We start from the raw sequence: 115,343 nt of genomic DNA on the forward strand, positions 1-115,343 counted from the left end.
TTACTGGCTGCCAATGATAGCGTGCGCCAACGAGGTGGTTTAACCATTAGTCCAGAAGCTAAGGCAAAATTGGTCAGTTATGCTTGGCCTGGTAATGTCCGCGAGCTCGACAACTTAGTGCAAAGAGTTGCAGTGCTCGCTGCAGATAACTTGGTTATGGCTGATGATATCTGTTTTGAAAATGAGGTCTTGGGAAATACCAATGAATCATCAGACAACGAAGTTCAAAGTGACGGGCAGTTAGGTAGTGACTTACAGCACCACGAGTTTCAACTGATTATTGAAGCTTTTAACACTTATAACGGCAAGAAAAAAGATATTGCAGAGGGGCTTGGTATTAGCCCACGAACTTTACGTTATAAACTCGCGAAAATGCGAGAGCTTGGCTACGAGATTCCGAATTGCAGAGGTAAAAAATGAAAACAGGCATAGATCAAAATTTAATATTAGCGCAAATGCAGCGATTAAATCAGCTGGCAAAATCTGGTTCTAATGTTGCGCCGAGCAGCGCTGTTTCAGAGACGCAAGGCACGACCAATCAATTCGGTAATGTATTGACCAACGCAATCAATACAGTGAATAAATATCAGCAAGCATCTTCACAGGCAGCTGCAAGCGTGGAAACTGGAGATGGTGGTGCCAGTCTAGTTAAAGCCGTTATCGCCTCACAAAAAGCAAATGTTGCTTTTCAAGCCACGGTGCAAGTACGAAATAGAGTAGTGTCGGCTTATCAAGATATTATGAATATGCCAATTTAAGTTTAATTTAGAATAAAGGTGTTACTGTGGCAGACACAGCTTCAACAAATTTAGTCGAACTCGATTCTCCCTCATCACCGGGTATATTACCTGGTATGACTAGTTTGGCGCCGCTAAAACAAGTCGGTATTTTAATCGCGATTGCGGCCAGCATTGCGCTAGGTGTTTTTATCGCACTTTGGTCAAATGACCCGCCAATGCGTCCCTTGGAAAATATGTCGCCAGAATCTTCGATGGATGTTATCAATTATTTAGAACAACAACAGATTAAATATGATATTGATAATTTAGGAAGAATTTTAGTCCCACAAAGCGGTTATCAACGCATACAAATGGAACTAGGTTCGCAAGGGATCGAAGTACAAAATAACATGGATGATCCTTACTTAAAAAAGGATTCAGGTTTTGGCGTTTCTCAGAGAATGGAGCAAGCACGCTTGCTGAGAAATCAAGAAATACGTTTGACCAATACCCTCCAACAATTTAACGGCGTCAAAGCGGTTAAGGTACACTTGGCGATACCGAGAGAAAGCTCATTTATTAAGAACCGACGTAAGCCAAGCGCGTCGGTGTTGTTAAATCTGTTTTCGCGCGGTGGCTTATCCGATGAACAAATTGATGCGATGGTTGATTTAGTTTCGGGAAGTATTCCCAACTTGGAAAGAAATCGAGTAACGATTACCGATCAATTTGGTCGTTTGTATCACTCAGGCAGTATGACTGAAAGCAGTCGTCAAACTTCCAAAGAATTAAAAATCGTTCGTGAAAGGCAAGCGGATATTAAGAGTCGGATCGAGGAAATTTTAACACCATTGGTTGGGGCTACCGCCTATACAGTTCAAGTGAATGTTGATATGGACTTCACTCAAAAAGAACAAACTTTACAGACTTTCAACCCTGATTTACCGGCAGTGAGAAGCGAACGTACTATTGATGATTCGAGGACCGCTGCGGCTGTCGCTGGTGTACCGGGTGCCTTAACCAATCAACCTCCAGGCGCCGCCAATATTCCGGCGACCAATCCACCCGCTGGTGGAGATAACCAACCAAGCAATGCCAACAAACGTCTAGAGGCCGAAAGAAATTTTGAGCTAGATACGACAATAAGTCATATACTTCCACAAGTGGGGGTTATTAACCGTATTAGCGCATCGATAGGACTGGACCATGTGGCTGATCCGGCGAATCAAGGTCAAAGAATCCCGCGCTCACCGGATGAAATTGCGCGCATAACTCGGTTGGTTCAAGCGGCAATTGGCTTCAATAATCAACGCGGTGATTTAGTGAGTGTTGAGTCATTCCCGTTTACAACCGGTGAAACTTTGCCCACCCCAGAGCCACCAGCATTCTACGAGAACGAAATGCTAATGACTTGGTTTCAGCCGCTTTTGGGATTGATTGCATTTCTCATCTTAATATTTGGCGTTTTAAAACCGATGATGCAAAAACTTTCAACACCTGCACCGGTTGCTAAAACACCTGAATCGCAAATGGGGGATGACTTAGATTTAGCTGCCCTAACCGACGAGTCGGGTGGTGTCGACGGATTAGGTGAAGACCAAGTGATATTAAGTGGGCACGACAATTTAGAACTTCCACCGCCGACGGTTGGTGAAGTGAAAAAACTTGAGCAAGCAAAAGGGGTTGTTGCGAACAATCCAACGCTCGTAGCACAACTCGTTAAAAGTTGGATAGAAGAAGATGGCTGATACTGAATTAGATAAAACTCCAAGCAAACTATCTGGCGTTGATAAAGCCTCAATCTTATTACTGTCGTTAGGAGAAGAAACTGCGGCCGAAGTGCTTAAACACATGGGGCCGAAAGAAGTTCAAGTGATCGGTATGCAGATGGCTTCTCTCCGGAATGTCGGAAAGGGGGCTGTTGAAGATGTTGTTGATGAGTTTTTGGAGAAAGTCGAAGAACAAACCGGCATCGGAATTGGTACCGAAGATTACATAAGAAGTACCCTGAAATCTGCGCTGGGTGAGGACAAAGCCGGTGCGCTCATTGATAGAATACTTGCCGGTGCAAACACCAAGGGGTTGGACACCTTAAAATGGATGGATTCGCGCTCGGTCGCTGACGTAATTCGATTTGAACATCCGCAAATACAATCAATCGTACTCTCATACTTGGACCCCGACCAGGCCTCAGAAATATTATCACTGCTTCCCGAAAAGGTCAGAGTGGACTTAATGATGCGAATTGCTGCATTAGAAGCGGTTCAACCAGATGCGCTTCAGGAGCTCAACGACATTATGGAAAAACAGTTTACTGGAAGTGGCTCGTCTCAATCGCGTCAAATCGGCGGTGTAAAAACTGTTGCCGACATAATGAACTTTATGGATGGTGCCAATGAAACGTTGATTATGGACTCACTCCGTGAAACTGATGAAGATCTCGTGCAACAAATCGAAGATCTTATGTTTGTCTTTGACAACCTGATCGATGTGGATGACCGTGGTATCCAAGCCTTGCTCCGTGAAGTTTCTACAGACACGTTGATTGTGGCCTTGAAAGCATGTGAAGAAGATATAAAGGAAAAGATTTTCAAAAATATGTCTAAGCGTGCTGCAGAATTGATGAGAGATGATCTTGATGCAATGGGGCCGGTGAAGTTGAGCGAAGTAGAAGCCGCGCAAAAAGAGATACTAACCGTCGCGCGACGTATGGCTGATGCGGGAGAAATTGTCCTTGGTGGTGGCGGTGAAGAAATGGTGTAAATGTTTTTTAATAGTCGAATTTCGAATGCGACTTAAGATTGCACAAGCTCGCGCGTAGTTCCTTAATAACATGGGTGAATCTCAATGGTAACCAAGACACGTTCTGATCAGCCAATCAAACTGATTCGAAATGCAAGTAACGTAAACTCGTGGAAAGTGCCGGAGCTTGGCTTTAGCTCTGCGCCTAGTTTTCATCATCCCGCTGAGGAAGAAGAGCAGGCTAGCAACGAAGAAGTGGTTGCCGAGGTTTCTGAAGAAGAATTAGCTGAAATCAGAGAAACGGCTCGCCAGGAAGGCTTAAAAATAGGTCGCGACGAAGGCCTTAAAATTGCTCAAGAAGAAGTTACCAATCAATTAACGATGCTCAACCTTGTGATGGGAAAGCTAGCTGAGCCACTAAAAGAGTGTAAAGATCAAACTCAACAACAGTTGTTAGAATTAGCCTTTGCGATTGCTCGGCAAATTGTTCGCCGCGAGTTACGTCAAGATCCCACCCAAATTATTGCGGTAATCCGCGAAGCTTTGAAACTTTTACCCGCTGGCGCTGAGGGGATCGTGATTTCTCTCCACCCTGAAGATGCCAATAAAGTGACCAGTGCTTTGTCCATTGACCCCTCGAACCAAACCGACAATTGGCAAATTAAAAGTGATCCCGCTGTTGAACGCGGCAGTTGTCAAGTTGATACGCACAACTCCAAAATTGATGCCTCAATCGATAAACAAATAGCGGTTTTATTTAGCCGTATTGTCGGTGGAGAGCGGGCCGGTGAATCAACCGATGAATGATCAGGAATTTGCTGATTTTTTAAATCAGTTCAAAAGTAATATTGAATCACATTCCAGCCTTGTTGTTGAAGGGCGCTTAACCCGCATGGTCGGCATGACATTGGAAGCGGTTGGTTGTAGTGTCAATGTCGGCGAGCGCTGCTTTGTCGAAACGGTCGACGGCAAAATGGAAGAGGCCGAAGTGGTCGGTTTTGCAATGGATAAAATCTACTTAATGCCGATAGGATCTATCCAAGGTCTTGGGCCTGGCGCAAGAGTAATCCCAACACACCGCCAAGCGTCAATACCGGTCGGTGAAGCTTTGTTAGGTCGAGTACTGGATGGACAAGGCAACCCCATCGATGGAAAAGGCTCAGTGCATTGCCACGAGAGTCGGCCGCTAGCTTCAGAGCCTATTAATCCACTCAATCGAAAACCGGTTGAAGAACCTTTAGATGTTGGTGTTCGATCGATAAATTCAGTTTTAACTGTTGGTCGTGGCCAGAGAATGGGTTTGCTTGCCGGGAGTGGTGTGGGTAAAAGTGTGCTGCTGGGTATGATGACAAGGTTTACCGAAGCCGAGGTAATTGTCGTTGGTTTAATTGGTGAACGAGGTCGAGAAGTTAAAGAATTTATCCAACAAATTCTTGGTGATGAAGGGGTGAGACGTTCTGTGGTTGTGGCGGTCCCGGCTGATAACTCTCCATTAATGCGATTGCAAGGCGCGATGTCGGCAACCACGATTGCTGAGTACTTTAGAGACCAAGGGAAAAACGTATTGCTCCTCATGGATTCATTAACTCGTTTTTGTCAGGCCCAAAGGGAGGTCGCTTTGGCGATCGGCGAGCCTCCGGCGACTAAGGGCTACCCGCCATCAGTTTTTGCGTTACTGCCAAAGTTAGTTGAAAGGGCCGGTAATGGCAGCGAGGGCAGTGGTTCGATTACGGCGTTCTACACGGTTCTTGCAGAAGGAGACGATCAACAAGACCCGATTGTTGATGCCGCGCGAGCAATTCTAGATGGGCATATCGTATTAACTCGGGAATTGGCTGATTCTGGGCATTATCCGGCAATCGATATTGAGGGCTCTGTGAGCCGAGTTATAAATCAGATCACGAGTGAAGAGCATCGCGATGCGATCAGTCAATTAAAGTTCCTTTATTCAACTTACAACCAAAATAAAGATCTAATCACGGTTGGTGCCTATCAAAAAGGTAGTGATTCATTGATCGACCAAGCCATTGAGATGATGCCCGCGATTCGCGCATTTCTTTGCCAAAACATCAATGAAAAAGTGGTTATGCAAGAAAGCATCGATAATCTTCAGCAGATGATGTACTAGCGGTCTATACTTAAGGTATTAATTAGGTCATAACCTTTTTAATTAATTTATAACTTTCAATAGGTTATCGCATTACTGGTAATACGAGATGGTTCGCTCTAAAAGACTTAATCCCATAAAAACCTTGGCTAAAAATAAAGAAAAAGCTGCGGCGCAGGCTTTAGGCAACTCTATCGAGCGGCAAAAAGTCGAAGATCAAAAGTTACAACAGCTCTATCAGTATCGCCATGAGTATCTTTTACAAATGGAAAGTAAAGTTAAGTCAGGAATTTCAGGTTCGGAATTGCAAAGATACCATTTGTTCCTCGCTAAACTCGACAGCGCCATCGAACAACAAAAAGATGTGTTGATGGTAAGCGCGAAGCAGCTTGATGCGAGTCAAAGTCATTGGCAAGAGAAACGAAATCGCACAAAAGCGATATCTCAAGTAATGGAGAAAATGCAGAATCAGGAAAAATTTGACGCCTCAAAAAAGGAAGCGAAAGCGAGTGACGAAATTTCGACACAAGCTTTTTTAAGAAGCCGCTAAGTCTTTCATTAATAGGATTAACGCACTAATTTTAAGGCATTTTTTCAGATTTCTGCTATACCTTAAAAACCATTAACACTTATTAGACATAAAACCCTGCCAAAGGGTGTTTTGGGGAGGTTTTACGGGTGACAAAGAAAGCGACCATCTCCTTGGGCGAGGCGCTAGATATCGCTCATGTCGGAAAGCTGAAACCAAGATTAACTAATTGTTTGGCAAAGAATCTGCCAGTGCAGATTGCCGCCGATAAAATCGAAAAAGTCGACTCAGCGGGATTACAACTGATGTGTTGCTTTATTCGAGAAGTTGAAAATAAGGGTAATCCGGTAACTTGGACTAAAACCTCTGACTCGATTTTTACTATTGCCGAGTTGCTCGGTCTAACGAATTCGTTGAAACTAAAATAATGATTAATTTGGAGAAAATATAGATGGCTAAGATTCTCGCCGTGGATGATTCAACATCGATGAGACAAATGGTGACATTTACACTCAAAAGCGCCGGCTTTGATGTTGTTGATGCCGCCGATGGTGTTGACGCGTTAGAGGAAGCAAAGAAACAACAATTTGATCTCGTTGTTTCTGATGTCAATATGCCGAAAATGGACGGGATAACACTAGTAAAAGAACTGAGAAATTTACCTGCTTACAAATTCACCCCAATTTTAATGTTAACCACAGAGTCCTCCAACGAGAAAAAACAATCGGGTCGACAAGCAGGCGCAACGGGCTGGATAGTCAAACCGTTTAATCCCGATCAGCTGCTGGCGACGGTGAAAAAAGTTATCGGCTAACAGCGGATTTTTGATGCGCTCAGCATTAATTGACTGAGGGAATGGGAGTCGCGGTGGAGATAGATTTAAGTCAATTTCATCAGGTCTTTTTTGAGGAGAGTCTCGAAGGCCTGGATGCCATGGAAGAAGTGTTACTCGATCTAGAGGGCGAGGCTGACGCCGAGAGTATCAATACTATTTTTCGTGCCGCGCATTCTATCAAGGGCGGCAGTTCTACTTTTCATTTTCAAGAAATCGCAGACTTTACTCATTTACTCGAAACCCTCTTAGACGAGATGCGCGATGGCAAGCGCCAAATAAACAAAGAAATTGTTGATTTACTTTTAAAATCAGTCGACGAAATAAGGAAGATGATTAGTCATATACAAAACGATGAGCCAGTCGGCGATTCTCACAAAGAGCTAGAAAGTTTTTTCAGCGAGTTGCTCTCTGGAGAATCAAGCGCTGAAGGTTCTGAAAAAGAAAGTGAGTCCATTGATATTGATGAAAGTGAATCAAAGTTTTATGAAATAGATTTTTTTCCTGAACCTTACATTCTAGAAACGGGTAACGAACCTTTTAGAATGTTTAGAGAGCTGGCGGCACTGGGCGAAATAACTGTCAGTGCAAACTTAGAAAAGCTGCCTGACTTTGATTCTCTCAAGCCTGAGTCTTGCTATCTTTCTTGGAAAATCATCTTAGATACCGATGCACAACAGAGTCAAATCGAAGAAATATTTGAGTGGGTAGAGGATGACTGTGAATTAAAGATTAATCAATTTGCCGGAGTTTCTTTAGAAACTCAACCTGAGCCAATAAGCACCGAACCTTCCTCAATGACTCAAGCTAGCTCAGAAAAAAATCAAGCTGCTGCCGTGCCCGGTAAATCCCTGGATATCTTGGATAGCGCCGTGCCGTCCAAACAGTTACAACTTGAGCAAACCAAAAAGCCAGAGTCTAAAGCAGCAAAAGCGCCCAGCGCTTCGATTCGTGTTGGCATTGACAAAGTCGATGGGCTAATAGATTTAGTAGGCGAATTAGTGATTACTCAATCCATGTTAGGTCAGCTTGGCGACAACTTTGATATGAGCAAGCTAAACCAGCTCATATCTGGACTTGCTGAGCTTGAACAAAATACGCGTGAATTACAAGAAAGTATCATGCGGATCCGAATGTTGCCAATCGGATTCGTTTTTAATCGTATGCCAAGACTGGTACGAGATTTATCATCAAAGCTCGGCAAAAATGTTCGACTCGAAATTAGTGGAGAATCAACAGAACTCGATAAAACGGTGATGGAACAAATCGGCGATCCGCTAACTCACTTAGTTCGGAATGCGCTTGATCATGGGTTGGAAACTGCGGAAAGGCGTATTGAAAGTGGTAAAGATCCTGAAGGTACTTTACGGTTAAACGCTTTCCATCAAGGCGGAAATATAGTGATAGAAGTTGCCGATGATGGTGGCGGTATTAACCCTCAAATTATTTATGATAAAGCGGTTGAAAGAGGCCTTATTCAGCCAGGCGCTGATATTCCCAAAGAACAAATTCTTTCTTTAATCATGGAGCCAGGTTTTTCTACAGCAGCGGTTATCAGCGACGTTTCCGGCCGTGGTGTCGGAATGGATGTCGTTAAACGAAACATCAATAATTTAGGGGGGAGCGTTGAAATACACTCGGAACTCGGAGAGGGTACAACATTCACTATTAGACTTCCATTAACTTTGGCAATACTTGATGGACAGTTAATTGAAGTGTCTGGTGAGGTTTATGTTGTTCCGTTAGTGTCGATTGTCGAGTCTATTCCTATGTCGAAAGTTGAGGTCTCAAGAATCGCTGGCAATATGAAGGTCTATAAGATGGATGATGGCTACATCCCTATCATTGATTTGACCAGAGAGTTTCAAATTAAAGGACAATCCCCTTCAAATGAAGAGGGGCTTCTTGCGATTGTAGAAGGAGAAAATCGTAAGGTCGCGCTAGAAATCAATCAGCTTCTTGGCCAACAACAAGTGGTGATTAAGAGTTTGGAGACCCACTATAAATCGATTCAAGGGGTATCCGGCGCAACAATCTTGGGTGATGGTAAAGTTGCCTTAATTTTGGATGTTGTAGGCTTAGCAAGGCGAGCTTCAGAGTCTGCTGCTGGCTCGAATTCGCAAGTGGCATAAAAGGTAACATGATGACGTCAGAAATCATTCAGCTAATTCAAGAGCAAGAACCTCAAATTATTGAAGATGACATCTTTGCGGATGAAGATTCTTCACAGTACCTTAGTTTTGTTGTTGGTGAAGAAGAGTTTTCAGTAAATATTTTAAAGGTACAGGAAATCAGAGCTTGGGAACATACGACGTTTTTACCGAATTCTCCGAGTTATATTAAAGGCGTGCTGAATCTGCGTGGCACTATTGTGCCTGTTATGGATTTAAGAATTCGATTTGGTTTTAAAAATCCTGAATACAAACCGACTACTGCGGTAATCATTCTAAAAACAGTAGATGCTGAGCGAGAGCGATTAATGGGGTGTATCGTTGATGCTGTTTCAGATGTGATTAATGTCGCAGAAAACGATATTAGTGAAAAGCCAGATTTTGGAAGTTCAATCGATAGCGAGTTTATTGATGGGATTATGACGGTAAACAATAGCCCAGTAACCTTGCTTAATCTTGATGCTCTATTGAACCTCGAGCTTATAGCGCATCCCTTCACCGCGCAGAAGGTGAGCAATGGCTGAGTCACTGAGAAAAAATAGCAAAGCTGAAGCTGATGAATCTGTTGAAACTATTGAACAGTGCTTAACATTTATGGTTTCCAATGATGAGTTTGGCCTAGATATATTAGCTGTTCAAGAAATTCATGGTTGGCTTGAGCCCAGGCCCATTCCGAATACGCCTGACTATATTAAAGGTGTAATTGATTGGCGTGGAACGATTGTGCCAATCGTAGATCTTCGGATAAAGTTTAATTACCCACAAGCGAATTACGAAAAAACCACAGTCGTTATAATATTAAAAACATTTTTAAAGGAATTAGAACAGTTTGCAATTGTTGGCGTTGTTGTCGATGCTGTTTCCGATGTGGTTGACATAAAAAAACATGAGCTTAAAGACGCACCAACGTTGGGGTCAAAAGTTGATACGGATTACATCAAAGGAATTGCAAAAGTTAATAATAAAATGACCGTTATTCTAGAGTTGCAAAAGTTAATCAATCTCGAAAACTTAGATGGGTAGATTACCCGTTTGATCGGGTTGGCGCTTCTGATGCTGAAATAGGTTTGAGTGGCGATAATCGCAAAGCGTTTAGTCAACCGTCATTAATTCTAAGCGCTAGGATTGAATTTATCGTCTTAAAGGTTTTGATTTAAAGGTTTTGATTTAAAGTTTTTGGTTTAAAGGTATTGGTTTAAAGGTATTGATATGGATACACAAGATAAATCGGAAAAAATTAAAGAGTTCGAAGGCCTTGTTGAAGCAATCCGAAAGTCGCAAGCGGTGATTGAGTTTAATATGGATGGTTCCATAATCGAAGCCAATGATTTGTTTTTGGATGCGATGGGATACACTTTAGATGAGATTAAAGGTAAGCATCATAGTATATTTGTCGAAGACGCCTATGCAGCAAGCGAAGATTATAAATCTTTTTGGCGTAATTTAAATCAAGGTAATTTTGACTCTGGCGAGTACAAACGCAAAGATAAACGCGGTAACGATGTCTGGATTCAAGCCACCTATAATCCGGTTCTCGATAAAAAGGGAAAACCCTACAAAGTCGTTAAGTTTGCCTCTGATATTACCGAGCAAAAAAAGTTATTTCATAGCGTCTCACGAATGCAAGCTGCCGTTGAAGGTTCGCAAACGGCTTTGATGATGGTCGATACCGATTTAAACGTGACTTACTGCAATAAAGCCACCTACCGATTACTTAAGTTTCTAGAGCCGACCATGCAGTCGATTTGGCCTGGGTTTAAGGCTAATGAGGACTACATGATTGGTAAATGTATTGATGATTTTCATAAAGAACCAGCACACCAGCGCAAACTACTTGGCGACCCTAAAAATTTGCCCTATAGCACTAACATTATGATTGGCGACTACACCATTCGTTTGAATGTATGTGCGATTATTGATGCTCAAGGCAAACATGTAGGCTCCAGTCTTGAATGGGATAATATCACTGAACAGGTCGCCAATGAAAAACAAGTTGGCCGCCTTGTCTCTGCAGTGGAAGGCATGACAACTAATCTGATGATGGCCGATGCAGATGGCAATATAAATTATATGAATCCTGCTGTTGAACAGATGCTCCGAAAAAGAGAAGCGGGAATTAAAACCGTCTTACCCCATTTTGAAGTCGATAAAGTCGTCGGCTCTAACTATGATATTTTTCATAAGAATCCATCACATCAAAGAAACTTATTAAAACCTGAAAATCTTCCCTATGCGTCGGATATTCGGGTTGGTGATTTATCCTTCAAGTTAACCGCAGTCGCGCTTAAAGATAAAAGTGGAAACCACCTAGGGTCAGCGGTCGAGTGGATCGATACCACTGAAATGGTCAATGCACAAGAGCAAGTTGAAATGCTGATTGCACAGGCATCAAGAGGGGAGCTGCGCGAAAGGCTCGATGCAGAACAATTTGACGGCTTTATGAAAAACTTATCACTGGGCATCAATTCAATGCTCGATACCATGGTTGAACCCATGGAAAATTGTCAAGGTGTACTAGAAGAGCTAGCGGCCGGAAATCTCCAGCGAAGTATGGATGGTGAGTACCATGGTGCTTTTAATCAGCTACAATCGTCAATCAATACTAGCATTGAAAACCTCCGAAATATGGTCGGTGAGATTATGGAGGCGGCGAGTCATGTTTCCACTTCTTCACGAGAAATCACTCAAGGCAATACCGACCTAAGTCAGAGAACTGAAGAGCAAGCCTCGAGTCTCGAAGAAACCGCATCGAGTATGGAGGAGCTCACCAGTACCGTTGCAGAAAATGCAGAGGCTGCCAACAAAGCGAACCGATTGTCGGTTGAAACGATGAGTCTGGCGGAAAGTGGCGGCGATGTTGTTACAGAAGCGATTTCGGCAATGAAAGATATCGATGATGCTTCACGAGAAATTTCCGATATTATTGGGGTTATCGATGAGATCGCTTTCCAAACCAATTTATTAGCCTTAAATGCTGCGGTTGAAGCTGCGCGTGCTGGAGATCAAGGTCGCGGGTTTGCGGTCGTTGCAGCTGAGGTGAGAAATCTTGCTCAACGCTCAGCAAGTGCCGCGAAAGATATTAAATCTCTGATCAAGAACAGCGTAGCAAAAGTTGAGCAGGGTAGTCAGTTGGTGAACGATTCTGGGAATAAGTTAACGGATATTGTCAGTTCGGTTAGAAATGTTGTGCAACTGGTTAAAGAAATTTCTAATGCCAGTGAAGAGCAGTCTTCCGGGATTCAACAAATCAATCAGGCCGTGTCACAGATGGATAACATGACGCAACAAAACTCGGCATTGGTTGAGGAAGCTGCAGCATCCGCCGAGTCACTCAATGAGCAGGCAGCAAGTTTGATGGAGTTAATGAGCTTTTTCAAAACTGGTGATGAAGCTGGTGCGAAAAGTGAAGAAATTAAATCGCCGTTAAAAACTAAACCGACTCGTCGAGCAACTTCATCGCCAAAGTCCATGAGCGCTCCAAGCGATGATGAGTGGGAAGAGTTTTAGAAGCCTAAAAGAGTAGTGAGTTGTAGCGTACATGGTCATTGAAACCGGACATAGACGAGAGTTCGATTTTAGCGATGAAAACTTTCGACATGTCAGAGCTTTAATCAATCAATTAGCTGGTATCACACTATCAGAGCGCAAAACTGATATGGTCTATGCCAGGTTAGCCAGGAGACTCCGCGCTTTAGGCTATAGTGACTTTGACTCTTACTTAGCCTTTGTCGAAAACGATGAGCATGAGAGTGTACATTTTACGAATTCTTTAACCACCAATTTGACGCATTTTTTTCGAGAAAGTCATCATTTTGATTATTTAGCAGATGTTTATTTTCCTGAGATACTGAGTCAAGGTAAAAAGCGAATTCGCATTTGGTCTGCCGGTTGCTCGACCGGGGAGGAACCTTATAGTTTGGCGATTACTTGGCGCTCTAGAGTGAAAGATGCGCATCGCTACGATTTTAAGATATTGGCAACCGACTTGGATACGAATGTTCTGGATGTTTGTCGCCAAGGCTTGTATGCCAAAGACAAAGTGATGCAACTGGATGATGAGTATCAGCAGTGGTTTAGAGCGACCAAAAGGTGCAACTCGCAACAGATGGAAGTTTTTCCAAAATTACGCGAACAGATCGTGTTTAAACAACTTAATCTGATGGATGAATGGCCAATAAAGGGGCCGTTAGATGTCATTATATGCAGAAATGTTTTGATTTATTTTGATAAGCCGACTCAGCAAAAATTGGTTAATCGATTTGCGCAGCTATTAAGTGATAGGGGCTGTTTGATACTTGGTCATTCAGAAAATTTGAGTGCTAATAAAAATATGTTTGAGTCCATTGGGCAAACTACTTTTAGGAAGAGTTAGCGAATGACAGTAGGGTACGACAGAGACAATCTACCATCTTGCTGGCAAGAGTTTAACCACATTAATCGGTATTGGGACAGAAAGATTGGCAAACCCACCGCTAAGCTTTTGCCTGGGGAGTACTATGTCACCAGTCACGACGAAGTCATTACAACAGTTTTAGGTTCCTGCATTTCTGCCTGCATACGCGACCCGATTTGTGGAATCGGCGGAATGAACCATTTTATGCTGCCGATTCAAGTGGACAATGCTTTGAGTACTGATTTTGGTCGAGCCGAGCGCTACGGCAACTATGCTATGGAGCAGCTGATCAATGATATTTTAAGAAATGGCGGCAGAAGAGAAAACATGGAGGTTAAAATATTTGGTGGTGGTCGGGTGATGAAGGGAGTGACGGATGTCGGAGCGAAAAATATTGAGTTTGTAAAACATTATTGCGAGCTAGAGGGTTTTCAGGTACTGGCGGAAGATGTCGCAGGGAACTATCCTCGGAAAGTGAATTACATTCCAAAAACCGGAAAAGTGTTTGTTAAGAAATTATATAGTAAACACAACGACACTATTGAAACACGCGATGAAAACTATTTTGAGAAAATTTCTAATAGAGATGTCAGCGGCAATGTCGAGCTTTTTGATTAGATTTGATTAGGCTCGGTGTGACCAGATTAAAAAAGATAAATAAGGTTTGCTCAAGTGAGGTAAGTCGAGGCTCGGTGATTAAATTAGCGACAGTGGCAATTGTTTAAGATTAAAGATAGATGAATAAATTCAGTAAGAATAAAAATGTGATAAAAGTCTTGGTTGTGGATGACTCGGCTTTTATTAGGGTTCTGTTAACAGAAATTCTGGATTCGGACCCTGATATCAGTGTTGTTGCATCTGCTTCTGATCCAATTGATGCGCGCTCTAAAATCAAAAAGTACAATCCTGATGTGATTACGCTTGACATCGAAATGCCCAAAATGGACGGCTTAACTTTTTTAAGAAAAATCATGCGGCTTAGGCCAATGCCCGTAGTAATGTTCTCCACGCTGACCCAAAAGGGCGCCGACATAACCTTTGAAGCACTTAAAATCGGTGCCGTCGATTTTGTACCGAAACCCGCCGTAGATATTAAAAATAATCTCGATAGTTTAAGAAGCGAGCTCATTGAGAAGGTTAAATGTGCGGCTGTTAGTAACATCGGAATCAAAGATTCAACCGCTCACCAAAGCACTTCGCCTATCGATTTACCGGAGTCATCTAAGAAAGTTGATTTAATAGCTATCGGCGCATCTACTGGAGGTACAGAGGCAATTTTAGCGGTGATTCGGCGGATGCCAACCAATTGTCCACCGATTGTAATGGCACAACACATTCCAGATGTATTTTCGACTTCATTTGCCAAACGCTTGAATGAAGAAGTTGCTCTACATGCCAAAGAGGTGAGGGATTCGACAGTTTTAGAACCGGGTAATGCGTACCTTGCGCCTGGACATATGCATATGGTGGTTAAAAAGCGAGGCGGACAGCTTTGGGTGAAGATGGATGATAGTCCACCAGTGAATCGACACAAACCATCCGTTGACATGCTATTTAAATCAATTTCGCAAATAGATGGGGTGAATTGTTTAGCGGCTATCCTTACTGGAATGGGTAAAGATGGAGCAGAAGGGTTGTTAGAATTAAAACAAAAAGGAGCCTTTACGATTGCTCAAGACGAGAGAACATCGGTTGTCTGGGGTATGCCTGGTGCGGCAGTCGGCATGGGGGCGGTTAAGGCGGTCCTACCGTTACAAGAAATAGCACCTAATCTCGTAAAGAGATTGGGTGGGCGCTAAAAAAAGTTAGTCAAAACTGTTTGTTTCATCTATGCTTATTTTAGGTATGTTTATGTAATATCACCTGAGATAACAAGGATTTATTGCGAATTAATTAAAAAGGGGCATAGCATGTCAGTAGGTTCTAGTCTTTCACCGGATGGGAAAGTACTTACTATTTCAATCAATGGCCGGTTCGACTTTAGCGCGCACCAAGCCTTTAGGGATTCTTATGAAAAACTGATTCCCACACCATCGGAAATCGTTATTGATATGGTTGATACCACTTATCTTGACAGCTCTGCACTCGGTATGTTGCTGTTATTGAGGGATCACGCTGGAGGCGACACTTCCAATATCGAACTCAAAAATTGTAATGAAGACATAAAAAAAATACTCACTATTTCAAACTTCGAGCAACTATTTAAAATTTAATCGCTTTGAAGATACTAATCGCTGATGATAACCATGTAGAGCGCCTGATTTTGTCTCGGGTGCTCGAAGCCGAAGGTCATCATGTCATTCAAGCAGAAACTGGAACTCAAGCGATTGATTACTACTTTGAACAATCTCCTTCACTCGTATTTCTCGATATTTTAATGCCTGACATCGATGGTTACGATGTCGCTTCTGCCATCAAGAAAAAAGGTCAAGAATCTCGGTGGATTCCAATCATATTTTTAACTTCCTTAACTGACGCTTATGACTTGGCAAAATGCATTGAGGTTGGCGGTGATGACTTTGTTTCCAAGCCGATCAATCGAATCATCATCAAAGCTAAAGTTGACGCCTTTGCGCGGATTTCCAGATTATATGAAACTATTGAAACCCAAAAAACAGAAATTCAATATCACAATGAGCACCTGATTCAGGAGCAAGAGGCAGCGAAAAAAATCTTTAATAACATTGCCCACAGAGGATGCCTGGCCGCGCAAAATATCAACTATCATTTATCGCCAATGTCTATTTTTAATGGCGATTTAATGCTCGCAGCTGAAACGCCAATGGGGGGAATGCGACTGATGCTCGCTGATTTTACTGGGCATGGACTGCCGGCTGCGATTGGGGCGATGCCCACTTCAGAGATTTTTTACGGTATGACACGCAAAGGCTTTGCGATAGCTGATGTGATGACAGAGATGAATTCTCGACTGTACTCCGTCTTGCCAAGAGGGATATTTTGCTGCGTAATTATAGCTGACATTGATGCACTTGAAGAACGAATAACAATATGGAATGCTGGCGCTCCGCAAGCCTACATTCTTAATCAAGAAAGTGGCGAAATTGATCTGGTTCATTCAAATCACTTACCGCTCGGTGTGCAAACTCCGGAGCGATTTAAAGTGGAACTTAAAGTGTTAAATTTTAGCGCCAGTCATAAATTGCTTGCCATCACTGATGGAATTGTGGAGTCAGTTAATACCGAGTCTGAGATGTATGGCGAAGAAAGAATGTTAGACTTTATTCGAGCCAATATTAAATCCGATAATCTTTGCGATTCATTAGTTGAGCAAGTTGTCGAGTTTACGGGTGATGTTGATCAAGGCGATGATTTAAGCCTCTTAGAAGTCGGTTTTCCACACCACCACTTAGATAAATCGATTGTCGATGCAGAAGAAGTCAAAGCGCAAACTGGAACGCTAGACTCTAACCTTTCCTTGTCGCTTCGCGGAAAGTCGTTGGGTAAGTTTGACCCTATACCGCTATTTTTACAGACGCTGCTTGAGTGCAGGGAGTTAACGCCGCACCGTTCACGAATTTTTACGGTTTTGTCAGAATTATATAATAATGCCTTGGAGCACGGCGTGCTTGGACTAGACTCGGCGATAAAACACGATAGTGAAGGGTTCGCAAACTACTATCATCAACGAAGTGATAAGCTGGCTAATTTGAAAGATGGCCAAGTTACAGTGCAAATTGATCATAGACCGCTGAACGATGGTGGGGAGATAGTTTTTGATTTTATTGATAGCGGCGAGGGGTTTGATTTTGAGAAAGCGATTGCTCGAGGTAGTCAAACATACAGCGGCAGAGGTATACCGTTAATTATTAATCTATGTGAGTCAGTAGATTTTCTTGAAGATGGCAGGCATGTTCGCGCTGTGTATCGATGGTATGATGAGCAAGACGCAGAATAAATCGCAGAATAAAAAGGAGGTTACTAGTGTCAGAGCTACTGGACGAGCAAGTTGTTAATGAATTAAAAGATATCATGGGCGATGATCTTGGGGTCCTGATGGAAACTTTTATCACCGACTCTCATGATAAAATTAATGAACTCGAGAGTATCATTTATGGCGCTGATAATGACGCGATCCGACGGCTAGCGCACAGCTTGAAGGGCAGTAGCAAAAACATTGGTGCCAATCAATTGGCGGATAAATGTGAAAGATTAGAACACGATGCACGAAATGAAAAACTCGGTGATAGGCAGGCTTATTTTGATGCGATCTGCGAATCTTTCGATCTCACTAAGACAGGAATAGAAGGTCTCTTGCAAAGCTAGCTAAGGTTACCCATTTCCGAATTCGTTCAAATAACTCGGTCAGTTTGTCTTTCCTAGGAAAACGCTGAGTCTGTCGATCACGCTTGATTGGCACCAGACTTGCAGAGATTGCTTTAATACTTCAAAGTTAAAGATGATTGAGGCAAACCTATGGTTAACTCCGGTGCGACGGGTTTCTTGTTTGAAACACGGCCAAAAGCTTCACACACCATTGGCTTAATCGAGAGCCAGTCTAATAACGATATGCAGAACAATAAGTTAGAGAGTGAAAATGGTGGTAACTCATTTGCAATGGTATTTGACCAATCGGTAATCGGTCAGATTAAACCGGGTGCAAAGCATGAGAAAGGTCGGTTTGATGTCATTGATGAGCCAGTTTTCTTAGAGTCAGACATTGCCGCAAGCAACGGCAATAAATTGCCTTCCGATGGTACAAGCGAGTTAGTCGCAGGCAATTCGGTATTCAATCTTGGCGGAAACAATAGTATCTCAGGTGGTCCAGAAATCGATATTGGACCCAAACCCTTCGACTGGGTTATTCCGATAAAGGGTAATGGCGGGGAAGCTTCGTTAAGTGAGTTTGATATCACGCCGAAACCGTTAGAAATCGTTCAGCATCGAGAAGGTTTTCTTGCTAACCCGCCGAGCGACTTAAATCTTTCATTTGAGAACGCCGCAAATAGTATATTTCCGACTGATGATATTTTTAGCCAGATCGAAAGTCGTTCATTTACAATGATAGCCTTTCAAGGATTCAGTCAAGATGATTTAAGCAGTGGAAATCAGAAAAAAGGCGACTTCAACTTTTCAGCAAGTCACTTATTATCGAGCAACGAGTCGCTCTCGGTTGTAGATAAATCTTTGAAGAACAAGCTATTTGAAAGTTTATCGCTTGGAGAACGCTTTAAGCTATCGAAAGACATTATTAATGGCAGTGACTTAGCATCCGGTAAAGCCAATTTGGGAAAGTCGAATTTGGATTTAGTCAATGAAAAATTCGCTAACTTAACTATGTCGCAAGAGTCAGAGTCATTCTTAGCCGGTAAAAAAGGCCTGCTTAACTCAAATAGCTTTTCAGAAAAATTCTTGAGCGATTTATCAAGTCTTAAACCTCTGGTCTCGAGTAAGGCGAATGGACTCGGTGCTAATGCAACGACAATTGGTTTGTCCGGATTATTGTCTAGCAGTGCGAGTGGCGAGCCGGTGACTTATTCTAATGCACTTTCCAGTCAGGCTGTGGGTTTGGAAGCGAGCGAAGCCGCTAAAACACTGTTGTTGTCAAGCAACTCTCAATTTAGTCAAGGGCTCAATCTTAAAAGTCATTTTACGCCAAATTTGGCGATGCGAATTCAGTGGATGTTTAATCGAGCTGTTAATAGTGCCGAAGTCATGATGGATCCGCCGGAACTCGGCCCGATGACCGTGAAAATTCAGCAAACTAATGGTGAAACTCAGGTGATGTTTCAGGTGAATAATCCGCAAACAAAGGATGCGCTAGAATCAAATCTCGATAAGTTGAAAATGTTATTACAAGAACAAGGTATAAACTTGGGCGACGCACAGGTGGAACAACAAAAGAGTCAAAATGATAGTCATTCGCAGAAAAAGCAGGATGCACAACAAGAGCAGGAGACTGTTGCCGAGATTGCACCAGATAAATCGAATCATCAAAATGTTATATTAGATTCGATAGTCGATGTTTATTCATAAAACTATTTAACCGAGAAGTTGAATATTAAATTTAAGATACAATAACTCGGCAACAAAGCTGCTCGCTCAATTAGAATAAGTCGACACCACTGGAGGAGGATTTTTCCTCTTCTTTTTCGACCAGTTCACTTTCAACATCGTTAAGCGTGAATTCCAAATAGCTGGTCACATCTGATATTTTTTCGGCAATATTTTCCGCATCCATGTTTTTTTCATCTTGCGCCTTGATAATATTCTCGATTATTGACGTGATATAGGCTTCCTGTTCTTCAGTCATATCGAGCGTATGAAAACTCATGCCCAGTTCTATACTGATTTTTTCGAGGATGTCATTTTGATCTTGGGCTTTGTGGTTAATCATTTCGGATAATTCGCCGGTCAGCTCTTTGAGTTTATCAAACACTGAGTTCATCGCCCACTTGCGAATAAGGTCTTTGTACCTGGCTTCCAGCCCCTCGATAACCACCGCAATATAATCTCTCACTCGGCCGTGCTCTTCTGAAGAGCTTGGCATATTTTTTACTAAAATAGAGACGTGCTGATCGTTGACAATTGTTCTAGAGCCGAAGTCGAAAAGCCGACCTTTTTGGAGTAAAAGCTCGAAGACATTAATTTCATTTGGACTGCACATTGTCATATCTTGTTTATAGCTACTGATAACATCATTATTCCTGAACTGGATTGAGCAGTTCAGTTGCTTTTGCTCTGTAAATTTAAAAATCTCACTGGCTAATTCGAGTTCGCTATGACAGTGAAACATGTTTTTAAACAGGTGAACGACATCTCCATATTGCGCGGCTTCCTTCATTGATTGTTGGGCAATTTCTTGGGCGCTGTCTACACTGCTCTGAAGTTGAAGGCGCTTCTTCTGATAGGAAACGACCCGACCAATTTTGGCAACTAGCTCGATGATTGAAATTGGACGAGTAAGGATATCTAAGCCATCCGCTTCAAATGCTTCAAGTTGTACGTCTAGGTCGTTTGATTCAGTGGTAAAAATGGTATTAAATTCACAATGGTTAAGGGATTGCATTTCTTTGACAAATTCTGGGCCTGTCATATCTTGAAGCACCATGTCAACAACCAGAATGTTCGGCGAAAAGGCTTCAAATAAAATTCGCGCTTCGTGACAGTTTTCGGTAATGTAGACATCATATCTTTCACCCAATGATTCAACGAGTAGGTTCCTCAGTGAAGGATCGGGTTCGACTATGAGAATTTTTTCTCGTGTAATTTCAACTGCACAATCCCAGTTGTCTGTATTCGTCAGAAAGTCTTCGTAAAATGATTGACGCGCGCATGGTCCACCAAAAAAGAACCCTTGTGCGGTGTCACAGTTTTGCTTCAGTAGCCAATCTGCCGTAGCCTGTGTTTCGACACCGACTGCAACTGCTCGCATTCCATATTTATCCGCAATGTAGAGCGCTTCTTTGACCGTATCTCTAGATTTTTCGAGCGCATGAATTGATGAAGTAATTTGTCGATGGACTTTGATCTCATCGATTGGCAGCTTACTGAGGACCTTTTCACTAAACGAATTCACGCCAAAATCGTCCAGTGAGAATTTGAATCCAGCTTGTCGCAGTGCAAGCATACCCGTGTTTAAATCTTCTTCCAATTCACTATCGCTACTTTGGGAAACTTCTATCACCAGGTTTTGTGGCGCGACATTTTTCTGCTGAAATGAATTGATGAGAAAAGTAGTAAACTGCTCACTTTTTAATAAAATTGTTTCAATATTGATCGAAACATGCATTTGTAATCCATTTTTTTCCCACAAAGTGAGATCAGCGATTACTTGGTCAATAATAACTTTGGCAAGCTCTAATGAGAGACCTAAATCGGTGATTTTCTCAAGGAATAAGTTGGGTGTGAGCACACCATATTTTGGGTGGTTTAGGCGAATGAATGCTTCGGCCCCAGTCATTTGTTTTTGATTAACGAGAGATACTTGTGGTTGGTAGTAGACTTCAAATTGATTAGCCGCGAACGCTTGTTTTATCGACTCAGCATCAATCGTCACTATAAGTCCTTCGCCTTGTTTATGGTGCATTGTTGTCATAGAAGCTTCCTGTCTCTATATAGGTTGTCGGCTAATCGATAAATTCCTTTAATAATTACGTTATTTATTGCTGGCTAGACCAACATCCAGGCGTTCAAACCAATTTAAGAAATTATCGACCTGCTCTCCTTTGAAGATTGATCCGTGTTGGGGAGCCATAATTTCTATGTCGAGTTTTCTGACACGCGCAATCCACTCATCTTTAGCGCGATTTGAAGGCATCCAACGGCGATGAAAATATTCCATTTTTGGGATGTGTTCTTCAAAGTCTTCAACAAAAAAAGGCGAGTCTATATCGTCCATTGCAGCACCGACATCCCCACTCATCAGTATTTTGGCACGTTTATCGTAGACATGAAAATTACCAGACGAGTGGAGGTAGTGGGCTGGAACGAAGTCGAGCTCGATGCCATCTAAATTATATTTTCCACCTTCGTCTGAAATTCCCTCAAAATTTATGTTGTTCATACCAAAGTGACGAATGAAAGTTTCCCATATTTTGGGTGAGTATAAACTCGCATTATTGAGGCACTGATCCCACAAACCCAAGGAAGAAATAATATCGGGATCTTGATGGGAAGCAAATAAGGCTTTTATGTCATCTATTTTGGTGTAGCGCAAGACTGAAGTGAGCATTTGAGAGAAAATCTCAATTCCCCCGGGATCTAAGATAATACTGTGATTATTGTTAGTGATCATATACTGGTTAGTGTCGATAATTTTTTCGGCTTTGTCTGGATCTCTTCCAAAGCACAGCCATTGATGTTTGCCTTGTTGATAGAGTGAGATAGCCTTCATTTCCTGGTCCTTTGATTATTATATTGAGTTAAATTGGGTTTGATTAGGGACGTAATTTAATTAGACTCTTGCGAGCATTTTCCAAGTGTTGATTGATTCTATTGCCAGCATTGGATACTTTATCGGCGACTGAATTAAGCGATTCTTGAAAGTCCTTACTCGCACGAACGGACTCCACTCGAGAGACCACCGAAACAACTTGAGTTGCACGTAACTCGAGTTTTGTCTCGTCTAAACTATCGATAAGTTCTTTAAGTTTTGAGTTAATCTGATTTTTTAGTTTTTCAGCGTTAGCTTGAATTCGAGAATAAATGGGCAAGATTTGTTGTTTTTGTTCGGCTTCCGAATCAGATTGAACGGTATCCAGCATTGCGAGTAGCGAGTAGGTTCGAAACAGTTCATTAGCGGATTTCGTTTGCGTAGTGGCTATTCCACTGACCGTCTCTGCAGCATCAATAGTTAGTGTTGATAGCCCTTCTATAAAGCGTGTAATTTCATTAAAACCTGCGGCTGTACTTCCAGCCCTGACAGCCAACGCACGGGCATTTTTTGAGATAATGGAAAGCTCGACTGCTATTGATTGAGCTCGGGATAGTTCAGATGCAACATTGGCTACGGAAATAAATGTTTCTGCCGCTTTTTGTTTGTTATTCATCGATTCCCTACATATGAATTATGTCTCTTCAAGTATGCGTTAAATTCTTGATTTATCAAATTTAATTTTATTGATTTCCTACAAGAAATAGCTCAAAGAAACTAAACTAAAAAAGTGAGTTTTGCGGCAAAGCGGAGCGACGGCGATGTTTGTTCGTTTTTATCGCAAAATTTGTACAGACAAAATCTTGACGTTATTGATTTTACACGAGGTTTTTTGCCAAGTATTTGACATTAGCAGATTGATCAAAAATATAACTTATTGAATTTAATAGATAAAATGCTTTTGTTATTTTTGGTACATATATTGCAGTTTCTCGTCTAAAGTTAATGATGCAGAATCATTATTAACTATTACGGAGTATTTATGGCTGAAGACGACCAAGACTTAGAACTCGATGTCGAAGAAGAAGAAGAAGGCAAAGGCGGTAAAGGCAAGTTAATTATTATTGCCGCTGTCGTCGTCCTGCTTATCGGCGGTGTGGCTGCCTTTTTCTTATTGAGTGGAGATTCTGATTCATCACAAGACGAAGCGGCTGAAGAACAAGTTGAGCCAAAAGAGCCCGCACAATATGTCGGTGTTCCTGAAGCGATTACAAGCAATATTAAAGGTGACCGACGAAATCGAACTGTTCAGATAAAAATGTCATTTATGGTTCGTGGAGATGAGGCGGTCGATATTGTTAAGTCTCACATGCCACAACTGAAAAATGATGTGTTGATGTTGGTTAGTCAACAAACGGTAGAAGAGCTCAAAACGCCGGAAGGACGGAAAATGTTGCAAGATAAGTCACTCGAGACAGTGCAAAAATCACTGACAGACTTAGTCGGCGAGCCGGTTATTGAAAGAGTTTTATTTATTAGCTTTTTAATGCAGTAATTATTTATGTCAGATCTGTTAAGCCAAGACGAAATTGATGCGCTACTCCACGGAGTTGACGATGGCGATATTGATGTTGAAGAAGAATCTCTCGATCCTTCGGTTGCGCGCCCTTATGACTTTTCATCGCAAGATAGAATTGTTCGTGGGCGGATGCCGACGCTTGAAATGGTTAACGAACGTTTCGCTCGTCATATGCGGATTAGCCTTTTCAATATGATGAGACGGTCAGCCGAAATTTCGGTCAATGGTATTCAGATGATTAAATTTAGTGAATACATTCATAGTTTGTTCGTGCCGACGAGTTTGAATATGGTAAGAATCAAGCCGCTTCGAGGTACTGCGTTGTTCACCCTCGAAGCGAAACTCGTATTTATTATGGTCGATAATTTTTTTGGTGGTGATGGTCGTTTTCATGCAAAGATTGAAGGTCGAGAGTTCACACCAACAGAACGGCGAATCATCCAACTATTTTTGAAACAAGCTTTTGTTGATTTGAAAGAAGCTTGGTCGCCTGTTATGAAAGTGGATTTTGAGTATCTAGACTCTGAAGTCAACCCTGCTTTAGCGACTATCGTCAGCCCATCTGAAGTGGTTTGCGTCTGTAGTTTTAATATTGAATTGGATGGTGGTGGTGGCAACTTCCATGTAACCATGCCTTACTCCATGCTTGAGCCGATCCGCGAAAAATTGGATGCGGGTATTCAAAGTGATAGAGACGATGTTGATGAAAGGTGGACCGATGCATTAAGAGAAGAGATCCTTACAGCAAAGGTTGAACTGAGTAGTAGCCTTGTCGAAACAGAGGTCAGTCTTAAAGATGTGATGGAATTTAAGGAAGGCGACATTATCCCTATTGATATGCCAGAGCAAGTCACTCTGAGTGCAGGGGATATGCCATGTTTCAGAGCTAAGTTTGGTACGTCCAATGGCTATATGGCGGTAAAAATTGATGAAGAAATATCGCGCGAACATATTATGAGAACTTTACTAGAGGATTAATCAATGGCGGGTGAAGATAACGGCACTGACGATTGGGCTGATGCACTCAACGAGCAAGCAGAAGCAGAAACAGCGCAAATGGATCCTTTACATGAAGAGAGCGGAGCGGTCAAAGCAGTCGACAATGAAAAGCTAGATGTCATTTTAGATATTCCGGTAACCCTGTCGATGGAAGTTGGTCGCACACAAATACCGATTAGAAACCTCTTACAGCTCACTCAAGGCTCGGTTGTTGAGCTTGATAGAATGGCAGGTGAACCGCTTGATGTTATGGTCAACGGAACATTGATAGCCCACGGAGAAGTCGTCGTTGTGAATGAAAAATACGGAATACGTTTAACTGATGTAATGAGTCCAGCAGAACGTATTCAAAAACTGAAGTAAAAAACCAATCCAGGTCAGATTATCCGACCTGAAATAATGACCCTTAATGATGAGAGAACACATGAAATATTGGTGCGGGAGAGTTTTGCTTAGTGTTTTTGTGCTAATCGCTGCGTTTGAGAGTAATAGTGTAAGTGCTGCTGAAGGCGCTGCTAAACCGCTTACTCCTACCGAGAGCATCTTGCCGGTAATCGGTGGTCTGCTTGCGGTGTTAGTTTTGATCTTTGTTCTAGCGAGTATCCTAAAAAAGTTTTCTAGCTTTAATTTGGTCGCCAAAAATATCAACTTGGTTGATAGTCAAAGCATTGGTGCAAAAGAAAAGATTGTGATTGTTGAAATCCAAAACAGACAACTAGTATTGGGGGTCACTGCGCATAATATTAATCCGCTTTGTGAGTTGGAGAAACCGATTAAAAAAGATAATAAATCGGCCTCATTTGAGTCGATGATGAAGCAGTTCTTAAATCCCGGTGGCGAGAGCAACCCCCCGATATTTTCAAACGTTAAGCGATCAGAAAGCAGCCAGCAGCTCAACGCGATGGGAGACAGTTAATGCGAGTTGCACTTGTGATACTAAGCTTACTGTTAATCTCGCCGAGTGCATGGGCAGAGGCGGGTATTCCAGTCTTATCAGTTGAAACTAACGATTCGGGCAATCAGGAGTATAGCGTCACGCTGCAAGTACTCGGATTGATGACATTGCTAACTTTTCTGCCAGCAATCATCATGATGATGACCTCTTTTATACGCGTTACCGTTGTTTTTGCGATTTTGAGACAAGCCTTAGGTATGCAGCAAACACCTTCCAATCAAATTTTAATCGGCTTAAGTCTTTTTCTCACATTTTTTATTATGTCACCGGTGATTGAGCAGGTTAATGAAAATGCTATTCAGCCTTACATCAATGAGTCAATTACAGCGACCCAAGCGCTAGAAGCTGCGCAGCAACCGTTTAGCGAATTTATGTTAATGCAAACTCGAGAAAATGACTTAATTTTATTTATGGAACTGTCTAATACAGACCAGTTAGCTGAAGGAGAGATGCCGCCGTTTAAGGTCTTAGTCCCTGCTTTTATTATTAGTGAACTTAAAACCGCTTTTCAAATCGGCTTTTTATTATTCATTCCATTTTTAATTATCGACCTCGTTATCGCGAGTATTTTAATGGCTATGGGTATGATGATGCTATCGCCACTAATCATATCGCTGCCATTTAAAATCATGTTGTTTGTATTGGTTGATGGATGGGCTTTGGTCGTTGGTACGCTGGCTAACAGCTTTACTTAAAAGGTAGTTTAAAATGACTCCAGAAATTGTTGTAGAAGTTTTTAGAAATGCGCTTTACGTCATTATTTTATTGGTCTCTGCCATTGTAACCCCGGGATTAGCCGTCGGATTAGTTGTCGCGATATTTCAAGCAGCTACCAGTATCAATGAACAGACGCTTTCTTTTTTACCGCGCTTGTTGATCACGCTCGCCACTATGATTGTTATTGCTAGTTGGTTTTTTAGTACTCTGGTTGGTTTTGCCAATGAGCTTTATGTATCGATTCCGGAACTAATTGGTTAGTCTGTGATGTTGATAAATGCGGAAACAATTTTGACTGTTATGGCGGCTTATATTTTGCCGTTTGCGCGTTTATCTGGCTTTTTAATGACTTTAGCGGTTGTTGGTTCGAAAAATTTCCCAGCAAGATTTCGTATGATACTTGCGCTGGCGATGACTGCGTTAGTTGCGCCAGTATTACCTCAAACGGAACCCGTTCAATTATTTTCTTTATCTGGCTCGATTTTAGTCATTGAACAAACGCTTATCGGCATTGTATTGGGTTTTGTTTCGAGATTACTTTTAGAAACATTTGTTGTGGGCGCACAAATCATTGCAATGCAGTCTGGTTTAGGTTTTGCTTCTCTCGTTGATCCTTCCAATGGAACGAGTGTTCCTGCCATGGGACAGTTCTTTTTAATGATGACCACCTTGCTGTTTTTAGCCTTTGATGGTCACATACTCATGATTCGAATAATTATCGAAAGTTTTTATGCTTTACCGATTGGATCCAATGAATCTATTTTTCCGATGTTTTGGCAAATTGTTCTATGGTCAAAGTGGATCTTCGCAACCGCTATTCTGATGGCCCTGGTGTGTATTGCAAGTTTGCTCATCGTTAATATCGCGTTTGGTGTAATGACCAGAGCGGCCCCACAAATCAATATATTTGCGGTCGGTTTTCCGTTAACTATGATATCTGGATTGATCCTCGTATGGGCAACGCTCGCCTATTTCTTACCATACTTTGAAGGACAACTCTCAAGAGCGGGTAGTGTTATGTGCAGTATGATAGGCGTGGAGTGTTAGCGGATGGCTGAAAACGATACCGCAGGTGAACGGTCAGAAGAGGCCACGCCCAAACGATTAAAAGAGGCTAAAGAAAAAGGCCAAGTCGCTCGCTCGCGAGAATTGACCACCGCCTTACTGTTAATGATGGCTTCCGTTTCGCTTTATAGCTTCTCTAATTCTATGGGAACTGGAGTTGCTAACATTGCTAAAAAAACCTTTTCACCAGGACGCCGCCAAATTTTTGAAGAAACCTTCATGATGTCAGCCTTAGGCGATATTTTTGGTGGTTTACTATTGAGTGTTGCACCATTTTTTGTGCTGTTGTTTTTAATCGGCGCACTGTCTCCACTGTTAACCGGTGGACTTTCTTTTAGCTTTAAAGCAGTCGCGCCGAAAGCGAGCAGAATGTCACCAGCCAAAGGTTTCAAGCGCATGTTTGGATTGCATGCGTTAGTTGAGTTGGTAAAGGCTTTAGGTAAGGTCGGGCTCGTCTCCTTAGTGGGTTACATGGTTATCGTGCAAGTATTTCCGGAGCTTACGGGATTAGGTACCGGCAATGTATTGGGTGCGATTGATCGTTCAATCGATCTTGTCGCAAGAAGTTTTTTTCTGATTTCTTTATCACTACTGATCATTGCTTTTATTGATGTTCCCTACCAGCTGTGGAATCACGCTAAGCAACTCAAAATGACGAAACAAGAAGTCAAGGATGAGTTTAAAGACACAGAAGGGCGCCCAGAAGTCAAAGGTCGAGTGCGTCAAGTACAACGAGAGTTAGCGCAGAAGCGAATGATGGAAGCTATTCCGGATGCTGATGTTGTAGTGACCAATCCAGAACATTTTTCCGTTGCGATTAAATATGATGCAATGCGCTCTTCCGCCCCAGTTGTTGTCGCAAAAGGGGTTGATCATATGGCCTTACAAATTAGAAAAATAGCGAATGCTAATGATGTAACTATTGTACGGGCACCGCCACTCGCGAGAGCGATTTATCACACTACCGAACTCGACCAAGAAGTGCCTCACGGATTGTATTTAGCGGTTGCGCAAGTTTTAGCGTATGTATTCCAACTTAAAAACTTCCAGTCAGGAAAAGGTACAAGACCGGCTGCGCTTGGCGATCTACCGCTTCCGGATGATTATCAATATTAATAAGTGAACCAAAATGGCAGAGTTAATTAATTCAAATCCAAATATCGCAAATCCAAAGTCCGCTAGCTCGATCTTGTCGGGGTTAGGTACGCCGGTATTGTTGCTGGTTTTGTTGGCAATGATGATTTTACCGATGCCAACATTTTTGCTCGATATATTATTCTCTTTCAATATTTCGCTCGCATTGGTTGTGTTATTAGCAACGGTGTACGCGTTTAGGCCCTTAGATTTTGCAGTTTTTCCGACCATCCTGTTAGTGACAACCTTAATGCGCTTGGCATTAAATGTCGCTTCAACTCGAGTCGTATTGATAAATGGACATACTGGAGCAGGTGCGGCGGGACAAGTCATTGAGTCTTTCGGCTCAGTCGTTATTGGTGGTAACTATGCGGTAGGGTTAGTCGTTTTCGCCATTTTAGTCATTATTAACTTTGTTGTTGTCACCAAAGGGGCAGGACGAATTTCTGAAGTGAGTGCTCGTTTTACTTTAGATGCGATGCCCGGGAAGCAGATGGCAATTGATGCGGATCTTAATGCCGGTATTTTGACCCAAGAAGAGGCCAGAGATAGACGACAAGAAGTCGCAAAAGAGTCGGATTTTTATGGGGCGATGGACGGTGCGTCAAAGTTTGTTCGTGGTGATGCTGTCGCTGGTTTGTTAATTCTTCTGATTAACATCATCGGCGGTGTGGCAATTGGTATGGCGCAACATAGTTTGGATTTTGCCACTGCAATGCGTTTCTATGCATTGCTGACGATTGGTGATGGGTTGGTGGCGCAAATTCCTGCACTTTTGCTTTCTACCTCCGCTGCGATCATGGTGACGCGCCAGAATGCATCTCAAAACATGGGAGAGCAATTGGTCACGCAATTAACCGGGAAGCCGAAAGCTTTGTATGTTTGTGGTGGGGTTTTGTTTACCATGGGCGTGATTCCAGGTATGCCGCATATCGCATTCTTGTTCCTGGCTTTCTCGGCTTTCGGCTTGGGCTACTTTGTTCAACTTAAGCAGCAAAAGCAGGCGGTTGAAGTCGAGCAGCAAGAGCTCAGAGAAGTGGAAGCGCCAGAAGCTCCGGTGATTAAAGAGCTTAGCTGGGAGGATGTGCCGCCGGTCGATCAAATTGGGTTAGAAGTTGGCTATCGATTAATTCCGATGGTCGACCCAGCACAAGATGGAAAATTGATGGGGCGAATAAAAGGTGTGAGAAAAAAAGTCTCTCAGGAATTAGGCTTTTTAATTTCCCCCGTGCATATCCGAGACAACCTCGATTTGTCTCCCAATGCCTATCGAATAGCGATTCTTGGCGCGACGGTCGGTGAAGCCGAGGTTTATCCTGACAAAGATATGGCAATTAATCCTGGTCAAGTTTTTGGTAATTTAGAGGGTATAAAAACTAAAGATCCCGCTTTCGATTTAGAGGCGGTTTGGATCGATAGCGATCAAAAAGATAATGCACAAGCCCTGGGCTATACCGTGGTAGATGCGAGTACCGTTATAGCGACACATTTAAGTCATCTCATCCAAACCCATGCGGCAGAGCTGTTTGGTCATGAAGAGGCGGAACAAATGCTTAAAGGTCTCGGTAAGTCCGCACCCAAGCTGGCGGAAACTTTGGTACCGGATAACATTCCTTTGGGGATCCTGGTTAAAGTCTTACAAAACCTCTTACTCGAGCAAGTTCCGTTAAAAGATATGCGTACTATCGCCGAAACATTGGCGGAGTTTTCGAGCAGGAGTCAAGATCCCGCCGTTTTAACGAGCGCCGTAAGAATCGCTCTGAGTCGCTTAATTGTACAGAATATCAATGGCTTAGCTCCAGAAGTCCCTGTTGTTACTTTAGCCCCAGATTTGGAACAAATATTGCAGCAGTCTTTAACAACGGGATCCGGTGATGCTGTCGGCATTGAACCCGGGTTGGCTGATAGAATCCAAGCCTCGCTACGCGAAGTGGTTCAGCAGCAAGAGGCTGCAGGTCAGCCGGCGATATTGTTAACGGCTCCTGCACTTCGGGAGTCACTGGCTAAGTTTGCCAGGTTTGGGATAAAAGGATTGCATGTTCTGAGTTACCAGGAGATTCCAGACAACAAGCAAATTAAAGTGATTGCAACAGTGGGTAATGTAAATCAGTAAGTTGTTTTAAATGAAAACTAAAAAGGCATTAAACACTGTTGAGTGTAAGAGTAAGATAATATGAAAATAAGACGGTTTTTTGGTCCAAACATCCGCTCAGCGCTTCGTCAAGTTACTGAAGAATTCGGTAATGATGCGGCGATATTGTCAAACAACAAAGTTGCCGGTGGCGTTGAAGTTATAGCGGCTCTTGATTATGACGACTCACTGGTACCACCGAGTGTTGATAAAAACGGATTAGGCGCTCCTGATTTGCAATCACAAGAAGAGGCTGAGGTACAATCTAAGTTCGATGAACCTGCGCAAGGATCTGAAGCGTCAAATGCTCATCAAACCGCCGCGGCTGATGTTCAGCAAAGTTCATTTGAGGCTTATCAAGGTTTACAAGATATACAATCTTCAGCGTTGCCGCCGCAGCAGTCTGCAAATCAAGAAACTGGTGGCAATGTCGAGCGCTCAAATCGACCTCCCCTGCAACAACCAAATGTCACAGGTGATAGTGTTGTCTCACCAATCCATGGAAATGAAAAAATTGAGTGGACTCTTGATCCGAGTCTGCAAGCCATGAAAGAAGAGTTAGGCATGATGCGCTCGATGATGTCCGAACAACTCAAAGGCATCGGTTGGCACCAATTTGCTCAGCAGTCCCCGCTGAGCGCGATGATTTTGAGACGTCTATCCAAACTTGGACTAGATAGTGACTTTCTTAACTCTTTAATGCCCCATGTTAAACAGCAATCGGATGCTGAATGTGCGTGGCAACAAATACTCGCGATCTTAGCAAAGTCGTTACCCATTGCCGGCAGTGATCTATTGGAAAGAGGTGGCGTTTACGCTTTTGTCGGGGCGACTGGCGTTGGCAAAACCACAACTATCGCGAAATTAGCGGCACGTTATGTTATCAAAAATGGCGCTGACTCTGTGGCGCTCATTTCTGCCGATAACTATCGAATTTCGGCGCAAGAACAGCTGACGACTTTTGGTCGGATTCTGCAAATAGAAACGGCGCGCGTGACCGAGAAGCAATCTTTAGAATCGCTAATGAAAAAGTTCGCCAATAAATCCTTAGTCTTGATCGATACCGCAGGCATGAGTCGAAATGATCCGCATTTGGTCCAGCAATTAGAATCTTTAAACCGGCTTCACAAACCAATCCATAAGTTATTGGTTGTATCTGCGACCAGCCAAGGTGCGGTAATTCAGGAATCGATCAACTTTTTTAATGCTTATGAACCCAGCGGATTAGTCGTCACTAAACTCGATGAAGCCGCAAGTTTAGGTGAATTAATGAGCGTAGTAACTAAAGCGCGAATACCGGTGGTTTATACAACTGATGGTCAACGAGTCCCTGAGGATATTCGAGTAGCCCGCAGCCATCACCTGGTTTCGAAAGCCGTTTGGCTTGCGAACAAATATAGTCGTACTACTGACGATTGGTCGCTAGCTCAGAATATTGACCAAGCTCGCTCGGCTTGATTGAATAAATTTTGCTGATAGAGGCCAAAAACACCTTAAAATGTTCTATGCTTAACAAAATGCGATATAAGGCACAGATAAGCTAGAATGAAAGCTAAATACGTGATATATCAATCAGTTATCATTTGAGAAGAAGTGATTAATGAAGTTTTTACCCATTGCAGATGGCTTGCAAAACAGGAATTTAGGTCAAAGGAGTCTTAACCATTGAATCAAGTCATCGATATTTCGCCGACTGATAACTTTAAACCAGTCAAAGTGATCGCTGTGACTGGTGGTAAAGGGGGCGTCGGAAAGACGAATGTGTCTGTTAATTTAAGTATTGCTTTAAGCCAGCTCGGTTATCGAGTGATGTTGCTTGACGCTGATCTTGGTTTAGCCAATGTAGACGTTATGTTGGGGCTACCGAGTAAGCGTAATCTTTCGCATGTTTTGTCGGGAGAGTGCGAGCTTAAAGACATCGTTATTCAGGGCCCTCACGGGTTACAAATAGTGCCTGCATCTTCCGGTACGCAAAATATGGCTGAGTTGTCGCCGATGGAGCATGCCGGGATTATCCAAGCCTTCAGCGAGATCGGTCACAACCTCGATTATTTGATTGTCGACACCGCAGCCGGTATCACCGATATGGTGGTGAGCTTCACTCGAGCCTCGCAGGAAATATTAACTGTCGTCTGTGATGAACCAACCTCAATCACGGACGCTTACGCATTAATGAAGGTTCTCAACAAGGACCATCAAGTTGTCAGGTTTCATGTACTTGCGAATATGGTCCGTACACCCCAAGAAGGAAGAGAACTATTTGCCAAACTCAGTGGCGTTTGTGGAAAGTTTCTTGATGTGACTTTGGATTACATGGGGTCCATCCCATTTGATGAAAATGTTCGCAAATCGGTTAAAAAGCAAAAAGCCCTAGTGGATGCATTTCCGCGCAGTCCTGCTGCAATAGGTCTTAAGAGTTTAGCGAAGAAAATCGATCAGTGGCCGACGCCGAAAGATGCGTCTGGCAATATTGAATTTTTTATGGAAAGACTAGTATCGGGCGCTGTTTAGATGTTTGTCTAATCAGATGTTTATAACAAATTTACCATGAGAGTGGCTAAGTTAGGCCGAACCTAGACCGCATCTCGTTGGAATGATATTTTAAATGTGTATCGAAATAGAAAACAAAAAGGGTTACTAGTGTGACTGGAGCCGATACCTACAATAAGATTCAACAGGAGGACTTTGCTACTCGCTATGCGCCGCTGGTCAAACGAATCGCGCACCATATTTTAGCGAGACTTCCCGCCAGCGTTCAGCTAGAAGATTTGCTTCAAGCCGGGATGCTGGGCTTACTTGAAGCGCAAAAGAACTTCGATGCCAGTAAAGGTGCCAGCTTTGAGACCTTCGCTGGAATCAGAATACGTGGTGCAATGATTGACGAAATTCGCCGCGGCGACTGGGTTCCACGCTCAGTCCACAAAAATTCAAGAGCCATTGCTTCGGCGATCAAAGATATTGAACAGCGAACTGGTCGAGATGCCCGCGACACTGAAGTGGCCGAGGTGCTCGGCGTCGATGTAGAAGACTACCGTCAGATGCTGATGGAAGTCAGCAGCGGTCACATGATGGATTTTGAAGGCATGGGGGTTGACGAGGATTATTTTAGTCAAGGCCTCTCAGATAGCGCTATGACGCCACTTGAACGGATCCAGAAGGAAGATTTCCGAAATTCATTGGCAGGGGCGATATCATCGTTACCAGAACGCGAAAAACTGGTTTTAGCCCTTTATTATGATGAAGAACTTAACCTCAAGGAAATTGGTGAAGTATTGGGGGTGAGTGAGTCTCGAATCAGTCAAATTAACAGCCAAGCGATGTTAAGACTACAATCTCGCCTAAAAGATTGGAAGAAATAGGTTTTCTTGACTAAATTTAGTGTAATTCCTATTTATTATTAACCCTTTGATTATTAAACCATTGATTAATCCCTACGGAGATAGATTTTGGACAAGAATATGAAAATCTTAGTAGTAGATGATTTTTCGACCATGCGTCGAATCATTAAAAATCTACTCAGAGATCTTGGCTTCAACAATACCCAAGAAGCAGATGACGGCAATACGGCGTTGCCGATGCTGCAAACGGGCAATTTTGACTTCCTAGTCACAGACTGGAATATGCCCGGAATGCAAGGTATTGACCTATTGAAAGCTGTTAGGGCAGACGAGAAACTTAAATCATTACCAGTATTGATGGTAACCGCTGAGTCCAAACGAGAGCAGATTATTGAAGCTGCTCAAGCGGGAGTAAATGGTTATATCGTTAAGCCTTTCACTGCGGCAACGTTAAACGAGAAACTAACCAAAATTTTCGAACGAATTGACGGTTAATCTCGTTCAGCGAAAAAGGAATAATGTGGATGAATTTATCTGATAAAGAACAGCTGGAAAAAACGATTGCGCAAACTCGCGATCTCTTGGCTCACTTAGAGGCAGAGGAAATCGAAGATGCACAAGAGCTCATAGAGTCTTTCGCCCACGGTGGTGATGAAGATCTGTTTATCGAGATTGGTAAACTCACTCGTCACTTACATGAGGCTTTAACAAACTTCCATTTAGACAACCGTATCACCGACCTTGCCGCATCTGAAATCCCTAACGCGAAAGATCGGCTTAATTATGTGATTGAAAAAACGGAAGAAGCAGCCAACAAAACAATGGATAAAGTTGAGCAATGTCACCAAATGGCAGACAGTATTTCGAAGGATTCAACCGAGTTGTTAGAAGAATGGCAGAAACTTTACCGCAAAGAACTTGAACCTGGCGATTTTCGACAATTATGCAAGAGAATAGAAAGCCATTTAGTTAAAAATAAGGACTCTGCTCTCGAATTACATAACGAACTCTCTGCAGTTTTGCTCGCACAAGATTACCAAGACTTGACCGGCCAGGTGATTCGCCAGGTCATTACCTTGGTTCAAGATGTCGAAGACAGCATGGTCAATGTGATCAAAATGTTCGGCAACATGGAAGGATACAATCAAGCTAAAGATACCATAACGGTAACCGAAGGTGTCGAAGGGCCGATTACCAATAAAGAGAAACGCGACGATGTGGTTAGTGGTCAAGATGAAGTGGACGACTTATTGTCGAGTTTAGGATTTTAGGGGGCTTTGAATGTCGTTTGATGCTGACGAGGAGATCTTACAGGACTTCTTGATAGAAGCGGGTGAAATCCTCGAGACCATGTCGGAGCAGTTGGTTGCGTTGGAAAACGAGCCTGAAGATATGGACCTGCTCAACGGAATTTTCAGAGGCTTCCATACTGTAAAAGGTGGCGCAGGTTTTTTAGCGATAGAACCGCTGGTTGAAATCTGCCATATCACCGAAAATATTTTTGATATCTTACGTAATGGTGGGCGTGTTGCTGACGCCGATTTAATGGACCAGATTTTACAGGCGCTCGACATTGTTAATGATATGTTTGAGTCAGTTCGTAACGGTGAATACCCGGAAAATGCTGACCCTGAGTTTATCAAGAAACTCGAAACGTATGCTGTCGCGCAAGGTGAACAAGCCGAGCCAGCTGAAGTTTCGGAACCTGCAGAAATCTCTGCGCCAGCGTCATCTGAAAGTCAACCAGCCAGTGATGAAATATCCGATGCTGAATTCGACAATCTCCTCAACGAATTAAACGCTGGAGGTGGAGAAGATACTTCGACTCCTGCGGCCGACGCCGCGCCGTCAAGTGATGATATTACCGACGATGAGTTTGAAGCATTACTCGATGAATTACACGGCGAAGGAAAATTCGATAGCGGTGGCGCCTCGACAAGTAAAACAACTGACACCCCCCCTGCGGCTGCAGCTACTAGCGACGATATTACTGATGACGAATTTGAAGCATTGCTTGACGAACTCCATGGTGGCGGTGCACCGGGCGCGAAAGCGGCCGAAAGCGAAGCGCCTAGTTCGAGCAAATCTGAGACGGCAGCCTCCGATCCCGATTTGATCAATGATGACGAGTTCGAAGCGCTCTTAGATGAACTTCACGGAAAAGGTGCAGGGCCTTCTGAAAAAGCCGCTGAACCGAAAGCTCCACCGCCTCAAGAGAAGCCTGCATCCAAGCCAGAACCAGAGAAACCCGCAGCTAAAGCGAGTGCTCCCAAGCCGACCCCCAAACCGGCGCCCAAGCCAGAGGCTAAACCCGCGGCAGCAAAGCAGCCCGCGGCGAGCAAACCAGCAAAAGCTGCTGCACCTAAGCGAGCGGCAAGCGGCGTAGCCACCGAAGCGACGGTCAGGGTCGACACCAAGCGCCTTGACGATATCATGAATATGGTTGGCGAGCTGGTGCTAGCGCGAAACCGCTTAAAAACACTTGGCCAAGCTAGTCAGGACGAAGTACTTACCAAGGCGATCGGTAACTTGGATTTAGTTACTGCTGATTTGCAAGGCGCAGTGATGAAAACCCGAATGCAACCGATCAAAAAAGTTTTTGGTCGTTTCCCACGGGTCGTTAGAGACTTAGCGCGTAGCCTTAAAAAAGAAATTAACTTGGAAATGGTTGGTGAAGAAACAGATTTAGACAAGAATTTAGTTGAAGCGCTTGCCGATCCCTTGGTTCATTTGGTGAGAAATTCAGTCGACCACGGGATAGAGTCTCCCGAAGATCGTGTCGCTGCCGGTAAGCCGAGAGCCGGTAAAATTATATTGTCAGCTGCCCAAGAGGGTGACCATATCATGCTTGCTATCGAAGATGATGGTAAAGGTATGGATCCGGAAATTTTGCGTAAACTTGCTGTCGACAAGGGCTTGATGGACCGAGAGCAAGCTGATCGATTAACTGAGCATGAGTGTTACAACTTAATTTTCATGGCCGGATTTTCCACCAAAAAAGAAATATCTGACATCTCAGGACGCGGCGTTGGGATGGATGTGGTGAAAACCAAAATCACTCAATTGAATGGATCGTTGAACATTGATTCGACGCTCGGCCAAGGCACGAAACTGTTAATAAAAGTACCATTGACGTTAGCGATCTTGCCTACCTTAATGGTAAAAGTGAAAGAACAAACTTTCGCGTTGCCTTTGACTGCCGTCAATGAGATTTTCAATCTCGATTTAACCAAAACCAATATCGTAGACGGCCAGCTGGTAACGGTTGTTAGGGATAAGGCATTACCTTTGTTTTTCTTAAATGAATGGCTAACCAGAGATGGTATTCCTGGAGAGCGCGAAGACCAAGGACATGTGGTGTTGGTTCAAGTTGGTACTCAGCGCGTTGGCTTTGTCGTTGATTCCCTGATTGGTCAAGAAGAGGTTGTTATAAAACCTTTGGGTAAATCGCTTCATGGTACACCGGGTATGGCTGGAGCAACGATTACCAGTGACGGTGGAATTGCGTTAATTATTGATATTCCAAGCTTGCTTAAGCATTACGCAGGGTAGTACGGCGAGGGTAAATTGAGTGGCCATTAAAGTTCTGATTGTAGATGACTCGCAGTTTTTTTGTCGGCGAGTCGGTTCGATATTAAATTCTGCTCATGACATCGAAATTTGCGGTATCGCTAACAACGGTAAAGAAGCGATAGAGAAAGCGGAAAAACTTCAACCCGATGTGATCACTCTAGACGTAGAAATGCCGATCATGGACGGGGTTACTGCGCTCAAGCAAATTGTCAAAGTGTGCGATGCGCGAGTTTTAATGTTGTCTTCGTTGACTTACGAAAATGCCAAAATTACGCTCGATGCGCTCGATGCAGGAGCGACTGATTTCCTTTTAAAATCTTACGAGTCTCTGTCTTCCGACAGCAGTGGCTTGGTTGTCCAGCTGCAAAAGAAAATACGCGAGATGGGGAAGGCGAAAAAAATTCCCGCTTTCAAACCTGCGCCTGCAAAACCGATTGAAAAACCTGCAGCCAGACAACCAACCGTTGCTCGTCGGACGCCACCAACTCCGACCGCTGCTCCTCGGCCTCAGCGGTCGAGAAGTTCGAGTCCGTCGTTAAAAGGTAAAATTAAAATAATAACCATCGGTGCATCAACTGGGGGACCAGTTGCGTTGCAAAAAGTTTTGTCATCATTGCCTGCCAATTATCCCTACCCAATTACGGTGACTCAACATATGCCGGGTACCTTTACTGGTGCTTTCGCGACCCGCTTAAATGGCATTTCACAGACTCGGATTGTTGAAGCGCAAGATAATATGCCGCTGCAACCGGGACATGTGTATGTTGCACCCGGCGGAAAGCAGATGGTTTTTGAGGGATCGGCTCGAAGCGCCAGAATCCGCGTTAGGCCAACCGATCCGCGTCTTCAATTCTCTCCTTCAGTCGATGTTACCTTCGGTAGTGCCTCAAAAATATTTAATGGCGAGATTCTTGCAATAGTTTTGACAGGAATGGGTTCAGACGGTACCGAAGGCAGCCGTTTAATTAAAGCAAAAGGCGGTACTGTTTGGGCTCAAGATGAAGCATCTTGTGTCGTTTATGGTATGCCTATGTCTGTGACCAAAGCGGGATTAACTGATCTAGAGTTACCGATTGACCAGTTTTCACAAGAGCTGATTAAACAGGCTTAAAAAATGGATCGGTTGACAATATTTGGGTTATTTATTGCCGTTTTGGCGATTTTTGGTGGCCAAGTAATCGAAGGTGGAAGCATTGATGCACTGCTTGACTGGGCGGCATTTATTATTGTCGTTGGTGGTAGTGTCGGAGCCGTAATGGTGCAATCCCATGCGTCGACTTTTGGTAAAGCAATGAAAATTTTTAAGTGGGTGTTTAACCCACCGGTGCCGCCCGTCGAAGAGGGAGTAACGCGGATTACGGCATGGAGCAACTTAGCGAGAAGAGAAGGCCTTTTAGGCTTGGAAAAAAACATCGACGATTCAATCGATCCATTTATATTAAAAGGACTTAATATGTTAGTTGATGGCAATGATGCGGACGCAATTCGAACCGCTTTGTTTGTGGAATTAGATGTTAATGATAAAGAGTTATTAAAAGCGGCAAAAGTTTTCGAGTCAATGGGCGGATATTCGCCGACTTTGGGAATTGTTGGTGCCGTTTTAGGTCTAATTCATGTTATGGGCAACTTAAGTAACCCTGAACTGCTTGGCTCAGGAATCGCTACCGCATTTGTGGCGACAATATACGGTGTCGGTTTTGCTAATTTGTTTTTTATTCCGGTTTATCACAAGTTACGAGCGGTCATCGCGCAACAGTCACAGTATCGAGAAATGATCATTGAAGGTATCTCCGGTATCGCTGATGGCGAAAATCCGCGAGTTATTGAAGGCAGGCTAACTGGATATATCGTTAAGTAACAATATTTTTGGAAATATGAGTTAAAGGATCATTAACACAATAGGAAACCCTTCACAGGTGAGTAAAATATGCGTCGTCGACGATATCGAGAAAGAGTCTTTGATGATGATCAGGAAACTGGTCGTTGGCTGATATCCTACGCGGATTTTATTACCCTTCTGTTTGCATTTTTTGTCGTCATGTACTCCATTTCGCAGGTTAGTGAAAGTAAGTATAAACAACTCGCAGACTCCCTTATTGTCGCATTTGATACGCCTCAAAGAAGCTTAGACCCACTGCAAATAGGCGAAATTAATCGTAGTCTTCAACCTATCACCGGCGATGATATTGAGCAACCTGAAGTCGATTCTGAAAGTGAAGAGTCAGGCAATATGGACTCTGAAAACTTTGCAACTTTAGATGAGTTTAAAGCGCTGGAGAATGGCTTACGAGAATCGCTTGGCGATCTAATTGAACAAGACCTCGCCGAAATAAATTCGGATGCTAATTGGATAAACATTAATTTACAAAGCGGATTATTGTTTAGTTCTGGAAGCGATGAGCTGAATCAGGCCGCTGACCCACTGTTGAGTGAAGTTTCTGAGCACCTTAACAAAAATCGACAGATGATTTTAGTGCAAGGGCACACTGACAATATCCCAATAAACACTGAAAAATTTCCCTCAAATTGGGAGCTTTCCAGCTCCCGAGCTGTCGCGGTGGTACGCAAATTGCAAAATCTCAATGTATTGCCCGAACGCATGAGCGTTGAGGGGCATGGCGAGTTTAAACCGATAGAATCTAATGATACGCTAGAGGGACGGTCTAAAAACCGTCGCGTAGTAGTCTCGATTTCGCGTAAACAAGCGTTAACCGAGCCAACATCGACGGCGCAAGTGGTTCCTTCGCCTTCTCTGCCAGCAACGGAGACGGTGACTAAGGATGCAGAACCAGAATTCGATATTGTCCGTTTACCCGGAGGCGGAATTTTGATTCGCGGCAAAGAGTTGCCGGAACAAGAGTCAGACGGACAAGATAATTAAGTGAGAATGATACAGTGAAAATTTGGACTGTAGCCAATCAAAAAGGTGGAGTTGGCAAAACAACAACTGTTGCCGCCTTATCAGGTATTTTATCAGAACAAGGGCATCGGGTTCTGATGATCGACTGTGATCCCCATGCATCACTGACTGCTTACTTCGGGTTTGATAGTGAAAAACTCGATGCGACCCTATACAATTGGTTTTCTGAAACTCCAACGACGACCCAACAAGCACTCCGTACCATTAAACAACTACAAGAACCGCGAATAAGTTTAATGCCAGCGGCGTTGAGCCTAGCCACGCTCGATAAACGATTTAGTGATCGTGAAGGGATGGGGTTAGTGTTAACCCGAGTATTGAAGTTGTTGAGCGAAGAGTATGATTACGTTTTAATCGATTGTCCCCCGGTTCTGGGTGTATTGTTAGTTAACGCTTTAGCAGCCTGTCAACATCTTGTTATTCCTGTGCAAACCGAGTTTCTCGCCATCAAAGGGCTCGAACGGATGATGAATACGCTGAATATGGTGATTAAAGCGCAACATCACTCCATTGGCTACACCATAGTGCCGACGATGTTCGACCGACGTACTAAAGCATCGATTCAAGCGCTCAGAAACATGCGTGATGAGTTTGGTCATCATTTATGGGACAAGTGGATTCCAGTCGATACCAAGTTTAGGGATGCATCTAGAATTAACAAAACGCCGAGTCGTGCTTTTCCAGAAACTCACGGTGTCGAAGCCTATCTAAAACTTGCTAAATCAATGTTGTCGATAACTTCTACTGAATCAGTCGCATCGGCCACTGGGTAAAAGGTTTATCGTTGCACTATGAAATTAAATAAACCGCCAGTCAGTGAAGAGCAGACAATTCTCGAGGATTACGTTGAGTTTTTATTAACGGATTTATCGAATGTTCATCCGCTTAAAAAGTCGACGAGTAAAAATATTTCTGATTTGGTTTCGGAAAAAAAATCACCGCATAAACCAGCACCCGAGAAGCACGAACGGGATCAGATGCCAGTATCATTTACTAAGGGCCAATCACAAGAGAGTCACGACAAATTTGTCAAAAATGAGTCAACGCAAGAATCAAGCGTCGATCGTATTTCGACGGTTGAAAACGAACACCCTAAATGGTCCACTATTGAGAAAGCTTCTGCAAAAAGAAAGCAAGTTTCAAAAAAGTTAAAGCCGGAAGATAAGCAAGTATCGCAAGAATCGACAGTTAATCAAGATTTAGACATCGAGCAAGCAAAAAAAGATATCAACGCTAATCCTGCTGATCGGAATAGTCAGTGCACACCAGAGTCTTCATCGGTGATCCCGCAAAGCAATGCGAAGGCTAATCCGAATTTCATCGAAGAGTCCGAAGAAGAGCAACTAAAAGAGTGGGATAAAATTATCACTCAAGAAAAAGAGCAGGCCTATATAGCTGAGCACCTAGAGGATGATACCCAAGAGCCTAGTGATGCGAACGACGTTTCAGTTGATAAAGAAAATGTAACCGGTGAAGCGAATGTTGATGCGAAGCTCGGTCAAAGTGCTAGCAAGAATCGTCAAGAGGGTAAGGAAAATAGCGGTACATTGCTTCAACAAACAAGAGAAATCATCGACTCGTATTTACCGGAAGAAGCAACTCAAGATCCCCGGTTAAAAAATGTCGAAAAGTTACTGTCACGGATTTCTCTTGCGACCATGCCAAAAGCAGAAGCAAAAGGTGCCCCCGCTCAAGATAAAGGCGTTAATGAGCCTGTGGTTGAGCAAGATCCACAGCACCTTGCAGAAGCGGCACAGGCCACTTTCATGCATCGAGATGCTCAGCGGACTAAAGATATTCTTCCTGAGGTATTTCAGACTTTGATTTTTCAAGTCGGTCAATTACCGTTAGCTGTTCCACTATTAAAGCTGGGAGGAATAATAAAAGTTTCGCAGGAAGATATTACCCCTCTAGTCGGTACACCAGAATGGTTCATGGGATTAGTACCAGACGACAGAGGCAAGTTGATGGTTATTGATACTCAAAAGTATCTCATGCCAGAACAAGCACCGCTCGATCAATCGAGTTATCAATATTTAATCGTCTTGGACAATTCAAATTGGGCTTTGGCTTGTAACTCAGTCGGTGACGCGAAAAACCTCACAACCGGTGATATTCGGTGGTCGGAAAAAACATCTCGACGACCATGGTTTGCAGGTATGGTCGTCGATTATATGAGTGCATTAATCGAGGTGGATGAATTAATCAATATGCTCGCAGCGAATATTACGGATTAACTTTCTCCTCCCATTTAAATAATATCTCCCTAAAATATCTTCACGTTATTAACTCGCTTTTGCCTCGAGCGGTTGTGAAACAATCGTGTCTGCTCGAATCATCATTGCGTCAAAAAATCCCGCTCGCAAGTTGAGCGCCATTAGCATACCTTCTCGAATCATTTCTCTATGTCTGTCGTAGCGAGCATATTCAACCGCAATGTTATTAATAATTTCACCATGCTCGTCGTCGAGTAAAGCATGCAAGTCGAAAAAAACTCGATCTTTCTCACTGACATTAAGGAAGTTTTTTATGGCTTGTAAAATGGGTTTATAGATATATTTTACGATATTCTCTGTGCCGAGCCCCATGGCACCGAGCGATTGAGCCGCACTACCCGCGGAGCAGGCGTTGAGAAACATATGACTCCATATTTTTGCTTCGTCACTAAAATCATTTTGCTTGCGGTAGGATTTATCATAGCCAATGGCATCAAGGAAACGCATAAATAATAGGGGATGAGGAACACCTTGTACCCACTCCATTTTTATTCCAATGCTGGTTAACTCCTTAGCTTCATGTTCGTCTATATGTCCACTCTCTTCGATTAAGTTTTCAACTAGCCAGTCGCGGTGTTGTCGCGACTCTAGTTTGGATATGGTTGCAGTCAAATACCTCAAAAAGTCCTGGCTATAGGCTAAATATTGGAATGCAAAATCTTTTAGGACTGCGCTAGGATCAGTAAAACTTCCGCTGGCTAGTCGAGTTAAGTATGGATGATTGACTGCACGATGTTCAAGCGCCTCCTGATTGAGATCGGCAATAAAGTGTTGAGCGTTTGACTGACTATGCGATGGTTGTGAAGTACATAAGAGCATAACAAAACCCCTAAAATAATTGTGACAATAGAATTTTGAAAATAATTTTATTGCGATAAAAAATAAAGATTGAATGGAAAAATGTGAACCGTTTCACGTCGAATGCTGAGATAAAATCTACAAAGAAATCGAACCATCTCTTTTTGAGAGAAATTTTGTTTTATCGATAACAATACAAATGCTAGAAGGTATACTGCTGATCAAACTTATATTGTTTTTTGAGTAACGAATGACATTTTCTTCGAAAGATTTTAATCGCACTCGATCTGACTTTGATGTGGTTTTACCTGAAAAAATCATCCATAAAAATGTTTGCGAATCAGGAGAAAATCAGCAGTTTAATGAAGAGAGACAACATCCGGTACATATTGTTGATGTTGATTCAAAAACGATGAGTATGACAATAGGCAAGCTGCTAGTTGATCAAAAAACCAATAAACACAGACATTCTTACGAAACGATTATTTATATCCAACAAGGTGTTGGTAGAAGCATTATTGAAGACAAAACGATTGAGTGGCAAGCCGGTGATGCCATTTATGTACCGGTATGGGCTTGGCATAGTCACCATAATCTCGGTTCGCAAGAATGTATTTATATCGCTTGTGAAAATACACCTTTATTACAAAACTTAGGTGTGGCATTACGCGAAGAAAGTTAGCTGATGAAAGTTAGTGGATAGAAATTGGTCGAGGAAAACTTGTCAATAGTTTAGATGTCGTGTGATAGACAAATAAGGAAGGGAAGAATAAAAGAAGGAAAGAAGGAAAAAAGGAAAGAAGGAAAGAAGGAAAGAAGGAAAGAAGGAAAGAAGGAAAGAAGGAGCATCAATCGATGCTCCGAATAGGATTGATCAACTCACTTTGTCTAGATGTACATCCATTTGGGGATATGGAATAGAAATATTCTCTTCATCAAAGACGAGTTTTATTTTCTCATGAGTGTCGAAGTAAACTCCCCAATAGTCTGCAGAATTTACCCAGGGGCGAACTGCAAAATTAACGGATGAATCAGCCAGCTCTGAAACCGCGACTAAAGGTGCCGGATCGGCGAGAATTCTTTCGTCTTCTTCAAGCACTTTCATAATAAGGTTTTTAGCTTTCTTAATATCATCATCGTAGCCAATTCCAAATACCATATCGACTCTGCGAGTATCTTTAGCGGAGTAATTGATGATAACGTCACCATAAATTTTACCGTTAGGTACAATCATCAATTTATTGTCGCCTGTTCTGAGCTGGGTCGAAAAAATTGATATCTTTTCGATAACACCTGCTATTCCTGCAACTTCTACAAAGTCGCCTGAAGTGAACGGACGGAAAACAATAAGCATAACACCAGAAGCAAAGTTCTGAAGTGAACTTTGCAGTGATAGACCAATCGCTAAGCCTGCCGCACCGATAAGGGCAACGAGTGAAGTTGTATCAACGCCGAGCTGTCCGACAGCAGCAATGATCACAAATAACATTAAAATGCTATTGATAATAGCGGAGACAAAGCTGACTAAGACACCGTCAAGATTAGCTTTGTTTAACAGCTTTTTTGTCAGGCTCACTATCCCTTTTACAACCATCTTACCAACGAGGAATATGACGATCGCAAAGATGAGGTTTAATCCATAAGGAATAACATATGTATCAATTATTTTTTCAAGATCGGTTTGAGTAAAATCCATTATACGTACCTTTAGATTGAGTATTCGACGGCCGATAAAAGCCGTCGTTTGGGATTGTTAATAATTTTTGTTTATTGTGCTTCTTTGACTCGAGTTTTTATTTCAGCTTGAACGCGTCTGTTTTGCGCTCTGCCTGCGGCAGTGTCGTTACTGGCGATCGGTGAAACCTCACCAATTCCGACGGCACTCAGTCTTGAAGCATCAATGTTAAAGTTATCAATGAGATACTGCATTACGGCTTTAGCTCTTTTCTCAGACAATTGTTGGTTGTAAGATGCTGCGCCACGATCATCGGTGTGACCTTCGATGACAACACTAGTATCTGGATATTGACGCATAAAGTCCGCAACACGTTGAATTTCAGTTCGGTAATCATCCGTCACTGCATCACTATTATTCGCAAATTGAACGTTTAAAGTGATTGAGACATCTTTTTCTAAAATGATTCGGCATCCTGATGAGTCAACTTTTGCGCCATTAGGTGTTTGAGGGCATTTATCCATAGAATCAACAACACCGTCGCCATCGCTATCAAGCTCGCAACCTTGACTATCAACTTTAATACCTGCTTGTGTATTAGGGCATTGATCAAAATTATCGTTAACACCATCATTATCAGAGTCTTTTGGCTGTTGCGGTTTAGGTGCGGGGGCAGGTTTAGGCGCTGGTGCTGGTTTTGCGCTTCGAGTTGATGAGCTCCCGAAATGATAAACACCGCCGAAATAAACATTGGTATCCCAGCTGCTATCGTCTATTTCAAGAATCGCATCAGCACCGAACAGTAAATTAAATCCTTTGCCAGAAGCCCATTCATAACCCATACCGAATCGACCCATTGAGGTATCATCGGTTAACGGTAATTCGTCAAATTCGCCAAAACCCACTTTCCAGAAAAATGAATCTTGAGAGCGAGGGTTATAGCGATATTTTGCATTTAACGATGACATTCGAGTTTCAAAGTCAATCGTATTTCCCGGTGAGATTTGAGTTTGAAATTGTGTTGTTTCAAGCTCAATTCCCCAATGGTCTGACAGCTGATAGCCAAGCGTTAAATATAGGTCACTCGCGTCTTCTAACGCATTGTCGTCGCTGAAGTAAATGCTATTAATACCGAGGCCTAAGTAAACGCCGCTATCTTCTTCTGCTTTGACTGAAAACGAGCTAATAGAAAATATTAGTGCACTAAGCACTCCCCAAAATAACTTCATGAGTCCCTCCTAATAAGAACTGGATAGTGGTAATGGATAAAAGACTTGATGTACTGCACTTAGAGAGGCTGCGTAGGATTGTTAATTTTTGACCTAAGTGTTCCCTGTTTATCATCAAGGTATCAATAAGTTAACAATAAATTGTTACTAATCGATTATCCGTTGTGCTATATCATAATCGATTATATTGCTAATGCATACATTTAAAATTTTAAGGAAATGACTGGTGAATAAACCTAAAATCTTGCTAATTTCCGGCTATGATGCTGCCAGTCATCGACATTGGCAGGAGTGCCTTGCTTCAGTCTTGGATGGGTTTGAATGGACTCAGATAGCGCTTCCTGCTCGCAATTTCTCATGGCGGGTGAGAGGCAGTGCATTAAATTTGTATGCCGAGTACTCGCAACAACTGGCAGACGATTACGATCTGACTATCGCAACTTCAATGGTTGATCTAGCGGCGCTCCGCGGATTAGTGCCCAAGGTTTCTCAAGTACCGAATATTCTATACTTTCATGAAAACCAGTTTGTTTACCCGATATCCAAAGATCAACCCAATATCTTAAATGCTCAATTATCGAGTCTTTACAGCGCACTCAGCGCCGACGAGGTTTGGTTCAATTCAGAATACAATCGACAGAGTTTTGTGCAAGGAGCTCGTACCTTGCTGAAAAAGCTCCCGGACCGTTTTGATGGCAAACTACTTGAAGGGCTAACTGCGAGGTCGCGAATATTGCCTGTGCCCTTAAAGCTGTCTCCATCAGCCCATATTCCGCTCAAAACGGTCGCGAATCCCCCTCACATCCTGTGGAATCATCGCTGGGAATACGATAAGCAGCCAGAGGTATTTTTTGAAGCGCTGCAGAGGCTCAAACAAAATGGTACTGCGTTCGAAGTCAGTGTTGTTGGTGAATCCTTTCGAGAAATCCCCCCTTGTTTTGAGGTTGCAAAACAGCAATTATCGGCAGAAATTTTGAACTGGGGTTACCAGCCTAGAGAAAAATACCTGCAAATACTCGCACAAGCCGATCTTGTGGTATCTAGCGCTATTCACGACTTTCAAGGGCTAAGTGTATTAGAAGCCATTGGGCAACATTGTTTGCCGATTGCACCCAACCGCTTGGTCTACCCTGAATACATTCCAGCAAACTATCTATATGAAGTTGGCGACAACAGTTGCTCTGAAAGCGAACAATTGGCTAGACATCTCATGACTCATATTAATAGCAAAGACTTCCAACCTATTGATATAAATAGGTTTTATTTGCAAGATTTAATGCCGAAATATCGTCAACGAATCTTAGAACTTATTTCTTCAGCGTAAACTAGCGGAATTCAACTCATCACATAATTTGCAGTTTCGCTGGGTTATTGAGCGCTGTTTGGCTACTTGTTACATTTTTTAACCTATTCAGCAAAGCTTGCTGGCAATAAAACAGCTAACTTTTCGCTCAAAATAAGGTACAATTCGGGCCTTTTTTACGAGACAACCAGTTTTTGTCGCGAGATTTATGTCCTATACCCAATATATTCGAAATTTTTCTATTATCGCTCATATTGATCACGGTAAGTCCACGCTTTCTGATCGATTGATTCAGGTTTGTGGCGGGCTTACAGAGCGCGAAATGTCTGAGCAAGTGCTCGATTCTATGGATTTAGAGCGAGAGCGAGGGATTACCATCAAGGCTCAAAGCGTGACCTTGAACTACAACGCGAAAGACGGTAACACATATCAGCTTAATTTCATTGATACGCCGGGCCATGTGGATTTTTCCTATGAAGTCTCGCGTTCGCTTGCGGCCTGCGAAGGCGCGCTATTGGTCGTAGATGCCGGTCAAGGTGTTGAGGCGCAAACTTTAGCTAATTGCTACACCGCGATTGAGCAAGATCTTGAAGTTATTCCCGTACTTAATAAAATCGATTTGCCGCAAGCAGATCCGGATAGGGTTGCACAAGAAATCGAGGACATTATTGGCCTTGAGGCAATGGATGCGGTCCAATGTAGTGCCAAGACTGGAGTCGGTATCGAGGACTTATTGGAAGAGTTGGTAGAAAAAGTACCGGCACCTGAAGGCGACCCTGAGGCTCCGCTTCAAGCGTTAATTATAGACTCATGGTTTGATAACTATTTGGGTGTTGTTTCATTGGTGAGAGTTGTTCAAGGAACACTTCGTCAAGGCGATAAAATGCAAGTAATGTCGACGGCGAAAGCACACCAAGTGGATTTTGTCGGTATTTACACGCCAAAACGCAATGATTTACCGGAACTTAAGGCCGGTGAGGTTGGTTACGTTATTGCTGGAATCAAGGAGATTCAAGGTGCGCCAGTAGGAGATACGCTTACCTTAGCCAAAGCGCCTGCTGAAGAACCTTTGCCTGGATTTAAAACCGTAAAACCACAAGTTTACGCGGGCTTATTTCCGGTGTCCTCAGATGATTATGAAGCCTTCAGAGATGCGCTAGCCAAGCTTAGCTTAAACGATGCGTCCTTATTCTATGAACCTGAAAACTCGACTGCACTGGGTTTTGGATTTCGCTGTGGCTTTTTAGGCATGCTCCACATGGAAATCATTCAAGAGCGCTTGGAGCGAGAATATGATCTTGACTTGATCACCACTGCGCCAACCGTTGTTTTTGAAGTAATCAGTTCGAAAGGTGAGACACTCTATGTCGACAACCCATCAAAGCTTCCCGAGCCAGGCGAAATTGATGAAATGCGTGAGCCTATCGTGGAAGCGAACATTTTAGTGCCACAAGAGCACCTTGGTAGTGTAATTACCTTGTGCGTTGAAAAACGAGGTGTTCAAACCAAGATGGAGTATGTCGGTAACCAAGTCTCACTATCTTATCATCTGCCGATGAATGAGGTGGTGTTGGACTTTTTCGACCGGTTGAAATCGGTCAGCCGCGGTTATGCTTCCTTGGATTATAATTTCAAACACTTCCAACAGGCTGATCTAGTGAAATTAGACGTATTAATCAATGGCGACAAAGTAGACGCGCTAGCGATAATCGTTCACAAAGACCAAGCTCAGTACCGTGGGAGAGAGTTAGTTGAAAAAATGCGCGAGCTGATCCCAAGACAAATGTTTGAGGTCGCGATTCAAGCGGCTATAGGGAATCATATTGTCGCGCGTTCAACGGTTAAAGCGTTGCGGAAGAATGTTACCGCCAAATGTTACGGTGGTGATGTTTCTCGAAAGCGAAAGCTACTAGAAAAACAAAAAGCAGGTAAAAAACGAATGAAAAAAGTGGGCCGAGTTGAGATTCCGCAAGACGCGTTCTTGGCGGTCCTTCAAGTAGGTAAGGACTAACTTTTTCAATTAATTTGGGATCATTGCGGTTAAAAAAAGGAAAAATGCATGAGTAGCAACTACGGCTTAATTTTGGTCGTTTTGACTTTTGTCTCTGGAATTATCTGGTTAATCGATATTTTTACGACTGGTAAAACGCGTAAGGCGGCATTGGCCAAGCTTTATGAGCAAGATAAAAATCCCAACGAAGAGACAATAAAAGCTGTCAGTCGCGAGCCAATACATGTCGATTATGCGAAGTCATTTTTTCCAATTTTGCTGTTTATTGTCGTGTTGCGTTCTTTTTTGTACGAGCCCTTTCAAATCCCTTCCGCCTCGATGAAACCAACTCTGGTTGAGGGTGATTTTATTTTAGTTAACAAGTTTAACTATGGATTACGGTTGCCAGTGACTTCAAAGAAAGTGGTCGAAATCGACAGTCCGCAACGTGGAGATGTTGCCGTTTTCAGAGCGCCACATACTGGCGAAGACTACATTAAGCGGATCGTCGGATTGCCAGGTGATACGGTCTATTACACGTCAAACAAAGAACTACACATATTACCATTTTGTCAACCTGAGTTGGCGCCGCAAGATTGTCCTAAACGTTATCGCGTCAATCGCACTTTAGTGTCAACGGAAAAGTATTTAGACATAAACCCTTCAACGGGGGCGGTCAGAGAGAACGACCACTTTTCAGAAAAGCTTGGTGAAAGAGAACATGAGATTCTTATCAATCCAAGGGCACCTGAAGAACGCAAGTATTATATAGGGTATTATAAAGGCCCTGCGCCGGCAGTTAAGTTTTATCGAGACGGTAGTTCATTGCCGATTAAAGCTTATGAATATAAAGTCCCTGAAAAAAGCTATTTTGTGATGGGCGATAATCGGGATAACAGCGAGGATGGTCGATATTGGCCAAAAACGAATTTTGTTCCAGAAGAGAATTTGGTTGGACAAGCGGTTTATGTATGGTTACACCTCGATTTTGGTTTAAAAAGTCGATGGTTTAGCTGGGTGCCGACAAACATCGAGTTTGGCAGAGTCGGTGAGATAAAATAATTATCCTCACGATAAAACAACTTTATGATATGATTTTATAAAAGCGCATGTTTTTAAAGGGTTTTTCTATGCTAAAAGTAAAAGGCCGAACTCCTAGAGGACCTGTTGCAGGCCGTTATCAATCGGGCCTTACTACATGGTCGATGTTGACTATCATGTTGATGGCCGGGCTCATTCTTTATGTTTCTGGAAACTTACTACCAGCCTATATGGAGCATGGGATAATCAAGGGATCCATGCAAGAGGTTGTTAATCAGCGTGGTTTTGACAACATGACTGCAACTCAAATTCACGCCGCGATCCAAAAAAGAATGGTGGTTGACAGTGTACGTGGGTTCGATAAAAGTTCGTTCAAAGTGAGCAGAGAAAAGTCCGGTAAAAAGTTTATCGTTATTGATTACGATAAAAAAGTGCCCTTATTTGGCAACATTTCAGCTTTAATCGAGTTTGAAGAAGAAATAAGACGCGAAGGGCGTTAATTCAAGTTCATGTCTCCTAGTCCAAATTTAGCGCGGTTGCAAAAAGTGCTCGGGTATCAATTTAACGATATTCAGTTACTTAAAATGGCCCTAACTCATCGTTCTGCGAGCAGCAAACACAACGAAAGGCTTGAGTATTTGGGTGACGCTATACTCGGCAGTATAATCGCTAATCAACTTTTCAATCAGTTCGAAAAAGCTGATGAAGGTCAACTGAGTCGCTTGCGTTCGTTCTTGGTGAAAGAAAAAGCACTTTACGAACTGGCCCAACAAATTGGCCTAGGTGATTACTTGCGTTTGGGTAGCGGAGAATTAAAAAGTGGTGGCTTTCGTCGAGCCTCAATTTTATCCGATGCGTTTGAAGCAATAATTGGTGCGGTTTATCTCGATAGCGATTTTCCAATCACAGAGCAATTTGTGTTAACACTCTATACCGATAAGCTAAAATCGCTGTCTTTGGATATGGCAAAAAAAGATCCAAAAACCCAGCTACAAGAGTGGTTACAGGCGAAAAATTTGGCGACGCCGAGTTATCAAGTGGTTCGTTCGACCGGCAAAGATCATGCGAAGTTATATTGGGTTGAGTGTTCTGTTGATTTTGATGATTTGGTCGCTGAAGGGACAGGCGCGAGTCGTCGAAAAGCTGAGCAAGATGCAGCAGCAAAAATTCTGGAGAAAATAGCAAATGGCTGAGTCGAATATGCATTGCGGGTTTGTTGCATTTGTTGGGCGACCAAATGTTGGTAAGTCGACTCTGCTGAATCAATTGTTGGGTCATAAACTAAGCATCACTTCTCGCAAACCGCAAACAACGCGACATCGTATCATGGGAATCGATACCATTGATGCTACTCAAATGATTTATGTTGATACTCCTGGTCTTCACAAAAAAGAACCCAAAGCGATTAATCGTCTGATGAATAGGGCGGCCTCAAGTTCCATTTCAGACGTTGATATTGTGGTGTTTGTTGTCGAACCGGGAAAGTGGACCGAGGATGACCAATTGGTTCTTGACCATATCAAAAGCACTAATCGTCCCGTGGTCTTGTTCTTAAATAAAGTTGATCAAATAAAAGACAAAGAAGCACTTCTACCGATATTAAAATCGTTAGCAGAGCGACACAATTTTAAAGAGATTATTCCTGGTTCTGCACTCAAAGGACAGCAGGTTGAAGCGCTAAAGTCATACTTATTAGCGGCGATGCCTGAGGGTGATTTCGTTTTTCCGGAAGATTATTACACTGATCGAAGTGAGCGTTTTCTTGCGGCGGAAATCATTCGAGAAAAACTAATTCGCCAGCTTGGTGATGAATTACCCTATTCAATCACGGTAGAAATAGAGCAGTTTAAAGCGGATGAAAACGGTTTATTGAAAATAAACGGTCTGATTCTTGTCGAGCGAAAAGGACAAAAATCCATTGTTATTGGAAAAGGCGGTCAACGATTGAAACAAGTTGGCACAGATGCTAGAAAAGACATGAAGCGTTTATTTGGGCAAAAAGTATTTTTGGAATTGTGGGTTAAAGTTAAAGATGGTTGGGCCGACGATGAGAGAGCTTTACGCTCTTTAGGGTTTGATGATTTTAAAGAATAACCGCTCTCTACCTGCAAACAGCAGGCAAGGTTTGACAAAACCGTGAACTCAAAAAACGAAAGAGTGAAAGCGATAATACTTCATGCCAAACCTTACCAAGAATCTAGCATGATCTTGCAAGTTTTTAGTTTTGAGTATGGCCTCTTTTCTGTGATTGCTAAGGGGATCAAAGGCAAAAAATCACAAGCCAAAAAGGCGTTACTGCAACCTTTTCAGATACTCACGCTAGAGATCACCGGTCGAAGCAACCTCAAAACATTGGTCGGATGCGAGTTAGAATTTAATGAGGCTATTAATGCCTCACTATTCAGAGATAGAAAATTAGCATGCGCTTTTTATGCTAATGAAGTTTTGATTCGTGCTCTCCCGGAAAGACACGAATTCCCTGATTTGTTTAAGGCTTATTGTCAACTGCTGGCGAACATTGCAAATACTGAAAATTATTCAGCATCTCTTCGACAATTTGAGTTGGTGTTGTTGCGGGCCATCGGTGTTGCACCAGATTTTAATTTTGATATCGAGGGCATGCCAATTTTGGCTGACAATAGTTACATACTCAGTGTTCAGGGGGGGTTCTCCAAGGCAACCAAGATAGAGCTGAATGATAGCTTCCCGGGAAGTGTCATTTTATCATTAGGCGAAGGGTTGATTACCGAGAGTCATCTAAAACAAAGCGAACAAATTTGTCGACGATTAATGCGAAGCGTTATTGGTGATAAACCTTTACAGAGCCGAAAATTGTGGCAACATAGCAACTTAACCTGACCGCTATTTTTCTATTCAGAGATAATTCGATGAGTAACAATCCAATCTATCTAGGCGTAAACGTCGATCATGTAGCGACTATTCGACAAGCTCGAGGCGTCAACTATCCTCAAGTACTTCAAGCTGCGTTAGTGGCAGAGCAGGCAGGGGCTGACGGAATTACGATTCATTTGCGAGAGGACCGGCGTCACATTCAAGATAGAGACGTCGAGCTAATCAAAGAGTGTATTAACTCTCGATTAAATCTTGAGATGGCGGTGACCGATGAAATGCTCCAAATCGCGAAAGCGACACAGCCCGAATATGTTTGCTTAGTGCCTGAAAAAAGGAAAGAAGTGACGACTGAAGGTGGTTTAGATGTATGCGGGAATTTTGAAAAAATTAAAGCGGCTTGTAACGAGCTAGGTGAACAAGGAATAAAAGTTTCTTTATTCATCGATGCTGAACCAAGACAGATTGAGGCTGCCCAAAAAGCGGGTGCACCCTTTATCGAGATTCATACTGGGCATTATGCTGATGCTGAAAATACTCAAGTTGAAAAAGAGCAACTTCAGCTGATTTGTGACGGCGTTCGATTAGCCAAAGATTGCGGACTAATGGTCAATGCTGGACATGGACTTCACTACCATAATGTATCAGCTATCGCTGCGATTCCGGATATCTACGAGCTAAATATCGGCCACGCGATCATCGCCCAGTCTGTTTTCAGCGGCCTTGCTAAGGCAGTTTCCGATATGAAATCGCTTATGCTCAACGCTCGAGGTATAAGCTAGACCATGAGTATTTTTGGGATTGGGATCGACCTTTGTGAAATCGAGCGCATCGAGGAATCGTTGGAGCGACATGGCGAACGGTTTGCGCGAAAGGTTCTCAATTCAAATGAGCTTGAAATCATGGCCAAGCAGAAGTTTAAGGCGAGATATCTTGCCAAGCGGTTTGCCGCGAAAGAAGCTTTTGCTAAAGCGATGGGGACCGGAATCGCGGATGGGTTAATTTTGCCCGATATTGAGGTTTACAGTGACCAAGCAGGTAAGCCTCATATCCGCTTACATGGCAAAGCAGCAGAAAAGCTCAATGAACTAGGCGATATGGTTGTTCATTTGAGCATTAGCGATGAGAAAGAAACGGCTATCGCCCAAGTCGTCATAGAGAGGCGCGTTTAGTGGCTAATAGAGGAATAAAAATTGACAATCTCATTTTGTGATTGAACATTTTAGACACACTGGGCTACAATAACAAAATCTATTAAATTCAACTAGTTATCCACAATAAGGCTTAGCCAATCAAAACGCTGTTTTCTCAAGGAACGTCACACTCAACGCGTCTCTTTATCGTCGTGCTGGTCTCTTGCGCGCTGATGTTTGTTGATCATCACCAACAACACTTGAAAGGGGTTCGCGCAGCGCTCGCAGCATTTGTCACGCCTATTGTCTATCTTGCTGATATCCCAGGAGAATTTTTTGCGTGGGGCGGTGAAAACCTGGTTTCAAGAAGCCAACTAAGACAAGAAAATGCGCGCTTAAAGGATGAAGCAGTGGTGTTGAAGTCTCAATTGCAGACGTTAGTTGGTTTACAAGCTGAAAATGCTCGACTCAGAAACCTATTGGGTACAGAGAGTAAAAGCGTACAGCGGAAAATGGTTGCTGAAATTATTCGAATAGACAGTGACCCGTTTAGTATGCGGTTTTTACTGAATAAAGGTTCGATGCATGATGTTTATGTCGGACAAACAGTCATTGACGCGTATGGTATTGTCGGTCAAGTGGTTGAAGTTGCCGCAATGACTTCGCGAGTATTGATGATTACCGATGTGAGTCACGCGATTCCCGTCAAAGTCAATAGAAACGGTGTTAGGTCGACGTTGGTGGGAACCGGTCAAATCAATCGAGTCGAACTTCAGTTTGTTCCGGATACGACAGATATTAAAGTTGGTGACTTGCTGATGAGTTCAGGATTGGGACAAAGATTTCCTGATGGTTATCCGGTGGCACAGGTCACGTCAGTACAAAACAGCCCGGGGGCCGCGTTCGCTAAAATTGTCGCAGCGCCTTTAGCGAAATTGGATCAAAGTTCGTTGGTTCTCTTAATTTGGTCTGATTCGCAAGGCACTGAACAATCGGAGTTGTCACAATGAAGGGCCAAGCGGAAAGTAAGGGAACTGTTGCAATCGTTGTATCCTTATTTGTTGCAATGCTTATGAATACGATTCCGTTCCCAGACTTAGTCACGTTGTTCAAACCAGATTGGGTGGCGATGGTTTTGGTCTATTGGGTTATGGCACTACCCAACCGAGTCGGCGTTTTCAGTGGATTTTTATTGGGCCTATTTGTCGATGTGTTAGAAGGCTCGCTGCTTGGCATTAACGCCCTGTCCTTGGCGGTTGTGGCGTTCTTAATTCAAATGCTATATCACCGGCTACGCCTTTTTCCACGCTGGAAACAGGCCATTAATGTTGCCGTCATTGTCGGAATTCACCGGTTATTGGTCGTTATCTTATCGGGACTCGTCGAGCCGGTGAGCACAGGGATTAGTTATTGGTTTCCTCTTGTCGCGGTTGCAATCTTTTGGCCTTGGGTTTTTATTATTTTGCGTGATGTTCGACGTCGCTTTTGTTAGTTCTGTTAGTGAGTAGACGATGCATTCAAGGTTTCCGAAAACAATATTTCTCGCCTCACAATCGCCGCGGCGCCAAGAGTTATTGGCGCAAGTCGGCGTAAAATTTAAGTTGTTTCGTTCTGAAATCGATGAATCAGTCAAAGCCAATGAGTTGCCGCTTGAATATGTAAAACGAATGGCGAAAGAAAAGGCGCTATCTGCCTGGCAGCAACTTGAGGCTGATCTTTCCGTCCAAGCGGATGACGCCCTAGTGCTGACCGCCGACACCAGTGTTGTCCTGGGGACGGCTATTTTGGGTAAACCGGTAAGCCCATCAGATGCGAAACAAATGCTCAAAAAGTTGTCTAACACAACACATGAAGTGATAACTAGTGTGGCGGTGAAAGATAAAAAAAGCTTCTCCAGCGAAACCAGCATCACCGAGGTACAATTTTGCCAGTTGAACCAAAGTTTAATCGATGATTATGTCGATACTGGAGAAGGTGTTGACAAAGCTGGCGGCTATGCGATTCAGGGACTTGGTGCGCAATTCGTGAAATCAATAAACGGCAGTTATACCGGTGTGGTAGGCTTACCTTTGTATGAAACCTGTTTGTTATTAGACAAACATCTTAAGGGGAAATGATGAAAGAGGAAATTCTGGTCAACGTTACACCCCAGGAATGTCGAGCAGCGGTTGTTGAAAACGGTATGCTGCAAGAAATGTACATCGAAAGAGCGTCTAGCCGTGGCTTAGTGGGTAATATCTATCGCGGTAAAGTCATTCGAGTATTACCCGGTATGCAAGCGGCATTTATCAATATAGGGCGAGAACGTTCAGCTTTTTTGCACGCCGCGGAAATCTTGCCTATCTCGGAAACCGAGATGATCGAAGATGAAAAGATTACGACGCCTGATATTAATGAGCTTTTGCATGATGGCCAAACTATCACCGTCCAAGTAATCAAAGATGAAATTGGTACTAAGGGAGCGCGTCTTACGACCCATCTGACTATCCCAAGCCGATTACTGGTAATGATGCCTGACAATCATCATATCGGCGTTTCCCAACGAATCGAAGATGAAGATGAACGACAACGTTTAAAAGACATATTAAGCGAAGCGACTGATTCGGTCAGTGCGGAAGAAAATCCAGGGTATATTATTCGAACTGCTGCAGAGGGTGCTAGTGCTGAAGAACTGCAGAGAGATGCTGATTTTTTAGGCCGTCTTTGGCAAACCATTAGAGCCAAAATACGTAAAGCAAAAGCCCCTTGTCTTGTCCATGAAGATCTCGATCTAACGATACGCTTACTGAGAGATTTAGCACCAAGCGGTTTAGAAACGATTCGAATTGATTCAGATGCGGTTCATGCTCGTTTGTTATCATTTGTTGAAGAGTTTATTCCGACGTTGAAATCTAAAGTTGAGCTTTATAGCGGTGAGAGACCGCTTTTTGACGTTTTTAATGTCGAAGACGAAATTGAAAAGGCGCTGCACAGGAAGGTTCAACTCAAGTCAGGTGGATATTTGATTATTGAGCAAACCGAAGCCATGGTAACTATCGACGTGAATACCGGAGCGTTCGTTGGTTATCGAAATTTAGAAGACACGATTTTTAAAACCAACTTAGAAGCGGCTTCTGCTTTAGCGCGCCAATTGAGGCTGCGAAACCTTGGTGGCATTGTGATTATCGATTTTATCGACATGAAGGAAGAAGAACATAAACGTCAAGTGTTGAGGACGCTTGAGAAAGCGCTGGAAAGAGATAATGCCAAAACACATATCTCGGAAGTGTCTTCATTAGGCCTTGTGCAAATGACTCGCAAGCGAAATCGAGAGAGTTTGGAGCATGTCTTGTGCGAGCCTTGCCCAACTTGTGATAGTCGAGGAAGTATCAAAACAGCGCAAACAATTTGCTATGAAATTTTTCGGGAATTGTATCGTTCGGCGCGAGCTTATGAGGCGCAAAAGTATTTGGTATTAGCGACACAGGAAGTTGTTGACCGTATGCTTGACGAAGAAGCTTCGCATTTAGCCGAGCTTGAATCGATGATAGGCAAGCCGATTAGGTTCCAAGCCGAAAGACTATACAATCAAGAGCAGTTCGACGTCGTTTTGCTTTAATTTATACCGCTAACATAAAACGCTTTTGAGACAATTTGTGGAAACTAAACTGAGCAATCCGATTACCAGAGCCTGCATTTTTATGGTGAATAAACTGTGGTTGCTTTTTGCTACTTTGGTCATCCTAGTGGCGTTAGTTTTTACTTTGTTAAGACTCGCGCTGCCCAAAATTGATGTATATAAGACGGATATCGAACAATGGATTGAAAACCAATACCAAGTCGAAGTGGATATCGCTGATATCTCTGCAGAGTGGGGCGCTAACGGTCCTGTTTTATCTTTAAATAAGTTTGAAATTAAATCGGATGATGGTCAACTTGATTTGCTTGAAGTTGATTCGCTAGAAATTGATGTTGATGCGCTTGGTTCAGTATTAGCAGGTAGGCTAGTTACTGAAAATATCAGCTTGATCGGTCTACGGGTTAACGTCCTATTAGACAGACAGTTAGCGGTACGTCTCGATACTTTAGAAGACGACCAACAAACTGAAGCGATTCCCGATGTCGATGAAACCAGCCAAGTGATATTAAAAAATATTTTTTCACAGAAAAAGCTGGTTGTCCTCGACTCCTTTATTAGTGTGGAGACTTTAACAGGTAAGTCTTTTAACTATCAGATAGCTCAGCTAGATATCGAAAATTTTGACGAAGTTCACCAGTTCAAAGGGCAGCTCGACGATGAGTATGGCGGGAGTATCAAACTCGTCGCCGAAATGGTTGGTGATCCAGCAGACGATGACAGCTATACCAATTTGTTTTTACAAGGCGAAAATTTAGATTTAACAGAGCTTCCAATTTATGAAAAACACCCCGAACTGCGACCTGCATCAGGAAAGTTCAATTGGCGAGTTTGGAGCGATTGGCGCGAAGGGCGTTGGAAGTCTGCGGTAGGCGATGTCCAAGTTGCTGAGATAAAGTGGAGTGTAGGGGAACAAGAAAAATCCGCAAATCTTATCAATACAGAGTTCGACAAATTTTCGCTGAATTTCAGCTGGAAATATAATACGCCTTCAACCGGCGAATTAATGTTTCACAATGCGACTTTGGAAGCTAATCAACAGAAATCAATCAATTTCTCAAATGTATACTTGCTATTTAACCAACTGGAGGCGCAAGATATTCAATGGGAATTTATCAGTCACGATTTTGAAATTGCGCCGCTGCTCGATTATTTTGCTTTGCCATTGATTGGACAGACACAGACGGATAACTCCTTAGTTGATGCAAATCTTAATATTAATTTATCCAGTTTAGGGGCTCGTTTCTTAAGAAAATCCGGTAACTGGTCAGCACCTGAGTTTTTTACCCAATTCGATAAGTTGTCTTATGACAATCTTTTTGACTTGCCAAAGATAACCAATCTTTCAGGTGATATTTCGTTTTCGCAAGGGATTGGTGCGCTTAACATTAGCGCAACCGACACAGAAATCGATTTAAACGGACTATTCAGGGACCGATTAACTTTTGAGTCGGTTGCACTTGATATTAATTGGTACACTGATAACCAAGGCAAATTAGATTTGCAAATTAATGATGCTTTTCTCGTCAATAATGATCTTAATATAGCCGCTAAATCGCGATTTTTTTATCATGACGAAAAGCCGACTTTTAGTTTATTTGCCGAAGTAAAAGATGTTGACCTGTCAACAAAGTCGACTTATCTTCCATCCGGAGTTATGTCAGAAAATTTGGTTAAATTCTTAGATGAAAGTGTAAAAAATGGTCGCCTAGATTTAGCTAAATCAGTTGTCCGCGGACCCCTTGATGCTTTTCCTTTTGAAAACCAAGATGGCATATTCTCAGTTTTAGGTTTCGTAAAGGATACCGAATTTAAGTTTTTACCTGATTGGCCTCAGGTAAATAAATTAAAAGCAAGGTTGTCGTTTGAGGGCAACGGCATGGATTTGCAAGCGCTGGGTGGCCAGTCTGGATTGGTTGATGTTAATTTCGCTCGCGCCGTTATCAAGGATTTTTCCGCTCCTAACACACCCTTTGAATTAACCATCGATGCTAATGCAAGAGATAACGGTGGGTATGAGTTTTTACGTCGTTCGCCTTTGTCAAATATTGCGCAGTCAATTTCAGTTCTGGACTATCAAGGGAACGCACAAACTAAGCTCCAGTTAACGCTCGGCCTGGACGATAGTTCCAACCTAAAACTATCTGGTAGCGTGATACCTGAGAAAAATAAAGCGATTGTTGCTGTTGGTGGATTTAAGTTTAACGAACTTAACGGTGAATTGCATTTTGACGAAAACGGTATTAAAACCAGCCAGATTGAGTCGAAATATTTTTCTGAACCCATTACGGCGACTTTAACTGGCGGAAAAAGAACATCAGATGCCGAGTTAACTATCGAAGCCTCTGGATTTGTAGGCCCGGCAGCGATTGCCGATTTAGTTGGAGAAAAATGGTCGACACTTGCTGAGGGTAAAAGTCTGATAAAAGCGAAAGTCGATATTGCACCTACTCAAGACAGCTCAGCGGTACTGCTTGAATTTCAATCAGACCTGGAAGGTATGCGATTAAGCTTACCCGGTTCTTTGGCAAAAGCCGCAGACGATACTACCCCGATAACAGTTAACGTACGATTAGACGAAATTTCCAATGTCACCATTGATTGGCGGGATTTTGATGGTCGTTGGTGGTGGAGTCAAGAAAATGGAAATTATCAGCACATCGGTGGTCGCTTTTTGTTGGCCAGTGAGCAAACATTACCAGAGAAGTCACTCAGTCAGTACACTGCAGAAGTTAATCTCGGTGGCGAGTCACTAGAAGAGTGGTTGCCCATCATCGATAAAATTATCGATCAAGCTGAGTCTTCTGAGGTAGCAACCGCCGAACAACGAGAGTCCTATTTTCCTGAGACATCAATCGCAATCCATGTTGAGCAATTAAATAACGAGTTATTCGATATTAAAGACTTGCAATTAGATCTGTCGAAAAAATCAAACGAAAACTGGTTGATTCGTGCATCAGGCCCCATCGGGCAGATTGATCTCACTTTAAAAGATAACGCGCCTTGGGAAGCGAAAATTGCTGGTTTGGATGTCAATTTTACCGAAAGCTTTAGACAAAAATTTTCAAATAGTGAATCAAGCGAAGCCCATCAAGTGGTTTCGAATGTCAATGATGACGAGGTAATAAATCAAGAAGCCAATCAACAGCAAGGGTTAGCTGAAAAGCCAGATATCATCACCACGAACAATCAAGGTGTCAGCAAAATTGATATAGTTTCTAATTGGCCGTCGATCAACATCGATTGTAATCAGTGCAAAATTCAACAGTTCGACTTAGGGACTGCAAAGTTAAGCTTAGTACAAGAAAATGGTCAGCTTGACCTGTTTGGAAATATCGCTAAGTCAAAGAGCCATACTTTACGATTTCGTTTAGGGTGGACTCAAGATAAGTTGACTAACGAAGAAGTAAATTCTAAGAATATTGCGAGCTGGAATAATTTGAGTCAAATCGATTTTGAATTGGCGAGTGAAAATATCGGCCTGTTGCTAGCGAGGTTGAATTATGAAAGTGGCGTAAAAGAAAGTCGGGGCTACATTAATGGCAATATGAGCTGGCCTGATACTCCGTGGGACTTTGATTTATTGGAAGCTGATGGCAAAGCGAATTTTACATTAGGTAAAGGTTATCTGAGTGAGGTTAGTGACGCGAAAGCTCGGCTATTTTCTCTGTTTAGTTTGCAAACCTTATCTAGAAGGTTGCAATTGGATTTTAGCGATGTATATAAAAAAGGTTTCTTTTACGATCGCATAAGAGGACAAGTATCCTTAGCGGATCAGGTGTTGTCGTCGCATAATATTTTTGTCGAAGGAAATGCCGCAAAAGTGACAATGATTGGCGATATTAATTTAAAAGATAAAACTATCGAACAGAATGCATTAGTTTTACCTCAACTCACTTCCAGTTTGCCTGTCTTAGTCGGTTGGGCTGTAGAGCCGACTACTGGGATCTTAGTCTTTTTGTTAAACAAAATATTTGAGCCAGCTATCGAAGTCGTTACCCAAATCGAGTACCGTATTCATGGCGCGTTAGATAATATGACTGTCGATGAAGTCAAAAAATCTCAGTCCAAAGTTAAATATGATACCCCGGAGAATCTACCGGAGGAAAATAATTTAGATCAAATGCTTGAGCAAGATGCGCAGCAAGATAAGTCTTTCTCGGATGAAACTGAGCGGGCAAAAGATATTGAGAATAAAAGATAACACTGCAGCGCTGGTTCGAGTGGAAAATTTCACGCTAGTGATACTTTAGCGAATACTGAACAATCGATATGAAATTATGGAAAATAAACGACTCAAAGTAGCTTGTGTACAAATGGTTTCGGGTATCGATTTTCAAGAGAATTTGGAAGTCGCTGCGCGCTTAATTGCACAAGCAAAAGATCGAGATGCTCAATTAATCGTATTACCGGAATTTTTTGCGTTGATGGGCAAAAATGAAAAGGACAAACTTGCCTACATCGAACCTCATGGAAGTGGACCGTTTCAAGATTTTCTCCACGAGCAAACCAAAAAAAACAAGCTATGGATTGTTGGTGGAACGCACGCGATTGATAGTGGCGTAATCAATAAGCCTTTCAGTCGGTGTTATGTTTATCGCCCCACAGGTGAGGTTGAAACTTGGTACGATAAAATTCATTTGTTTGATGTCGCTGTTGATGACAACACTAAGACTTATAAAGAGTCGAAGTATGCTTCACCAGGCGCTAGTATTAAATCATTTAAAATTGGGGCTTTTCATATTGGGCTCGCTGTCTGCTATGACTTACGATTCCCAGAGCTTTTTAGGCAACTAACATACTCGGGGTGTAATACGTTTGTTCTTCCGGCTGCTTTCACTGCGACAACGGGAAAAGCTCATTGGGAGATTTTGTTAAAGGCGCGCGCCATTGAGAATCAGACTTATATGCTTGCTTCTGCTCAGGCCGGGAATCATCAAAATGGACGAAAGACTTGGGGACACACCTGTGTTGTATCGCCATGGGGCGAAACGTTATCAGAAATGAGTCAAGGGCAAGGTGTAATTGAATATCAATTAAACTTGGATGAACTTGAAAAAGTTCGCAATGAGTTTCCCGTCTTAACCCACACAAGGCTATAATAAAGCTAAGTACGACGTGGATACCGTTGTACGAAGCTTGTTGGCTGTAAACAGCTTTTAGAATTTTAGGTTGAATGAAAGAAAATTTTGAAGCAAAGCGAGATTAATTAATATGGATCAAGTTTTAAAGACCGTTGAGAGTGAGTTTTTATCACCAGGGGCAATAGGGCAAAGCGATCTGACGACTACGTTAGAGTCTATGCTTTCTCATGATATTGATTTTGCCGAGCTATTCTTTCAAAGTACTAGTTATGAGTCTTGGGTTTTAGAATCAGGTATCGTTAAAGATGCCAGCTTTAGTAATGACAAAGGAGTTGGCGTTCGGGCTTTGTCTGGTGAGAAAACTGGGTTTGCCTATTCAGAAGAAATTATTTTACCTGCTTTAGAGCAAGCCGCGACAGCTTCAAAGAGTATTGCCTTGAAAGGGCATGGTGGTAGCGTGTCACTTACTGCTGCAGAACGTCCGCCGCGGCTATATCAAGAGTCAGACCCGTTAAAGAGTTTCACGGAGAAAGAAAAGTTAGAGCTATTACAAAAGCTCGACCAATACGCTCGTCAAATTGATACTCGAGTCACCGAAGTAATCGCTTCAATTTCTGGCGTTTTCGAAAAAGTTTTAATTTGCGCGACTGATGGTACTCTGGCAGCAGATATTCGCCCTTTGATCAGAGCGAGTGTTACGGTGATTATGCAGACTAATGGCAAAACTGAGCGAGGTAGTTCTGGCGCCGGTGGGCGCTATAGTTATGAATTATTGACAGACGATTTGCTTCAGCAACTTGCTAAAGAAGCAGTGCATCAAGCGAGTGTTAATCTTGAAGCGATTGAGGCCCCTGCGGGTATAATGCCGGTTGTGTTAGGTGCAGGCTGGCCTGGTGTACTTCTCCATGAGGCCATCGGCCATGGTCTCGAGGGAGATTTTAATCGAAAAGGTTCTTCCGCTTTCTCTGGACGAGTTGGTCAACGAGTTGCGTCGACATTGTGTACTATTGTTGATGATGGCACGATTGAAGGCAGAAGAGGGTCGTTGACTATTGATGATGAAGGAACACCATCACAATCAACGACCTTGATTGAAAATGGAATCTTGACCGGATACATGCAAGATAAGAAAAATGCGCGTTTAATGGATGCGCAATCAACTGGAAATGGTCGAAGAGAATCTTACTCAAGTTTACCACTTCCTCGCATGACGAATACTTATATGTTAGCCGGTGAAAGCGAACCTGAAGATATAATCAAGAGTGTAAAAAAGGGTATTTATGCACCGAACTTTGGTGGCGGTCAAGTTGATATAACATCTGGAAAGTTTGTATTTTCGACCAGCGAAGCCTATTTGATAGAAGACGGTAAGATTACCGCTCCAGTTAAAGGTGCAACTTTGATTGGCAATGGACCGGACGTTTTAACCAAAGTGAGTATGGTCGGCAATGATTTGGCTTTAGATAAAGGTGTTGGTGTCTGCGGCAAGGCTGGCCAAAGTGTACCCGTTGGTGTCGGCCAGCCAACACTCAAAGTAGATGAATTAACCGTTGGTGGAACCAATTAGTAGGTTAGTCTAGTTGAAAGGTAGATAAGTCTTGAACGAAAACAATAAAACCGATGATAGTCAAGATGATGACTTTATCAGTAAAACTCAATTAAAAAATGAAGCAAAAGCTTTGCAAACGTTTGGAAAAGAGTTGACAGAGCTTTCTCTGACAAAATTAGAGTCACTTCCTCTTAGTGAAACAACCATTTTTGCGATAAGAGACTACCATAAGCAATCGGGTAATATTGCGAAAAAGCGTCATCTTGCTTTCATCGGGAAATGTTTGAGAAGTGAAGATGCTGATGCGGTCAAATTAATTTTAGAGCAGGATGACTTCAATAACCTTCGTAAGCAAAAAAGTATTGCAAGCAATGATGAGCTAATTGAAGAGTTACTGGCTCAAGGCGATAAAAAAATACAAGAATTACTTCAGAAGAACTCAACGCTGGATCGGCAAAAGCTTCGTCAGCTCGTGAGAAACTTAGGTAAATCGCCTGAAGGTAAAAAGCGTAGCTCTGCTAAACAAAAACTTAATCAATATTTAATTGAAACTAAAACAAGTTAATCAAAAGATTTTTCTTATGGCTGATAACAAGATAACAACACGTCAACATACCGCCGATGAAATCGATGTTGCTCAGGAGCTGAGTCAGCTCGAATCGATTTGTCACCAACTGATAGATAAAGCAAAGTCTCTAGGTGCTACAGAAGTGGATGTTGGCGTTGGTAAGGATATTGGACTTTCTGTTCAGGTGAGAAATCAGGATGTTGAAACGTTGGAATATAATCGTGACAACAGTTTTGGCTTGACTGTTTATTTTGGTCAGCAGAAAGGTACCGCAACCACAAGCGATCTATCTGAAGCTGCATTAACCCAAACGGTAGAAGCTGCTTGCAACATTGCAAAATATACTCAAGCAGATCCAGCTAGTGGGCTTGCCGACGAGTCGCTGATGGCGACTAAGCCGGTTGACTTGGAACTCGATAAACCAATGGGGATCACTGCGGATAAGGCCAAAGAGCTGGCTTTGGAATGTGAGCAAGCCGGCATGAGCGCCTCTTCAGAAATTTCTCAAAGTGAAGGAGCTACCTTCAGTAGTCATCGAAACATTCGGTTTTACGCAAATTCTCATGGTTTCTCGGCAGGTGTTCCCTCGACACGTTATAGCTTAAGTAACGTGTTGATCGCTGAAGAAGAAGCGGGTATGCAACGAGATTACTGGTACACCATAGCGAGAGACGCTACGCGACTAGAACCTCCTGAAGTGGTTGGAAAAAAAGCCGCACAACGGGTCATTGCGAGATTAGGAGGGCATAAAATATCCACCAGAAAGTGCCCTGTGCTGATGACTCCAGACATAGCGCGTGGATTAATTGGTAGTCTAAGTGATGCAATTCAAGGCAGTAGTATATACCGCAAGTCGAGCTTCTTACTCGATAAACTTAATCTCCAAATATTTCCAGAGTTTGTCTCGATGCATGAAAAACCTTTTAAAAAACAAGGGTTTGCCAGTACTTGGTTTGACAATGAAGGGGTTGCAACTAAGGAACAGTTTATTGTAGAAAACGGGTTACTTCAAACTTACTTGTTAACATCATATGCTGCTCGGCGTTTGAATATGAAACCCACTGGACATGCCGGAGGGCTTCACAATATAGAGGTTACCGCGTCAGCTGGGTCGTTTGACTCACTCGTTAAGCAAATGGAGCGCGGTCTAATCGTTACCGAAGTGATGGGACAAGGTGTTAATCTTGTCAATGGCGATTACTCGAGAGGTGCGTCAGGTTTTTGGGTTGAAAACGGTGAAATTCAACATTTTGTGCAGGAGATTACTATCGCTGGAAACCTTGCGGATATGTTTGCCGGATTAGTCGCAACAGGAAGTGATTATGACAACCGCTCGAGTATTTATACAGGGTCTTGGTTGATCGAGGAAATGACAATAGCAGGAAGTTAATCTAGGCATATTCTAGCGATTTAGAGACGGTCAAAATAGGGTAATGGAATTTATATTAGCTTATGTTAATATAGCCAAGTTTTAGCCGACTGGTTGAGATGTCCTGAACTGAAAGCGATAAGTCCAGTACTGTTATTTTAACTAGTCGAGTTTGATGTTTTTAGCGCATCACCCGATGATCTCTATTCGAGTGACTGCCTATAAAGTGCTGGAAAATCATGAGTTTACAAGAATACTTTAGTCAATTTAGGAAAGGAATCGTCGGCCAAAATTTAATCTACCGAGACAATCAAGTGATTTACGCTGATTGGATTGCTAGCGGCCGTTTGTATCAGCCTATCGAAGAATTTATGCTCAATCGAGTAGGTCCGCTAGTCTCGAATACCCACACCGAAACGAGCTTTACTGGCAGCGCCATGACTCGTTTGTACCATGATGCTCAGGTTAAAATTAAACAACACGTGAATGCCGATGATTCTGATGTTTTAGTCTGTGCTGGAACGGGAATGACGGGGGTAATCAATAAATTTCAGCGAATCCTCGGTTTGCGGGTCCCTGAGAAGTGGGCTGATCGTTTCTCTATTCCTGAAAGCGAGAAACCAGTCGTTTTTGTCACTCACATGGAACACCACTCAAACCAAACTACTTGGAACGAATGTGCGATCACTTTGATTGTAGTACCGGAAAATGAACAGGGATTTCCAGATGAATCAGCGCTTGAACAGCTTTTAGAAGAATATCGTGATCGCCCAATGAAAATCGGCGCGTTCACCGCTTGCAGTAACGTGACGGGTATTAAAACGAATTACTATGAGTACGCGAAAATTATGCATCGTCACGGCGGGTTCTGTTTTGTAGATTTTGCAGCCTCTGCGCCCTACGTAGATATCGATATGCATCCAGAAACGCCAGAGGCTCGATTAGACGCAGTGATGTTTTCTCCTCATAAATTTCTTGGTGGTCCGGGCAGTTCTGGCGTTTTAGTGTTTAACAAAGAGCTCTATAAAAACAAGATCCCCGATCATCCTGGCGGCGGTACTGTTACTTGGACTAATCCATGGGGAGAACATCGATTTTTCGAGGATATTGAGGTCCGTGAAGATGGTGGTACGCCGGGTTTCCTGCAAGCGATAAGAACAGCACTCGCAATCGAATTAAAGGAAGCGATGGGTACTGACAAGATTCAAGCTCGAGAGTCAGAAATTGTTGAATTGTTATTCAACGAGTTGGAGAAAATTCCTCAAGTCAACATCCTGCATGATAGCTGTCGTCAACGTCTCAGTGTCGTGTCTTTTTATATTATTGATATTCACTACAATCTAATGGTTCGATTGTTGAGCGATCGCTTTGGGATCCAAACTCGAGGTGGTTGTTCCTGCGCTGGAACATACGGGCATATCTTGTTGGGCGTCGATCAAGATACTTCTTGTGCAATTACCAACTTAATTGATGAAGGTGATTTGTCACTTAAACCTGGTTGGGTTCGCATATCGTTACATCCGACTTCGACCGATCAGGAAGTAAAATATATTGCAGCATCGATCAAAGCGGTTATTGAAAATATTGAAGAGTGGAAGAAAGATTATCGGTTTGAACCTGGTCTCGGTGATTATGTTCCCAAAATAGAAGATAATACTGCTATTCAATTAGACGAATTTTCCCCGGTGTGATGTCTTGCGAAGCAAGTTCAAAGGTATTCTTTGACCTTGCTTAGTAAGTCGGACTCTGAGATTGGCTTACATAGATAATCGTTCATACCGGCATTACGAGCTTTTTGAACGTGTTCCTCTAAGACGTGAGCCGATATTCCGATTATTGGCGGGGTTGTGTCCTGAAGTTCTTTTTTTATTATACGAGTGGCCTCTAAACCATCTAGTTCAGGCATTTGAACATCCATTAATACCAAGTCATAAGATTGTTCTCTACACGCGTGAATGGCTTTTAATCCGTTGTCGACCGAGTCAACTAAGTAGCCAGCATTTTGCAACTGAGACTTTATCGCTTTTCGATTAATCGCATTATCGTCAACAAGCAGAATGTATCCTTTTGATTGATCGGTTTTTAACGGTTTGTCTCGAGTCACTCGAACAATATTTTCCGAAAACGATTTTACTGTTATCGGTTTGTATTTAGTTTCAATTATCGAGTGATATTTGTTAGGTGAGTCCTCGCCGACATTCGTTAGCCAAATAATTCTATCGAGTGTTTTGTTGCTTTCAACTATTTTCTCAAGAGGCTTTTCGCCAAAGCTATCGTCAACAATTAACAGGTTTGCTGTATTAAGCTCTTTGTCGAAACCTTCTAAGTTGTGGACTATTTGATGAAAAACATTTGAACGCTTTAAATAATCTTCAAACCATTTAGATAAAGGAGAAAGCTTTATTAGGACTAAAACTTTTCCAGTGTACTCCATCAGTCGTGAAGGAATGACTTCTTCGCCAATTTTTTTTGTTTTAATATTAAACCAAAAAATAGAACCAGCTTGGCTCGAGCTTTTTAGTTTCAAGTCGCCGCCCATCGCACGGCAGATTTGACTTGAAATTGGTAATCCCAGACCTGTTCCGCCAAATGGGCGAGTCGAAGAGTTATCGACTTGTTGAAAAGATTCAAAAACTCTCGAATGAGCTTCTTCGGGAATACCTATACCGGTGTCTTCAACATAAACATTGAGCTCATCTGATTGGTATTCAATATTAATGCTAACCCCACCTTCTTTAGTGAACTTGATGGCGTTAGCGATTAAATTGATAAATACTTGTCTAACTCGCACAGGATCAAATTCGAGTTGTCTCGGTACTTGTGGATCGATATAGGTAACGAGATCTAGATTTCTGATAGCCAGTTGTGAACTAAATAACTGGACGATATCGTCGATATACGCAGGCATATCGACAATTTCTGATTTCAGTGAGACGCCAACACTTTCAATCGAAGCTAGATCAAGAATTTGGTTAACGGTATCCAGAAGTACGTTGCCACTTTGATTCGCTAGGTTGGTGTATTCTTTTTGCTCTTGAGTTTGCTTGGTACTCAGTAATAGGGAAATCATCCCTAAAACGCCGTTTATTGGCGTTCGAAGCTCGTGGCTCATGTTTGCTAAAAACTGACTCTTTATGGCATTAGCTTGGTTTGCATTCTCAGTCGTTTCAACCAACTCAGCGTTTTGTTTCTCGATGGTTGTGAGCATGTGGTTAAATGATTCAACAAGCTCTCCGACTTCATCTTCCCCAAATTTATCCGCTCGATAATGATAGTCTCGTTGTGCACTTACTTTTTTTGCTAGATTGGTTAAATTAATGATCGGATTAGAAATAATATTTTGCATTCTAGAGGCAAATAGTAAGGCCATAATACCAACGCCGATCGCAAGGAGCAGCGCAATCAATAAGTATCTGGTTAAGTTTTCTTGGACTTGCTCTAAACTGGTACAGATATAAATACTACCTCGATATTCATCATCAACAAAAATAGGGTCTTCCAGTAATAGCTGATTGGAATCGATAGAAAATTGGGTTGTACTTGAAGGTGCTACAGATGGCGGACAGGCTTTGGAGGTCGATTCGGCAATAATATATTTTGCAAATAATTTACCATTTGGCCCATATAAACAAGCTAGGTTGATAGATGGATGGCTTTCTAGTGAAGACAAGTTATCGGTTGCGAGCGCCTGATCATTAAAAGTTAATGCCGCGCTACTTCTGTTACCGATTAATTTTGCCAGTACGGTGATATTATTAATCATTGACTGCTGTTCGTCATGATGATTAATGTAAAGAAAAATTGATAACACAAGCAAAATACTTGCAGTACTAATCAACAGAATAATGCTTGTTATTTTGGTTTTAATTGAGGTATTACTTAGCATGATATCTCCTCAATTATTCTCTTAACTTTGCAATTTCTAACAACAAAGCGCTGATCTTAATATTGCTTCGCTGGACATTGTTGAGATTAATCTCGAGTCGAATTTGCTGATGAGAAACAAAAGCGACCATGCCGCCTCTCACGACAAAGTCCGGAATGTCACTCACAGTGAGGATTGCTTTTGATTCAGTTTTCCTCAGTATATTGCTAAGGTTTGCTTCCTCACTTTGACTGATATATAAAATATGGCAGGTATCGACTTGGCCAAGACTTTCCAAACGTTGAATAATAACGGGTTTACCTTTAGCTCTGCGTCCCGCAACTCCATCTAAAGCAATCCCAAAAGGATCTTGACCAAGAACACAAACTTTGAATCCGGACAATTGCTGCTCTTCATTTGACTCTGGGAAATCAATGTATTTTAAGAAATTGTAAAGATAGGCTGACTTGATCCGATTGATTTCCATCTGATCACTCTCATCAACAGTTAACTCAGCCGCTGATGTTTTCTCAGTAGATAGTAAAATAGTTGAGCCCAACCAGAGGAAAGATAAAACCCATAACCGACCTAACAGCGTGATCAAAAAACGCTGGTTACTCGCTAGGCGAGTTTTGTTTCGGTTTATAGTCAACAATCTATGCATCTCGAATTTTTGTTTAGTCCATTACATTCGATAGGTGATATTCCAATAAATCGTGCGGCCCGCTTGAGGATGGTAGGCTGGAATAAAGCCTGCTGGGTCAGGGTTGGTCGCTGGATCATATTCGCCAGCCACACTCGACCCCGATTGCCGTCCAACACCGAAATAGGACTCATCGAAAATATTGTTGACGGTGAGTTGCGTCGACAAACCTGGCTTATCAAACAACTCTGCCCATGTTAATACCAGATCCACTTTGGTATAGCCGGGCGCCTTACTATTAAAATAGGTATTGGATTCGGGAGTTTCTCTTTTACCAACGTAGTTAACTCTCATGTTAACGTTGAAAGTTGGTGTTAGCGGTTGCCAATTTGCTCCGATATTAAGTTTACTTTGTGCGGTGTTAGGTAATTCCTTCCAGCTACCGCCGTCCATATTCCCCTCTTGAAAAATATAATTTGCATAGAGGGATAGATTATCTAACGGTTGAACATTAGCAAACAGTGATAGTCCACGGACTTTAGAGGAGTCCACATTGGCATATCTTTCTCCGCCTGCTCGGGAGGAGTCCGGTACCAGGCTAATACCGTCATCAAGACTGGAATAGAAAATATTTCCTTTAAGGGTTCCAATCGATTTAAATTTCCGAGTTACTTCAATTTCATAGGTTTCGATTTCTTCCGGCTTGAGCTCCAATGAACCACGAAATTCGTCTCTCAATTCGAACAACGAAGGTTGTCTAAATGCCGAACCATAAAGTGTTTTGATGGTCCAGTCGTCATTGGGTCGATAGATTAAACCGGCTCTCGGGTTATTGGTCCAGCCGTAATCACTACCGCGACTGTAACGAGTGCCAATCGAGTAACTGAGTTGTTCGTTGATACTGCCTTCCAATAGTCCATATAAAGCAAACTCATTTTCATCAAATATTTCGTTGACTTTTTCGCGAAAAAGTCCAACGCCTGTCACCGCGATGTCCCAAGATGAATTAGTTGTCGAAGCATTACCATTTTGAATAGCACCAAGAGAAACAACTTGCTCAGTTTGTCGATTACCTAACAAACGCGTGCCAAGAATAAGCGTTTTGTCGCCGCCCAACTTCCAATCAACTTGGTTTTCGAATCCGATTTGGCTACTGGAACCGTGATAAGACTTCTTCAAGGTATTGAAGCGATAGTTATAACGAAACCCAGTATCTGATTCTTGGTTGTCAACACGATACCAAAGGTTGGTTTTCCATAGGACTTCATCGGCTACGATATCTAGCTTGTTGTTCATGTAGACAGTGAAACTACTGTGGTGGGTAATAAAGTCATCTGCTGTCGCGTCATACTCATAACCAGTCACATAGCTACCGAGTCCATCCTTCTTTTTCCAGTAATTAATGCCGAGTCGAAGATCGTCTTTGGAAACTTTAAATCGCAAAGTTTGATCATCTTTAGAGTTTTTGAAACCATCAGGAATAGGTTGGCCCGCTATCGGATTTGGGACATTTTCACCATAGACACCGTTTTCATCATAGTTTGCCGTGAGAAAATCAGGATGGACATTGCCGGTAAAGTAACCAGCTGGATCGGGACGCCCTTTACCCATATCTCCATCACTTAAATAAGTTTTCAAAGCTATTTGATAATTGATTTCGCCAATGGTGTTGCCATACATGTATTCTAATGAGCGAGTATTATTTTCGCCGAGCAGTAGTTTGATATCACTACCCTTAAACTTCTGCTTGGTAATAATGTGAACGATGCCTGATACCGCTTGCGCGCCGTAGAGAGAGGACCCCGGGCCCTGAACAACTTCAATTCGCTCAACATCGAACAACATTTGTTCGTCGGTTAATCCTTGTGACCAGTTAAATGAAATATGATTTTGGACCAAGCCATCAACCATAATCAGTAGACGAGTGTTACCATTATCACCACCAATACCTCTATTGAGGAAATGGACGGGATATTCTCCGCCGCCGTCTTCATAGGTCGCGAAATCGAAACCTGGTAAGTCTTCAAGTACTTCTATAACGTTACGATAGCCTCGGCGTTCAATCATTTCCTTGGTGATAACCATGATATTTGCATAGGAGTCTTCGACCGTTTGCTCGCGCTTTGACGAGGTTACAACTTTTATGCCTGCGAGTTCCTCGAGGCTAAGCTCAAAATAATCATGCTTGCCTTCTACCGCAGCTGAGCTGAGAGTGTGCATTGTTCCGTATAAACAAGCAAAGGTTGTCATCAGCAATTTACGATTGAGAGTGTTCATTATTACTTTCTTTTTGTTAGTTGACGCTTATAGTTGGTGGTTCAGTCCCTGTCCGGGGGTTATGTTAACTCATTTAGAGATGAAATGTGCGCGAATTCACAAAATAAATGCCTATTTCGATAATTCAATAAAATATCATTTATTCGCCATTTTAAGTTTAGCTAAATCTGTAAGGATTCGCCTGGGTATGTTGTTGCCGAGCGACTCTCTTTAACAATGATTGAAGAAATGCATTTCTGATTTAAGGTGGTATTTGACGTAAAAATCCTATTATCCTGACAGATCGTTGTCAGGAGTGACTATTTAGAATGGTTATAATTGAATTTTTGATAAATCGTGGATCTAGAGTATGGCCGAACCGCTGAAAAATCTTTATTCAAAACAACTCGTTCAAAAAATCGCTCGAGCAATTAACGCTGAGTATACCGCGTTTAATACTCAGGAATTTGAACGAGCGGTACTGACTCGCTCCTGGAAAAATTTAGAACTTAAACAAAGGATGCGATGCATTTCGACCGCTTTAGGGAAAACACTGCCTGAGGATTACTTGAAATCTGTTGCTATATTGAAGGTAGCGTCGACCGACTTCTCGGGGTTGGAGCACTTGGTGTTTCCTGATTTTGTTGAACAATTTGGTTTACAGTATCCGCAGCAGTCTCTCGATGCTTTAGCTTTTTTTACTACAAACTCAACTGCAGAATTTGCAGTGAGGCCTTTCATTTTAGCGCACCCAGAAAAGACGATGAAGTTTATGCGGCTGTGTGCAAGTTCAGATAACGAACATGTTCGCCGCCTCGCATCTGAGGGTTGTCGACCAAGGCTTCCTTGGGCAATAGCCTTACCCGAATTTAAGCGAAACCCACAACCTGTTCTTGATATCATTTTGGGCCTTATCGACGACAACAGTCTCTATGTAAGACGTAGCGTTGCCAATAATTTAAATGACATTTCTAAAGATAATCCCGAAACAGTGATTAAGGTCGCTAAACAACTCAAAGGAAAATCGTCGAACGTAGATTGGGCACTTAAGCATGCTTGTCGTGGCCTATTAAAAAAAGGAAACTTGAATGTACTCGAACTATTTGGGTTTGCTGATACGAAACATGTTGAAATTAGGGGGTTCAAGATGCCAAGAAAAATTGAATTTGGTGGTGAGTTAAATTTCCAATTTGAATTGCGTTCCACTAAGAAGCGATTAGGGAAGTTGCGTTTAGAGTTCATTATTGATTTCGTTAAAGCAAATGGTAAAACGTCACCTAAAATATTTAAAATATCTGAGGGAGACTTTCAGGAGCGCGAGCGGTCTGTTGGCAAGCGTTTTTCCTTCAAACCAGTTACAACACGCTCTTATTACCCAGGAACCCATCGTTTATCCATTGTGGTCAACGGCAATAATTTAACCAGCAGAGAATTTGAATTGATAGGCTAATCTCCTTAAACTTATCTGCGGAATGACTATTTGTTAAGACAATGAGTGGATTGAATGAATGGCAAAGTCGCAGATTAATCAATTAAGAGATATTAACCAAAGAGACATCGTTGTTCTTGGAATCTGTAGCGATCATAACTCTTCATTTATGCGTGGACCAGCAGGAGCACCTCCAAAAATAAGAGAAGCTCTCTATTGTGGCGCGGCAAATTTAAGTTCTGAGCTCGGCGTCTCAATCCGAGATAACGCTCGCTTTAAAGATATCGGCGACTTTCATATCGGCGAAACTGAAGCAGACTATTTATCTATTGCCGAGCCGATCCAAAATGTATTATCCCAAGGCGGCCTTCCCTTGAGCCTAGGGGGAGATCATGCGGTCACTTATCCGATCTTAAAAGCAATTGCTAACTCATACCAAAATGTCAATATTTTGCATTTCGATGCTCATCTCGATATTTATCCAGAATTTGAGGGGAATCGTTATTCTCATGCATGTCCTTTTGCTCGGATAATGGAATCAAAATTAGCCAGTCGTTTGATTCAAGTCGGGATTCGTACCCTCAATCAAACTCAACAACTTCAAGTTGATAAATATAATGTTGAAGTTCATCAGATGAAGGATTTTGATGTTAGTCGTCTATCGCTCAATCTTGAGGCTCCGCTTTATATCTCTGTTGATATCGATGCCCTAGACCCAGCCTTTGCCCCAGGAGTTTCCCACTTTGAGCCGGGCGGAATGAACGTAAGAGATATTATCACCATTATTCAGTCGATAAATGTACCCATCATTGGAGCTGATATTGTTGAATTTAACCCAACTCGAGATATCAACGGGATGACGGCTATGGTTGCTGCTAAAATACTGAAAGAATTAGCCGGCGCGATGCTGTTAAATTCCTAGCATCAAGGCTGTCAAATTCGTCGCGCTGAGAACGATAATTTCAGACTAAGCCTTATTATGTGGCGTTTTTGTGAGAATCATAACGTGTTTTCTGCGAAACAGCCCGAAATAGCCTAATATTAGTCATGTCGATGTAATCAAAAGAAGTCGATGTATTCGAGAGTGTCGACCTATTCACAAGCTTTTGGCAACTGACCGAAAAATAGCTGAGTTTAAAACACTAAGCGATATAAAAAACGTGATCGATTAAATCTCCCTGCAGACGAGGAGATGCGGCCCAGCCAAAACAGTGTTTAAAAGAATTTTTCTATGTGAGCAAGGACACTCAAGATGATGAATTCAACTCGGAATACGTGTTTGGTCAAGGACCTTCGTAGGTTAAAAATGCGAATTGGACGGTGGATAGCCGTTGTTACACTCATCTTCTCGGCGCCAGCCTTGCTTGCCGCAACGCTCCAACAGGAGCTCAATTTAACGCCGACAGAAATTCGATGGTTAAAAGAAAATCCCACCCTTGATTTCCATCTCTTAGAAGACTCCGCGCCTGATTCTTTTTGGATGGACGGCGAGGTTAAAGGCGCTGTTCCTGAGTTGTTGAATATTTTTGAACGAAAACTTGGCGTAAAAATCAACCCATTAAGACAACCTTATTCCGAGCTTTCTGCTGAAACGAACGTTAAGAATGTTATGGCGGTTGGTTTCATGTCTGGTAGTTCAATCCAACAATTCCCTGGTTATGTAGCGAGTGAGGACTTATTTAAATCATATTTTTCGCTATTTGCAATGGAATCGAAAACTGAAAAGTTTGAGCTTCAGCAATTAGCCAATAAAAATATTGCGGTTTTTAGTGGTCTAACACACCCGATTATCGAACAGCTCAAGCGGACTAACAATATTACTGAGGTCGATAGTTTTGATGAGTTAGTCGGTTCCCTGTTATCGAGAAAAGTTGACTACTTTTTAGATTACAGAGAACTTGCTAACTACTTGTTGTATCGTTCAACGACCCGAAATATAAAAGAAATTCATACATTTGCTGAACCAGACGATATCGTATTTATGGTTCGCGAAGATCAGTCTATTTTGTTATCTATTTTGAATAAATTAATTATTCATACCCGGGTAAAGGAATTACCCAAAATTATCGATCATTGGTACTTAGGGGAAAATAATTTTACAAGGCTGACGCTATCGCAAAAAGAGAAAGAGTGGTTGAGATTACAACAGAAAATTATTTTAGGTTGGACTGAAAAATTTCCACCATCGCTCATTGTCGACAAAGAGGGTAACCAATCCGGGATATTCGTTGATATATACAATTTAATAAGCGAACGAATTGGCGTCGATATTGAACTTAAAATCATCGATTGGAATCAAGCTGGAGAATTATTAGTTGGAGAGGAAATCGTTGGGTTAGCGGGGGCCACTGATGCTTTTCCGTTAACGGATGAAATGATTAAGTTAAAAGCGTTGACCAGTGTAGTTCCGACGTGGTTCGGCAGGATGGATGATGTTTATCCACTTGATGATCCAGATAGACTCAAAGGTAAAAGGATCGCCTATGTAAAAGGATTTAAATTGGTTGAGCCACTCATTGCTCATTTAGGAACGAACAATACATTTGTTGCGGTCGACTCGACATTAGATGGTATGCGAAAACTTGTCGAGCAACGAGTTGATTATTATGTTGGCTCAAATGTTGAAAATTATTGGTTATCTCAATTCCCCAACTTCGGTCTGATTGTAAAGTATATGGATTTCAATAAGGCTTCTTCAGTGTCTGCAATTATTCATGCAGAGCAACCCGAGCTCGTCTCGATTTTAAACAAGGCGATAAACGAAATCGGTAAAACCGCGATCGATAATATTGTCTTTAACTGGACGTTGCAGAGTATGCAAGGTTACGCCGTCTCACTGAGCGAAAAAGAAAAAGAAATAGTTGCTAAATCTGCTCCGCTAAATCTCGCGATTGCGCAGATACCACCTTACTTTATGGTGGATGATAATGGCGTTCAGTCAGGTGTCTTTTATGAGTATTTACAAGTTCTAAACAGTAAGATAGGGGCTAATATTCAACTCACCACGGGGGCAAATAGTGAGTTAATCAACAATGTTATCAACAAAAAGTTAGATGGCGTGGCAATGCTTTCGTCAGCCAGAATTGAAAAAATGGACCTACTGGCATCAAATCCGCATTTTATCACTTCAGTGGAAGTGTATGGGAAGCAAGCTAGCGATGAAATTCGGACACCATCAGATATGATTGGTAAAAAGGTTGCTTATTCAAAAGATGTATTGCTCGTCAAAAATTGGGTAGAGAGTAAACTGATTGGTCAAGCGGCCATTGCGGTCGAGAGCTCTCTTGCGGGCTTTCAAAAATTACTCACCGGTGAATTAGACTATTATGTTGGCATGCCAAGTGAGAGCTATTTTATTAAAAGTCTTGGGGTTGCAGATATTGTTTCTAAGTATAGCGATTTAGAGTCTTCGACTCCGCTCATGATCGGATTAAACGCACCGAAATCTGAGTGGATTCCTATTCTCAATAAGGGAATTGCCTCGATTTCTGAAGTCAGAAAAAATAGCATTCAAGGTAAGTGGATAGATGTTGTCAATAAACCTAATGCGATTTCTCCTTTTGAGGAACTATGGTTAAGTCAGTTTCAAGTTTTTAACATCGCCGCATCAAGTGCTTGGGCGCCGTTTGATTTTACTGAAGACTCAGCGGCTCACATTGCACTCGCCGATGATTTCTTAAAAGTCATCAATGAAAAATTGGGAGTGGGCTTTAATAAAGTACAAACGTCAGGTTGGGAAGATTCGCTGATGCTTTTGGAAAAATCTCAAATCGATGTGATACCGGGTTTACCGATCGAACTAAATAGCGCGGTAAAATTCACTGATCCCATATTAAAAATTCCTCTTGTGGTTGCCGTTGTTGGTGATGCGAGTATGGTTGTGGGGATGGACGGACTCAGGCAAAGAGATATCATTGTAGTCGAAAACTCTGCCAGTCATAAAATTATGAAACGAGAGTTTCCTGGTGGGAAGATAGTTTTAGCTTCTTCGATTAGCGATGCGATAGAAAAACTCGAAAGGAAAGCCGGAGAGGGATTGCTAGTTGATAACATTTCGTTGAATTTTTGGCTAAAAAAGCTTTATCGTGATGATATTAATGTTGCTTTCACAACGCCCTATTTTTACGACTTTACATTTGCCGTAAGGGAGGACTTAGCGCCACTAATTTCAGTAATTAATAAGTCAATAAGCTCACTGAGTGAAAGGGAAAAGTCGCTCATCATTGAAAAGTGGATTAACCAACAACCGGTTTCAGCGTTTGACTGGTCAACGATCCTATTTTGGGGAGGCGCAGCCGGCATTTCGATCCTCATTTTGTTTAGTTTTATTGTTTTTTGGAATCGTAAATTGGCGTTAGAAGTGGAAACTCGACAGGTTGCTGAACAAAAAGCGCACCTGGCGGAGCAAAAAGCGATCGATGCGAACAAAGCCAAAAGCGTATTTCTTGCGAATATGTCACACGAAATTCGCACGCCCATGAATGCCATCCTAGGTTATGTGCAATTACTTCAAAATGATCATGGTCTTGATTCAGAGCATAAAAAGTTAGTCGGAACAATTAACCAGAGCGGCAAACACTTATTAGCATTGATCAACGACATACTCGATATGTCTAAGATTGAAGCAGGTCGAATGGAGCTTAATGAAACAATCTTCAATTTACATAATCAGTTGAAAGACATTGAAGCAATGCTGCGATATCGCGCGGAAGAAAAAGGGCTTTCTTTGAAGTTTCATTACTCCGACCACATACCTGAGTTTGTTTATGCTGACCAAGCGAAGCTTAGCCAAATTCTCATCAACCTTTTGGGCAATGCGATCAAGTTTACCCAAGAGGGAGAAGTGAGCTTTAGCATGCATGTCCTCAGTAATTCAGATACTACGGCGACAATTGAGTTTATTGTTAAGGATTCGGGAGTCGGTATTCCTGCGTCCCGCAAACTCAGCGTTTTTGAGCCTTTCTCCCAAGCTCAGGAAGGACATATTGTTGGTGGAACTGGATTAGGCTTACCAATTAGCCGCGAGATTGCACGCTTAATGGGGGGAGATATCACGCTAGTTGATAGTTCGCCAAAAGGAGCGGAGTTCAGTATCCGTGTTCAATTGAAAAAGTCAGAGAAAGAATGCGCTGAAGAGACAAACCAAGCACCCAGTAAACCGATTAAGCTCGCTATCTCAGCAGGCAAGCCCACGGTCTTAGTGGTTGATGATATTGTAACCAATCGGGAGTTGTTGAAGTATGGTCTGACTAAGTTTGGATTCAATGTTATAACGGCTGATGATGGCCTAAAAGGTATTGAGGCCTTCAAAGAGTATCGTCCAAAGGTCGTTATAATGGATATTTTAATGCCAACTCTGAGTGGGGTTGCAACGACAGAAAAGATTCGTCAATTACCCCAAGGCAGCGAGACTAAAGTGATTGCGCTGACCGCAGGAGCGATTGAGGTTGATAAACCCGTTGCCGAAGATTCAAGCTTTGATGCGGTTATGTATAAACCTGTGAACTTAAGGGAGTTACTCAGTAAGATAGCAGAACTATGTCGTTTAGAATTAGAATACGATGTGCCTCAACTATTGGATAATTCTTATTCTGGCATAAAAGTTATCGACGTCTCAGCGATCGAATCAATGCCGCCTGAGCTAAGAGACAAAATTTCAGAAGCTTTGCGGCTGGGCAAAATAGCTGACTTACGAGAACAAATCGAACCGGTTCGAGCGTGGAATCAAACCGTGGGTAACTCTTTCGAAGCGCTTATTTTAAGCTTTCAATTGGATCGACTTAAGAAACTTTTTTTGCGAGAGTCGCAATATTAAAAAGCTTTATATATCAATTATCTATCGAATTATTTAACTTGATTTCCCCGTCGAGTTTTCTAAGCAAAGCGCTGAGGTAGATAATCTTCCGGCAAATTTTGTTGCTTTTCCTTGAATTTTATTGCTCTAGAAGGTTTATCTGTGGTATAAAGCGCGCCGTGTCAAACAATGTCGTTTGGCACCTAATTCACACGCTGTTCGTCACGACTATCAGGGTGCTTCAATTGAGATTATCAAATTGAAGTTGGTAGTTGGGAATAGCGGAGGCAAAACCCTTACAAATCAGGAGTTTACAAAATGGCAAAAGTCACTATGCGTGATATGCTACAGGCGGGCGTGCATTTCGGTCACAGAACCCGTTTCTGGAATCCAAAAATGAAGCCGTACATCTTCGGCGCTCGTAACAAAATTCATATTATCAACTTGGAAAACACGCTTCCAATGTTCAATGATGCATTGAACTTTCTTAGCTCAGTTGCAGCGAAGAAAGGCAAGGTATTGTTTGTTGGCACGAAGCGTAGTGCAAGCAAGATTGTTAAAGAAGAAGCGACTCGTTGTGGTCAGTTCCATGTTGATAAGCGTTGGTTGGGCGGTATGTTAACCAACTACAAGACGATTCGTCAGTCGATTAACCGTTTGAAAGAGCTAGAAAAGCAAAGCGAAGACGGAACTTTCGACCGTTTGACTAAAAAAGAAGCTCTATTGCTTACTCGCGAAATGGCAAAATTAGAAGCCTCTATTGGTGGTATCAAAAACATGGGTGGTCTTCCTGACGCACTATTTGTTATTGATGCTGACCACGAGCATATTGCGATTTCCGAAGCACGTAAGCTCGGCATCCCTGTTATCGCGGTAGTCGATAGTAATTCAAGCCCAGATGGCGTTGATTATGTTATCCCTGGTAACGATGATGCGATTCGTGCGATTCAACTTTACTTGTCAGCGGCTGCAGACACTATCCTCGATGGTCGTCAAAGCGTTGCCACTGCGCCTGCTGAAGAGTCAAGTGACGAGTTTGTAGAAGAAGATAAAGAAGCTTCTGCAGAATAACCCCGACTCGTAAGAATTGAGAGTAGGGGGCTTGGCCCCCTATTTTATATCTTGAAAAGTATTTAGGTAATGATTGAGACGTTTTGCGTATAAATAATGCGCAAAGATTAAAGCTCAAATAGTTAATTTTGGAGAATATCATGGCAATTACTGCTGCATTAGTTAAAGAGCTGCGCGAAAGAACAGGCGCTGGCATGATGGAATGTAAAAAAGCCCTAGTTGAAACTAACGGTGATATCGAAACTGCGATTGATAATATGCGCAAATCTGGCGCTGCCAAAGCAGAGAAGAAAGCCGGTCGTATCGCTGCTGAAGGTGTGATTATCACTAAAGCATCGGATGACGGAAAAGTGGCTGCGATCGTTGAAGTTAATTCAGAAACCGATTTCGTTGCTCGTGACGAAAACTTCATGGGGTTTGCAAACGCGGTTGTTGATGCTGCGCTGGCTAACAAAACAACTGAAATTGAGGTCTTAAAAGAGACCGCTTTAGCCTCTGGCGAAACAGTAGAAGCTGCGCGAACTGCGCTTATCGCGAAAATCGGTGAAAACATCGGTGTTCGTCGTGTTCAAATCGTTGAAGCTGAAGGGGCGCTTGCTAGCTACATCCATGGCGGTCGAATTGGAGTTGTTGCTGCGCTTAATGGCGGAGACACAGAGCTTGCGAAAGATATCGCGATGCATGCTGCGGCGACAAACCCACAATTTGTAAACCCAGAAGACATTTCTGAAGACGTTTACAATCGTGAAAAAGAAATTTTCACCGCTCAAGCTCTTGAAAGCGGCAAGCCAGCAGATATCGTTGAGAAAATGATCGTTGGCCGTATGCGCAAATTCGCTGCTGAAGTTAGCTTAGTTGGTCAATCATTTGTTAAAGATCCTTCAATTACTGTCGGTGACTTATTAAAGAAAGCTGACGCGACAGTCACTTCTTTGGTACGATTCGAAGTAGGTGAAGGTATCGAAAAGAAAGAAGATGATTTTGCTGCTGAAGTAATGGCACAAGTTAAAGGGGAATAATGATTATGCCAAGTTCTGCGCCTGCTAAAGACCGCAATAGAATCCTACTGAAACTCAGTGGGGAAGCCTTAATGGGTGCAGAGCCTTTTGGTATTGATCCTTCGATCCTCGACAGAATAGCTGCTGAAATTAAAGAACTCGTCGACAAAGATGTTCAGGTTGGCGTAGTTATTGGTGGCGGAAACCTGTTTCGTGGCGAAAAGTTAGCCAAAGCAGGAATGAACAGAGTTGCCGGCGACCATATGGGTATGCTGGCAACTGTTATGAATTCTTTAGCAATGCAAGACGCGTTGGAAAGGCTCAGAGTCGGAACTCGAGTGATGTCTGCAGTATCTTTAACAGGGGTATGTGAAGACTACGATAGACGTTATGCATTGCGCTTTATGCGTGAAGGACAAGTGGTAATTTTTACTGCTGGTACTGGTAACCCATTTTTTACGACCGATACGGCTGCTTGCTTGAGGGGCATTGAAATAGATGCTGACGTTATCTTAAAAGCAACCAAGGTTGATGGCGTGTATTCTGCCGATCCCAATAAGGACCCGGAGGCTGTGCGCTATGACAAACTCACCTACAACGAAGCCCTTGAGAAACAGTTAGGGATTATGGATCTGACCGCCTTTTGTTTGGCAAGAGATCACAATAAATCGATTCGTGTATTCAATATGAATAAACCAGGTGCGTTAATTAAGGCAGTGATAGAAGGGAGTGAAGGTACTCTCATCAGCTGCGAATAACCTCAATTAAAAGAACCAAGAAAAACGGAGCGTCATTGTGATTAATGAAATAAAAGAAGATGCAAGTACCCGGATGGACAAAAGCATCGAATCTTTCAAGCTGGCTCTGCAAAAAATCCGTACCGGTAGAGCTCACCCAAGTTTACTTGATCACTTAACAGTATCTTATTACGGTGTCGATACACCGCTGAATCAAGCCGCTAATGTTAGCGTTCAAGACGCACGAACATTAACCGTTCAGCCTTTCGAAAAGTCAATGATTCAGCCGATCGAGAAGGCGATTATGGAGTCTGATATTGGGATTACCCCCAACACTGCGGGTAACCTGATTCGTTTACCGCTGCCGCCATTAACCGAAGAACGTCGTAAGGACATGATCAAGGTGGTTGGCAACGAAGCTGAGTCGGCGAAAATCGCCATTCGAAATATCCGAAGAGATGCAAACTCGACCCTCAAAGAGCTTGAAAAAGACAAAGAAATCAGTGAAGACGATGAACGTCGTGCTGAAGACGAGATCCAAAAAATTACCGATAGTCACGTCAAGAAAGTTGACGAATTGGCTGCCGAGAAAGAAAAGGAGTTGATGGAAATATAATCGAAATTATTTCCCATCAGGCTGAGCGCCGTGTTATCGCTGAGATGACGCGGCGTATTTGTATTAATAAACATTCATTTGTTTGAATAATAAGAATAATCACTACCAGGGCTGAACACGACATTATGTCTGAGAAAAATATCCCCAAACATGTTGCAATCATTATGGACGGCAATGGTCGGTGGGCTCAGGCACGCGGTAAAAAAAGAACCAGTGGTCACAAAGTTGGCGTCGAGCGCGCTCGAGAAGTAATTGAAGCCGCTGGTAATTTAGGAGTCGAGTCGCTAACGCTGTTCGCTTTTAGCAGCGAGAATTGGAATCGTCCTAAAGAAGAGGTCTCCTATTTAATGGAGCTCTTTATTGTGGCGCTCAACCGAGAAGTGAAAACGCTAAATAAACACGGCGTAAAACTTAAGTTTCTCGGTGATACCGGCGCGTTTAATAGCAAGCTTCAAGAAAGCATTAAAAAGGCCGAGGCACTCACTGAGAACAACCGAAACGTTAGACTCAATATAGCTGCCAATTATGGGGGGCAATGGGATATCACCCAAGCCGTCAACAATATCTTGCGAGAGTCACCAGGCATTCAACAAATCGATGAATTGATGTTGGAGAAGAATTTGGTGACTCATGATCTACCGCCGCTCGATTTGTTAATCAGAACCGGTGGTGAAACACGAATTAGCAATTTTTTGATATGGCAAGCTGCATACGCCGAGTTATACTTTTGCGATACTTTGTGGCCAGACTTTGATAGTAACCAACTGAAGAAAGCCATAGATGCTTATCAGGGACGACAGCGTCGTTTTGGTAAAACCGGTGAGCAAGTGTCACAAGAAGAGAAATAACTTATGCTGAAACAACGAATTATCACCGCCCTAGTATTGCTCGCACTTGTATTGGTGCTGCTAATGGGTACTCAGCTTAATTTTTTTGCTGGCGTGATAGCCGTTGTGGTCTATATGGTTGCTTTAGAGTGGGCTAAATTAGCTGGATATAAGAAAAATATGGCGATGACCGGGTTTGCGGTTGCGGTTACCTTAGTCAATCTATTTATCTGGTATACCTCTGGTGATTTCATCGTTTGGCCCTCGCCGAGTTGGCCTTCATATGTTGTCTGGGACAATCCGATTATTGTATTGGCCGCTTCACTGCTCGTTATTTTACTCGCGGTGAGTGTTGTGCTTGGATATTCTAACCTACCGAAATGGTGGGCAAATAATCTGCTAATCAGCCTATTTGGGTTGGTTTTATTACCCGCCTTTTTTGTATCACTAGTGAGTATAAGAAGTACTGCTTATTTGCAGGATTTCTACCATGGCGGTTTGTTAGTTTTGTTTATGTTTTGTTTGATTTGGGCCGCAGATACAGGAGCCTATATTACCGGAAAGCTATTCGGTAAAAATAAGCTTGCGCCAGTTGTTAGCCCAAATAAAACTTGGGAAGGCGCTTTCGGCGGCTTTTTGCTCAGCGTAGCCATAGGCTACACCGGCGCGTTTTTGCTGGGCCTCGATATTGATAATTGGGTCATTTTCACCGCGGTGCTTGTCGTTTTAGCGATAATGTCGGTGATCGGCGACTTGTTTGAGAGCGCTCTAAAAAGAGTCTCTAACATCAAAGATTCTGGAAACTTATTACCAGGACATGGGGGCCTTTTAGATCGACTCGATAGCACGATAATCGTTGCGCCACTTTTTTACTTAAGCTTTAGTTATTTTGGTTGGTTCTGATGAGTCAGGGAGTATGTATTTTAGGCTCTACCGGTTCAATCGGCTGTAACACCTTAGATGTTATTAGTCGAAATCTAGACCAATATTCAGTGCGCGTTTTGACGGCTCATTCAAATTGGCAAAAGCTTCTCGAGCAGTGTAAAAATTATCAACCAGAAAAAGTCATCATTGCCGATCAACAATCTGCAGAGTTGCTAACCGCAGAACTGAGAAAATTAAACTTATCGATTCAAGTTGAGTCCGGAAGAGATGCCATCATTAATGCGGCGAGAACGCCGGGCGTCGAAATTGTTGTTGCCGCCATTGTCGGCGCAGCGGGCCTTCTACCGACGCTGACAGCTGTAGAGTGTGGACTTAAAGTCCTGCTTGCCAATAAAGAAGCTTTAGTCATGTCCGGTGAGCTTTTTATGAACGCAGTCAAAGCACATCGTGCAATATTGTTACCTGTCGATAGCGAACATAATGCAATCTTCCAAAGTCTTCCTGGCGCGGATGATAATGGTTTGGCCTCACTTGAAGGCGTCCATAAAATTCTTCTCACGGGCTCTGGCGGACCCTTTAGACAATTACCTTTGAATGAGTTGAGTCAAGTTACGCCTGATCAGGCCTGCGCTCATCCTAATTGGGACATGGGAAGAAAGATATCTGTCGATTCCGCGACAATGATGAACAAAGGTCTTGAGTTGATAGAGGCTTGCTTCTTGTTTGGTGTGCCATTAGAGCAGATCGAAATTGTCGTTCATCCACAGAGTATTGTTCACTCGATGGTTTCCTACGCAGATGGCTCCGTTATAGCGCAAATGGGTAATCCAGATATGAGAACGCCGATTGCTCATACGCTCGCTTGGCCGTCCAGAATAGAGGCCGGTGTCGAACCACTCAACTTTTTTGAAATGAGTAATCTGACCTTTGAATCGCCTGACTTTGAGCGGTTTCCTGGGTTAAAATTAGCGGCTCAGGCGATGCAAGTTGGCGGAACAGCGCCTTGTACACTGAACGCAGCAAATGAAGTTGCCGTTGAGGCTTTTTTAGCGGGCAAAATTCGCTTTACAGACATTGCCCCAGTCATTCGGAAAACGATGGAGCATGTTGAAGTTCGAGAGGCGCAAAATTTGCAAACGATCATCGAAGTCGATCAGCTTTCCCGAGAGTTTGCGTTGTCGGTTGTTGAGCAAAGAGGTCAATGATGGATTTTCTATATAACGCTTTTTATTTTATCGTTGCGCTGGGGATATTAGTCACTATCCACGAATATGGTCACTTTTGGGTTGCTCGAAAGCTAGGCGTCAAAGTATTAGTTTTTTCAGTCGGATTCGGCAAGCCGATTTGGCAACGCAAAGGTAAAGATGGCGTAACCTACATGGTAGCCGCGATACCTCTCGGCGGTTATGTCAAAATGCTCGATGAGCGAGAAGGTGATGTTGACGAAAATGACGCGCCTTATGCTTTTAACCGAAAATCGGTTTGGGCGAGAATGGCGATTGTTCTCGCTGGGCCTATGGCAAATTTTGTTTTAGCGATAGTGCTCTACTGGATGATGTTTGGTATGGGGATTACAGGTCTCAATACTCAAGTCGGAAAAATTGATGAACAAACCATTGCTGGTAAAGCGGGACTAGTCGCAGGAGACACGATTAATCGGGTTGATGGAGAGCCGGTGTTTTTACTGCAAGATGTGGTGAAAGCAGTCGCAGCTCGCCTTGGCGAAGAAACAACGCTCGAGCTAGAAGTCACTTCCGAGCAAGGCGGGACTAAAAAACTGACGCTTAAGCTTGATAATTGGCAAGTTGATACCAGTCGGCCGCAGATACTCGAGTCGCTGGGGATTGTCCACCGAGTTCAGGATATAACAATTCCAGCGAAAATCGCTCAAGTGACGGTTGGGGGGCCAGCAGACAAAGCGGGACTTGAACCTGGCGACTTAATTAAAAAGTATAATAATCAAGAGGTTATTGATTGGCGACAGTTAGTCTCATTAGTTCAAGCTGATAAAGATCAATCCGTGAGTCTGTTAATTGAAAGAAATGGTGAACTGACCCCGCTTTCTGTGGTCATAGGTTCTCACAAGCCAGAGGACAAGCTAGTTGGCTTTCTGGGAGTGAGTCCTGCGAGTATCGATCGCTCTCAGTATGTGACTAGCCGACAAGGTGGTCTTGTTGAGTCATTTAATATGGCGATTCAAGAAACTGGCAAAATGATATCGTTAACAGTCCAGTTATTTAAGAAGCTGTTAGTGGGTGATATTTCACCAAAAAGTTTAAGTGGACCGATATCAATTGCTGAAGGTGCGGGTGGAAGTGCTCGCGGCGGGCTGGTATATTTCCTCAGCTTTGTTGCGATGATTAGTGTTAATTTGGGATTTATCAATTTATTGCCAATTCCACTCCTGGATGGCGGTCATTTATTGTTCTATTCAATAGAAGCAATAAAAGGAAAACCACTTTCAGAAAAAGTACAAGAAATCGGTATGCAAGTGGGCATGCTAATGGTGTTTGCGCTAATGGCGGTCGCAATTTTTAATGATTTATCACGTCATTTCGGGGCGTGAACTTAGGGTTAGTTTTTAGGGAATTATGAAGTTTAATAGTAAGTCTAATTTTCTCAGGCAGTTAAAGGCTTTCGCAGCTACATTATTATTGGCCGGCTTTGGACCTATGGTTCTTGCGGCAGAAGCATCGCTCGAAGATGGTTTTGTCGTCGAAGAAATTGATGTCAATGGTCTGCAAAGAATGGAATTGGGTACCTTCTTTAATCTACTACCACTTCAGGTTGGCGAAAAGCTTGATAGTGCTCGTGTGCCAACGGTTATTCGAGCAATCGTTTCATCGAACAGCTTTGAGGATGTTCGAGTTTTCCGGGATGGCAACAAACTGATTTTTGACCTGAAAGAAAGACCAACAATCTCGGATATTACGATTGATGGTAATTCAGATATAAAAACGGAACAGATTTTAGATGCGATGCGCAGACAAAACTTTGCCAAAGGTGAAATTTTTGATCCTGCCGCCATCAAAGGAATTAAGCTTGGCATGGAAGAACAGTATTTTGCCCACGGTAAATACTCAGTCAAAATTGAAGACAAGATTATCAAACAGTCACGTAACCGCGTGCTAGTTAAGTTCGACGTCAATGAAGGTGATCCTGCGAAAATCGAAAAAATCAGTTTAGTTGGAAATTCTGTTTATGACGATGAGGAACTATTAGGCCAATTCGAATTGTCTGAAGGGGTATGGTGGGCATTTTTCTCAAGTGCAGATCAATACTCTCGAGAGAAGTTATCCGGTGACTTGGAAACACTGCGTTCGTATTATCTTGATCGCGGCTACTTAAAATACAACAATACTTCAACTCAAGTTTCGATTTCGCCCGATAGAAAAGGCATTTACATCACTATCAATGTTGACGAAGGTGAAAAGTTTAAGGTCGATAAGATTGTTTTCTCAGGTGATCTGATCATGAGTAAAGAACAACTGAAAAACCTGATGCCATTGACCAAAGGCGATACCTACTCCGCCGCGGCTGTTTCGTTTGCCGAAGAACAAATTAAAAAGAGCTTGGGTTATTACGGCTATGCCTTTGCAAAGGTTGTTACTATTCCCAATATTATCGAAGAAGAAAACAAAGTCGAACTGACTTTATTTATCGATCCTGGCAAGAAAGTTTATGTAAATCGAATCAATTTTGCTGGAAATGAAACCACTAATGATGAAGTCCTGCGACGAGAAGTCAGAGTTATGGAAGGTGGTGCGCTTTCAACTGATGCGGTCGAACGTTCTAAATTGAGACTGCAAAGGCTCAGCTACTTGGAAGAAGTTGAAGTAGAAACGCCAAAAGTCGAAGACAAAGAAGATCGTGTTGATATTGACTATAAAGTTAAAGAACGCTCTGCAGGAACAATTTCCGGTGGTATCGGATATAGCGATGGCTTTGGAGCGTCGATTAATGCCAATGTCAGCCACAGTAACTTCTTAGGCTCAGGTAAACGTATTCAAGTAGGCATTAATAAGAATCGCTACTCGGAAAGTTATCGTGCGGATTATTTTGACCCTTATTTTACTATCGATGCGATTAGTGCGGGTATTGGCTTGGAGTATGTGGTGACAGATTTTGGCGAGTTTAACTTCTCGTTAGGTGCCGGAACGCTGGATACAACTCGTCTTTCCGGTAACCTTGGTTACCAGCTTAATGAAGTGAGCGGAATTAATTTTGGATTGAGCTTCCAGGATAGTGAACTTAAAGCCGGTCGCTATACAACCTCTCAACAAGTTATCGAGTTTTTTGAGAGTGAAAACCAAGACATTAGAATCGACCCTAATTATGACTACTTTTTAACGAGAGCGAGCGTAGGGTTATCCAGAAATACACTCAATCGCGGTATTTTTCCGACTCGCGGAACGAGCCAAACACTCTCATTGGCAGCCACCACACCTGGTAGTGATTTAGAATTCTACAAGGTCACATACGACCTCAGCCACTATATTCCTATTGCTCAGGGCTGGACCTTTTTGAGTCGATTTAGGCTGGCATGGGGCGATGCTTATGGTGATACAGAAAAACTCCCTTATTTTGAGAACTTTAGTGCGGGGGGCTCGGGATCGCTGAGAGGCTTTGAATCAAATACGATTGGACCACGAGTTATCGAACGATTCAGCGGATCAACTTCTGGGCCGATTCCGACTGATGGCGGTCAAGGCCAGGTTTCAGTAGGCCTACCAAGTGCTGATGATGAGATATTTATTAGTCGTCGGACGACGGGTGGTAACGCGAGAATACTTGGCTCGCTAGAATTAATTTTTCCTATCCCGTTTGCGGAAGAAAGTAACTCGGTTAGGACCAGTGCTTTTGTCGATGTCGGAAATTTATGGGATACTAATTTTGATCTCGATAATTATCGAGAGTTGGATCCGGTACAATTAGCAAAAATTCCAGATTACTCTGAGCCAGGAACCTATAGAGTTTCTGCTGGGATATCTTTACAATGGCTATCACCGATGGGGCCGTTAACAATCAGTCTGTCGACACCATTAAAAGAAGAAGACGGTGACGAAGTTGAGCAATTCTCGTTCAACGTTGGTAAGACTTTTTAGAGAATATTGACCAAGCTTTTAATAAGTAAAGTCGAGAAAAGTATTTAAGTTTAATAAGTAAGAAGGTGTAAAAATGTTAAAAAAATCAATTATGACTTTTGCTCTGCTTTTTATGGCGGCGAGTGTTCAAGCAGCAGACTTCAGAATTGGGGTTGTCGATACTAAAGCGGTATTGAGTAAAGCGCCTCAATTGAAGGCAGCTAACGACAGAATCAAGCAACAGTTTCAAGAAAGACAAAACGAGTTGGTTGAGTTGCAAAAGCAAGGCGAAGATTTAAAAGCCAAAGCTAAAAGAGACCAAATGACAATGACTGGTGCACAGCGATTGGAAATCGATCGTCAGCTTCAAGCGCTTGATTCGCAGTTCTCTTTGAAACAAAAATTCTTCCAAGAAGATATCAAAATTGCTACTTCACAAGAACAGCAAAAAGTCGCTCAAAAAATTAATGAAGCAATTCAAAAAATTGCTGCCGAAGATAAGTTCGATCTTATCTTAGCAAAGGAAGTTGCAATTCATGCAGTTCCTGCGATCGATATCACTGACAAAGTTATTGCTATGATTAGCAATCCTGCAGGCTAATCTTTTGGCAAGTCGCGACTACACAGTTGCGCAGATTGCGCAGCTGTTAGATGCTCAGTATGTCGGTGATGGAGAGCATATCATTAGCGGATTAGCGCCAATTGATAAGGCTAGCTCTCAAGATATTTCTTTTCTGAGTGACAACAAGTATCAATCACAATTAAGCACAACCCAAGCGGGTTGTGTTTTGGTTTCTGATGCCGTTAAATCGCAGTTAAAAACTAACGGCATTATAATCCAGGACCCTTATTTAGGTTTTGCGCGAGTGGCTCAATTGTTAGACACAACGCCCAAGCCTCCTCAAGAAATTCACCCCAGTGCCATCGTCCATGAAAGTGCCTCTATTGGTGAAAATGTGGCGATAGAGCCTGGCGTAGTTATTGGTGAAGGTGTTCAAATTGGCGATAACGTTATAATCGGTGCGAATACCACAATTGGTGAATCGGCAAAAATCGGTGCGAACTCTCGTCTTTATGCTAATGTTTCTATATATCATCGGGTTGTATTAGGTGAAAATTGCGTGATTCAATCCGGTGCTATCATCGGCGCTGATGGGTTCGGTTACGCTAACGAGCAAGGTCAGTGGGTTCGAATACCGCAAACAGGCAGCGTTATTCTGGGTAATGAAGTTGATGTTGGTGCCAATGCCTGTATCGATAGAGGAGCGTTAAACGATACGATTATCGGTAATGGTGTCAAGATTGATAACTTATGTCACATTGCCCACAATGTTGTCATCGGTGAGCATACGGCTATGGCGGGCATGACCGGAATTGCGGGTAGTACAACAATCGGCAAGCACTGTACGTTTAGTGGTAGATCGTCAATACTAGGGCATTTATTTATTGCCGATAAGACACATGTAACAGCGTGTAGTTTGATTAATCGCTCTAATAAAGAACCCGGTGTTTTTTCATCCGGTACCGGCATGCAAGATAACAAAACGTGGCGTAAGAATGTGGCACGTTTTAGACAGTTAGATGAGATGGCGAAACAGCTAAAACGGTTACAAAAGCAAATCGACGATATTAAAGGCGGAGCAAATTCATGAGTGGAGAACAGCGGCAGATTTCGTCACTTGATATTCATGAAATAATGAAGACACTGCCCCATAGGTATCCTTTTTTATTAGTTGATAAGGTTACAGATTACAAAGTTGGTGAGTATCTTAATGCGATAAAAAATGTCACGATGAACGAGCCATGTTTTACCGGACATTTTCCCCACCGGCCAGTGATGCCAGGTGTTTTGATATTAGAAGCATTGGCGCAAGCGACAGGAATTTTAGCGTTTAAAACTTTAGACGAATCACCGGATGAAGACTCTTTATATTACTTTGTTGGCATCGACAGCGCGCGTTTTAAGAAGCCTGTTGAGCCAGGCGATCAAGTAGAGCTAAAAGTAACTTTACTGAATCGCAAAAGAACTTTTTGGAAATTCGACGCGCAAGCACTTGTAGATGGAAAGATCGTGTGTGCTGCGCAACTCATGTGTTCAAAACAGGATGTCGGATAATGATTCATCCCAGTGCCGTGATACACCCATCAGCAAAGCTGGCCGAAGACGTATCGGTTGGACCGTTTTCGGTAATTGATGAACACGTTACCATCGGTGAAGGTACCGTAGTGGGTCCACATGTTGTCATCAATGGTCATACAACCATCGGTAAGAAAAATCACTTTTATCAATTCTCCTCGATTGGTGAAGCTAATCAAGATAAAAAGTATGCCGGAGAACCAACCCGAACCGAGATAGGCGACAATAATATTGTTCGCGAATCCTGCACGATTCATCGAGGTACAACCCAAGATAAAGGGGTTACCAAAATCGGCAATAATAATTTATTGATGGCATATACTCATATTGCTCATGATTGTGTACTTGGTGATAACGTTACTATTGCTAACAGCTCAAATTTGGCGGGTCATGTGGTCATCGGTGACTGGGCCATTCTTGGCGGGTTTGCCGGCGTTCATCAATTCTGTCATATTGGCGCCCATGCCTTTATTGGTCTTCGCTCGACGGTAACCCAAGATATAGCGCCTTTTGTTCTTTATGCTGACTCTGCACCGAGAGCGGTTAATGCCGAAGGGTTACGACGGCGTGGGTTTACTGGCAAAGATATAAGCGCAATTCGAAAAGCATATCGAGTGATATATCGAAGCGGGATGCTTTTAGAGGAAGTGATGAAAGAGCTTGAAGTTATGGCGAATGAGTCAGAACATGTTAAGTTAATGATCGACTTTGTCAATCAATCGAAACGGGGTCTCGCTCGAGGCTCTATGATTTAAATAATAAGATTAGAAATTTATGATCCACGCTACCGCAATCGTCGATCCGTCGGCGAAGATTGCTGATTCCGCTGAAATTGGGCCCTATTCTGTCATAGGTCCGGATGTCGTTATAGGTGAACGCACGATTGTGGGGCCGCATGTCGTGATTAAAGGGCCAACAGTGATTGGCGAAGATAACGAAATTCACCAGTTCGCGTCTATTGGAGACATCCCACAAGATTTAAGTTTTGATAAATCTTCAGATACTAAACTTGTTATCGGTGATAGAAATAGTATTCGAGAGTATGTGAGTATCCATCGAGCGATCCCCAAAGAGGACTACATTACAAAAATTGGTGACGATAATATGCTAATGGCGCATGTCCATATTGGGCATAACTGTATTTTAGGTAATAAGATCGTGATTGTGAACAGCACCAATTTAGCGGGACATGTACACATTAATGATTGGGCAATTATTAGTGGTTTCAGTGGCATACATCAGTTTTGTCATGTGGGTGCGCACACAATGCTTGGCATTCAAAGTAAGGTGACTCAAGATATTCCGCCGTTTGTCATGTATGCGGAGTCTTCGCCTAAGACAATAAATGCACGGGGTTTGCAGCGGCGTGGATTTGATAAACAAGAAATCCAAAATATAAGAAGAGCTTTCAAAGTTATTTATCGTCAGGAACTTGGGCAAGCGGAAATGTTAGCTAAACTTGACGAAATGGCTAAAACTTCAGAGTCGGTTAAATTAATGGCTGATTTTATTCGCAACTCACCCCGCGGAATTGCCCGTTAAACGATTAACGATTGTTTGATGCCAACATATTTGCGGCTAAGCTTGCGACATTTTTCGAGCCGCCTTCAGCGCCAAGTTTTGCTCTGACCTCGGATAACTGATTGATCATATCGTTGCGGTAAGCTTCATCATCAAGAATCCGCATAATTTCTTGACCAATTTGTTTTGGTTGAGCTTTATCTTGGATAAACTCATTAATGATTCTTTTTTCCGCAACAATGTTAACTAAACCAACATTTTCTACCGATATCATTCGCTTGAATATGGCATAGGAAATTGGTGATATGCGATAGGTAATTGTAAAAGGAATTCCCATCAAGCCAATTTCGAGAGTTGCCGTACCTGATGCCGTGATAATCGCATCGCAAGTACTCATGATGTTGTAGGGTCTATCTTGAATAAACTGAATATTGAGGGCCTCGTAACCCACGCATTGCGATTTCAACTCATTGATGTCAAGAGTGCTCGCAACGCCGAGGACAAATTGCAGGTCGTTGCGTTGTTCGGTTAGATATTTTGCCGTCTTCAGTTGGATCGGTAGTACTTTTTTTATTTCACTGCGTCGACTTCCAGGGAATAGTCCAATCGTCTTTTTATCGCTCGAAAGTTGATACTCCCTAAGTAGCTCTGGTTTGTCTTTGGTTGGGTAAACTTCGTCGACGAGCGGATTACCGACAAACTTTACTGGGACATTAGCATTCTCGTAAAAAGCCACTTCGAAAGGAAACAATACTGCCATCATGTCAACGCGTTCGCGAATCTTATGAACGCGTTTTGGACGCCATGCCCATACTTGCGGTCCAATATAAAACAAAACTTTAACACCAGACTCCTTGGCTACCTGAGCGAGTTTCATATTAAACTCCTGATAATCAACAAGTATCAGCAAATCGGGCTTTTGGGTTCGCACAATATCCGCTAAATGATCGAGTGCTTTTTTTATTTTGCGATAATTAATAAGTACTTCTACCAATCCGACGACGGCCAGCTCGGCGCAGTCGATGATGACATCAGCACCGGCTTCTCTCAGGTTATCGCCACCCATAGCAGTAATGTTTAAGTCGGAATTAATTTTTTTTAATTCTCTGACTAAATTGGCAGCATGAAGATCGCCGGATGCTTCACCGGCACTAATTAAAACTGATTGAGTCATGGACACAGGTTAGTTTTGTTATTGTATTGCGGATTTGATAACGTCACATACGATTTTAATTTTTTCTTCTTCCATTTCTGGATAAATCGGTAACGCGAAACAATGGTCCACTACCTTTTCGGAAACCGGTAAGTGATTATCAGTATTTTGGTTTGCATAAACGTCTTGGCGATGCAACGGGATAGGATAATAAATAGCACAAGCGATATTATTATCTTGTAAAGTCTGCATGATTTTATCTCGCTGATGATGCATACAAACATATTGGTGATAAACATGCTTGCCTACACCATCTTCATGTGGTGTAACGATTGCAGAATCGGCTAAATATTTTTTATAAGTTTGGTCGACTCTACGACGATTATCATTGTAGCTATCAATGCGCTTGAGTTTGGCTCTTAAGATAACCGCTTGAAGTTCGTCTAATCGGCTATTAAATCCCAATTCAGTATGATGATAGCGAACGCTCATCCCGTGGTTTCTAAGTATGTTTAAATGTTTGAAGATGTCATCCGAGTTAGTCGAGATTAAACCACCATCGCCATAGCAGCCTAAGTTTTTACTGGGAAAGAAACTAAATGCGCCAACGTCACCAAAACTTCCGGTTTGTTGTCCATTAATATCGGCGCCAAAAGACTGAGCACAGTCTTCAACGATCTTCAGACCTTTCGCGTCGCATAACTTTTTAAGAGCCAACATGTCGACCGGTTGACCAAACAGATGGACAGGAATAACCGCTTTTGTTTTGTCGGTAATGGCATCTTCCACTTGTTGCAAATCAATATTAAAATTTTGTTCGTCAATATCAACAAAGACCGGAGTAGCACCGACATAACTAATCGCTTCTGCGGTTGCTATAAAGGTGAAAGTGGTTGTGATAACTTCATCGCCTTTGCCAACGCCAGCCGCAATCAGCGCTAAGTGTAAAGCGTCAGTACCAGAGTTAACCCCAAGGCAGTGTTTTACACCCAAATACTTTGCAGCTTCCTCTTCAAAGGCTTTTACGTTTGGGCCAAGGATAAACTGGGTAGACTCTAGTGCGGCCAATATCCCTGAATCAATCTCATCTTTCATTTCAAGATACTGTTGTTTCAAGTCAACCATTGGGATATTCATAAATAACTACTCACTTAAAAGTTTTGAAATTTGGATAGCAGTGTCAAGTGCTTGTCGGCCGTCTTCACCGGTAACAACGGCTGGAGTTTTGGTTTCAATGCTATTGAGAAACGCTTTTATTTCTTCCATCAATGCATCATTGTTTTCGAAACTTTGTTCGTCTGCAATGATATGTGGCATGCCGTTTTCATCCAAGCCTTCGCCTTTTTGGTAGATGTATAAACCTCGGTTTTGGAAGTCAACCGTTGCGCAAGATTCATTTTGAAATATTCGCATTTTTCGTTCTGTTTTCACCGAGACTCGACTGGCCGTTACATTTGCAACACATCCATTAGCGAATTCTAGTCTGGCGTTAACGATATCCGAAGTCTCGGTCAAAACTGATGCACCAGAGGCACGAATTGCTGTGAGTTCTGATTTAACTATATTGAGAATAATATCGATATCATGAATCATCAAATCGAGCACAACGTTAACATCATTTGCTCGCGGATTGAACGGTGCTAAACGATGCGATTCAATAAAACGAGGTTCAGTGATGGCGCGGTCTAGTTTTAAGATCGCTGCATTGAATCTTTCTAAAAAGCCGACTTGAATAATCGCTTCGTTTTGTTTGGCTAGTTCGATCAACTCATCGGCTTCCTCAACGGTCACGGTAATTGGTTTTTCGATCAATACATGAGTACCGTGCTCAAGAAAATCTTTGGCAATTTTGTAATGTAGGCTGGTGGGGGCTGCAATACTGACCGCATCAACATTACCAAGCAGACTTGAATAATCAGTGAGACCGTGCACAGAAAGTGTATCAGCGATTTCTTTTGCGGTTTCTGGGTTGGCGTCGACTACAGCAATAAGCTCGCTGTTATCGAGAGCTGCATATTTTTGCGCGTGAAATTTTCCAAGATAACCCACACCAATAACGGCGGTTTTAATTTTAGCCATGAAATAGATGGTTTCTGTTTGGCGCCAAATAGCGGTTTTGAAGTATGCGCACAATAGCACAAAAGGGCTGTTTTGGAAATGAAGCAGCTGCTTTAAGCGGTGGACAAAACTTCTTCATTTTAACCCGATGCTCAACAGAAAACGGTTAAAATTGTGATAGGCACCGAGAGGGATTTATGGAATAATTCAATCCGATAGTAGAACTTGATGAAATACTTAAGCTATTGTTTTTTAATAGAAAATATTCAAAAGATAGCTCGGTATTGAAAAATCAAAGTACCGATTACCCGAGTCGCGCAAAGCGAAGCTATCGAATTAGAAATAAATTTGTAGTGTAATCAATAAGTTGGGGAGTGCATGTCCAAAAGCCATTTCATAGCTGGGGTAGACGAAGTAGGAAGAGGGCCGTTAGCTGGACCTGTCATTGCTGCTGCGGTAATCCTCGATCCTAACCAACCAATTGACGGATTAACCGATTCTAAAAAGTTATCAGAAAAGAAACGTGAGGCTTTGGCAGAAGAAATCAAAGAAAAAGCACTGAGCTGGTGTATTGCTCGGTCAGAACCTGACGAGATAGATGAAGTGAATATTCTTCAAGCAAGCTTGCTCGCTATGCAGCGTGCAGTCGAGGGGTTAACTCAACAACCCGATCATTGTTTGATCGATGGTAATAAGTTACCAAAACTCACTTGCACCGCAGAAGCTATCGTTAAGGGTGACTTGAAGGAACCGGCCATAAGCGCTGCCTCGATAATTGCTAAAGTCGCGAGAGACCAAGAAATGGTCGAAATGGAAGCGGTTTATCCTGGTTATGGCTTTGCACAACATAAAGGATACCCAACGAAGTTTCATCGCGAAGCGATTGTTGAGAAAGGTATTTCTCCTATTCACAGAAAGAGTTTTGCACCCGTTCAAAAGCAACTTGAGTTGATTTAAGTGGACCGATAGTTAGCAGTTTATGAGTGAAACAGAAAGTATTGATAAGCAATCGGTTGAGGGCTCTCCGGAACAAGCAAAGAAAGTTTATGACTTTGTTCATTTGCGGATGCACACAGAGTTTTCGATGGTGGATGGCATTTGTCGAATTAACCCTACGCTTGAGAGGGCTGCAGAATTAAGAATGCCCGCGATTGGCATTACCGATAATGTCAATTTTTGCGGATTAATTAAGTTTTATCGGAAAGCTATGGCAATGGGGGTTAAGCCTATTGTTGGAGTCGACCTTTGGGTTGATGACGATGAAGACGACAACGAAGTCTTTCGGATTGCTGTTCTGTGTCAAAATGACAGCGGTTATTTAAATGCGAAGCAGCTCGTTTCAAAAGCCTATCAAACCAACCAAAAGCTCGGTAAACCAATTGTTCAGAAATCTTGGCTGAAAGATCATAATCAAGGTTTAATTGTTTTGTCTGGCGGAAAAGATGGTGATGTCGGTCGATCGTTAACAGCAGGAAACCATGAACAAGCAGCGAACCAATTAGGCTTTTGGAATTTACATTTCCCTGACCGCTATTATCTTGAGTTACAAAGAACCGGAAGAGTTGGTGAAGGCGCTTATATTCAAGCGGTTTCTGGCTTTGCTCAAGGATCCGGAACTCCTGTAGTAGCGACAAACGATGTTTGTTTTTTAGAAGAGGCTGATTTTGATGCACACGAAATTCGAGTTTGCATCAATCAAGGTCGAGTGCTGGATGATCCTCGACGGCCTAAAACTTATAGCAGTGAACAATATTTAAGAAGTGCAGAAGAAATGTCTGAAGTTTTCTCAGATATTCCAGAGGCGCTTGAGAATACGATAGAGATAGCCAAACGATGTAACCTTCATCTCCATCTTGGTGAGTACTTTCTACCTAACTATCCGATCCCTGATGGGTTAACCATTGAAGAATACTTTTGTCAGCTCAGTGAAGAAGGACTTGAAGAACGCCTGCCACATTTGATGGATGTGAACGCTCCCGATTTTGCTGAGAAAAGAAAACCTTATGATGAAAGGCTAAAGATTGAGCTCGACGTGATTAATCAAATGGGATTTCCAGGGTACTTTTTGATAGTCGCCGACTTCATTAAATGGGGTAAAGATAATGACATTCCCGTGGGCCCCGGAAGAGGATCGGGCGCAGGTTCATTAGTTGCGTACGCATTGAAAATTACTGACTTGGATCCGTTGGAATATGATTTGCTTTTTGAACGATTTTTAAATCCAGAACGGGTTTCTATGCCCGATTTTGATATTGATTTTTGTATGGATGGGCGAGATAGAGTTATTGATTATGTCGCCGAAAAATATGGTCGTAATGCGGTCTCACAAATTATTACTTTTGGCCGACTTGCGGCAAAAGCGGTTATCCGTGATGTGGGTCGAGTGCTAAGTCAACCGTATGGGTTTGTCGATAAAATATCCAAATTGATTCCGTTTGATATTGGGATGACACTTTCGAAGGCTTGGGAGGCTGAAGAGGAAATTCGAACTCGATATGAAGAGGAAGAAGATTTTCAAGCGATTTGGGACATGGCAACTAAGCTCGAGGGAATTACCCGAAATGCCGGCAAGCACGCAGGTGGTGTGGTTATCTCTCCGTCTGATTTGACCGATTTCTCGGCGCTTTATTGTGATGAATCTGGCGAAGGGCTGGTCACTCAATTCGACAAAGACGATGTTGAGTCGGCAGGTCTGGTGAAGTTTGACTTTTTAGGGTTAAGGACGCTTACCATTGTCGACTGGGCTGTCTCGATGATCAACAGTCAATTAATTGGCCCTGACCAAGAAAAACTGAACATTGAAAAAATCGATCTTGAAGACCCCAAAACTTTTGACTTGCTAAAAGCGGCCAACACAACGGCTGTTTTCCAGTTGGAATCAAGAGGGATGAAGGAGCTGATTAAAAAGCTTTTACCGAGCTCTTTTGAAGACATCATCGCATTGGTTGCGCTCTTTAGACCTGGACCACTTGGTTCGGGCATGGTGGATGATTTCATTAACCGTAAACACGGTCGACAAGAAGTAGCCTATCCCCATTCGGATTACCAGCACGAAGATCTCAAGCCTGTGTTAGAGCCGACTTATGGGATTATTTTGTACCAAGAGCAAGTCATGCAGATTGCTCAGGTGCTGGCAAACTTTTCACTGGGTGGCGCTGACTTGTTACGCCGGGCTATGGGGAAGAAAAAACCTGAGGTCATGGAAGAGCAACGCAAGATATTTATGAAAGGCGCGATAGCGAGAGATGTTGACGGCGAACTGGCCGGGCATATCTTTGACTTGATGGAAAAATTTGCCGGTTATGGGTTTAACAAATCTCATTCGGCCGCCTACGCTTTGGTCTCTTTTCAAACGGCTTGGTTGAAGGCACATTATCCTGCCGCTTTCATGGCCGCGGTAATGTCTGCGGATATGGATAATACCGATAAAGTGGTCACCTATGTTGATGATGCCAAATCAATGGGGATTAGTATTGTTCCACCGGATGTTAATCGTGGATTGTACAAGTTTACCATCGATGGTGAAAAAACGATTATTTATGGGATTGGCGCTATTAAGGGCGTCGGTGAGGGAGCTATTCAATCGATCGTTGAAGAGCGGGAAAAAGGTGGGCGATATCACGATCTTTTCGACTTTTGCAACCGGGTAGACCTGCGTAAAGCAAATCGTAGAAACTTAGAAGCATTGATCCGCGCCGGTGCGCTTGACGCACTGGGACCAGACCGGGCCAGCATGATGGCGTCTTTAGAGCATGCCATAAAAAGTGCTGAACAATTTAAGCGTGATCAGCAGCTTGGTCAGAATGATATGTTTGGCTCACCGACAGAGAGCAGCGAAACCAAAAAAGCAGAATACGCGGTGGTGAGACCCTGGCCTGAAGCGAAAGTACTCCAGGGAGAAAAAGAAACGCTCGGGCTCTATTTGACAGGCCATCCGATTGATCGATACTTACCGGAAATCAAGCAGTTTTGTAATTTGAGGTTGAATTCTCTCCAGCCCACAAGACGCGGAGAGTATGTCACTGTTGCTGGTTTAATCGTCGCTATTCGTGTGATGAAAACCAAGAAAGGCCTCAACTGGGCGATAGTCACTTTGGATGATCAAAGTGGTCGCGTTGACGTGATGGTGTATAACGACTTGTATGAAGCGAATCGGGAAGTGCTCCGAAAAGACGAAGTAATTGTCGCCAAGGGAGATATCTCCAACGACGACTTTTCGGGTGGTTTAAAAATGAGCGCCGTTGAGGTTAGCGAATTGACTGAAGTGCGTGAAAGCCGCTCGAAACATCTTGAGTTGCATGTCGATTTTGAGCAAAGTTTAATCGTTGCAGAAGAGTTAGTAGAGTCACTTGCACCGTTCAAAGGTGGTCTTTGTCCAGTGCAAATTAAATGTTCCCATCAAATCGCTGACTTTGAACTAATTGCTGGCGGCGAATGGTCGGTTAAACCCTCTGATGAGTTAATTTTCAATTTGAAAAATATCAAAGGTTGCGAAAAAGTCTCAGTGATTTACTAAACAGTTTAAACTTTAAATTGTTTAGTAATCGACTCGAGGACCGAAGCTAATTCGGCCAGTCTTTCACTCACATTGGCGAGCTCATCGCTGGATTCATTACTTTGCTTGGTTTTTTCTTGAATGTCTGCGACTGATTCAACGAGATGATTTGAAATTTCGATTTGCTGATTGGTATCAGCGGCTATCTCCTCATTCATTTGACTAATTTCACTTACGGTGCTGGTTATTGCCTGGAGACTTTCGCCGGCATCTCCAGCTTGTTCAACACTGCGATTAACTTGAGTGCGACTACTCTCCATTTTTGTTACCGCGTCTTTTGCTGAAACCTGTAATCCCTCGAGAATTTGATTGATTTCTTCGGTTGATTCTTGCGTTCTCGAGGCAAGGTTTCTGACCTCATCAGCGACTACCGCAAAACCTCTTCCTTGTTCGCCGGCTCTCGCAGCCTCGATGGCTGCGTTAAGTGCCAGTAAGTTAGTTTGTTCTGCGATACCTTTGATTACGTCTAGGACGACATTTACTTTAGATGAACCTTGTTCCAGTAAGACGACGGTTTCACTCGAGTCAGCAATATTTTTAGCCAGCTCTTGAATGCTATTGATTGTTTTCTGAACATCCTCAAGTCCCTTATTAGCGCCTTGTTGGGCTTCATTAGCACAGGTAGAGGCGTTACTGGCATTGTTTGAAATTCGCTCAACACTCTGGTTCATTGCTTCAACCGAGGTATTTGCTTGATGACTACTTTCGTATTGTTGGTTGAAGATCACTTGTGATTGGGTCGTAAGCTCTTTTATATGGGTCGCGGTCTCCGCAAGCGGCCTTGCTGTATCGACTGTTTGCTTGATTGCGGTTTGCAACTTTTCGATAAAAATATTAAACCAATGAACTAGTTGTCCGATTTCATCCTTGCTAGTGGTATTAATTCTGCGGGTAAGATCACCATCTTCTTCGGCAATTGAACGCATCGAGTTTTTAATGTCTTCAAGACTGTTTTTTATCGCAAAGCTAATTGGCACCGACACAACAAATAAAAATACAATGGTCACGATTCCGATAGTGATGCCCAGCTGCACGGTTGCTTCGGTGTTACTGCGAACATCATCAAATGCTTCCACAAAATCAGAGTTGCGAGCCGTATTGAAGTTAGTCAAGTTCGACTGCAATGCGGTTAATTTGTCTGTCATTTGCTGGCTTTGCTCAGCCAATTTAGAGAAATCCGCAGTGCCGTCGACGATCCGTTTTGAAAGTGAATAGGCTTGAGAATAGTACGAATCAAGTTCGGCGATCAGTTGATTGATTACTTGACCATTTGAGTTATCGACGGATGCTGCTCGTCTTAGTTCATTTTTTAATTGATTGTAGATAGCATTTGCAGCCTCAAGTTTGTCTGCCTCTCCCATTCCAGCGGCGTCCGCTAGTGTCTGCTTGATGTTCTCTAGTTTAGTGAGACTTGTCGCAGAGATCTGCAACAGTGGAAATTGAACGTCTTTCGCATTGGTCAATTTATCTAAGTTTTGGTTCATGGCTGTTAAACTGACCAGTAAGTAAACCAGAAAACCAATTGCACCAACGATTGGAATGAGTAAAATTTTTAACCGAATTGACTGTTTGGCAAAAAAATCCATCTACACCGCCTTCTTGCGTTAAGACAAAAGAATTACTTCTCAAAAGTGTAGTCCTAAGTACGATTTTTAGCCAAATTATCTCATTGAATTTGTTTGTAAAAATCGATTAATTAGTGGATGTTTTTTATCATTCTATAATCATCCATCACATAGCCGTTACCTATGTCCATCACAATTGACTCGACATTCTCAAATCCCAATTTTAAATAGATTTCGTAGGCGGGGTTATATTTATTGACGGTTAACTCAATTTGGTGACAATTGTTGTCTTTAGCTGATTGGTCGACAAAGTCGAGCATATCACGGGCGATACCTTTCCCACGATAATCAGCATGCAGGTAAAATTTGCTGAGAAATAGCTTATTGTCTCGGATTTCTACTGCAATATATCCGGCATGTTCTTTATCAACGATGACGATGGTATAGAGGTAACCGGCGGCTATTTGGTCTTTTACTGCTTTCTCGTTCTGAAACTTATTAAGCATATATTCGACTTGCTCACTCCCTATGATTGGCGTGTAGTGTTCTCGCCAAATCGGCGCCGCAAGTGCTTCAATAAGTTTAGCATCAGCTGCTGTGGCTATTTTAAATTCTGTCATTTGGATGTTTCTGGAACTTAATGGTTTGAAATGCATCATAAAACATAAGAAATTTGACGCAACCCCTTCTGTTTATTCGGGAAGTGCGCGATAATCGACGCCAATTTTAGAAAAGTCCGGTTTTGTCTAGGTTAAAGTGCCGGATCAGTTGAAGTAAAAGTTACTACGGAATCAAACCCCAATATGTTTAATAAAATCAGAGGTCTCTTTTCAGCCGATTTATCTATCGATTTAGGTACTGCAAATACGCTAATTTATATGCGGGAAAAGGGTATCGTGTTAAACGAGCCATCTGTAGTGGCAATCCGCCAAGAGCGTGGTGGCAATAAATCCATTGCCGCAGTTGGAAAAGATGCCAAGGTGATGCTAGGACGAACACCTGGCAATATTACCGCAATTCGGCCGATGAAAGATGGTGTCATTGCTGACTTTGAAGTGACCGAAAAGATGCTTCAAGAGTTTATTCGTAAGGTCCATGATTCAAGCTTTTTTATGCGTCCAAGTCCGCGTGTATTAATTTGTATTCCTTGTGGCTCAACCCAAGTGGAACGACGGGCAATCAAAGAATCAGCGTATGGTGCAGGTGCTCGCGATGTTTATCTGATCGAAGAGCCAATGGCTGCCGCGGTTGGTGCAGGCTTGCCGGTTGGAGAGGCGCGCGGTTCGATGGTCGTTGATATCGGTGGAGGCACGACAGAAATAGCGATATTGTCACTAAACGGTGTCGTCGAGTCAGACTCTGTGCGAATCGGCGGCGATCGGTTTGATGAGGCCATCATCGACTATGTGAGACGCAACTATGGGACGATTATCGGCGAGGCAACTGCCGAGCGAATTAAGCATGAAATCGGTACTGCGTTCCCCAGTAGCGAGGTAATGGAGATTGATGTCAGAGGTCGTAATTTGGCTGAAGGGATTCCACGAAGCTTTACCATCAATAGTAACGAAGTACTCGAGGCGCTCCAGGATCCATTGGCAGGCATGATCCGCGCTGTTCGCAGCGTATTAGAGCAATCTCCCCCCGAATTAGCTGCTGATATTTCCGAGCGTGGCATGGTGTTAACCGGCGGTGGCGCACTCATCAAGGACCTTGACAGGTTGTTTCTAGAAGAGACAGGCTTACCTGTAATCGTGGCACAAGACCCACTAACCTGTGTCGCGCGTGGTGGCGGGAAAGTCCTAGAGACCATAGAGGAGCATGGCGGCGATCTTTTCTGGCAGAATTAATCAGTCATTTAATTTCCTGCAAATACAACAAGTTAGTCGAAAAAAAGCCCACACAGTGGGCTTTTTTATTTTACGAAGAGTATTCAAGGTAACTCAATAAATGCAAAGTTAGTCTGTATGTCAGCGGCTAGTCAGCATCCAAATATTTAACTGCTCCGATTATTCGTGGAGCTCTTCGGCAGCCATCAAAGTATTGTGCATTAGCGTGGCGACGGTCATCGGGCCAACGCCACCGGGTACTGGTGTGATCCAAGCGGCGCGCTCAGCAGCCGTTTCAAACTCGACATCGCCCGTCAATTTCCCCGATTCTAATCGATTGATTCCCACATCTATGACAATCGCTCCAGGTTTTATCCATTCGCCTTTAACTAGGTGAGGGATACCGACACCAACAACAACGAGATCGGCTCGACCGACATGTTCTGCAAGGTCCTGACTAAACTTGTGACACACTGTCACTGTCGCGCCTTTAAGCAACAACTCCATAGCCATCGGGCGGCCAACGATATTACTTGCACCCACAACGAGACAATTGAGCCCTTTAACGTCGATACCGACAGCTTCTAGCATAAGAATGATGCCATATGGTGTGCAAGGACGTAGTTGAGGAATCCTTTGGACGAGTCGTCCAACATTATAGGGGTGGAAGCAATCAACATCTTTGTCTGCTTTAATGGTTTCAAGTATTTCGCTGGAGTCTAAATGATCGGGTAGCGGTAACTGAACCAGTATTCCGTCTATTTTTGGGTCTTGATTAAGCTTTTCTACCGCTTTAATCAACTCAGCTTGAGTGATTTGCGGGCTCAGAGTAAGTTTGCGCGACTCGAATCCAACTTCTTCACAGGCTTTTACTTTTTTGCCAACATAAACGGAGGAGGCTGGGTCATCGCCAACCAGAATGACTGCAAGGCCTGGAGCTCGCTTTCCATCTGCAATTCGCGCTGCGACTTTTTGTTTGATATTCTCCCGCAAGTCCGCGGAAATTTTTTTGCCGTCGATGAGACTCGCAGCCATAAATTGTGTACCTGATAACCAATTGGAATATTGGCCGGTATTTTCTCAATTGTCGGTCTAACTGCCAAGTAAAAGTTTTTTAAAAATATTCGATTAAGGTTGTTGACGAGAATCAAGGACTTCAGTATCATGCGCGCTCCTTGTGGGGCAGCCTCCCAAGGTGATTGAAATCGGGGAATAGCGCAGTCTGGTAGCGCGCCTGCTTTGGGTGCAGGATGTCGGGGGTTCGAATCCCTCTTCCCCGACCAATTTACTGGCATTTAAAGTTAGCTTTAAAGCGAGTAGGGTTGCTGAGGAACGATGCGCCCGTAGCTCATCTGGATAGAGCATCGGCCTTCTAAGCCGAGGGTAGTAGGTTCGAATCCTACCGGGCGCGCCATTGCGGCCAAGGTTAAGTTTCGAGCTAAAAGCGCATATAATGTGCGACTAGGTTTACAATGGTGGATGTAGCTCAGTTGGTAGAGCCCCGGATTGTGATTCCGGTGGTCGTGGGTTCAAACCCCATCATCCACCCCATATTTTGACTGTTGCAAGACAGTCGAAGTTACAAAATGCGAGAGTGGCGGAATTGGTAGACGCGCTGGATTTAGGTTCCAGTGTCTTGCGGCGTGAGAGTTCGAGTCTCTCCTCTCGCACCATTTTGTAACGACAAAGTATCATGATAGATGCTTGATTTTAAAAAGATTTTCTGGCTTGAGCTAGTTGGTGGTTGCCTGAGCTTGGTGCTAACCAAACCCAAATGCCGAATAAAAAGGCAAAAAAGCAGCTCTCGCAAACTCCTCCTTCATTCTTGTCTTGAATATCGACTGTCAGATGCGCTTCGCGACGTCTGGCGTTTTTACGTGATTAAATTAAATTAAAATTAATACAGAGTTGGAGCAGACAAAATGCAAGTTTCTGTTGAGACCACAAACGGCCTAGAGCGAAAGCTAACTATCGGCGTTCCTGCGAGCAACGTTGATGATGTTGCTTTGACACGCATGAAGGAATTAGCAAAGTCACAGAGAATGAACGGTTTCCGTCCAGGCAAAATACCCTTGAACGTGATCAAAAAGCGTTTTGGTGGACATGTTCGCCAAGAAGTGGTTTCTGAGGTGATGCAGCGTTCATTTTATGAAGCGGTTGTTCAAGAGAAGCTTCAGCCTGCTGGCGCGCCGCATATCGAGCCGATCTCTGTGGAAGAAGGCAAAGATTTAGAGTTTACAGCAACTTTTGAAATCTACCCTGAAGTCGAGTTGAAAGATTTTGCAAATATCAATATCGAGAAGATGACTTCTGAAGTTAAAGATGAAGATTTGACCAAAATGATTGATACCCTTCGTGAACAGCAAGCTAACTGGGTTGAAGTGAAGCGCAAGTCGAAAGAAGGCGATCAAGTCAACATCGACTTCGTTGGAAAGATCGACGGTGAGGAATTCGCCGGCGGTAAAGCAGATGGTTTTGATCTAGAGCTTGGCTCAAAACAGATGATCCCCGGTTTTGAAGACCAGTTAATTGGTGCTAAAGCTGGTGATGAAGTTGAAGTTACCGTTACTTTCCCAGAAGACTATCAAAATAAAGAGGTTGCTGGTAAAGAAGCGACTTTTGCGACGACAGTTAACATTGTTAACAAAAAAGAAGCGTTAAAGCTTGGTGAGTTGGCTGAGAAACTGGGCATTGAAGATGGTAGTGTTCCGAATATGAAGGCTGATGTTCGCAAAAATATGGAACGAGAGCTTAATCAAGTGCTTAAAGCGAAAGTCAAAGAGCAAGTCATGGAATCTTTAGTTGAGGCGCATGAATTTGACATTCCTAAAGCGATGATCGATCAAGAAATTGAAGCGCTAAAGCAGCAAGCAATGCAGCAATTTGGCGGTCAGGGAGCGAGCTTACCTGACTTACCAGCTGAGCTTTTTGAAGAAAAAGCGAATCGACGCGTTAAACTCGGTTTGATTGTTGCTGAAGTCATTAAGCAGAACAAATTGACAGCGGATAAAGATAAAGTTCGCAGTAAACTAGAAGAAATTGCGTCAGTTTACGAGCAACCAGAGCAAGTCGTTAATTATTACCTTTCAGACGAAAATCGCCTGAACGAGGTAGAACAATTAGTTCTAGAAGACAGCGTTATCGAATTTGTTGAAAACGCGGCTGCGGTAACAGAAAAAGCAGTAGATTTCGACGCTGTTATGAATCCAAAAGCAGACGCAGAAGAGGCATCTGAAGACAAAGCTGAATAAGCAAAGTCGAGAATATTTAATTTAATATTTTCAAACCCGGTATTGAAACTGCTATAGTTAACCCATATGTTAACCGTTGGTAGTTAAATACCGGGTTTTTGGTTTATAGACCATTGAATTATAAGGATAAAGAATGTTGAAAACAGATGCTATGTTAGACGCGCAAGCCCTAGGACTAGTGCCCATGGTTGTGGAACAAACCGCTAAAGGCGAGCGCTCATACGACATCTATTCTCGATTGCTAAAAGAGAGAGTTATTTTCATGGTAGGCCAGGTCGAAGATCACATGGCCAATCTTATTGTGGCACAGATGCTGTTCCTAGAGTCTGAAAATCCAGACAAAGATATTTCGCTTTATATTAACTCTCCTGGTGGGTCAGTTACTGCCGGTATGGCGATATACGACACCATGCAATTTATTAAACCCTCTGTGTCAACCTTGTGTATTGGGCAGGCGTGCAGTATGGGGGCATTCTTGCTTGCCGGTGGTGCTGAAGGTAAACGCTTTGCGCTGCCTAACTCAAGAGTGATGATTCACCAACCACTGGGTGGGTTCCAAGGCCAAGCATCTGATATTGAGATACATGCCCAAGAAATCCTCAAAATGCGGGAAACTTTGAACCGTATTTTAGCCAAGCACACAGGCAAAAAACTGAAAGATCTTGAAAAAGACACGGATCGCGATAACTTTATGAGTGCTGAAGAAGCAGCTTCCTATGGTATCGTTGATAGCGTAATATCTGCTAGAGGCTAAAAAATAAAGCCTCAAACTAGGATCTAATTCACAATAATTAATATAAATAAGTAGCCTAAGTATCGACAAACTAAGGTATAAAGGTCTAAGCTTAAGTGTAATGATGACGCTTAGTACCGTAGTTTTGAGATAGTTAGAAAACGTTAAAGGAAATCCAATGAGCGACAACAGAAAATCAGGTGGTCGAGACGATAGCGGAAAGCTACTCTACTGCTCTTTCTGTGGCAAAAGCCAACATGAAGTTAGAAAACTAATCGCAGGTCCCTCCGTATTCATTTGTGATGAGTGCGTGGAATTATGTAACGACATTATTCGCGAGGAAATTCAAGAAGTTACCCAAGATAGTGACGCTAACAAATTACCGACTCCAAGAGAAATTAACGACATCCTCGAGCAGTATGTAATCGGGCAGAGTGCTGCAAAGCGGGTACTTTCGGTCGCGGTTTACAATCATTACAAACGTCTCCAGACCGATAACTCGGTGAAAACTGATGATGTTGAATTAGGAAAAAGTAATATTCTACTCGTCGGGCCAACAGGAAGCGGTAAGACGTTGTTAGCTGAAACACTGGCGAGATTGTTGGATGTTCCGTTCACAATTGCTGACGCTACTACGCTTACCGAAGCGGGTTATGTCGGTGAAGATGTCGAGAATATTATTCAAAAGCTACTTCAAAAGTGTGATTACGACGTCGACAAAGCACAACACGGTATCGTCTATATTGACGAAATCGACAAAATTTCGCGCAAAGCGGACAATCCCTCTATCACCAGAGATGTTTCTGGTGAAGGTGTTCAGCAAGCGCTTTTGAAACTGATAGAAGGCACGGTTGCCTCGGTGCCGCCTCAAGGTGGACGCAAGCATCCGCAACAAGAATTCCTGCAAGTTGATACCAGCAATATCCTGTTTATCTGTGGTGGCGCTTTCGCCGGTATGGACAAAATTATCCGTGATCGCTCTGAGCGCTCTGGGATTGGTTTTGGCGCTGAGGTCAGAAGCAAGGAAGAAACCAAGAACATTGGCGAGATTTTCAAGGAAATCGAGCCAGATGACTTAGTCAAGTACGGTTTGATCCCGGAATTTGTAGGTCGACTACCTGTCGTAGCGACCCTTGAGGAGCTCGATGAGGATTCGCTGATTCAAATTTTGTCACAACCTAAGAATGCGTTAACCAAACAGTATGCGAAGTTGTTTGAGATGGAAGGAGTAACGCTTGAGTTCAGAGAGGATGCATTGCGAGCTGTGGCTCAAAAAGCCATGGAAAGGAAAACTGGTGCTCGTGGACTTCGCTCGATTCTTGAGAAAGTCTTACTCGATACCATGTATGATTTACCATCGATGGAAGGTGTTACCAAAATTGCCATTGATGCGGCAGTTGTGGATGGCGAATCTGAACCGCTGCTAATCTACGAAAGCCAAGAGAAAAAAGCAGCGTCTGAAAAATAACCAAATAATGTAAAAAACTGACCGAGAGTCAGTTTTTTACTTTCAAGGTGATTGAAAATCATCTTATTTGTCCCAACATATCCAGCAATACGTAGTAGTTTTAATAAGTTGTAATTATCAGCCTGTCTTGTGGAAATCCGTTACATTGGATTTTAAAGTCTAAGGTATTGCAAAACATTTGTTAGGTCTACTGATTAACCGCCCCATTTTCTAAAAGTAGAGAGTTTATATGGCAACTATTTCACCTGAAGAAAAGCAGTTACCCGTTTTACCATTGCGTGATGTAGTGGTATTTCCACATATGGTAATTCCGCTTTTTGTTGGTAGAGAAAAGTCGATTAAGGCCCTTGAGCACGCGTCCGACGCTCAAAACCAAGTTCTATTAGTCGCTCAGCGGGACGCTAATAACGACGAACCTGGTGGCGAAGATATTTTTGAACAAGGCTGTGTCGCGAATATTCTACAAATGTTAAGACTTCCTGATGGGAATCTTAAGGTGCTGGTTGAAGGGATCGAGCGAGCGAAAATCGAACAGCTGTCGGAAGTTCATGAGTTTTTGATGGCAGATTATCAAGTAATTGAGTCAGAAAAGGCCTCTGTTGATGAAGAGGGCGCACTCGCTCGCTCAATCAAAGCGATGTTCGAAAATTACATAAAACTCAATAAGAAGATTCCCGCAGAGGTTCTAAATACGGTTTCAGGTATTGAGGATGCAGAGAAACTCTCAGACATCATTGCTGCACATTTAGTGCTGAAAATCGATGAAAAGCAAAAAGTACTCGAACTTTCATCGGTCGCTCAGCGCCTTGAATATTTGATGGGAGTAATGGAGTCCGAGATTGATTTACTCCAGGTTGAAAAGAAAATTCGCGGCCGAGTGAAACAACAAATGGACAAGAGCCAGCGTGATTACTACCTGAATGAGCAGATTAAGGCGATTCAAAAAGAGTTGGGCGATGATGACTCCGCATCCGACGTTGAAGAACTCGCGCAAAAAATTGACAAGGCGGGAATGCCAAAAGAGGCGAAAGAAAAAGCTGAAGCGGAATTGAAGAAGCTAAAAATGATGTCTCCAATGTCGGCCGAAGCGACAGTCGTCAGAGGCTATATCGATTGGATGATTAACATCCCGTGGAAAAAACGAAGTAAATTATTCGGCGATATCGGTAAAGCTCAGTCGGTCTTAGAAGCGGATCACTATGGGCTTGAAGAAGTCAAAGAACGGATTTTAGAGTTCCTCGCAGTGCAAACTAGAGTTAAAAAGTTAAAGGGCTCTGTGTTGTGTTTAGTTGGACCGCCCGGCGTTGGCAAAACCTCTCTCGGCGAGTCTATTGCTAAAGCAACCGGACGAGAATTTGTACGAATGTCATTGGGAGGTGTTAGAGACGAAGCTGAGATCAGAGGGCACCGTCGTACCTACATCGGTTCAATGCCCGGTAAGATCTTACAAAAATTAAGTAAAGTTAAGGTAAAGAACCCGCTGTTTTTACTGGATGAAATAGACAAGATGGCTATGGATATGCGAGGCGATCCTGCTTCTGCGTTGTTAGAGGTTCTTGACCCCGAACAAAACTCTAGCTTCAACGATCATTACTTAGAGGTTGACTACGACTTGTCTGAAGTTATGTTTGTTTGTACCGCAAATTCAATGAATATTCCTGGGCCTTTACTTGATCGAATGGAAGTTATCAATTTGTCTGGATACACAGAAGACGAAAAACTTAATATTGCAACGCGGTATTTATTGCCGAAACAGAAAAAAGTTAATGGCTTAGAAGAAAATGATATCCAAATATCAGATTCGGCGGTTACCAATGCAATTCGCTTCTACACGCGGGAAGCTGGTGTGCGTAATTTAGAGCGGGAATTGTCCAAGATATGTCGGAAAGTTGTCAAACAATTGATGCTCGATGAATCGAAGAAACAGGTTCGAGTTAATACCAAAAATATTGCCAAGTACCTAGGGGTAGAAAAATATGATTTCGGTAAAGCCGGTGAAGTTGACCAAGTGGGTCAAGTGACTGGTCTTGCATGGACCCAAGTCGGTGGTGACTTATTAACCATTGAAGCAGCTGTCACCAGCGGTACCGGTAAAGCGATTTCAACGGGCCAATTGGGGGATGTCATGCAAGAGTCAGTCAAGGCGGCGATGACAGTCGTAAGAAGTAGGGCAAATTCTCTCGGTATCGAAGAGAGTTTTTATCAGACAAAAGATATCCATGTTCATGTGCCTGAGGGAGCAACACCTAAAGATGGTCCTAGCGCTGGTGGCGCCATCTGTACCGCCTTGGTATCTGCGCTAACCGGTATTGCGGTCCGCCGTGAAGTTGCCATGACCGGAGAAATCACACTTCGTGGTGAAGTTTTGCCGATTGGTGGTTTGAAGGAAAAGTTATTGGCAGCGCATCGTGGTGGTATCAAACAGGTGCTTATTCCTGAGAAGAACGTTCGAGATTTGGAAGAAATCCCTAAAAATGTCATCGGAGATTTAGATATCGTGCCGGTGCGCTGGATTGATGAAGTTCTTGAAAAAGCGTTGGTAAGCTTACCGGCGCCGCTCAATCAAAATGATAAGAGTGCTGCGGACGATAAAAAATCTATCGCAAAATCTAAGTCACAAAAAGGCGAGGTGAAACCACATTAACCCACATCGATCCAGTGATTAATAGACTCACTGGTTCGGTTTATATTCAATTTATGAATATACTCGCAAAAATGATGTTATTTTGACCAAAGCCGCGGTTTTTCTGGGGTTTAGAGCATTTGTTGCTTGACAGGTAAATTGCTCCATTGGTATAAAGTTATCCGCGAGGGGCATACATCTCTAACACTCTGTAGGCTATGCTCTCAAACTTAACAAGATAAGAATTAAAGGGGAATTAAGTGAATAAATCTGAACTTGTAGATGCAATTGCATCAGGCGCTGATATTTCTAAAGCTTCTGCTGGTCGTGCACTCGACGCAATGATTGACTCAATCACTGAAACACTTCGTAAAGGTGATCAAGTTGCTTTAGTTGGTTTCGGTACTTTTTCTGTTAAAGATCGTGCAGCGCGCACAGGACGTAACCCTCAAACTGGTAAAACAATCGAAATTCCAGCAGCTCGTGTACCTGGATTTAAAGCTGGTAAAGGCCTTAAAGACGCGGTAAACTAGCCCTCCTTTTTTGATGGGCGCTTAGCTCAGTTGGGAGAGCATCGCCCTTACAAGGCGAGGGTCGCTGGTTCGAGCCCAGCAGCGCCCACCACTTAAGATATCGTTATAGTGTCATGTAAATGGCTTAAAAAACCAAGAAATGTGTCTTAAGTTAAATGAGTATTAGGAGCGGTAGTTCAGCTGGTTAGAATACCGGCCTGTCACGCCGGGGGTCGCGGGTTCGAGTCCCGTCCGCTCCGCCAGAATTAAGCGCGCCAAACCAGGCGCGTTTTTTTATTGAGTTAATTCAGACAATAGATTTAATATTTAAATGAGCAATTCGTTATGTTAGAAAGCATCAGAAACGGGGTGCAAAAACCCTGGGTAAAAGTTGTCGTTTTTGCCATCGTAATTTCGTTTATTTTTGCTGGGTATTTTACTACCTCATTTTTCGGTGATCCAAACGCTGTAGCAACTGTCAATGGTGACAGCATTTCACGAAATGAGTTTCAACGCGC

101 protein-coding genes and 6 tRNA genes (2 of these 107 only partly in view) are annotated in these 115,343 nt (G+C 42.8%); 92 read left to right on the top strand and 15 right to left on the bottom strand.

Going from position 1 to position 115,343, the window contains the following annotated elements:
* The 20 genes from FLL45_RS10370 to FLL45_RS10465 form a co-directional block, all read left to right on the top strand.
* On the top strand, nucleotides 1–420 hold the 3' portion of the coding sequence (locus FLL45_RS10370; RefSeq protein ID WP_142941945.1) for a sigma-54-dependent transcriptional regulator. Its footprint begins 933 nt before the window's first position; the window shows 420 of its 1,353 coding nt (coding positions 934–1,353); its start codon lies off the left edge, out of view; the stop codon is at nucleotides 418–420.
* On the top strand, nucleotides 417–758 hold the full coding sequence (gene fliE / locus FLL45_RS10375; protein ID WP_142941946.1) for a flagellar hook-basal body complex protein FliE: 342 nt from the start codon (nucleotides 417–419) through the stop codon (nucleotides 756–758). The genes FLL45_RS10370 and fliE overlap by 4 nt, the downstream gene beginning before the upstream one ends.
* A 26-nt stretch (nucleotides 759–784) precedes the next feature.
* On the top strand, nucleotides 785–2,467 hold the full coding sequence (fliF, locus tag FLL45_RS10380) for a flagellar basal-body MS-ring/collar protein FliF (RefSeq protein ID WP_142941947.1): 1,683 nt from the start codon (nucleotides 785–787) through the stop codon (nucleotides 2,465–2,467).
* A complete protein-coding gene (fliG, locus tag FLL45_RS10385) occupies nucleotides 2,460–3,482 on the top strand; it encodes a flagellar motor switch protein FliG (protein ID WP_142941948.1) in 1,023 nt (340 codons plus the stop codon). The genes fliF and fliG overlap by 8 nt, the downstream gene beginning before the upstream one ends.
* An 84-nt stretch (nucleotides 3,483–3,566) precedes the next feature.
* Nucleotides 3,567–4,268 (top strand): FliH/SctL family protein, encoded by a 702-nt coding sequence (locus FLL45_RS10390; protein WP_142941949.1) that lies wholly within the window; start codon nucleotides 3,567–3,569, stop codon nucleotides 4,266–4,268.
* Nucleotides 4,261–5,589, top strand: a complete 1,329-nt coding sequence (gene fliI / locus FLL45_RS10395; RefSeq protein WP_142942257.1) for a flagellar protein export ATPase FliI — start codon at nucleotides 4,261–4,263, stop codon at nucleotides 5,587–5,589. Before FLL45_RS10390 ends, fliI begins: the two co-directional genes overlap by 8 nt.
* Nucleotides 5,590–5,677: 88 nt before the next feature.
* On the top strand, nucleotides 5,678–6,118 hold the full coding sequence (fliJ, locus tag FLL45_RS10400; protein ID WP_142941950.1) for a flagellar export protein FliJ: 441 nt from the start codon (nucleotides 5,678–5,680) through the stop codon (nucleotides 6,116–6,118).
* A 128-nt stretch (nucleotides 6,119–6,246) separates the two neighbouring features.
* Nucleotides 6,247–6,525 (top strand): STAS domain-containing protein, encoded by a 279-nt coding sequence (locus FLL45_RS10405; RefSeq protein WP_142941951.1) that lies wholly within the window; start codon nucleotides 6,247–6,249, stop codon nucleotides 6,523–6,525.
* A 23-nt stretch (nucleotides 6,526–6,548) separates the two neighbouring features.
* Nucleotides 6,549–6,911, top strand: a complete 363-nt coding sequence (locus FLL45_RS10410; RefSeq protein ID WP_142941952.1) for a response regulator — start codon at nucleotides 6,549–6,551, stop codon at nucleotides 6,909–6,911.
* 53 nt (nucleotides 6,912–6,964) lie between these two features.
* Entirely contained in the window at nucleotides 6,965–9,061 is a 2,097-nt protein-coding gene (locus tag FLL45_RS10415) for a chemotaxis protein CheA (RefSeq protein WP_142941953.1), read from the top strand.
* Between the two features lie 11 nt (nucleotides 9,062–9,072).
* Complete coding sequence (locus FLL45_RS10420) at nucleotides 9,073–9,624, top strand: chemotaxis protein CheW (RefSeq protein ID WP_142942258.1); 552 nt, start codon at nucleotides 9,073–9,075, stop codon at nucleotides 9,622–9,624.
* Nucleotides 9,617–10,123, top strand: coding sequence for a chemotaxis protein CheW (locus tag FLL45_RS10425; RefSeq protein WP_142941954.1), 507 nt, complete (start codon nucleotides 9,617–9,619; stop codon nucleotides 10,121–10,123). The genes FLL45_RS10420 and FLL45_RS10425 overlap by 8 nt, the downstream gene beginning before the upstream one ends.
* 186 nt (nucleotides 10,124–10,309) lie before the next feature.
* Complete coding sequence (locus FLL45_RS10430; RefSeq protein ID WP_142941955.1) at nucleotides 10,310–12,607, top strand: methyl-accepting chemotaxis protein; 2,298 nt, start codon at nucleotides 10,310–10,312, stop codon at nucleotides 12,605–12,607.
* Nucleotides 12,608–12,638: 31 nt separating this feature from the next.
* Complete coding sequence (locus FLL45_RS10435; protein WP_142941956.1) at nucleotides 12,639–13,472, top strand: CheR family methyltransferase; 834 nt, start codon at nucleotides 12,639–12,641, stop codon at nucleotides 13,470–13,472.
* Nucleotides 13,473–13,475: 3 nt separating this feature from the next.
* Complete coding sequence (cheD, locus tag FLL45_RS10440) at nucleotides 13,476–14,111, top strand: chemoreceptor glutamine deamidase CheD (RefSeq protein WP_142941957.1); 636 nt, start codon at nucleotides 13,476–13,478, stop codon at nucleotides 14,109–14,111.
* Nucleotides 14,112–14,230: 119 nt separating this feature from the next.
* The gene (locus FLL45_RS10445; protein ID WP_210247154.1) at nucleotides 14,231–15,292 is read left to right on the top strand and encodes a protein-glutamate methylesterase/protein-glutamine glutaminase; all 1,062 of its coding nucleotides are present in this window, start codon (nucleotides 14,231–14,233) and stop codon (nucleotides 15,290–15,292) included.
* A gap of 111 nt (nucleotides 15,293–15,403) precedes the next feature.
* On the top strand, nucleotides 15,404–15,706 hold the full coding sequence (locus tag FLL45_RS10450) for an STAS domain-containing protein (protein WP_142941958.1): 303 nt from the start codon (nucleotides 15,404–15,406) through the stop codon (nucleotides 15,704–15,706).
* A gap of 5 nt (nucleotides 15,707–15,711) precedes the next feature.
* The gene (locus FLL45_RS10455) at nucleotides 15,712–17,409 is read left to right on the top strand and encodes an ATP-binding SpoIIE family protein phosphatase (protein ID WP_142941959.1); all 1,698 of its coding nucleotides are present in this window, start codon (nucleotides 15,712–15,714) and stop codon (nucleotides 17,407–17,409) included.
* 26 nt (nucleotides 17,410–17,435) lie between these two features.
* Complete coding sequence (locus FLL45_RS10460; RefSeq protein ID WP_142941960.1) at nucleotides 17,436–17,777, top strand: Hpt domain-containing protein; 342 nt, start codon at nucleotides 17,436–17,438, stop codon at nucleotides 17,775–17,777.
* A gap of 150 nt (nucleotides 17,778–17,927) precedes the next feature.
* Nucleotides 17,928–19,487, top strand: coding sequence for a flagellar hook-length control protein FliK (locus tag FLL45_RS10465; protein WP_142941961.1), 1,560 nt, complete (start codon nucleotides 17,928–17,930; stop codon nucleotides 19,485–19,487).
* A 70-nt stretch (nucleotides 19,488–19,557) separates the two neighbouring features.
* On the opposite strand, the gene FLL45_RS10470 is transcribed toward FLL45_RS10465, so the two are convergent.
* Genes FLL45_RS10470 through FLL45_RS10480 form a run of 3 tightly spaced genes read right to left on the bottom strand, consistent with a single transcriptional unit; the run spans nucleotide 19,558 to nucleotide 23,002 of the window.
* Complete coding sequence (locus tag FLL45_RS10470) at nucleotides 19,558–21,549, bottom strand: EAL domain-containing protein (RefSeq protein ID WP_142941962.1); 1,992 nt, start codon at nucleotides 21,547–21,549, stop codon at nucleotides 19,558–19,560.
* A gap of 60 nt (nucleotides 21,550–21,609) precedes the next feature.
* Nucleotides 21,610–22,347: an oxygen-binding di-iron domain-containing protein gene (locus FLL45_RS10475; protein WP_142941963.1), complete on the bottom strand. Its 738-nt coding sequence runs from the start codon at nucleotides 22,345–22,347 to the stop codon at nucleotides 21,610–21,612.
* Nucleotides 22,348–22,390: 43 nt separating this feature from the next.
* A complete protein-coding gene (locus tag FLL45_RS10480; protein WP_142941964.1) occupies nucleotides 22,391–23,002 on the bottom strand; it encodes a hypothetical protein in 612 nt (203 codons plus the stop codon).
* A gap of 366 nt (nucleotides 23,003–23,368) precedes the next feature.
* On the opposite strand from FLL45_RS10480, the gene FLL45_RS10485 reads away from it, so the two are divergent.
* From FLL45_RS10485 to FLL45_RS10580, 20 genes are all read left to right on the top strand, one after another.
* Nucleotides 23,369–23,881, top strand: a complete 513-nt coding sequence (locus FLL45_RS10485; protein WP_142941965.1) for a flagellar basal body-associated FliL family protein — start codon at nucleotides 23,369–23,371, stop codon at nucleotides 23,879–23,881.
* 6 nt (nucleotides 23,882–23,887) lie between these two features.
* Nucleotides 23,888–24,883 carry a flagellar motor switch protein FliM gene (gene fliM, locus FLL45_RS10490; protein ID WP_142941966.1) on the top strand — a complete coding sequence of 332 codons (996 nt, stop codon included), beginning with the start codon at nucleotides 23,888–23,890 and terminating at the stop codon, nucleotides 24,881–24,883.
* Nucleotides 24,884–24,886: 3 nt separating this feature from the next.
* Nucleotides 24,887–25,267: a flagellar motor switch protein FliN gene (gene fliN, locus FLL45_RS10495; RefSeq protein WP_142941967.1), complete on the top strand. Its 381-nt coding sequence runs from the start codon at nucleotides 24,887–24,889 to the stop codon at nucleotides 25,265–25,267.
* Nucleotides 25,268–25,328: 61 nt separating this feature from the next.
* On the top strand, nucleotides 25,329–25,820 hold the full coding sequence (fliO, locus tag FLL45_RS10500) for a flagellar biosynthetic protein FliO (protein WP_185964407.1): 492 nt from the start codon (nucleotides 25,329–25,331) through the stop codon (nucleotides 25,818–25,820).
* Nucleotides 25,820–26,554, top strand: coding sequence for a flagellar type III secretion system pore protein FliP (fliP, locus tag FLL45_RS10505; RefSeq protein WP_142941969.1), 735 nt, complete (start codon nucleotides 25,820–25,822; stop codon nucleotides 26,552–26,554). Before fliO ends, fliP begins: the two co-directional genes overlap by 1 nt.
* A gap of 13 nt (nucleotides 26,555–26,567) precedes the next feature.
* Nucleotides 26,568–26,837, top strand: coding sequence for a flagellar biosynthetic protein FliQ (locus FLL45_RS10510; RefSeq protein ID WP_142941970.1), 270 nt, complete (start codon nucleotides 26,568–26,570; stop codon nucleotides 26,835–26,837).
* Nucleotides 26,838–26,843: 6 nt separating this feature from the next.
* Complete coding sequence (gene fliR, locus FLL45_RS10515; protein WP_142941971.1) at nucleotides 26,844–27,623, top strand: flagellar biosynthetic protein FliR; 780 nt, start codon at nucleotides 26,844–26,846, stop codon at nucleotides 27,621–27,623.
* Nucleotides 27,624–27,626: 3 nt separating this feature from the next.
* A complete protein-coding gene (flhB, locus tag FLL45_RS10520; RefSeq protein WP_142941972.1) occupies nucleotides 27,627–28,757 on the top strand; it encodes a flagellar biosynthesis protein FlhB in 1,131 nt (376 codons plus the stop codon).
* 13 nt (nucleotides 28,758–28,770) lie between these two features.
* Nucleotides 28,771–30,888, top strand: coding sequence for a flagellar biosynthesis protein FlhA (gene flhA, locus FLL45_RS10525; protein ID WP_142941973.1), 2,118 nt, complete (start codon nucleotides 28,771–28,773; stop codon nucleotides 30,886–30,888).
* A 60-nt stretch (nucleotides 30,889–30,948) separates the two neighbouring features.
* Nucleotides 30,949–32,364, top strand: coding sequence for a flagellar biosynthesis GTPase FlhF (gene flhF / locus FLL45_RS10530; RefSeq protein WP_142941974.1), 1,416 nt, complete (start codon nucleotides 30,949–30,951; stop codon nucleotides 32,362–32,364).
* A gap of 207 nt (nucleotides 32,365–32,571) precedes the next feature.
* Nucleotides 32,572–33,417 carry a MinD/ParA family protein gene (locus FLL45_RS10535; protein ID WP_281282201.1) on the top strand — a complete coding sequence of 282 codons (846 nt, stop codon included), beginning with the start codon at nucleotides 32,572–32,574 and terminating at the stop codon, nucleotides 33,415–33,417.
* A 131-nt stretch (nucleotides 33,418–33,548) separates the two neighbouring features.
* Complete coding sequence (locus FLL45_RS10540) at nucleotides 33,549–34,265, top strand: RNA polymerase sigma factor FliA (protein ID WP_142941975.1); 717 nt, start codon at nucleotides 33,549–33,551, stop codon at nucleotides 34,263–34,265.
* Between the two features lie 99 nt (nucleotides 34,266–34,364).
* On the top strand, nucleotides 34,365–34,739 hold the full coding sequence (gene cheY / locus FLL45_RS10545; protein WP_210247155.1) for a chemotaxis response regulator CheY: 375 nt from the start codon (nucleotides 34,365–34,367) through the stop codon (nucleotides 34,737–34,739).
* A gap of 29 nt (nucleotides 34,740–34,768) precedes the next feature.
* Nucleotides 34,769–35,515, top strand: coding sequence for a protein phosphatase CheZ (locus tag FLL45_RS10550; protein ID WP_142941977.1), 747 nt, complete (start codon nucleotides 34,769–34,771; stop codon nucleotides 35,513–35,515).
* Between the two features lie 10 nt (nucleotides 35,516–35,525).
* Nucleotides 35,526–37,796: a chemotaxis protein CheA gene (locus FLL45_RS10555; RefSeq protein WP_142941978.1), complete on the top strand. Its 2,271-nt coding sequence runs from the start codon at nucleotides 35,526–35,528 to the stop codon at nucleotides 37,794–37,796.
* A 19-nt stretch (nucleotides 37,797–37,815) separates the two neighbouring features.
* On the top strand, nucleotides 37,816–38,928 hold the full coding sequence (locus FLL45_RS10560; RefSeq protein WP_142941979.1) for a protein-glutamate methylesterase/protein-glutamine glutaminase: 1,113 nt from the start codon (nucleotides 37,816–37,818) through the stop codon (nucleotides 38,926–38,928).
* A gap of 3 nt (nucleotides 38,929–38,931) precedes the next feature.
* The gene (locus tag FLL45_RS10565; protein WP_142941980.1) at nucleotides 38,932–39,675 is read left to right on the top strand and encodes a flagellar motor protein; all 744 of its coding nucleotides are present in this window, start codon (nucleotides 38,932–38,934) and stop codon (nucleotides 39,673–39,675) included.
* Between the two features lie 69 nt (nucleotides 39,676–39,744).
* Entirely contained in the window at nucleotides 39,745–40,698 is a 954-nt protein-coding gene (locus FLL45_RS10570) for an OmpA family protein (protein WP_142941981.1), read from the top strand.
* 14 nt (nucleotides 40,699–40,712) lie between these two features.
* The gene (locus FLL45_RS10575; RefSeq protein ID WP_142941982.1) at nucleotides 40,713–41,510 is read left to right on the top strand and encodes a ParA family protein; all 798 of its coding nucleotides are present in this window, start codon (nucleotides 40,713–40,715) and stop codon (nucleotides 41,508–41,510) included.
* An 18-nt stretch (nucleotides 41,511–41,528) separates the two neighbouring features.
* Nucleotides 41,529–42,974 carry a chemotaxis protein CheW gene (locus FLL45_RS10580; RefSeq protein ID WP_142941983.1) on the top strand — a complete coding sequence of 482 codons (1,446 nt, stop codon included), beginning with the start codon at nucleotides 41,529–41,531 and terminating at the stop codon, nucleotides 42,972–42,974.
* A gap of 48 nt (nucleotides 42,975–43,022) precedes the next feature.
* Here FLL45_RS10580 and FLL45_RS10585 read toward each other — a convergent pair whose 3' ends face one another.
* The gene (locus FLL45_RS10585) at nucleotides 43,023–43,832 is read right to left on the bottom strand and encodes an iron-containing redox enzyme family protein (RefSeq protein ID WP_142941984.1); all 810 of its coding nucleotides are present in this window, start codon (nucleotides 43,830–43,832) and stop codon (nucleotides 43,023–43,025) included.
* A gap of 229 nt (nucleotides 43,833–44,061) precedes the next feature.
* Here FLL45_RS10585 and FLL45_RS10590 point away from each other — a divergent pair, with 229 nt between their 5' ends.
* A complete protein-coding gene (locus FLL45_RS10590) occupies nucleotides 44,062–44,493 on the top strand; it encodes a cupin domain-containing protein (protein WP_142941985.1) in 432 nt (143 codons plus the stop codon).
* 192 nt (nucleotides 44,494–44,685) lie between these two features.
* Here FLL45_RS10590 and FLL45_RS10595 read toward each other — a convergent pair whose 3' ends face one another.
* Nucleotides 44,686–45,507 carry a mechanosensitive ion channel family protein gene (locus FLL45_RS10595; RefSeq protein ID WP_142941986.1) on the bottom strand — a complete coding sequence of 274 codons (822 nt, stop codon included), beginning with the start codon at nucleotides 45,505–45,507 and terminating at the stop codon, nucleotides 44,686–44,688.
* Nucleotides 45,508–45,578: 71 nt separating this feature from the next.
* Nucleotides 45,579–46,715: an OmpA family protein gene (locus FLL45_RS10600; RefSeq protein ID WP_246075807.1), complete on the bottom strand. Its 1,137-nt coding sequence runs from the start codon at nucleotides 46,713–46,715 to the stop codon at nucleotides 45,579–45,581.
* A gap of 226 nt (nucleotides 46,716–46,941) precedes the next feature.
* Here FLL45_RS10600 and FLL45_RS10605 point away from each other — a divergent pair, with 226 nt between their 5' ends.
* From FLL45_RS10605 to FLL45_RS10695, 19 genes are all read left to right on the top strand, one after another.
* Complete coding sequence (locus FLL45_RS10605; RefSeq protein ID WP_142941987.1) at nucleotides 46,942–48,039, top strand: tRNA-queuosine alpha-mannosyltransferase domain-containing protein; 1,098 nt, start codon at nucleotides 46,942–46,944, stop codon at nucleotides 48,037–48,039.
* Nucleotides 48,040–48,226: 187 nt separating this feature from the next.
* The gene (gene lepA / locus FLL45_RS10610) at nucleotides 48,227–50,029 is read left to right on the top strand and encodes a translation elongation factor 4 (protein WP_142941988.1); all 1,803 of its coding nucleotides are present in this window, start codon (nucleotides 48,227–48,229) and stop codon (nucleotides 50,027–50,029) included.
* Between the two features lie 48 nt (nucleotides 50,030–50,077).
* A complete protein-coding gene (gene lepB / locus FLL45_RS10615) occupies nucleotides 50,078–51,070 on the top strand; it encodes a signal peptidase I (protein ID WP_142941989.1) in 993 nt (330 codons plus the stop codon).
* A gap of 68 nt (nucleotides 51,071–51,138) precedes the next feature.
* Nucleotides 51,139–51,549 carry a DUF4845 domain-containing protein gene (locus FLL45_RS10620; RefSeq protein ID WP_185964408.1) on the top strand — a complete coding sequence of 137 codons (411 nt, stop codon included), beginning with the start codon at nucleotides 51,139–51,141 and terminating at the stop codon, nucleotides 51,547–51,549.
* Nucleotides 51,550–51,558: 9 nt separating this feature from the next.
* Entirely contained in the window at nucleotides 51,559–52,242 is a 684-nt protein-coding gene (gene rnc, locus FLL45_RS10625) for a ribonuclease III (protein WP_142941991.1), read from the top strand.
* Nucleotides 52,235–53,143: a GTPase Era gene (gene era, locus FLL45_RS10630; protein ID WP_142941992.1), complete on the top strand. Its 909-nt coding sequence runs from the start codon at nucleotides 52,235–52,237 to the stop codon at nucleotides 53,141–53,143. The genes rnc and era overlap by 8 nt, the downstream gene beginning before the upstream one ends.
* A 42-nt stretch (nucleotides 53,144–53,185) precedes the next feature.
* Nucleotides 53,186–53,908, top strand: a complete 723-nt coding sequence (gene recO / locus FLL45_RS10635) for a DNA repair protein RecO (RefSeq protein ID WP_142941993.1) — start codon at nucleotides 53,186–53,188, stop codon at nucleotides 53,906–53,908.
* Between the two features lie 29 nt (nucleotides 53,909–53,937).
* Nucleotides 53,938–54,681, top strand: coding sequence for a pyridoxine 5'-phosphate synthase (gene pdxJ / locus FLL45_RS10640; protein WP_142941994.1), 744 nt, complete (start codon nucleotides 53,938–53,940; stop codon nucleotides 54,679–54,681).
* Nucleotides 54,682–54,684: 3 nt separating this feature from the next.
* On the top strand, nucleotides 54,685–55,071 hold the full coding sequence (gene acpS / locus FLL45_RS10645) for a holo-ACP synthase (RefSeq protein ID WP_142941995.1): 387 nt from the start codon (nucleotides 54,685–54,687) through the stop codon (nucleotides 55,069–55,071).
* Between the two features lie 128 nt (nucleotides 55,072–55,199).
* Nucleotides 55,200–56,042 (top strand): rod shape-determining protein MreC, encoded by an 843-nt coding sequence (gene mreC / locus FLL45_RS10650; RefSeq protein WP_281282205.1) that lies wholly within the window; start codon nucleotides 55,200–55,202, stop codon nucleotides 56,040–56,042.
* Nucleotides 56,039–56,524 carry a rod shape-determining protein MreD gene (gene mreD / locus FLL45_RS10655; protein ID WP_142941997.1) on the top strand — a complete coding sequence of 162 codons (486 nt, stop codon included), beginning with the start codon at nucleotides 56,039–56,041 and terminating at the stop codon, nucleotides 56,522–56,524. The genes mreC and mreD overlap by 4 nt, the downstream gene beginning before the upstream one ends.
* A 19-nt stretch (nucleotides 56,525–56,543) precedes the next feature.
* Nucleotides 56,544–57,149 (top strand): Maf family protein, encoded by a 606-nt coding sequence (locus FLL45_RS10660; protein WP_142941998.1) that lies wholly within the window; start codon nucleotides 56,544–56,546, stop codon nucleotides 57,147–57,149.
* On the top strand, nucleotides 57,149–58,630 hold the full coding sequence (gene rng / locus FLL45_RS10665; RefSeq protein ID WP_142942262.1) for a ribonuclease G: 1,482 nt from the start codon (nucleotides 57,149–57,151) through the stop codon (nucleotides 58,628–58,630). Before FLL45_RS10660 ends, rng begins: the two co-directional genes overlap by 1 nt.
* Nucleotides 58,631–58,667: 37 nt before the next feature.
* The gene (locus FLL45_RS10670; RefSeq protein WP_142941999.1) at nucleotides 58,668–62,852 is read left to right on the top strand and encodes a YhdP family protein; all 4,185 of its coding nucleotides are present in this window, start codon (nucleotides 58,668–58,670) and stop codon (nucleotides 62,850–62,852) included.
* A 76-nt stretch (nucleotides 62,853–62,928) separates the two neighbouring features.
* A complete protein-coding gene (locus FLL45_RS10675) occupies nucleotides 62,929–63,750 on the top strand; it encodes a carbon-nitrogen hydrolase family protein (RefSeq protein ID WP_142942000.1) in 822 nt (273 codons plus the stop codon).
* 112 nt (nucleotides 63,751–63,862) lie between these two features.
* Nucleotides 63,863–65,299 (top strand): metalloprotease TldD, encoded by a 1,437-nt coding sequence (gene tldD / locus FLL45_RS10680; RefSeq protein WP_142942001.1) that lies wholly within the window; start codon nucleotides 63,863–63,865, stop codon nucleotides 65,297–65,299.
* Nucleotides 65,300–65,330: 31 nt separating this feature from the next.
* Complete coding sequence (yjgA, locus tag FLL45_RS10685; protein WP_142942002.1) at nucleotides 65,331–65,846, top strand: ribosome biogenesis factor YjgA; 516 nt, start codon at nucleotides 65,331–65,333, stop codon at nucleotides 65,844–65,846.
* 16 nt (nucleotides 65,847–65,862) lie between these two features.
* Nucleotides 65,863–67,239, top strand: coding sequence for a metalloprotease PmbA (pmbA, locus tag FLL45_RS10690; RefSeq protein WP_142942003.1), 1,377 nt, complete (start codon nucleotides 65,863–65,865; stop codon nucleotides 67,237–67,239).
* Nucleotides 67,240–67,457: 218 nt separating this feature from the next.
* On the top strand, nucleotides 67,458–68,909 hold the full coding sequence (locus FLL45_RS10695) for an aminotransferase class V-fold PLP-dependent enzyme (RefSeq protein ID WP_142942004.1): 1,452 nt from the start codon (nucleotides 67,458–67,460) through the stop codon (nucleotides 68,907–68,909).
* Between the two features lie 17 nt (nucleotides 68,910–68,926).
* Here the strand turns inward: FLL45_RS10695 and FLL45_RS10700 are convergent, their stop codons facing one another.
* Genes FLL45_RS10700 through FLL45_RS10710 form a run of 3 tightly spaced genes read right to left on the bottom strand, consistent with a single transcriptional unit; the run spans nucleotide 68,927 to nucleotide 74,003 of the window.
* The gene (locus tag FLL45_RS10700) at nucleotides 68,927–71,104 is read right to left on the bottom strand and encodes a sensor histidine kinase, YfiR-like protein-associated (RefSeq protein WP_142942005.1); all 2,178 of its coding nucleotides are present in this window, start codon (nucleotides 71,102–71,104) and stop codon (nucleotides 68,927–68,929) included.
* A gap of 13 nt (nucleotides 71,105–71,117) precedes the next feature.
* Nucleotides 71,118–71,738, bottom strand: coding sequence for a TOL_0243 family YfiR-like periplasmic protein (locus FLL45_RS10705; protein WP_185964409.1), 621 nt, complete (start codon nucleotides 71,736–71,738; stop codon nucleotides 71,118–71,120).
* 30 nt (nucleotides 71,739–71,768) lie between these two features.
* Nucleotides 71,769–74,003, bottom strand: a complete 2,235-nt coding sequence (locus tag FLL45_RS10710; protein ID WP_142942007.1) for a TonB-dependent receptor plug domain-containing protein — start codon at nucleotides 74,001–74,003, stop codon at nucleotides 71,769–71,771.
* Nucleotides 74,004–74,352: 349 nt separating this feature from the next.
* Between FLL45_RS10710 and FLL45_RS10715 the strand changes: the two genes are divergently transcribed.
* From FLL45_RS10715 to lpxA (FLL45_RS10795), 17 genes are all read left to right on the top strand, one after another.
* Nucleotides 74,353–75,432, top strand: coding sequence for a DNA alkylation repair protein (locus FLL45_RS10715; RefSeq protein ID WP_142942008.1), 1,080 nt, complete (start codon nucleotides 74,353–74,355; stop codon nucleotides 75,430–75,432).
* Nucleotides 75,433–75,490: 58 nt separating this feature from the next.
* Entirely contained in the window at nucleotides 75,491–76,333 is an 843-nt protein-coding gene (speB, locus tag FLL45_RS10720) for an agmatinase (protein WP_142942009.1), read from the top strand.
* Nucleotides 76,334–76,663: 330 nt separating this feature from the next.
* The gene (locus FLL45_RS10725; protein WP_142942010.1) at nucleotides 76,664–81,226 is read left to right on the top strand and encodes an ATP-binding protein; all 4,563 of its coding nucleotides are present in this window, start codon (nucleotides 76,664–76,666) and stop codon (nucleotides 81,224–81,226) included.
* 297 nt (nucleotides 81,227–81,523) lie between these two features.
* The gene (rpsB, locus tag FLL45_RS10730; RefSeq protein ID WP_142942011.1) at nucleotides 81,524–82,276 is read left to right on the top strand and encodes a 30S ribosomal protein S2; all 753 of its coding nucleotides are present in this window, start codon (nucleotides 81,524–81,526) and stop codon (nucleotides 82,274–82,276) included.
* 137 nt (nucleotides 82,277–82,413) lie between these two features.
* Nucleotides 82,414–83,295, top strand: coding sequence for a translation elongation factor Ts (tsf, locus tag FLL45_RS10735; protein WP_210247180.1), 882 nt, complete (start codon nucleotides 82,414–82,416; stop codon nucleotides 83,293–83,295).
* Between the two features lie 5 nt (nucleotides 83,296–83,300).
* A complete protein-coding gene (gene pyrH, locus FLL45_RS10740) occupies nucleotides 83,301–84,032 on the top strand; it encodes a UMP kinase (protein ID WP_142942013.1) in 732 nt (243 codons plus the stop codon).
* 37 nt (nucleotides 84,033–84,069) lie between these two features.
* Entirely contained in the window at nucleotides 84,070–84,627 is a 558-nt protein-coding gene (frr, locus tag FLL45_RS10745; protein ID WP_142942014.1) for a ribosome recycling factor, read from the top strand.
* A gap of 125 nt (nucleotides 84,628–84,752) precedes the next feature.
* Nucleotides 84,753–85,475, top strand: a complete 723-nt coding sequence (uppS, locus tag FLL45_RS10750; protein WP_142942015.1) for a polyprenyl diphosphate synthase — start codon at nucleotides 84,753–84,755, stop codon at nucleotides 85,473–85,475.
* A 3-nt stretch (nucleotides 85,476–85,478) separates the two neighbouring features.
* Entirely contained in the window at nucleotides 85,479–86,357 is an 879-nt protein-coding gene (locus FLL45_RS10755; RefSeq protein WP_142942016.1) for a phosphatidate cytidylyltransferase, read from the top strand.
* A complete protein-coding gene (gene ispC, locus FLL45_RS10760) occupies nucleotides 86,357–87,544 on the top strand; it encodes a 1-deoxy-D-xylulose-5-phosphate reductoisomerase (RefSeq protein WP_142942017.1) in 1,188 nt (395 codons plus the stop codon). The genes FLL45_RS10755 and ispC overlap by 1 nt, the downstream gene beginning before the upstream one ends.
* Nucleotides 87,541–88,905 carry an RIP metalloprotease RseP gene (gene rseP, locus FLL45_RS10765; protein ID WP_142942018.1) on the top strand — a complete coding sequence of 455 codons (1,365 nt, stop codon included), beginning with the start codon at nucleotides 87,541–87,543 and terminating at the stop codon, nucleotides 88,903–88,905. The genes ispC and rseP overlap by 4 nt, the downstream gene beginning before the upstream one ends.
* 25 nt (nucleotides 88,906–88,930) lie before the next feature.
* The gene (bamA, locus tag FLL45_RS10770) at nucleotides 88,931–91,444 is read left to right on the top strand and encodes an outer membrane protein assembly factor BamA (RefSeq protein ID WP_142942019.1); all 2,514 of its coding nucleotides are present in this window, start codon (nucleotides 88,931–88,933) and stop codon (nucleotides 91,442–91,444) included.
* Between the two features lie 73 nt (nucleotides 91,445–91,517).
* Nucleotides 91,518–92,024 (top strand): OmpH/Skp family outer membrane protein, encoded by a 507-nt coding sequence (locus FLL45_RS10775; protein WP_142942020.1) that lies wholly within the window; start codon nucleotides 91,518–91,520, stop codon nucleotides 92,022–92,024.
* Nucleotides 92,025–92,028: 4 nt separating this feature from the next.
* Nucleotides 92,029–93,075, top strand: coding sequence for a UDP-3-O-(3-hydroxymyristoyl)glucosamine N-acyltransferase (lpxD, locus tag FLL45_RS10780; RefSeq protein ID WP_142942021.1), 1,047 nt, complete (start codon nucleotides 92,029–92,031; stop codon nucleotides 93,073–93,075).
* The gene (gene fabZ / locus FLL45_RS10785; protein WP_185964410.1) at nucleotides 93,072–93,539 is read left to right on the top strand and encodes a 3-hydroxyacyl-ACP dehydratase FabZ; all 468 of its coding nucleotides are present in this window, start codon (nucleotides 93,072–93,074) and stop codon (nucleotides 93,537–93,539) included. The genes lpxD and fabZ overlap by 4 nt, the downstream gene beginning before the upstream one ends.
* Nucleotides 93,539–94,315: an acyl-ACP--UDP-N-acetylglucosamine O-acyltransferase gene (gene lpxA, locus FLL45_RS10790; RefSeq protein ID WP_142942022.1), complete on the top strand. Its 777-nt coding sequence runs from the start codon at nucleotides 93,539–93,541 to the stop codon at nucleotides 94,313–94,315. Before fabZ ends, lpxA (FLL45_RS10790) begins: the two co-directional genes overlap by 1 nt.
* Nucleotides 94,316–94,334: 19 nt before the next feature.
* Nucleotides 94,335–95,102 carry an acyl-ACP--UDP-N-acetylglucosamine O-acyltransferase gene (lpxA, locus tag FLL45_RS10795; RefSeq protein ID WP_142942023.1) on the top strand — a complete coding sequence of 256 codons (768 nt, stop codon included), beginning with the start codon at nucleotides 94,335–94,337 and terminating at the stop codon, nucleotides 95,100–95,102.
* A gap of 4 nt (nucleotides 95,103–95,106) precedes the next feature.
* Here the strand turns inward: lpxA (FLL45_RS10795) and lpxB are convergent, their stop codons facing one another.
* From lpxB to FLL45_RS10810, 3 genes are read right to left on the bottom strand one after another with little or no spacing between them, the layout of a single operon-like run.
* Nucleotides 95,107–96,255 (bottom strand): lipid-A-disaccharide synthase, encoded by a 1,149-nt coding sequence (lpxB, locus tag FLL45_RS10800; protein WP_142942024.1) that lies wholly within the window; start codon nucleotides 96,253–96,255, stop codon nucleotides 95,107–95,109.
* An 18-nt stretch (nucleotides 96,256–96,273) separates the two neighbouring features.
* Nucleotides 96,274–97,371, bottom strand: coding sequence for a DegT/DnrJ/EryC1/StrS family aminotransferase (locus FLL45_RS10805; protein ID WP_142942025.1), 1,098 nt, complete (start codon nucleotides 97,369–97,371; stop codon nucleotides 96,274–96,276).
* Nucleotides 97,372–97,377: 6 nt separating this feature from the next.
* Complete coding sequence (locus tag FLL45_RS10810; RefSeq protein WP_142942026.1) at nucleotides 97,378–98,313, bottom strand: Gfo/Idh/MocA family protein; 936 nt, start codon at nucleotides 98,311–98,313, stop codon at nucleotides 97,378–97,380.
* Between the two features lie 357 nt (nucleotides 98,314–98,670).
* Here FLL45_RS10810 and rnhB point away from each other — a divergent pair, with 357 nt between their 5' ends.
* Entirely contained in the window at nucleotides 98,671–99,249 is a 579-nt protein-coding gene (gene rnhB, locus FLL45_RS10815) for a ribonuclease HII (RefSeq protein WP_142942027.1), read from the top strand.
* A 22-nt stretch (nucleotides 99,250–99,271) separates the two neighbouring features.
* Nucleotides 99,272–102,808 carry a DNA polymerase III subunit alpha gene (gene dnaE, locus FLL45_RS10820; RefSeq protein ID WP_142942028.1) on the top strand — a complete coding sequence of 1,179 codons (3,537 nt, stop codon included), beginning with the start codon at nucleotides 99,272–99,274 and terminating at the stop codon, nucleotides 102,806–102,808.
* Between the two features lie 5 nt (nucleotides 102,809–102,813).
* Here dnaE and FLL45_RS10825 read toward each other — a convergent pair whose 3' ends face one another.
* Together FLL45_RS10825 and FLL45_RS10830 are read right to left on the bottom strand one after the other, a co-directional pair.
* Nucleotides 102,814–104,433 (bottom strand): methyl-accepting chemotaxis protein, encoded by a 1,620-nt coding sequence (locus tag FLL45_RS10825; protein WP_142942029.1) that lies wholly within the window; start codon nucleotides 104,431–104,433, stop codon nucleotides 102,814–102,816.
* Between the two features lie 110 nt (nucleotides 104,434–104,543).
* Nucleotides 104,544–105,032: a GNAT family N-acetyltransferase gene (locus FLL45_RS10830; RefSeq protein ID WP_142942030.1), complete on the bottom strand. Its 489-nt coding sequence runs from the start codon at nucleotides 105,030–105,032 to the stop codon at nucleotides 104,544–104,546.
* A 183-nt stretch (nucleotides 105,033–105,215) separates the two neighbouring features.
* On the opposite strand from FLL45_RS10830, the gene FLL45_RS10835 reads away from it, so the two are divergent.
* A complete protein-coding gene (locus FLL45_RS10835) occupies nucleotides 105,216–106,259 on the top strand; it encodes a rod shape-determining protein (protein ID WP_142942031.1) in 1,044 nt (347 codons plus the stop codon).
* Nucleotides 106,260–106,418: 159 nt separating this feature from the next.
* Here the strand turns inward: FLL45_RS10835 and folD are convergent, their stop codons facing one another.
* Nucleotides 106,419–107,273, bottom strand: coding sequence for a bifunctional methylenetetrahydrofolate dehydrogenase/methenyltetrahydrofolate cyclohydrolase FolD (gene folD / locus FLL45_RS10840; protein ID WP_142942032.1), 855 nt, complete (start codon nucleotides 107,271–107,273; stop codon nucleotides 106,419–106,421).
* Between the two features lie 171 nt (nucleotides 107,274–107,444).
* On the opposite strand from folD, the gene FLL45_RS10845 reads away from it, so the two are divergent.
* The 12 genes from FLL45_RS10845 to FLL45_RS10900 all read left to right on the top strand — a co-directional run.
* Nucleotides 107,445–107,521 (top strand) — tRNA-Pro (locus FLL45_RS10845).
* Nucleotides 107,522–107,575: 54 nt separating this feature from the next.
* Nucleotides 107,576–107,652: transfer RNA gene (locus FLL45_RS10850), tRNA-Arg, on the top strand.
* Between the two features lie 61 nt (nucleotides 107,653–107,713).
* Nucleotides 107,714–107,789, top strand: a tRNA-His gene (locus FLL45_RS10855).
* A 37-nt stretch (nucleotides 107,790–107,826) separates the two neighbouring features.
* A tRNA-Leu gene (locus FLL45_RS10860) sits at nucleotides 107,827–107,911 on the top strand.
* Between the two features lie 249 nt (nucleotides 107,912–108,160).
* On the top strand, nucleotides 108,161–109,489 hold the full coding sequence (tig, locus tag FLL45_RS10865) for a trigger factor (protein ID WP_142942033.1): 1,329 nt from the start codon (nucleotides 108,161–108,163) through the stop codon (nucleotides 109,487–109,489).
* A gap of 133 nt (nucleotides 109,490–109,622) precedes the next feature.
* Nucleotides 109,623–110,243, top strand: coding sequence for an ATP-dependent Clp endopeptidase proteolytic subunit ClpP (clpP, locus tag FLL45_RS10870; protein ID WP_185964411.1), 621 nt, complete (start codon nucleotides 109,623–109,625; stop codon nucleotides 110,241–110,243).
* Nucleotides 110,244–110,400: 157 nt separating this feature from the next.
* A complete protein-coding gene (gene clpX / locus FLL45_RS10875; RefSeq protein WP_142942034.1) occupies nucleotides 110,401–111,690 on the top strand; it encodes an ATP-dependent Clp protease ATP-binding subunit ClpX in 1,290 nt (429 codons plus the stop codon).
* A 229-nt stretch (nucleotides 111,691–111,919) separates the two neighbouring features.
* On the top strand, nucleotides 111,920–114,334 hold the full coding sequence (gene lon, locus FLL45_RS10880) for an endopeptidase La (protein ID WP_142942035.1): 2,415 nt from the start codon (nucleotides 111,920–111,922) through the stop codon (nucleotides 114,332–114,334).
* Nucleotides 114,335–114,573: 239 nt separating this feature from the next.
* On the top strand, nucleotides 114,574–114,846 hold the full coding sequence (gene hupB / locus FLL45_RS10885; protein ID WP_142942036.1) for a nucleoid-associated protein HU-beta: 273 nt from the start codon (nucleotides 114,574–114,576) through the stop codon (nucleotides 114,844–114,846).
* Nucleotides 114,847–114,861: 15 nt separating this feature from the next.
* A tRNA-Val gene (locus tag FLL45_RS10890) sits at nucleotides 114,862–114,937 on the top strand.
* Between the two features lie 74 nt (nucleotides 114,938–115,011).
* Nucleotides 115,012–115,088 (top strand) — tRNA-Asp (locus FLL45_RS10895).
* Nucleotides 115,089–115,170: 82 nt separating this feature from the next.
* Nucleotides 115,171–115,343: the 5' portion of a SurA N-terminal domain-containing protein gene (locus tag FLL45_RS10900; protein WP_142942037.1), read on the top strand. The gene runs 1,726 nt beyond the window's last position; the window shows 173 of its 1,899 coding nt (coding positions 1–173); it begins with the start codon at nucleotides 115,171–115,173; its stop codon lies off the right edge, out of view.

The sequence above is a fragment of the Aliikangiella marina genome (genome assembly GCF_007004765.1).
GTDB classification, from domain to species: Bacteria; Pseudomonadota; Gammaproteobacteria; order Enterobacterales; family Kangiellaceae; genus Aliikangiella; species Aliikangiella marina.

Coding starts and splice junctions, on each gene's coding strand:
- fliE (WP_142941946.1), top strand. CDS start 417: ATGAAAACAGGCATAGATCAAAATTTAATATTAGCGCAAATGCAGCGA.
- fliG (WP_142941948.1), top strand. CDS start 2,460: ATGGCTGATACTGAATTAGATAAAACTCCAAGCAAACTATCTGGCGTT.
- FLL45_RS10390 (WP_142941949.1), top strand. CDS start 3,567: ATGGTAACCAAGACACGTTCTGATCAGCCAATCAAACTGATTCGAAAT.
- fliI (WP_142942257.1), top strand. CDS start 4,261: ATGAATGATCAGGAATTTGCTGATTTTTTAAATCAGTTCAAAAGTAAT.
- fliJ (WP_142941950.1), top strand. CDS start 5,678: ATGGTTCGCTCTAAAAGACTTAATCCCATAAAAACCTTGGCTAAAAAT.
- FLL45_RS10410 (WP_142941952.1), top strand. CDS start 6,549: ATGGCTAAGATTCTCGCCGTGGATGATTCAACATCGATGAGACAAATG.
- FLL45_RS10420 (WP_142942258.1), top strand. CDS start 9,073: ATGACGTCAGAAATCATTCAGCTAATTCAAGAGCAAGAACCTCAAATT.
- FLL45_RS10425 (WP_142941954.1), top strand. CDS start 9,617: ATGGCTGAGTCACTGAGAAAAAATAGCAAAGCTGAAGCTGATGAATCT.
- FLL45_RS10430 (WP_142941955.1), top strand. CDS start 10,310: ATGGATACACAAGATAAATCGGAAAAAATTAAAGAGTTCGAAGGCCTT.
- FLL45_RS10435 (WP_142941956.1), top strand. CDS start 12,639: ATGGTCATTGAAACCGGACATAGACGAGAGTTCGATTTTAGCGATGAA.
- cheD (WP_142941957.1), top strand. CDS start 13,476: ATGACAGTAGGGTACGACAGAGACAATCTACCATCTTGCTGGCAAGAG.
- FLL45_RS10445 (WP_210247154.1), top strand. CDS start 14,231: ATGAATAAATTCAGTAAGAATAAAAATGTGATAAAAGTCTTGGTTGTG.
- FLL45_RS10450 (WP_142941958.1), top strand. CDS start 15,404: ATGTCAGTAGGTTCTAGTCTTTCACCGGATGGGAAAGTACTTACTATT.
- FLL45_RS10465 (WP_142941961.1), top strand. CDS start 17,928: ATGGTTAACTCCGGTGCGACGGGTTTCTTGTTTGAAACACGGCCAAAA.
- FLL45_RS10470 (WP_142941962.1), bottom strand. CDS start 21,549: ATGACAACAATGCACCATAAACAAGGCGAAGGACTTATAGTGACGATT.
- FLL45_RS10475 (WP_142941963.1), bottom strand. CDS start 22,347: ATGAAGGCTATCTCACTCTATCAACAAGGCAAACATCAATGGCTGTGC.
- FLL45_RS10480 (WP_142941964.1), bottom strand. CDS start 23,002: ATGAATAACAAACAAAAAGCGGCAGAAACATTTATTTCCGTAGCCAAT.
- FLL45_RS10485 (WP_142941965.1), top strand. CDS start 23,369: ATGGCTGAAGACGACCAAGACTTAGAACTCGATGTCGAAGAAGAAGAA.
- fliM (WP_142941966.1), top strand. CDS start 23,888: ATGTCAGATCTGTTAAGCCAAGACGAAATTGATGCGCTACTCCACGGA.
- fliN (WP_142941967.1), top strand. CDS start 24,887: ATGGCGGGTGAAGATAACGGCACTGACGATTGGGCTGATGCACTCAAC.
- fliO (WP_185964407.1), top strand. CDS start 25,329: ATGAAATATTGGTGCGGGAGAGTTTTGCTTAGTGTTTTTGTGCTAATC.
- fliP (WP_142941969.1), top strand. CDS start 25,820: ATGCGAGTTGCACTTGTGATACTAAGCTTACTGTTAATCTCGCCGAGT.
- FLL45_RS10510 (WP_142941970.1), top strand. CDS start 26,568: ATGACTCCAGAAATTGTTGTAGAAGTTTTTAGAAATGCGCTTTACGTC.
- fliR (WP_142941971.1), top strand. CDS start 26,844: ATGTTGATAAATGCGGAAACAATTTTGACTGTTATGGCGGCTTATATT.
- flhB (WP_142941972.1), top strand. CDS start 27,627: ATGGCTGAAAACGATACCGCAGGTGAACGGTCAGAAGAGGCCACGCCC.
- flhA (WP_142941973.1), top strand. CDS start 28,771: ATGGCAGAGTTAATTAATTCAAATCCAAATATCGCAAATCCAAAGTCC.
- flhF (WP_142941974.1), top strand. CDS start 30,949: ATGAAAATAAGACGGTTTTTTGGTCCAAACATCCGCTCAGCGCTTCGT.
- cheY (WP_210247155.1), top strand. CDS start 34,365: ATGAAAATCTTAGTAGTAGATGATTTTTCGACCATGCGTCGAATCATT.
- FLL45_RS10550 (WP_142941977.1), top strand. CDS start 34,769: ATGAATTTATCTGATAAAGAACAGCTGGAAAAAACGATTGCGCAAACT.
- FLL45_RS10555 (WP_142941978.1), top strand. CDS start 35,526: ATGTCGTTTGATGCTGACGAGGAGATCTTACAGGACTTCTTGATAGAA.
- FLL45_RS10565 (WP_142941980.1), top strand. CDS start 38,932: ATGGATCGGTTGACAATATTTGGGTTATTTATTGCCGTTTTGGCGATT.
- FLL45_RS10570 (WP_142941981.1), top strand. CDS start 39,745: ATGCGTCGTCGACGATATCGAGAAAGAGTCTTTGATGATGATCAGGAA.
- FLL45_RS10580 (WP_142941983.1), top strand. CDS start 41,529: ATGAAATTAAATAAACCGCCAGTCAGTGAAGAGCAGACAATTCTCGAG.
- FLL45_RS10585 (WP_142941984.1), bottom strand. CDS start 43,832: ATGCTCTTATGTACTTCACAACCATCGCATAGTCAGTCAAACGCTCAA.
- FLL45_RS10590 (WP_142941985.1), top strand. CDS start 44,062: ATGACATTTTCTTCGAAAGATTTTAATCGCACTCGATCTGACTTTGAT.
- FLL45_RS10595 (WP_142941986.1), bottom strand. CDS start 45,507: ATGGATTTTACTCAAACCGATCTTGAAAAAATAATTGATACATATGTT.
- FLL45_RS10600 (WP_246075807.1), bottom strand. CDS start 46,715: ATGAAGTTATTTTGGGGAGTGCTTAGTGCACTAATATTTTCTATTAGC.
- lepA (WP_142941988.1), top strand. CDS start 48,227: ATGTCCTATACCCAATATATTCGAAATTTTTCTATTATCGCTCATATT.
- lepB (WP_142941989.1), top strand. CDS start 50,078: ATGAGTAGCAACTACGGCTTAATTTTGGTCGTTTTGACTTTTGTCTCT.
- FLL45_RS10620 (WP_185964408.1), top strand. CDS start 51,139: ATGCTAAAAGTAAAAGGCCGAACTCCTAGAGGACCTGTTGCAGGCCGT.
- rnc (WP_142941991.1), top strand. CDS start 51,559: ATGTCTCCTAGTCCAAATTTAGCGCGGTTGCAAAAAGTGCTCGGGTAT.
- era (WP_142941992.1), top strand. CDS start 52,235: ATGGCTGAGTCGAATATGCATTGCGGGTTTGTTGCATTTGTTGGGCGA.
- pdxJ (WP_142941994.1), top strand. CDS start 53,938: ATGAGTAACAATCCAATCTATCTAGGCGTAAACGTCGATCATGTAGCG.
- acpS (WP_142941995.1), top strand. CDS start 54,685: ATGAGTATTTTTGGGATTGGGATCGACCTTTGTGAAATCGAGCGCATC.
- mreD (WP_142941997.1), top strand. CDS start 56,039: ATGAAGGGCCAAGCGGAAAGTAAGGGAACTGTTGCAATCGTTGTATCC.
- FLL45_RS10660 (WP_142941998.1), top strand. CDS start 56,544: ATGCATTCAAGGTTTCCGAAAACAATATTTCTCGCCTCACAATCGCCG.
- rng (WP_142942262.1), top strand. CDS start 57,149: ATGAAAGAGGAAATTCTGGTCAACGTTACACCCCAGGAATGTCGAGCA.
- FLL45_RS10675 (WP_142942000.1), top strand. CDS start 62,929: ATGGAAAATAAACGACTCAAAGTAGCTTGTGTACAAATGGTTTCGGGT.
- tldD (WP_142942001.1), top strand. CDS start 63,863: ATGGATCAAGTTTTAAAGACCGTTGAGAGTGAGTTTTTATCACCAGGG.
- pmbA (WP_142942003.1), top strand. CDS start 65,863: ATGGCTGATAACAAGATAACAACACGTCAACATACCGCCGATGAAATC.
- FLL45_RS10695 (WP_142942004.1), top strand. CDS start 67,458: ATGAGTTTACAAGAATACTTTAGTCAATTTAGGAAAGGAATCGTCGGC.
- FLL45_RS10700 (WP_142942005.1), bottom strand. CDS start 71,104: ATGCTAAGTAATACCTCAATTAAAACCAAAATAACAAGCATTATTCTG.
- FLL45_RS10710 (WP_142942007.1), bottom strand. CDS start 74,003: ATGAACACTCTCAATCGTAAATTGCTGATGACAACCTTTGCTTGTTTA.
- FLL45_RS10715 (WP_142942008.1), top strand. CDS start 74,353: ATGGCCGAACCGCTGAAAAATCTTTATTCAAAACAACTCGTTCAAAAA.
- speB (WP_142942009.1), top strand. CDS start 75,491: ATGGCAAAGTCGCAGATTAATCAATTAAGAGATATTAACCAAAGAGAC.
- FLL45_RS10725 (WP_142942010.1), top strand. CDS start 76,664: ATGATGAATTCAACTCGGAATACGTGTTTGGTCAAGGACCTTCGTAGG.
- rpsB (WP_142942011.1), top strand. CDS start 81,524: ATGGCAAAAGTCACTATGCGTGATATGCTACAGGCGGGCGTGCATTTC.
- pyrH (WP_142942013.1), top strand. CDS start 83,301: ATGCCAAGTTCTGCGCCTGCTAAAGACCGCAATAGAATCCTACTGAAA.
- uppS (WP_142942015.1), top strand. CDS start 84,753: ATGTCTGAGAAAAATATCCCCAAACATGTTGCAATCATTATGGACGGC.
- FLL45_RS10755 (WP_142942016.1), top strand. CDS start 85,479: ATGCTGAAACAACGAATTATCACCGCCCTAGTATTGCTCGCACTTGTA.
- ispC (WP_142942017.1), top strand. CDS start 86,357: ATGAGTCAGGGAGTATGTATTTTAGGCTCTACCGGTTCAATCGGCTGT.
- rseP (WP_142942018.1), top strand. CDS start 87,541: ATGATGGATTTTCTATATAACGCTTTTTATTTTATCGTTGCGCTGGGG.
- bamA (WP_142942019.1), top strand. CDS start 88,931: ATGAAGTTTAATAGTAAGTCTAATTTTCTCAGGCAGTTAAAGGCTTTC.
- FLL45_RS10775 (WP_142942020.1), top strand. CDS start 91,518: ATGTTAAAAAAATCAATTATGACTTTTGCTCTGCTTTTTATGGCGGCG.
- fabZ (WP_185964410.1), top strand. CDS start 93,072: ATGAGTGGAGAACAGCGGCAGATTTCGTCACTTGATATTCATGAAATA.
- lpxA (WP_142942022.1), top strand. CDS start 93,539: ATGATTCATCCCAGTGCCGTGATACACCCATCAGCAAAGCTGGCCGAA.
- lpxA (WP_142942023.1), top strand. CDS start 94,335: ATGATCCACGCTACCGCAATCGTCGATCCGTCGGCGAAGATTGCTGAT.
- lpxB (WP_142942024.1), bottom strand. CDS start 96,255: ATGACTCAATCAGTTTTAATTAGTGCCGGTGAAGCATCCGGCGATCTT.
- FLL45_RS10805 (WP_142942025.1), bottom strand. CDS start 97,371: ATGAATATCCCAATGGTTGACTTGAAACAACAGTATCTTGAAATGAAA.
- FLL45_RS10810 (WP_142942026.1), bottom strand. CDS start 98,313: ATGGCTAAAATTAAAACCGCCGTTATTGGTGTGGGTTATCTTGGAAAA.
- rnhB (WP_142942027.1), top strand. CDS start 98,671: ATGTCCAAAAGCCATTTCATAGCTGGGGTAGACGAAGTAGGAAGAGGG.
- dnaE (WP_142942028.1), top strand. CDS start 99,272: ATGAGTGAAACAGAAAGTATTGATAAGCAATCGGTTGAGGGCTCTCCG.
- FLL45_RS10825 (WP_142942029.1), bottom strand. CDS start 104,433: ATGGATTTTTTTGCCAAACAGTCAATTCGGTTAAAAATTTTACTCATT.
- FLL45_RS10830 (WP_142942030.1), bottom strand. CDS start 105,032: ATGACAGAATTTAAAATAGCCACAGCAGCTGATGCTAAACTTATTGAA.
- FLL45_RS10835 (WP_142942031.1), top strand. CDS start 105,216: ATGTTTAATAAAATCAGAGGTCTCTTTTCAGCCGATTTATCTATCGAT.
- folD (WP_142942032.1), bottom strand. CDS start 107,273: ATGGCTGCGAGTCTCATCGACGGCAAAAAAATTTCCGCGGACTTGCGG.
- tig (WP_142942033.1), top strand. CDS start 108,161: ATGCAAGTTTCTGTTGAGACCACAAACGGCCTAGAGCGAAAGCTAACT.
- clpP (WP_185964411.1), top strand. CDS start 109,623: ATGTTGAAAACAGATGCTATGTTAGACGCGCAAGCCCTAGGACTAGTG.
- clpX (WP_142942034.1), top strand. CDS start 110,401: ATGAGCGACAACAGAAAATCAGGTGGTCGAGACGATAGCGGAAAGCTA.
- lon (WP_142942035.1), top strand. CDS start 111,920: ATGGCAACTATTTCACCTGAAGAAAAGCAGTTACCCGTTTTACCATTG.